Here is a 113,203-nt window from a genome sequence, read left to right on the forward strand (position 1 = left end):
TGGTCGGGGTAGGGGGATTCGAACTCCCGACATCCTGCTCCCAAAGCAGGCGCGCTACCGGACTGCGCTATACCCCGATTTTGAAATGGCTCCGTGACCAGGACTCGAACCTGGGACCCAATGATTAACAGTCATTTGCTCTACCGACTGAGCTATCACGGAACTGCGTATTTCAAATTTACAACTTTTACTGCGATGTAACCTTCTCTTTGATCTGTCCGTATCGCTACGTTCATGTCTCTGAGGCGCGCTATTCTACAATCTTAAAAACCCCTGTCAACCCTTTAAATTGCTTTTAAGACAATGATTTGCGCTTCTTTCTGATTTCTTCTTGGGGAGAAGAAACCCTTGGGCTGACGTTGTTGCGGGGCGCACTTTACAAGCCTTTGCCTTACAGTTCAACGCCCTATCGAAAAAAAAGGCTCCGCAATGCGGAGCCTTCTCTTATTAACGTACTCGCCAAGCTTAATGGAAGACGATTTCGTCGTTCTCCACCGTGGCCTCGACGCTGGTCCCCGGCATAAAGCGGCCCGACAGGATCAACTGAGCCAGCGGGTTTTCGATCCAGCGCTGAATCGCACGCTTCAACGGCCGTGCGCCATACACCGGGTCGTAACCCACCGCGATCAGCTTGTCCAAGGCCTCGCCGCTCAGATTCAGGCCCAGCTCGCGCTCGGCCAGGCGACCCCGCAGGCGACCCAACTGGATCTCGGTGATGCCCGCGATCTGATCCCGCGCCAGAGGCTCGAAGATCACCACCTCGTCCACCCGGTTGATAAATTCCGGACGGAAGTGGCTGGTCAACGCATCCATGACCGCAGCACGCTGCGCCTCACGATCACCCACCAACTCCTGGATCTGTGCCGAGCCCAGGTTGGAGGTCATCACGACCACCGTATTGCGGAAGTCTACGGTACGTCCGTGGCTGTCCGTCAGGCGGCCGTCTTCCAGCACTTGCAGCAGGATGTTGAACACATCCGGGTGCGCCTTCTCGACCTCATCCAGCAGGATCACCGAGTAAGGCTTGCGCCGCACGGCCTCGGTCAGGTAACCGCCCTCCTCATAGCCCACGTAGCCTGGTGGGGCGCCGATCAAGCGGGCCACCGAGTGTTTCTCCATGAATTCGGACATATCGATCCGGACCATGGCTTCTTCCGTGTCAAAGAGGAACTCGGCCAACGCCTTGCACAACTCGGTCTTACCCACACCAGTCGGGCCGAGGAACATAAATGAGCCGCTCGGACGGTTCGGGTCGGACAAACCTGCCCGGGACCGCCGCACGGCGTTGGCCACCGCGACCACCGCTTCTTCCTGGCCAATGACGCGCTGATGCAACAGACTTTCCATTTTCAGCAGCTTGTCACGTTCGCCTTCCAGCATCTTCGACACGGGAATGCCGGTCCACTTGGAGACCACTTCGGCGATTTCTTCCTCGGTCACCTTGCTGCGCAACAGCTGGTTCTCGCTGTGGCCGTGCTGGTCAACCATCTGCAGGCTGCGCTCCAGGTCCGGGATCACCCCGTACTGCAATTCGGCCATGCGGTTCAGGTCACCTTTGCGACGCGCAGCTTCCAACTCCTGCCGCGATTGCTCGATCTTTTGCTGGATCTGGGCAGAACCCTGTACTTCGGCTTTTTCCGAGGTCCAGATTTCTTCAAGGTCCGAATACTCACGTTCCAGGCGGACGATTTCTTCCTGGAGTTTTTCCAGGCGTTTCTTCGCCGCGTCATCCTCTTCCTTCTTCAGGGCCTGGGACTCAACTTTCAGTTGAATCAGGCGCCGATCCAGACGGTCGAGCACTTCCGGCTTGGAGTCGATCTCCATGCGGATGCGGCTGGCGGCCTCGTCGATCAAATCGATGGCCTTGTCCGGCAACTGACGATCGGTGATGTAGCGATGGCTCAATTTGGCCGCCGCAATGATTGCACCGTCAGTGATCGCCACCTTATGGTGGACCTCATAGCGCTCTTTCAGGCCACGCAGGATCGCGATGGTGTCCTCTTCGCTCGGTTCTTCCACCAGCACTTTCTGGAAGCGACGCTCGAGGGCCGCGTCCTTTTCAATGTACTGGCGGTACTCGTTGAGCGTGGTCGCGCCAACGCAGTGCAACTCACCCCGGGCCAAAGCCGGCTTGAGCATGTTGCCGGCGTCCATCGAGCCTTCACCTTTACCGGCGCCGACCATGGTGTGCAGCTCATCGATAAACAGAATGATCTGCCCTTCCTGCTTCGACAGTTCGGTGAGCAGAGCCTTCAGACGCTCTTCGAACTCGCCTCGGAACTTGGCGCCGGCGATCAACGCGCCCATATCCAGGGACAATAGACGCTTGCCTTTCAGGCCGTCCGGCACTTCACCGTTAATGATGCGTTGGGCCAGGCCCTCGGCGATCGCGGTTTTACCCACACCGGGCTCACCGATCAGCACCGGGTTGTTCTTGGTGCGTCGCTGCAGGACCTGGATGGTGCGACGAATCTCATCGTCACGACCGATCACCGGGTCAAGCTTGCCTTCTTCGGCACGCTTGGTCAGGTCGACGGTGTATTTGTCCAGGGCCTGGCGCGACTCCTCATGGTTGGGGTCGTTCACCGCGTCGCCGCCACGCAGGTTGTTGATGGCATTTTCCAGGGCTTTCTTGCTCACGCCCTGGCCGAGCAACAACTTGCCGAGCTTGCTGTTCTCATCCATGGCCGCGAGCAGCACCAACTCGCTGGAGATGAACTGGTCACCTTTCTGCTGGGCCAGACGGTCAGCCTGGTTAAGCAGGCGCGCCAGGTCCTGCGACATATTGACGTCGCCGGTGGGATTCTGGATTTTCGGCAGTTGGTCGAGCTCTTTGCTCAACTCCTTGCGCAGGCTGTTGACGTCAAAACCGACCTGCATCAGCAAGGGTTTGATAGAACCACCTTGCTGTTCCAGGAGCGCCTGCATCAAGTGCGCAGGTTCAATGGCCGGGTGGTCAAGGCCCACCGCCAACGATTGGGAATCAGATAAAGCCAACTGCAATTTGCTGGTTAAACGATCAATACGCATTAGTCACCTTCCTTTTGAGCAGGCCGGAGCTATAAACACATCCTGAATGAAGAAACCTGCCAGATACCCAGTAGATGGGGTGAATTCTGGAAGATTCAAGCTACGAACAGTTGACGTAAGTCAGGAGAGTCTAGCGCTCAAGCCAGATAAGGGAGACAAATCGACCGGTGCGTGGGCTGCGGCGATAGGAGAAGAAGCGTGGGTCGGTCACCGTGCAGAAACCGCCACCATAGACAGCGGTAACGCCCTGTACGGCCAGGCGTAGGCGCGCCAGCTCATAGATGTCGGCCATGTACTTGCCAGGATTGCGGCTGGGTACAAAGGCCTGGGCGGTCATCGGCAGCTGCTGCATGAAGGCTTCACGCACTTCCGGACCGACTTCGAAAGCTTGCGGACCAATGGCAGGGCCGAGCCAGACCAGGACGTCGGCAGGTTCGGTATCCAGGCTTTCGAACGCCGCCTCCAACACCCCTGCCGCCAACCCGCGCCAACCGGCATGGGCAGCCGCGACACGAGTGCCGGCACGGTTGCAGAACAACGCCGGCAGGCAGTCAGCGGTCATTGAGGTGCAGGCAATGCCTGGAGTACTGGTCCAACTGCCATCAGCTTCGGCAACGCGGCCGGGATCGGCCTCGACCACGCTCACGCCGTGGACCTGGCGCAGCCAGGCCGGCTGAATCTTGAAGGTCTCGGAGAGACGACGACGGTTTTCAAGGACGGCGTCCAGGCTGTCCTCGACATGATCGCCCAGGTTGAAGCTGTCGAACGGCGCCAGGCTGACGCCGCCCGCACGGGTGGTGACGCAGGCTTTCACCTGAGCCGGCGCGGGCCAGTCAGGAATCAGCCAGTCACTCATCCGATAAACGCCTCGCGATCCTGCTTGAGCAGCGACAACAACCACACCAGGTCGTCTGGCAGAGGCGATTCCCAGCTCATGCGCTTACCGCTCGTCGGATGATCCAGTTCCAGGAAGCGTGCATGCAGCGCCTGGCGCGGGAAGTTTTTCAACGATTCAACCATGGTTGCACTGGCCGCCGGCGGAATGCGGAAGCGGCCACCGTAAGCAGGATCTCCGACCAACGGGAAGTTGATGTGCGCCATATGCACGCGAATCTGGTGAGTACGACCGGTTTCCAGCTTGACCCGCACGTGGGTGTGGGAGCGAAAACGCTCCAGTACGCGGTAATGGCTCACGGCCTGCTTGCCGCCTTCCATCACCGCCATACGCTGGCGCTGCTGGCCGTGGCGACCGATTGGGGCGTTGATCTTGCCACCCGCCACCACGACGCCGATCACGATGCACTCGTAGATCCGGCTGACGCTGCGGCTCTGCAACTGGGTGACCAACTGCGTCTGCGCCTGAATGGTCTTGGCCACCACCATCAAGCCGGTGGTGTCCTTGTCCAGACGGTGCACGATGCCGCAGCGCGGGACATTGATGATGTCCGGGACGTGATGCAACAGGGCGTTGAGCAAAGTGCCATCAGCGTGCCCGGCAGCCGGGTGAACCACCAGCCCTGCGGGTTTGTTGATGACCAGGATGTCGTCGTCTTCATAGACGATGTCCAGCTCGATGTCCTGGGCAACCCATTCTCCCTGGGCTTCCTGCTCGGCAGTCAGCTCAAGAATCGCACCGCCATGAACTATGTCTCGCGGGCGGATAACCGCTCCATCCACAGTCAGGCGGCCGTCTTTGATCCAGGCGGAAAGGCGCGAGCGCGAGTGCTCAGCGAATAATTGTGCGGCGACTTGATCGAGGCGTTGGCCACCCATTTCGGACGGCACCTCTGCGCGAAGTTCAATTTTATCGGACATGCTCAGACTAGGCGTGGCACAGCCTTTGGTTTCGGCTGCGCGCTTGTGGTTAAATACGGCGTCTTTTGCCCCGAGGCTTTCAACGGGGCGCTCATCATAACAGGACGGCCCCGCCCAAGACAGCGGCCGTCATAGGGACGCAAGCCGCCATGCAAGTGAAACACCTGCTGCTGATCGCCATCCTCGCCATGACTGCTGCTTGCTCGTCAACAAAGGACGTCGTCGACGAAAACCTGAGCGAAGTCGAGCTTTACCAGCAAGCTCAGAAAGACTTGGACAATAATAGCTACACCAGCGCCACAGCGAAGCTGAAGGCCCTGGAGTCGCGTTACCCGTTCGGGCGCTACGCCGACCAGGCCCAGCTCGAACTGATCTACGCCAACTACAAGAACTCCGAGCCGGAAGCCGCGAAGTCCGCCGCAGAGCGTTTTATCCGCTTGCACCCGCAGCACCCGAACGTGGATTACGCCTACTACATGAAGGGCCTGACCTCGTTCGACCAGGACGTCGGCCTGCTGGCGCGTTTTCTGCCGCTGGACATGACCAAGCGTGACCCGGGCGCTGCCCGCGACTCCTACAACGAGTTCGCCCAGCTGACCAGCCGCTACCCCAACAGCCGCTATGCCCCGGATGCCAAGCAACGCATGATCTACCTGCGTAACCTGCTGGCGTCCTACGAGATCCACGTAGCCCACTACTACCTGACCCGTCAGGCGTACGTGGCCGCTGCCAACCGTGGCCGCTATGTGGTGGAAAACTTCCAGGAAACCCCATCCGTGGGTGACGGTCTGGCGGTAATGACCGAGGCTTACCAGCGCCTGCACCTGGACGCCCTGGCGAGCACCAGCCTGGAAACCCTGAAGCTCAACTACCCGGATCACCCGAGCCTGAAAGACGGCCAGTTCGTGCCTCAGGTTGCCGAAGCGGATAACCGTTCGTGGCTGAGCAAGTACACCTTGGGCCTGATCGAATCCCGTCCACCGCTGCCGCCGGGCGAAACCCGCGCCAACCAGGACGTGATCAAGCAGTTCCAGGACGCGAAAGACGCCATTCCTTCCGACCTCAAGCCTCATGACGAAAACGGCGATGTGATCGAAGAGCAGGCACCACAAGCCGCTGGCAGCAAGGAAGATCGTTCGTGGTTCAGCTACATGACCTTCGGTATTTTCGACTGATCGGTCCAGGCAATCAGAGAAAGGGAGCCCTATGGGCTCCCTTTTTTGTGGGCGAGCATTATTGCGCTGTGCGCCTGCTGCGTCCTTGGCTAAACTGGCGCATTCCTTGTCGAGAAGCTGCTTACCATGGTTCGTCTACTGTTCTGGATTGCCGTCATTGCTGCCGCAGTATGGTTCTGGCGCAAATTCAAAAGCCCGGCCGCCAAACAGCAACGGTCCAGTGAGCCCGATGCCACGCCGATGGTGCGTTGCGCGCACTGTGGCGTACACCTGCCGCAGGATCGCGCACTGAGCGTACGCCAAGAGTGGTACTGCACCCAGGCGCACCTGGAACAAGGTCCGAAGCCTAGCCAGCGCTGAGACGACCAGCCGGCGCATAAGGTGCGGGCTCGATAATCGGCGCACGGCCCAGCAGCAAGTCAGTGAACAACTGACAGGACGCGGGTGCGAGCACCAGGCCATTGCGGTAATGCCCACAATTGAGCCACAGCCCGTTGAAGCCGGGCACTTCGCCAATGTACGGCACACCTTCCGGCGAGCCAGGCCGCAAGCCCGCCCAATGCCCCACCACCTCAGCGCCAGCCAAGGCAGGAATCAATTCCACTGCCGAAGCCTTGAGGCTTTCCAGCGCGGTTTCGGTCGGCGTCTTGTCGAACCCCTCATGCTCCAACGTGCTGCCAATCAATATGTGGCCGTCACGGCGTGGGATCGCATAACGTCCTTTTGCCAGGACCATGCTCGACAAAAAGTCCGAGGCGCATTTGTACAAGATCATTTGGCCTTTGACCGGCTCAACAGGCAGCGCCAGACCCAACGTGCCCAGCAGCTCCCCACTCCAGGCTCCCGCCGCAAGCACGACCTGATCGCCGAGCACCCGGCCAGCCGTCGTTTCGACGCCCACTACGGTATCGCCCTCCAGAACAAAACCGGCCACTTCACACTGCTCGTGAATCGTCACACCGGGCAATGCCTGCAACGCCGCCTTCAAGGATTTGACCAGGCGCGGGTTGCGAACATTGGCCACATCAGCCATGTAAATGGCCTGGGAATAACCGCGCCCCAGCACCGGCACGGCATCGTGCGCGGCCGACACATCCACCTTGCTCAGCGGCCGTCCCTCGCGAGCAGCCCAGGCCAAAGCCTCGGCTTCATCGTCCAGATCAAGCCAGTACAAGCCCGTGGTATGCACCTCTGGATCAACCCCGGTGGCGGCAAACAACCGCTGCGCCAGCTGTGGGTAAAAGTCCTGGGACCAATGGGCCAAAGCAGTCACTGCCGGGCTGTAGCGCCAGGGGTACAACGGTGAAACGATCCCGCCCCCGGCCCACGAAGACTCTTGCCCAAGCCCCGCACGCTCCAGCAATACTACCGACTGCCCCTGGGTGGCCAGGTTGAACGCCGTCAACAACCCGATTACTCCGCCGCCGACAATCACCACTCGCTGTTGCTCTGCCATCATTTGATCCAGCCGATATATAGGGATTGGCGCACACAGCGCACATTCATCCAGCACTCTCATCACTGCCCCCAGCACGTCTTGCGCGACATTTCCGGCTTGGCTCCCGGGTTGCTTCGCACGCCGGTACTGCTCAAGCTGAATTCACCGCATGCGTCGTCCGCCATGACTGAATAGACGGAGGGCGTGGCAAGCAGGGCAAAATCCTGGGCACTCAATACAGCGCTGATTCTATAGTGATCATTACCCGCACTGACGTCCTCTGCATCAATAAAAGTACCGTTCCGGGCGTAAAAGCGCTCCAGGTACTGGGCCTGTTCGGTCAACAGTGCGGCAATCTGACTGCGATAGACCTTTTTCACATGCCCGGTATATCCGGGATAAGCGACCGCGGCCAACACCGCAATGATTGCCATCGCAATCAGTAACTCGATCAGGGTAAATCCCTGGCTATCCGTGCTCATCCGTTTGCTCCTTTACTGAAGTTGCCGCCACAGGATTCGTTGAAACCGCGCCCGCCCTCCCTCGTCCACCTGGACATACACGCTCTCCAGGACCGTGCGCGATTGGCCCCCTAGCCCGATGGCCGTCACTCGAAACAGCCGTGCCGCGGTTTGCGCCGGCAAATGCGCCAGCCCCAAGCCCTCGCCTATGGATTGAATGCCATAGAACCCCGCGTCGAAGGCAACCCAGGTAACCGCCGAGACCGGATTCGCCCCGGCCCCCATCAACGTAAACGCCTCCTCAGGTGGCGAGCATGTGATGATCGAGTGACATTCGGGCAGCCCACCGCCACCGCGCTTTACCGCCAGCTCCCCCAACCTGAGGCCGCTTTCGGCGCTTTGAAAAGATTGGTTGCGATGCCACAAGCTGCCCGCGACTTTTTGCTGGGATATCGCACCTTGCATCGATGACAAACCAACCAGTGACAACAGCAACAGGAATACCAGGCTGATCCACAACACCATCCCTGCCTGACGCCAATGAATACCGCCACTTATCTTCATCACGGCCCTACCCCTGGCGATTTCGCAGCGCAGCCACAACGCTGTAGGTCTGGTCCCTGACACGCCCTGTCGGGTCTTGCAATGTCATGAGGATGCGCACACTGCGTATCAACGACTCGTCGGCAGGGTTGCTGTCGTAACGCACCACGCTTGTTGATGCGGGCTTGGCCGCCATGCCAAAACTGATGTCGAACGCCCGCACGTTATCCACAAGCACCGCTTTGGCCGGCGCCGCCGGGGTGCTGACTTTCAGTTGGCCGGATTCAAAGGTGTAGGTGAGCTGGCGCAGCGCAAAGCGGATCTGCCCAGGCGCCGGCGCGGGTGATGCTCCAGTATATGCCCGGGCAACCGTCTTGCAGTCGGATACCACCGTCCAATCAGGCTTGCCCCCCCCACTACCGACATCCGCAGTGACCAGGGTCAGCGACGTCGCATTCCCCGAGGTACTCCACCCCAACGGTCGCTCCAGGGCGGCGGGGGCGTCGTCGATAAATGCGCTGGCCAGGCAGCCAAACATGCCCGCCTGGCGAATATCCTGCGTCAGCTTGCCCAGTACAAATCGTGCATCGTCTTGCAGGACCATTGCCGCCAATTGACTGGCATGCGTCAGCCGCGTGCTGATGACCACCTGGCTTGCGCCCAGCACCAACAAGAGCCCAACGGCCAACGCCACCAGCATTTCCACCAGGCTGAATCCGCGCACAAGACGGCTCATTGCAACGCGCCTTGTTCATCGACCATGCGACTGGTGAGAACGAACGTCTCCCTTGCTTCCGGGCCGCCTGCGCCCCTGCCCGCCTGCCAACTGATGGTGATAGTGACCTCAGGCCCGCTGGTCGATACCGCTCCTTTGGCATCTGCGCCGGCAAAACCCAGGATATTGGCCTCGAAATCATGCAGGTCCAGATCACGCACGCTGGCGGTCGGGACATTGGCCATCGAAGGTCCAGCTCGCGACCACGAATAATCGATCCCGGGATTGGAGCGAATTCGATCAAGCATGTCGTAGGCAATGAAACTGGCCTGGCTGGTCATCCTGGCGCTCTCGGTGTACTTGAGCGCATTGAGCTGGAGGGCCGAAGCGCCCAACAAACCGACAGCCAGAATCAACACCGCCACCAACACCTCGATCAGGGTCATGCCGGTTTGGCGCCACTGGACGGCGCGAAGAAAAAACCTGTGTGTACGGATTAGCATCACCGTCGTCATCCATGTCGAGGGGCGAAAAACAGGCAAAACCTGTTGTGCGACCCAAGACTAGCGGCGGTTTTTAATCGGTGCCGCTTGCGGAACAAAGGGAAATACTTTGGACATAAAGGCCATCATCCAACCCTGGCATCCGCTGGCTATACCTGTCTCTACCCGCTGGATTACCAGCTGCGTCCACGGAGGGACGGCATATGACAGAACGAGGCTTCACCCTGATCGAGTTGCTATTGGGCCTGATGCTGAGCGGCCTGCTGGCGCATTTGGCGGTGCCCAGCTTCAAAGGATTGCTCGACGCACACCAGCAACACAGCGCAGCCGAATCACTGGCGCAGGGCCTGCGCTTCGCCCGCAGCGCAGCGCTCACACGCAATCGCGCGGTGATTGTTCATGCATTGGAGGACGATTGGAGCCTAGGCTGGCGAGTCATCGAGGATGTCAGCGGGCGCGGTCATATGGACAAAGACAACCCGATACTGTTGGAGCGACAGGACAGCGGGCGTGCAACGCTGGTCGGCAATGGGCCGGTCAAGAGCCAAGTGCGCTTCAGCGGATTGGGCGAGCCGGTATTTACGGGGGGAGGCTTCCGTGCCGGCACCGTGCACATATGCGACACGGGCCAGGCACAAAGCCTGCATCAGGTAGTGCTGGCCCCCAGCGGCCGCATCAGCCTGCGCAGTGATAAAACCGAGCAGGCGTTATGCCGGGACTGATCCGGCACCAGGGCTCAGAGCAACGAGCGAACCCGCAGTTCCTTGGGCATGGAGAACGTGATGTTCTCTTCACGGCCGGCCAACTCATCGGCGCCGGTCGCGCCCCAAGCCTGCAACTGTTGGATCACGCCCCGCACCAGCACTTCCGGAGCCGAGGCTCCCGCCGTGATACCGATACGCTCAACGCCATCGAACCAGCTGCGCTGCATGTCTTCAGCACCGTCGATCAGGTAGGCCGGTGTGGCCATGCGTTCAGCCAGCTCGCGCAGACGATTGGAGTTGGAGCTGTTCGGGCTGCCGACCACCAAAACCACGTCGCATTCGTTGGCCAATTGCTTGACCGCATCCTGACGGTTTTGCGTTGCGTAGCAGATGTCATCCTTGCGCGGACCGCCAATGGCAGGGAAACGCGCGCGCAAAGCGTCGATAACGCGGCTGGTGTCGTCCATGGACAAGGTAGTCTGGGTCACGAAAGCCAACCGATCAGGATTGTGTACCTGCAAATCGGCGACGTCCTTTTCATCTTCCACCAGGTAGATGGCACCGCCGTTGCTGGCGTCATACTGGCCCATGGTGCCTTCAACTTCCGGGTGGCCGGCATGACCGATCAGGATGCATTCACGCCCGTCGCGACTGTAGCGTGCGACTTCGATATGCACCTTGGTGACCAATGGGCAGGTGGCATCGAATACTTTCAGGCCACGGCCGGCAGCTTCGGTACGCACGGCCTGGGAAACGCCGTGGGCGCTGAAAATGACGATAACGTCGTCCGGCACCTGGTCGAGCTCTTCAACAAAGATGGCACCGCGTGCGCGCAGGTCTTCGACCACGAACTTGTTGTGGACAACTTCATGGCGCACATAAATCGGCGGCCCGAAGACTTCCAGGGCGCGATTGACGATTTCGATCGCCCGGTCCACGCCGGCGCAGAAGCCACGGGGGTTGGCGAGTTTGATTTGCATGCTGTGCCTCGTGTCTTGCAGCCACTTGGGTTCAAGCTAGACGCTAACCCACCTGACAGTAGAGATCAAAGGTGGGAGCGGGCTTGCTCGCGAAAGCAGTGGGCCAGATAACACATGTGTTACTGATAGACCGCTTTCGCGAGCAAGCCCGCTCCCACATTTTTAACCGCGTCGTTGATCAGATCGCTTTAACGTCGATGATTTCAACATCAAAGGTCAAGGTTTTACCGGCCAACGGGTGATTGAAGTCGATGGTCACTTGCGCGTCATCGAAGGTTTTCACCACACCCGGCAGCTCGGTATTCGCCGCATCGTTGAAGATCACCAACAAGCCTTCCGAAAGGTCCATGTCCTGGAACTGCGAACGCGGGATGATCTGCACGTTTTGCGGGTTGGGCTGGCCAAAGGCATTTTCCGGCAGGATCTGCAGGTTGCGCTTGTCGCCAGCCTTGAAGCCGAACAGCGCGGCTTCGAAACCCGGCAGCAGGTTGCCATCACCGACTTTGAACGTCGCGGGGGCCTTGTCGAACGTGCTGTCGACCGTGTCGCCATTTTCCAGGCGCAGTGCGAAATGCAAAGTGACTTCCGTGTTCTGGCCGATACGTTGTTCAGCCAATACCTGATCAGTCATTGACGGTCTCTCCGGTTTTCTTGCTTTTGAACATGTCCAACGCCAGCATGATCGCACCGACGGTGATGGCGCTGTCGGCAAAGTTGAACGCCGGGAAGTACCAGCGGTTCTGCCAATGCACCAGGATAAAGTCGATCACATGGCCCAAGGCAATGCGGTCGTAGAGGTTGCCCAGCGCCCCGCCCAACACAAGGGCCAGGGCGATAGCCAGCCAGGTGTCATCGCGGCCAAGACGCTTGAGCCAAACTACCAGCACCGCACTGACCACCACCGCGATCAGCGCGAACAGCCAGCGCTGCCAGCCACCGCTATCAGCCAAAAAGCTGAAAGCGGCGCCGGTGTTGTAGGCCAGGGTCCAGCTGAAGTAGTCCGGGATCACCACGATCTGCTGGAACATCTGCAGGGAGCCTTCGAAATGAGCCTTGCTGACCTGGTCGATGACCAGGACCAGCACACTCAGCACGAGCCAGCCCAGACGTCCGAAACGACTGGTGTTAGGCATAGTGGCGAACCTCACCAGCACCCGAGATGTTGTCGACGCAACGACCACAGATTTCCGGATGCTCAGGGTTCACACCGACGTCTTCACGGCAGTGCCAGCAACGGGCGCACTTGGCGAAGGCCGACTTGACCACTTTGAGCTTGAGACCTGGCACTTCGGTGGCGACTGCATCCGCCGGGGCCTGGGCGAATGGCGCCAGGCTCGCGGTGGAGGTAATCAGCACGAAACGCAGTTCGTTGCTCAGCTTGGCCAGATCGGCAGTCAGGCCTTCTTCGGCAAACAGAGTGACTTCGGCTTGCAGGTTGCCACCGACGGCCTTGGCCGCGCGCTGAACTTCCAGCTCCTTGTTCACCGCAGCCTTGACGGCCATCACGCCTTCCCAGTACTCGCGGCCCAATTCGAAATCAGCCGGCAATTCGGTCAGACCTTCGTACCAGGTGTTGAGCATCACCGATTCGTTGCGTTCGCCTGGCAGGTACTCCCACAGCTCGTCGGCGGTGAAGGCCAGGATCGGCGCGATCCAGCGCACCAGCGCCTCACTGATGTGGTACAGCGCGGTCTGCGCCGAGCGACGGGCCTTGCTGTTGGCGCCGGTGGTGTACTGGCGGTCCTTGATGATGTCGAGGTAGAAACCACCCAACTCCTGCACGCAGAAGTTGTGGATCTTCGAGTAAACGTTCCAGAAGCGATATTCGCCGTAATGCTCCTGCAACTCGCGCTGCAGCAACAGGGTACGGTCCACGGCCCAACGGTCCAGGGCGAGCATGTCCTCGGCCGGCAGGATGTCGGTGGCCGGGTTGAAACCGGTCAGGTTCGACAGCAGGAAGCGTGCGGTGTTACGGATACGGCGGTAGGCGTCGGCACTGCGCTGCAGGATCTGCTCGGACACAGCCATCTCGCCCGAATAATCGGTCGAGGCCACCCACAGACGCATGATGTCGGCACCCAGGGTGTCGTTGACCTTTTGCGGCGCAATCACGTTGCCCAGCGACTTGGACATCTTGCGGCCGTTTTCATCCACCGTGAAACCGTGGGTCAACAGCTCGCGGTACGGAGCGTGGTTATCGATGGCGCAACCGGTCAGCAAGGAAGAGTGGAACCAGCCACGGTGCTGGTCCGAACCTTCCAGGTACAGGTCGGCACGAGGCCCGGTCTCGTGGCCCATCGGGTGCGAACCACGCAGCACGTGCCAGTGGGTGGTGCCCGAGTCGAACCACACGTCGAGGGTATCGCTGATCTTGTCGTACAACGGTGCTTCGTCGCCCAACAGCTCGGCAGCGTCAAGCTTGAACCAGGCTTCGATGCCTTCCTGTTCAACGCGTTGGGCCACGGCTTCCATCAGTTCAACGGTGCGTGGGTGCAGCTCGCCGCTTTCCTTGTTGAGGAAGAACGGGATCGGCACGCCCCAGTTGCGCTGACGCGAGATGCACCAGTCCGGGCGGTTGGCGATCATCGAGTGCAGGCGCGCCTGGCCCCAGGCCGGGATGAAGCCGGTGTCTTCGATGGCCTTGAGCGAGCGCACACGCAGGGTGTCGCCGCTGGCCGGCTCTTTGTCCATGCCGATGAACCACTGCGCGGTGGCGCGGTAGATCAGCGGGGTCTTGTGGCGCCAGCAGTGCATGTAGCTGTGTTTGATGGTGTCTGACTTTATCAACGCACCGACTTCGCTCAGCTTCTCGATGATTGCGTGGTCAGCCTTGAAGATGAACTGGCCGCCAAAGAACTCCAGCGATGGCACATACACGCCGTTGCTTTGCACCGGGTTGATGATGTCATCGTTGGTCAGGCCGTATTTCTTGCAGATCACAAAGTCGTCCACGCCATAGGCGGGCGAGCAGTGGACCACGCCGGTACCCGAGCCCAGCTCGACGTAGTCAGCCAGGTAAACCGGCGACAGACGGTCATAGAACGGATGGCGGAAATTGATCAACTCCAGCGCGGAACCGGTGGTGTTGGCAATCACCGAACCCTGCAGCTCGTAACGGGCCAGGCAGGCTTCAACCATTTCCTCGGCCAGCACCAGCAGACGGTCACCAACGTCCACCAGGGCGTAGGTGAACTCCGGGTGTACGTTCAGCGCCTGGTTGGCGGGGATGGTCCACGGGGTGGTGGTCCAGATCACGATGGCCGCTGGCTTGCCCAGGCTCGCCAGGCCAAAGGCCTCGGCCAGCTTGGCGTCGTCCGCGATCGGGAAGGCTACGTCGATGGTCGAGGACTTCTTGTCTTCGTACTCAACCTCCGCCTCGGCCAGGGCCGAACCGCAGTCGAAACACCAGTTCACGGGCTTGAGCCCCTTGAACACGAAGCCACCCTTGACGATCTCGGCCAAGGCACGGATTTCACCGGCCTCGTTCTTGAAGTCCATGGTCTTGTAGGGGTTGGCCCAGTCACCCAATACACCCAGGCGGATGAATTCGGACTTCTGCCCTTCGATCTGCTCGGTGGCGTAGGCACGGCACAGTTCGCGGGTTTTATCCGCGCCCAGGTTCTTGCCGTGGGTCACTTCGACTTTGTGCTCGATCGGCAGGCCGTGGCAGTCCCAACCCGGGACATAAGGCGCGTCGAAACCCGAAAGGGTTTTCGAGCGGATGATCATGTCCTTGAGAATTTTGTTCAGCGCATGACCGATGTGAATCGTGCCGTTGGCATAAGGAGGGCCGTCGTGCAGGACGAATTTCGGACGATCCTTGCCAATTTCGCGCAACTTTCCGTACAGGCCAATACTGTCCCAGCGCTGCAGGATCTGCGGTTCGCGCTGTGGCAGGCCGGCCTTCATTGGGAAGGCGGTGTCCGGAAGGTTTAGCGTGGCTTTATAGTCGGTCATTTAAGGCTCTTCGGTTAGCGATGGGCGCTAGGTGCGGCTAGTGCACGGGCGGCGGCGACATCCGCATTGATCGCCGTTTTCAACGCCTCAAGTGAGGCGAAACGCTGCTCTTCACGCAGCTTCTGGTGGAAAACCACCGTCAAACGCCGGTCATACAGATCACCGGCAAAATCCAAAAGGTGTACTTCCAGGTGGGCCTTGCCATCACCTGCAACCGTGGGCCTGACGCCTATGTTGGCGACTCCCGGCCACGATTGGCCGTCGATGTCGACGCTCACCAGATAAACCCCGGTCAGCGGCACACGGCGGCGTTTGAGTTGCACGTTGGCGGTCGGCGTGCCCAGTTGGCGCGCCAGCTTCTGGCCGTGCAATACCCGTCCGGCAATGCGGAACGGACGACCGAGCAGACGCTCGGCCAAGGCGAAGTCGGCAGCGGCCAGTGCATTACGCACCTGGGTGCTGCTGACGCGCAGCCCGTCCAGTTCGACGGTTTGCGCGGCTTCGACGGTAAAGCCCTGGTTGACGCCGGCCTGTTGCAGGAAATCGAAATCCCCGACACGGTCGCAACCGAAACGGAAGTCGTCGCCGACCTCCAAGTGTTGCACACCCAGGCCATCCACCAGGATACGGTCGACGAATTCGGCGGCGCTAAGGCTTTGCAAACGCTGATTGAAGGCCAGGCAGAGGACTCGGTCCACGCCCTCTTCAGCCAGCAGTTGCAGTTTGTCGCGCAAGCGGGCCAGGCGGGCCGGCGCCGTTTGCGGGGTGAAAAACTCCCGCGGCTGTGGCTCGAAAATCACCACACAGCTGGGCACACCCAACTCGACCGCTCGCTCACGCAGCCGGGCCAGGATAGCCTGGTGACCACGGTGAACACCGTCAAAGTTGCCAATAGTGGCGACGCAGCCCCGATGCTGGGGGCGCAGGTTGTGGAGACCTCGAACCAGCTGCATAACGCGCTTCTTGCTCATAAAGTGGTCGATTATAACCACACCCGGCCCCGGACGACAGGCAACAGCGCAGGCCAAGTGGGTTGATTCGATAAAACACCGGTTTTATTGAGGCAAAGTCCCTAGCTCAGGGACTTGCGATTGAAATCCCGCAGCCGGAAGCCCTGCAGCAGCAACATGCCGAAGTAAACCACAACGCCCGCGACCACCAGCAGGCCCAGGCGCAGGAAGCGTTCCAGCATATGCCCTTCATCCCAGGCGGGCATGAAGTGCATCAAACCCAAGAGCACCGCCGACATCGCGCCCACCGCAACCACCAGCTTGAGCGCAAACAGGCCCCAGCCCGGTAGCGGCTGGAACATCTGCTGCTTGCGCAGTTGATAGAACAGCAGGCCGGCATTGATACAGGCGCCGGCACTGATGGCCAGGGCCAGCCCGGCGTGCGCCAGCGGGCCGATGAATGCAAGGTTGAGCAATTGCGTGACAATCAGCGTAAAGATCGCGATTTTCACCGGCGTACGGATGTTTTGCTGAGCATAGAAGCCCGGCGCCAACACTTTGATCACGATGATGCCGAGCAGACCCACCGAATAGGCAATCAATGCGCGCTGGGTCATGGAGGCGTCAAACGCGCTGAATTGGCCGTACTGGAACAACGCCACCGTCAGCGGTTCAGCCAGGATTCCCAGGGCCAGGGCACAGGGCAGCACCAGCACGAAGCACAGGCGCAGCCCCCAGTCGAGAATACGCGAGTACTCCTGGCGGTCCTTGCTGGCATAGGTGCGCGACAGGGTCGGTAGCAAAATCGTGCCCAGGGCCACACCGAGCACGCCGGACGGCAACTCCATCAGGCGATCGGCGTAGTACATCCACGACACCGAACCCGACACCAGCAACGAGGCGAAGGCAGTGTTGATGATCAGGGAAATCTGGCTGACCGATACCCCCAGGATTGCCGGCAACATGTTGCGGCTCACGCGCCAGACACCGGTGTCCTTCAGGTTCAAGCGCGGCAGAACGAGCATGCCGATCTTTTTCAGGTGCGGCAGTTGGTACAACAACTGCGCCAGGCCACCGGCCAGCACCGCCCAGCCCAGAGCCATCACGGGTGGATCGAAGTACGGCGTGAGGAGTACTGCGAAGATAATCATGCTCACGTTGAGCAAGGTCGGCACGAACGCCGGCACCGAGAACCGGTTCCAGGTATTCAGGATGGCGCCGGCCAGGGATGACAGCGAGATCAGCAATATATAAGGAAAGGTCACCCGCAGCAGATCAGTGGTCAGCGCGAATTTTTCCGGCGTATTGGCAAAACCCGGCGCCGTGGCCCAGATCACCCAGGGTGCAGCGAGCATGCCGGCAATGGTGACCAACATCAAAACCAGCGTCAGCAGGCCCGAGACGTAGGCAATGAAGGTACGGGTTGCCTCTTCGCCCTGCTGAGTCTTGTATTCCGCCAGGATCGGCACGAAGGCCTGGGAAAATGCGCCCTCGGCGAAGATCCGGCGCAGCAGGTTGGGCAGTTTGAAGGCGATAAAGAAGGCGTCCGTGGCCATGCTGGCGCCGAAAATGCGCGCCAACAGAGTGTCACGCACAAACCCCAATACCCGGGAGATCATCGTGATAGAGCTGACCGCAGCCAACGATTTGAGCAGATTCATCGAAAGAGTTTGCGCCTATAGATAAACAGCAGGCGAACAAAGCGCCCACTTATGCGATACTGCGCGCCTGCAACAGCACAGAGCCAAAGCTCGCGAGTTTACAGGTCAAGCGCCGGAAATAAATCACCCGCCTCTTCAGATCGACCACTCAGCAGTTCGCATCAGCCGCCCTTGACAACCCAACAAGTCATCGGCATGATTCGCGGCCTATTTTGTTTGCTATTTCCTAAAAAGTCTTTCGAGGAGCTCGACGGTGGCCAACACACCTTCCGCCAAAAAACGTGCAAAACAGGCTGAGAAGCGTCGCAGCCACAACGCCAGCCTGCGTTCCATGGTTCGTACCTACATCAAGAATGTAGTTAAAGCCATCGACACCAAAGACGCTGCAAAAGCTCAAGCTGCTTACGTTCTGGCTGTGCCTGTTATCGACCGTATGGCCGATAAAGGCATCATCCACAAGAACAAAGCCGCTCGTCATAAGAGCCGCCTGAATGGCCACATCAAGGCTCTGAACGTCGCTGCTGCTGCCTAAGTGGTAACAACTGCAACGCTGGTTTACCGGCGTAACAGTTAAGAAATGCCCCGTACCGAAAGGTTCGGGGCATTTTTGTTTGTGCCTGAAAATCATGGAAACCCGCCCACCATGAAATGCAGGCAAAAAAACGCCCCGAACCAGTCGGGGCGTTTTTGCTACCAGCCGATCAATGCATCAATCAGTGGTGATGACCGCCTTCACCGTGGACGTGACCGTGAGCCACTTCTTCCTGGGAGGCGTCGCGGATGGCAACGATCTTCACTTTGAAGTTCAGGCGCTGGCCAGCCAGAGGGTGGTTACCGTCGACAGTCACGTCATCGCCATCCAGATCGCGGATAGTGACGATCTGCATTTGGCCGTCCGGTGCGGAGGCGTGGAACTGCATGCCCACTTCCAGCTCGTCGACGCCTTCGAACATGCTGCGGCTCAGGGTGCTGACCAGCTCGGCGGAGTATTCGCCGTAGGCATCTTCAGGTTCAACGGCAACGGTCAGCTCATCGCCGACGCTCTTGCCTTCCAGGGCCTTCTCCAGGCCCGGGATGATGTTGCCTGCGCCTTGCAGGTAGACCAGCGGCGCGCCGCCGGCTGAGCTGTCGATGACCTCACCAGCGTCGTTGGTCAGGGTATAGTCGATGGAGACAGCCTTGTTAGCGGCGATCGTCATGGGGGCGAGACCTTTTGCATAAGAATGAAGAACGGACAAGTCTAAACAAGGATTTGCCCGAAAGCGAACAGAACCCGGACCAACGGGACCGACCAACGGTATCCCTCATCATCGGGTTCCACCTGGATGACGATCAGCATTGGGTCGCCGAGCTCTCCTGCGGCCACACCCAGCACCTGCGCCACCAGCCGCCCTGGCAGTCCCGAGGCTGGGTACTCGATACCACGCAACGCCTTGAAAAAATAGGCCAACCCTTTGCCTGCGGCTGGTGTGCGCAAGGGTCGAATAACGATAATCTTGATGCCTGATTCCCGGCAGGTGCTCAACCATAGAGCACCACCGAAGCCATGCACCTCCAGAGAATTCGCATGCAGACTTTTTTTATCGCGCCCACCGATTTTGGTGTGGGTCTGACCTCCATCAGCCTCGGGCTGGTGCGTACCCTTGAGCGAGCCGGATTGAAAGTCGGCTTCTTCAAACCGATTGCCCAGCCGCACCCTGGCGACACAGGCCCCGAGCGCTCCACCGAACTGGTGGCGCGCACCCACGGCCTGAAACCACCCCAACCCCTGGGCCTGGCCCACGTTGAGCGCATGCTTGGCGACGGCCAGCTCGATGAGCTGCTCGAGGAAATCATCACCCTGTATCAGCAAGCCGCCGTGGGCAAGGACGTGTTGATCGTCGAAGGCATGGTGCCGACCCGCAGCGCCAGCTACGCGGCGCGAGTCAACCTGCACCTGGCCAAAAGCCTCGATGCCGAGGTGATCCTCGTGTCGGCTCCGGAGAACGAGGTGCTCACCGAGCTTTCCGGCCGGGTCGAATTGCAGGCGCAACTGTTCGGCGGCCCGAAGGATCCGAAGGTGCTGGGCGTGATCCTCAACAAAGTGCGCACCGACGAAAGCATGGAAGCCTTCTCGGCGCGCCTGAAAGAACATTCGCCGTTACTGCGCAGTGGGGACTTCCGCCTGCTCGGCTGCATCCCCTACCAGCCCGAGCTCAACGCTCCGCGCACCCGCGACGTCGCCGACCTGATGGGCGCGCAGATCCTCAACGCCGGCGACTATGAAAGCCGGCGCATGACCAAAATCATCATCTGCGCGCGCACCATGCGCAACACTGTGGAACTGCTCAAGCCTGGCGTGCTGGTGGTGACGCCAGGTGATCGCGACGACATCATCCTCGCCGTCAGCCTCGCGGCGATCAACGGCGTGCCCCTGGCCGGGCTGCTGCTGACCAGCGACACCCTACCCGACCCGCGCATCATGGATTTGTGCCGTGGCGCGCTCCAGGCCGGGCTGCCGGTGCTGTCGGTAAGCACCGGTTCCTACGACACGGCGAACCTGCTCAACAGCCTCAACAAGGAAATCCCGATCGACGACCGCGAGCGCGCCGAGATCATCACCGATTTCGTCGCCAGCCACCTGGATGCACGCTGGCTGCACCAACGTTGCGGTACGCCACGGGAAATGCGCCTGTCGCCGGCGGTGTTCCGTTATCAGCTGATCCAACGCGCCCAGACCGCCAACAAGCGCATCGTGCTGCCCGAGGGCAGTGAACCGCTGACCGTGCAAGCGGCCGCCATCTGCCAGGCCCGCGGCATTGCGCGCTGTGTGCTGCTGGCCAAGCCTTCGGATGTGGAGGCCGTCGCCCGGGCCCAGGGTATCGAATTGCCCGAGGGCCTGGAGATTCTCGACCCGGACCTGATACGCCAGCGCTACGTCGAACCCATGGTTGCGCTACGCAAGAGCAAGAGCCTCAACGCGCCGATGGCCGAGCAGCAACTGGAAGACAACGTGGTGATCGCCACCATGATGCTCGCGCTGGATGAAGTGGACGGCCTGGTGTCCGGCGTCATTCATTCCACCGCCAATACCATCCGCCCGGCCCTGCAGCTGATTAAGACCGCGCCGGGCTGCACGCTGGTGTCGTCGGTATTCTTCATGCTGTTCCCCGAACAGGTGCTGGTGTACGGCGACTGCGTCATGAACCCGCACCCGAGCGCGGCCGAACTGGCCGAGATCGCGCTGCAAAGCGCCGACTCGGCCGCCGCGTTCGGCATCACCCCGCGCGTGGCGATGATCAGCTACTCCAGCGGTGATTCAGCCAGCGGCGAGGAGGTGGAAAAAGTCCGCGAAGCCACCCTGCTCGCCCACGAACAGCAAAGCTCGCTGCTGATCGATGGCCCGTTGCAGTACGACGCCGCCGCCAACGAAACCGTCGCTCGGCAACTGGCGCCCAATAGCCAGGTCGCCGGTAAAGCCACCGTCTTCGTGTTCCCGGACCTGAACACCGGCAACACCACGCACAAGGCCGTGCAGCGCAGCGCCGACTGTGTGAGCCTGGGGCCGATGCTCCAGGGCTTGCGCAAACCGGTGAACGACCTGCCACGCGGCGCTCAAGTCGACGACATCGTGTACACCATCGCACTGACTGCGATCCAAGCCGCCAACCGCCCCATGGATATTTAAATGCTGGATTTTCTACCTGCCGCCGTGCGCGGGGTCATTGCTTCGCTGCTGCTGGCGCTGAACACGATCCTGCTGTGTTCGTTCCTGTTTATCGTGGCCCTGTTCAAGGCGCTGCCGTTTGCCAAGCGCTTCAGTGAGTGGCTGATGAACCACACCCATGAAGCCTGGGTCACCAACAACAAAGGCTGGATGAACCTGGTGCAGCGTACTCGCTGGCACCTGTCCGGCCTTGAGGGCCTGGACTACCAACACTCCTACCTGGTGACCAGCAACCATCAGAGCTGGGTCGACATCATGGTGTTGCAATACGTGCTCAACCGGCGGATTCGCCCGTTGAAATTTTTCCTCAAGCAGGAGCTGATCTGGGTACCGGTGATTGGCCTGGCGTGGTGGGCGTTGGGCTTCCCGTTCATGAAGCGCTACACCAAGGCTTACCTGGAAAAGCACCCGGAGAAGAAAGGCAAAGACCTGGAAACCACCCGCAAGACCTGCGCGAAGTTTCGTGACAACCCCGTGGGCATCTTCAACTTTGCCGAAGGCACACGGTTTACCCCTGGCAAGCACGCGCAGCAGAACTCACCCTTTCGCTACCTGCTCAAGCCTAAAGCCGGTGGGATTGCGTTTGTGCTGGATGCGATGGGCGAGCAACTGAAGTCACTGGTCAACGTCACCATTCATTACCCGGCCGGGAGCCCGGGGTATTGGGACTTGCTCTGCGGAAATGTGAAGGACGTGGTGGTGCAGTTTGAAGAAGTGCAGATCCCCGCCGCGTTCATCGGCAAGAACTACGAGCAGGATGGGGAGTATCGAACCGCATTCCAGGGCTGGATCAACCAACTCTGGCAGGACAAGGATGCGCTGCTGGACAAGCTGCACACAGAGCACCCAGGCAAAAGGTAATCAAACCTGTGGCAGGGGGCTTGCTCCCGATAGCTGTGGATCAGCCACAAATGGTAATGGCTGATGTACCGCTATCGGGAGCAAGCCCCCTCCCACATTTTTAGATCGCGCCGCGCTGACGCAACAGCTCCAGCACTTGCTTGACGCTCTCTTCCAGCGACAGGGCCTGGGTGTCGATCACCAGATCGGCGTTCAACGGCACGTCATACGGGAAGGATTCGCCAGGGATATTATCCCCACCGGCAGCGTACAAACCTTGCGGATCACGCTCGGCGCACACCAGCGGCGACGCTTGCACATAGACGGTCAGCAGGCGCTCGGCGCCGATCAGCGCCTTGGCCTGTTCACGGCCTTCGGCATCCGGCGCAACGAACGCGGCCAGGGTCAGCAGGCCGGCCTCGTTGAACTGGCGCGCCACGTGGGCGGCACGCCGCCAATTTTCAGTGCGACCGGCACGGTCCTGCGGCAGCCCTTTGTTCAGGTCGTGACGCAGGTTCTGGCCATCCAGCACGAACACTGCACGCCCCATGTCGAACAGCTTGCGCTCAACCGCGTAGGCCAAGGTGCTTTTGCCGGCGCCCGACAGGCCGCTGAACAACACGGTGGCCGGCTGTTGGCCGAAGCGCAACGCACGCTCTTCGGTAGAAACATGCGCCAATTTGCCGTGCTGCGCCGCACCGCCATGACCCACCGGCGGCGCGATGATCATGCCGGCAGCCACGGTGCCATTGGTCAAACGGTCGATGACGATAAACGCACCCGTGGTGCGGTTGCTGTCGTAGCCGTCCAGGGCAATGGCGGCGTCGAGGCTGACCTTGACCCGGCCAATCTCATTGAGTTGCAGCGAACTCGCCGGGCCTTCGGCCAGGGTGTTCACGTCCACGCGGTGCACGATGCTGGTGATGGAACCCGGCACATAGCTGGTGGCGCGCTTGATGTCGTATTTCTTGCCCGGCAGCATCGGCTCTTCAGCCATCCAGACCAGCATGGCGTCGAAGGCGTCGGTCACTTGCGGCACGTTGTCGGCATGTACCAGCAGGTCGCCACGAGAGATGTCGATCTCGTCTTCCATGGTCAGGGTCACGGCCTGGCCCGGGCCTGCGTGCTCCAGCTCGCCTTCAAAGGTGACGATGGATTTGACGCGGCTGCTCTTGCCCGAAGGCAGCACCACCACTTCGTCGCCCTTGTGCACGATGCCGCTGGCCAGGGTGCCGGCAAAACCACGGAAGTTCAGGTTCGGACGGTTGACGTACTGCACCGGGAAACGCAAATCGGTGTAGTTGCGGTCGTTGGCGATCTCGACGGTTTCGAGGATCTCCATCAGCGACTGGCCGGTGTACCAGGGCGAACGCTCGCTCTTGTTCACCACGTTGTCGCCCTTGAGCGCGGACATCGGCACGAATGCCAGGGTGCTCGGCTTGAAGGCGATACCCTCGGCGAACTTCAGGTAATCGGCCTTGATCTGCTCGAATACACCTTGGTCAAAGCCATTGATGTCCATCTTGTTGACGGCCACCACGATGTGTTTGATCCCCAGCAACGAGGCGATAAAGCTGTGGCGACGGGTCTGGGTCTGCACGCCGTAGCGCGCATCGATCAGAATGATCGCCAGGTCACAGGTGGATGCACCGGTGGCCATGTTGCGGGTGTACTGCTCATGGCCGGGAGTGTCGGCGATGATGAATTTGCGCTTGGCGGTGGAGAAATAGCGGTAGGCAACATCGATGGTGATGCCCTGCTCACGCTCAGCCTGCAAGCCGTCGACCAGCAAGGCCAGGTCGATGTCGTCACCGGTGGTGCCGACCTTCTTCGAATCGCGGGTGATGGCTTCCAGGTGATCTTCGTAGATCATTTTGGAGTCGTGCAGCAGGCGCCCGATCAGGGTGCTCTTGCCGTCGTCGACGTTGCCGCAGGTCAGGAAGCGCAACATTTCCTTGCGCTCGTGCTGGCCCAGGTAGGCGAGGATGTCCTCGCTGATCAAATCAGATTGATGCGACATGACAGCCCCTTAGAAATAACCTTGACGTTTTTTGTCTTCCATCGAGCCGGCACCATCGTGGTCGATGACACGGCCCTGGCGCTCGGAAGTTCGCGTCAGGAGCATTTCCTGAATGATGTCCGTCAGCGTCTCGGCTTCGGACTCCACCGCGCCCGTCAACGGGTAGCAGCCAAGGGTACGGAAACGTACTTTCTTTTTGACGATTCGGGCCTTCTCTTCGTCGGAGAGGTGCTCAAGGATGCGGTCATCGTCGATCATGATCAACGTGCCGTTCTTCTCGATCACATCGCGTTCGGCGGCGAAATACAGCGGCACGATCGGGATGCCTTCCAGGTAGATGTACTGCCAGATGTCCAGTTCGGTCCAGTTGGACAGCGGGAACACACGGATCGACTCGCCCTTGTTGACGTTGCCGTTGTAGACGTTCCACAGCTCGGGGCGCTGGTTCTTCGGGTCCCAGCGGTGTTTGCTGTCGCGGAACGAGTACACGCGCTCTTTGGCGCGGGATTTCTCTTCATCGCGACGGGCACCGCCAAAGGCTGCGTCGAAACCATGCTTGTCCAGGGCCTGCTTGAGGCCTTCGGTCTTCATGATGTCGGTGTGCTTGGCGCTACCGTGGGTGAATGGGTTGATGCCCTGCGCCACGCCATCCGGGTTGACGTGGGTGATCAGTTCCAGGCCAAGCTCTTGGACCATTTGGTCGCGGAACTTGTACATCTCCTGGAATTTCCAGCGGGTGTCGACGTGCATCACCGGGAACGGCAGCTTGCCCGGAAAGAACGCCTTGCGCGCCAGATGCAGCATCACGGCGGAGTCTTTACCGATCGAGTAGAGCATCACCGGGTTGTCGAACTCGGCGGCGACCTCGCGGATGATGTGGATGCTTTCCGCCTCCAGCTGTTTCAGATGCGTCAGTTTGTCGACCATGGTTACTCACGGAAAAACGATCTTATGGACGGCCAGCGGGCCGTGTTCGAGCGAGGCATGCTAGCACAGCACCTTCTTCTATTCAGGGCGCCAACTAGATCGAAACGGTATATGAATATGCCCCCAGGTTTGGCATGTGGGAGGGGGCTTGCTCCCGATAGCGGCGGCTCAGCCACCCTTCTCAGACTGACACACTGCCAGCACCGGCAAGCCCCCCGTCGCATGACTCATATCGGGTTCGGGCAGTCAATGAACAAATGTTCCAAGGCGAACCGCCGCGCCAGGTAATCACCCAACGCCTGCACCCCGTAGCGCTCGGTGGCGTGATGGCCGGCGGCGATGAAGCTGATGTTGTTTTCCCGCGCACTGTGGAAGGTCTGCTCAGACGCTTCGCCACTCAGGTACAGGTCGACACCCGCAGCAATCGCCTGGTCGATGTAGCCCTGGCCACCGCCGGTACACCAGCCGACACGGCGGATCATTTCACTGCCTTCGATCAGCAGCGGCTCGCGGCCCATGGCGTCCTGCACACGGCGCGCGAAATCACGGGGCGACAAGGGCTCGACGAGGGAACCGACCAGGCCGACGACCTTGGGGTTGCTCGGGTCCAGCGGGCCTTCGACGGTGATGTCGAGTTGGCGGGCAAGCTGCACGTTGTTGCCCACATCCGGGTGCAGGTCCAGCGGCAGATGGTAGGCGAGCAAGCTGATGTCGTGTTTGAGCAGGGTTTTCAGGCGGCGCTGCTTCATGCCGGTGATGCACGGGTTCTCACCCTTCCAGAAATACCCGTGATGCACCAGCACCAAGTCAGCCTCGGCTTCGACGGCAGCATCCAACAGGGCTTGGCTTGCGGTCACGCCACTGACGATGCGCCGCACTTGCGGGCGACCCTCCACCTGCAGGCCATTTGGGCAGTAATCGGCAATTTTTGCGCTGGCAAGGTAGCGGTCCGCTTCCTCGACGAGGGTGGTAAGGGGGACGGCCATATAAAGACTCCTAAATATCCCGTTCCGAGGCGCTCGCAGCCTCGTATAATGCGCGACATTATGGGCGCTCTCCCGCCCCCTGCAACCTGTCAGGACTTACTTGATGCTCAAGGCACTGCGTTTTTTTGGATGGCCATTGTTGGCTGGCGTGCTGATCGCGATGCTGATTATTCAGCGTTATCCCCAGTGGGTGGGCTTGCCCAGCCTTGATGTCAACCTGCAGCAGGCGCCGCAAACCAGTTCAGTGGTGCAAGGCCCGGTGACTTATGCGGACGCTGTCGTCATCGCCGCGCCTGCCGTGGTCAACCTGTACACCACCAAGGTCATCAACAAGCCGGCGCATCCGTTGTTTGAAGACCCGCAGTTCCGCCGTTACTTCGGTGACAACGACCCCAAGCAGCGCCGCATGGAGTCGAGCCTGGGTTCCGGGGTGATCATGAGCCCCGAAGGCTACATCCTCACCAATAACCACGTGACCAGCGGCGCCGACCAGATTGTCGTGGCCCTGCGCGATGGCCGTGAAACCCTGGCCCGTGTGGTCGGCAGCGACCCGGAAACCGACCTCGCGGTGCTGAAGATCGATTTGAAGAGCCTACCCTCGATCACCATCGGCCGCTCGGAAGGGCTGCGCGTGGGTGATGTGGCATTGGCCATCGGCAACCCGTTCGGTGTTGGCCAGACGGTAACCATGGGCATCATCAGCGCTACCGGGCGCAACCAGTTGGGGCTCAACAGCTACGAAGACTTCATCCAGACCGACGCGGCGATCAACCCGGGCAACTCCGGCGGCGCGCTGGTGGACGCCAATGGCAACCTGACCGGCATCAACACCGCGATTTTCTCCAAGTCCGGCGGCTCCCAAGGCATCGGTTTTGCGATCCCGGTAAAACTGGCGATGGAAGTGATGAAGTCGATCATCGAGCACGGCCAGGTGATTCGCGGCTGGCTGGGGATCGAAGTCCAGCCGTTGACCAAGGAACTGGCCGAATCCTTTGGCCTGACCGGTCGCCCCGGCATTGTCGTGGCGGGGATCTTCCGCGACGGCCCGGCCCAGAAAGCCGGCCTGCAATTGGGCGACGTGATCCTGAGTATTGATGGCGAGCCGGCCGGTGATGGCCGCAAGTCGATGAACCAGGTGGCACGGATCAAACCGACCGATAAGGTGACGATCCAGGTCATGCGCAACGGTAAAGAGATCAACCTGTCGGCGGAAATTGGCCTGCGCCCGCCGCCCGCGCCGGTGAAAGAAGAGGGATAAGTCACATCGCAGGTGCCCGTTCGCGGGCACCTGTAAACGGATGTTTCAAAGCAATTCATTCTCATTAGGCATGTTATATTGTTTCAATATCGCTATTGGAACGCTCTACCATGTCGTCTCGAAAGTTTGTGCCCTTGGCCGGCCTGGCCCTGGGTTTGCTGCTGGACCCCGCCTACGCCGAAGACAATACCGTTGAACTGGATGCCATCAGCGTCACCACCGACGCCTATGAATCCGCCACAGGTCCGGTTGAAGGTTATCGCGCCACGCGCTCCGCCAGCGCGACCAAAACTGACACCGCGATTCGCGACATCCCCCAATCGATCAGCGTGATTCCTGCCACGGTGCTCAAGGACCTGGGCAGCCACAGCGTTGAACGCGCCCTGGAATATGCAGGCGGCGTGTCCAAGCAAAACAACTTCGGCGGCCTGACGCTCTACGAATACAGCGTGCGAGGCTTCACCACCTCCGAGTTCTACCAGGACGGTTTCAGCGCCAACCGCGGCTACCCGAGTACACCGGACACGGCCAATATCGAGCGCATTGAAGTGCTCAAGGGCCCTGCTGCCAGCCTGTATGGGCGTGGAGACCCGGGCGGCACCGTCAACATCGTCACCAAGAAACCTCAACCGGATGCCTTCACCACCCTGCAAACCAGCGCCGGCAGTTGGGACCGCTACCGTACCGCCATAGACGTCAATACGCCGCTGGACAGCGAAGGCAACGCACTGTCGCGGGTCAACCTGGCGGTGGAGGACAACCACAGTTTCCGCGATCACGTGGATGCAAAGCGGGTGTTTGTCGCACCGTCCTTCAGCTTTCAACTGACGCCGGACACCCACCTGCTGGTAGAAAGTGAATTCGTACGCCACAGCTCGACATTCGATCGCGGCATCGTCGCCAACACCGGCATGTCCCGCTCCACATTCCTCGGCGAACCCAATGACGGCAATATCCGCAACCACAACAATCGGATCCAGGCCGCTATCGAACACAGCCTCGACGACACTTGGCAATTGCGCCTGGCCAGCCATTACAAACAAGGCAGCCTTTGGGGCGATGCCTCGGAAAGCCGGGCACTGAACGCCGACGGCCACACCGTCAACCGCCGTTACCGTGAGCGCTCCACCGGCTGGCACGACAGCATCACCCAACTGGAACTGCGCGGCCGGTTCGATATCGGCAGTTGGCAACACGAACTGCTGATCGGCACCGAGTACGAGGACTACCGCAAGAAGGAACGTGTCACCGCGATTGCCGGCAGCCCTTACGCCATAGACGTCTTCCACCCCGTGTATGGCCAGCCCAAACCCAACGGCACGCGCTCCGGCACAGACGTCTATGAACAAGTCAAAAGCCAGGCGCTGAACCTGCAGGATCAGATCGTCTTCACCGACCGCCTGCGCGGCATGCTTGGCGCGCGCTTGGAGCATGTGGAACAAAGCACCGAGGACTTCACGCGCAACCACGCCAAGAGCCGGCAAACCCATGACGCCCTGACCCAGCGCGCCGGCCTGCTGTACCAACTCACACCGCAAGTCGGCCTGTTTGCCAACGCCTCGACATCGTTCAAACCCAATAATGGCCTGGATGCCGGTGGCAAATCCTTCAAGCCGGAAGAAGGCGTGGGCTATGAAGTGGGTATCAAGAGCGAGCTGTTCGACGACCGCCTCAGCACCACCCTTGCCGCCTTCCATATCGACAAGGAAAACGTCCTGGCCCTGGACCCGGCCACCGACACCCAGCGCGCCATGGGCAAGGCCCGCAGCCGAGGTTTTGACCTGCAAGCCAGCGGGCAAGTGAGCGACGCCGTACGAGTCATCGGCGCCTTCGCCTACATCGACGCCGAAGTCACCCAGGGTGACAAAGCCATTCCAACCGGCAGCCGCATTCTCGGCGTGGCCAAGCGCAGCGCCAGCCTGCTGGGCGTGTACGAATTCCAGGATGGCGCGCTGCGCGGTTCGGACCTGGGCGCGGCATTCACCTATGTCGGTGACCGCTCCGGGGAAGCGGGCAGCCACTTCGAATTGCCGGCCTATCACACCGTCGACCTGCTGGCCCATTACAAGGCCAGCGAGCAGGTGACCGTGGGCCTGAACCTCAACAACCTGTTCGATGAAAAATACTACGAGCGCTCCTACAGCACCTACTGGGTCACACCCGGCGAGCCGCGCAACCTGACCCTGAGCTTGACACTCAACTTGTAAAAGGACCCCATCATGCACCCACTCAAACCCCTCGCCCTGGTTGGCCTGCTGTTCGCCACTCAGGTATCGGCACACGGCCTGTGGACCGAAGAACGTCGCGGCAACATCGAAGTGATCTACGGCCATGGCGCCGAGGACAACGCTTTCAAAGCCCAGAAAATCAGCGGCGCCTGGGCCTACGACGCCAGCGGCAAAATGATCCCGGTGACTGTGCAGCGCCTTGACGATCACGCACGCCTCAAGCCGCTCAAGGCACCGGCAGTATTGGCAGTGGCGCTGGATAACGGCATGTGGTCGCAAACGGCGGATAAACAGTGGATCAACAAAGGGCGTACCCAGGTGCCTGGAGCCATTGAGTCGACGCAGACCTTCAAGTACAGCCTGGCGATCTACACACCTGGCGCCAAGCTGCCCAAGCTGGACGCGCTCAAGTTGCTGATCCTGCCGGAAGCCGACCCGCTGACTGTCGGCCCGGGTCGATCATTGCCCGTGCGAGTGCTGCTCGACGGCAAGCCGGTGGCCGGGGTCAAGTTGGTGGGCGATTATCGCAACGCACCGAACACCTTGAGCACCGAAACCGATAAGGACGGACGTGCCCAGGTGCTGGTGCGCAATGAGGGCTTGAACGTGATCGCCGCGCAGGTGGTCGTGCCGCTCAAGGACAACCCCGACGTGGCAACACGTGGGTTATTCACTTCGCTGACGTTCCTCGGCGAACCCCACCACGAGTGAGGGTGTTCAGAGGTCCAACGGCGCTCTTTCACACAGTGTGTTGAGCGCCACTGCCCAATGCGGGTCGTCATTGAGGCACGGCACCAATACCAGCTCCTCGCCCCCCGCTTCGCGGAATTGTTCCAACCCGCGATCGCCGATCTCTTCCAGCGTCTCGATGCAATCAGCGACAAACGCCGGGCACATCACCAGCAGCTTTTTAACCCCCTGCTGAGCCAGGGTCTCAAGGCGCGCCTCGGTGTAGGGTTCGATCCACTTCGCCCGGCCCAGCCGCGATTGAAAAGCCACCGACCACTTGTCTTCGGGCAGCCCCATGCGCGCGGCAAACTCCCGCGCCACACTGAAGCACTGGCCACGGTAACAAGTCGCCCGCACTTCGGGTGACGCGTTGGCACAGCAGTCCGTGGCGCCGTCAAAGGCATGGCTTGGGTTGAGCTTCTTCAAGTGCCGCTCCGGCAGGCCGTGAAAACTGAACAGCAGGTGATCGTAGTCCTGCTGCAGATGCGGCTTGGCACTGGCGACCAAGGCATCGAGGTATTCGGGCTGGTCGTAGAAGGGTTGCAGGATGGCAAGGCGCACGTCGAGCTTTTTGTCCCGCATCACGCGCCGCGCCTCTTCCACCACGGTGGTTACGGTGCTGTCGGCAAACTGCGGATACAGCGGCGCCAGGGTGATATTGCGGATACCTTGGCTGGCCAGCCGGGTCAACACGCTTTCAATCGAGGGCTCGCCATACCGCATGGCCAGCTCGACCGGGCCTTGGGTCCATTGCGCAGTCATCTGCTGCTGCAGGCGACGGCTGAGCACCACCAGCGGGGAGCCTTCTTCCCACCAGATCGAGGCATAAGCGTGGGCCGATTGCTCGGGCCGCTTGATCAGGATCAGCGATACCAGCAAACGCCGCACCGGCCACGGCAGGTCGATCACGTAGGGGTCCATCAGGAACTGATTGAGGTAGCTGCGCACATCGGCCACCGAAGTGGACGCCGGTGAGCCCAGGTTGACCAGTAACAACGCGTGATCCGTCATGCAACATCCTATCTCTAGAGGCGGCTGGACACATCTTCCAGGGCCGCGTGCAAATCAGTGAACTGAAAAGTGAAGCCGGCGGCCAGCAGCCGTTCGGGGACGGCCTTCTGCCCGCCCAGCAACAACCCGGACAACTCGCCCAGACCAACCTTCAACGCCAAGGCCGGCATCGGCATGAATGCGGGGCGGTGCAACACCTGGCCCAGCGTCTTGGCAAACTCGCGGTTACGCACCGGGTGAGGGGCGCAGGCATTATAAGGACCACTGGCGTCAGGCTTGTGCAGAAGAAAATCAATCAGGGCGATTTGATCTTTGATATGGACCCACGGCATCCATTGCCGACCATCGCCGATCGGCCCGCCCAACGCCAGCTTGAACGGCAGTAGCAACCGCGACAAAAAGCCGCCCTCGGCTGCCAGCACCAGGCCGGTGCGCACCAGCACCACGCGCAGTCCCAATGCTTCGGCGCGCAATGCCGTTTCTTCCCAGGCGATACACAGCTGGCTGGGAAAATCATCCTGCACCGGACCGCTCGCCTCGCTCAGTTCGCGCTCGCCGCCATCGCCATACCAGCCCACCGCAGAACCGGAAATCAACACGGCCGGTTTCTGCTCGAGACTTTCCATCCATGCCACCAGGGTTTCGGTGAGGCTGATACGGCTGCTCCACAGCAGCGTCTTGCGCTTCTTCGTCCACGGGCGATCGGCAATCGGCGCGCCGGCCAGGTTAACGACAGCGTCCACCGCGCCGATAACCTCTTGCAGGCTGCCGACACCCAGCACTTGCTCGCCACAGAGTCGGGCGACCTGCTCCGGGTCACGACTCCACACGGTCAGGCGATGGCCTTGAGCGAGCCAATAGCGGCAGAGTTGGCGACCGATCAAACCAGTACCGCCGGTCAGCAAAATATGCATAAGACGCTCCTCATGTAACGTTTGCCGCCCGCCACTGGTCTATTTTATAAGCAGGGTTCATTTGTTATCGGGCGTAGCCGTGGCCTAGAACCGCAGGGTTCCAAGCCTCTGCTTTAACCATAGGTCACGTTGTAAGAACAGTTACGCCAAAACTTATACCAAAAAACAATATTGTACAGCTATTAGTGTCGGCGTAGGCTGTACCCAACGGTAAACGAGGCCTTCCATGACTGTTCCCATCGCGATCATCGGCACCGGCATCGCCGGTCTCTCCGCCGCCCGAGCGTTACAAGACGCGGGGCACACCGTACAACTCTTCGATAAAAGCCGCGGCAGTGGCGGGCGCATGTCCAGCAAGCGCAGCGATGCCGGCTCACTGGATATGGGCGCGCAATACTTCACCGCCCGCGACCGACGTTTCGTCAACGAAGTACAGCGCTGGCAGAGCAATGGCTGGGCCGAACAGTGGAAACCGCAGCTGTACAACTTCAAGTCCGGCCAGCTCAGCCCCTCCCCCGATGAACAGAGCCGCTGGGTGGGTACGCCGCGCATGAGCGCCATCACCCGCGCCTTGCTCGACGACCTGCCGGTCGAGTTTGGTTGCCGCATCACCGAAGTGTTTCAAGGCGAACACCATTGGAACCTGCTGGACGCCGACGGCGGCCATCACGGCCCGTTCAGCCACGTGGTGATCGCTACGCCGGCCCCTCAAGCAACGGCTCTACTGGCCGCCGCGCCCAAGCTGGCGAGTGCCGCCGCCGGGGTAAAAATGGACCCGACCTGGGCCATCGCCCTCGCGTTCGACCAGCCTCTGGATACCCCCATGGAAGGCTGCTTCGTCCAAGACAGCCCTCTCGACTGGCTGGCACGCAATCGCAGCAAACCAGGGCGCGACAGCGCGCTCGACACCTGGGTGCTGCACGCCACCAGCACCTGGAGCAAAGCTCATCTGGACCTCTCCAAGGAGGCCGTGATCGAGCACTTGCACGGCGCCTTCGCTGAACTGCTGCACTGTGCCATGCCCGCGCCGTCGTTCAGCGTGGCGCACCGCTGGTTGTACGCCCGGCCGTCCAGCAGCCATGAGTTCGGCGTACTGGCCGACGCTGACCTGGGCCTGTACGTATGCGGCGACTGGTGCCTGTCGGGTCGAGTGGAAGGGGCTTGGCTCAGTGGCCAGGAAGCAGCGCGACGGCTGATCGAACATATGGCGTAGGTCACGCTTAAAAAATTGTACAAAACATTTGATTTGTACAATATTAAACCTATGATGAATGTAGTTGTACGAGCCTCCAAGGCTTGTACAGGAATTTCACAGAGGTTTGGTCATGTCCCGCACTGCAAAACCGAAGATCGCCATCAGTGCCTGCCTGCTCGGCGAGAACGTGCGCTTCAATGGCGGACACAAACAATCCCTGTTGTGCAGCCAGACCCTCGCCGACTATTTCGACTTTGTGCCGCTCTGCCCCGAAGTGGCGATCGGCATGGGCATCCCCCGCGAACCGATCCGCCTGGTAGGCGACCCGGCACAGCCGCAAGCCGTCGGTACCGTGCGCCGCGAACTGAATGTCACCCAGCCGCTGGATGATTATGGCCAGCAAATGGCTGAGCAACATACCGACCTGTGCGGCTACATCTTTATGCAGAAATCGCCGTCGTGCGGCCTGGAGCGGGTCAAGGTCTACCGCGACAACGGCACGCCCGTCGATGGCGGCGGCCGGGGCATTTATGCCCAGGCGTTTTGCGCACGTCACCCCAACCTGCCGGTGGAGGAAGACGGCCGCCTGAATGACCCGGTGCTGCGGGAAAACTTCCTGACCCGCGTCTTCGTCTATGCCAGTTGGCAACAGCTATTGGCTGAGGGCCTCACCCGCCATCGCCTGCTGGCTTTCCATTCGCGCTACAAATACTTGCTGATGGCCCATAGCCCGGCGCATTACAAAAGCCTCGGCCACCTCCTTGGCAGCATGACCAAGGACATCGACTTGGAAGACCTGGCTGCCGGGTATTTCAGCGAGTTGATGACCGGCCTGAAAAAATGCGCCACCCGTGGCACCCACACCAACGTGCTGCAACACATCAGCGGCTACCTCAAACAGGCCATCAGCGCCGAGGATAAGCAAGAAATGCAAACGGTCATCCGCCAATACCGCCATGGCATCGTACCGCTGGTGGTGCCGCTGACCTTGCTCAAGCATCACTTTCGCCAACACCCGGACCGCTATATCGCGCAGCAGGCGTACCTGCAACCGCACCCGGAAAACCTCAGCCTGCGAAACGCGATCTGACTCATATGAAAGCTGCCCTGCTAGACGAACCCGGCGAGGACATCGCGCAAGCCCTGCAAAATGGCTGGCTGCCGATCCGTGAAGTGGCGCGCCAGACCGGTGTCAACCCGGTCACCCTGCGCGCCTGGGAACGCCGTTATGGCCTGATCGTGCCGCAGCGTACGCCCAAGGGCCACCGGCTGTTCAGCGCCGAGCATGTCCAACGTATCCACACCATTCTGACCTGGCTCAATCGCGGCGTGCCGGTCAGCCAGGTGAAGTCCCTGATCGACTCCGCCCAATCCCCGCCTGACGCCGTCGAAAACGAATGGCACGCCCTGCGCCAGACACTGGTGCAGGCCATCAGCGAGCTGGCCGAGCGCCGGGTCGACGATGCGTTCAACCAGGCCATGGCGTTGTACCCGCCACGGACCTTGTGCGAGCAATTAATGCTGCCGCTGCTCAATGAACTGGAGCAAAAGTGGCAGGGCCAACTCGGCGCACAAATGGAGCGGGTGTTTTTCCTGTCATGGCTGCGCAGCAAGTTCGGCGCGCGCATCTATCACAACAATCGCCAACTGCATGGCGCCCCGTTGCTGCTGATCAACCATTCCGACTTGCCCGTTGAGCCGCACTTGTGGCTGTGCGCCTGGCTGGCCAGCAGCGCCGACTGCCCGGTGGAAGTCTTCGACTGGCCACTGCCGGCCGGCGAACTGGCGCTGGCCGTGGCTCACCTGAAACCCCGCGCCGTGGTGCTGTATTCGAGCAAATCGCTTCAGTTGGCGGCGCTGCCCAAACACTTCAGCGGCGTTGCTTGCCCTCTATTGATTGCCGGCCCCACGGTATGCATCCACCAGGCCGAACTGGTCGCGTTGAGCCGTGATACCCCGCAATTGTTCGTGGCCGAAGACCCGTTGTCGGCTCATCAGCTATTGATCCAGCGTGGAATTGTCTAAATGCATTTGATCTGGCTGCGCACCGACCTGCGCCTACACGACAACACCGCCCTGGCTGCCGCATGCCGGCGAGGCCCGACCGCGGCCATCTACGTGATCACGCCCGAACAATGGCTGGCGCACGATGATGCACCGTGCAAAGTCGACTTCTGGTTGCGCAACCTGCAGCACTTGAGCCAGGCGCTGGGCACGCTGAATATTCCTTTGCTGATTCGCACAGCTGCGACCTGGGAAGAGGTACCGGGCGTGCTGAACGCACTGTGTCGGGAGCTGTCGGTCGCGTCGGTGCATGTCAACGAGGAATACGGCATCCACGAAAGCCGCCGCGATGCCGCAGTGGCCAAGGCCGTGGAAGCCGACGGCGTGACGTTCCACAGCTACCTCGACCAACTGTTTTTCCAGCCAGGCAGTGTACTGACCAAGACCGGCACCTACTTTCAGGTATTCAGCCAGTTCCGCAAAGTCTGCTATACCCGCCTGCACAGCGCCTTGCCGCCGATCGCGCCCACACCAGAAGCCCAGGCGCCACTCAAGCTCGACAGTGATGCAGTGCCGACCACCGTTGAAGGCTTCGAAACGCCCAGTGAAAGCTTGCGTGCCCTGTGGCCTGCGGGTGAGGACGAGGCCCGCCGCCGTCTCGATGCTTTCGCCGATCAACAGATCAGCTACTACAAGGACGAACGCGACTACCCGGCCAAACCCGGCACCAGCCAGCTATCGGCGTACCTTGCCGCCGGCGTGGTGTCGCCGCGCCAATGCCTGCATGCCGCGCTGCAAACCAACCAGGGTGAATTCGAAAGCGGCGACATCGGCGCTATCACCTGGATCAACGAGCTGCTCTGGCGCGAGTTCTACAAACATATCCTCGTCGGCTACCCGCGCGTGTCGCGCCATCGCGCCTTCCGCCCCGAAACCGAAGCCGTGGCCTGGCGCCACGCGCCCAAGGAGCTGGCCGCCTGGCAGCAAGCACGCACCGGCCTGCCGATCATCGACGCCGCCATGCGCCAATTGCTGGAAACCGGCTGGATGCACAACCGCCTGCGCATGGTCGTGGCGATGTTCCTGACCAAGAATCTGCTGATCGACTGGCGTGAGGGCGAGCGCTTTTTCATGCGTCACCTGATCGACGGCGACCTGGCCGCCAATAACGGTGGCTGGCAGTGGAGCGCCTCCACCGGTACCGACTCGGCGCCGTACTTCCGGATTTTCAGCCCATTGAGCCAATCGGAAAAATTCGACGGCGAGGGTGTGTTCATCAAGCGCTGGCTGCCGGAACTGGCCGCGCTGAATAAAAAACAAGTGCACAACCCGGAGTCCGTCGGCGGCCTGTTCGGCGTGGCCGATTACCCGCGCCCGATGGTCGACCTGAAACACTCCCGCGAGCGCGCACTGGCCGCGTTCCGCAGCCTGCCGCAACGCCAGGAGGCCGCTGAACATGAGTGATTTCCTGCAACGGTTCGCCGAGGCCTTCGCCGCGTTGGACAAGCACAACCTGCACCGGCTCGACAGCCTGTACAGCCCGGACATTGTGTTCGCCGACCCGCTGCACGAAGTCCACGGGCTCCCCGCAATGCACCGTTACTTCACCCAGCTGTACAGCCATGTCAACCAGTTGCGCTTTGACTTCCAGGGGTTTGACCAAGTGGCGGAAGGCGAAGGCTACCTGCGCTGGAACATGAGCTTTCGCCACCCACGCCTGAACCACGGTGAGGAAGTGAAGGTACAAGGCTGCTCACACCTGATGTGGCACGAAAAGGTCTACCGCCATCGCGACTATTTTGATGCAGGCGCACTGCTCTATGAACACTTGCCGCTATTCGGCCGATTGATCCGTTGGCTGAAGAGGAGATTGGGATGAGCCCTACACCGCCCCGCCGTTATTGGCTGACCGGCGCCAGCAGTGGCATCGGTGCCGCGCTCGCCGTGGAATTGCTCAACAGCGGTGCCCACGTGGCACTGAGCGCGCGCACCAAAGGCCCGCTGGAAGCACTCGCCCAACGTTATTCGGGGCAGGTGCTGGTAGTGGCCGGCGACCTGACCAACAGTCAGACCGTACGCGAGATCGGCGAGCGGATCGAGGCGGCCTGGGGTTCGCTGGACACGGTGATCCTCAACGCCGGCACCTGTGAATATGTCGATGCCAAACAGTTCGACTCATCGATCATCGAGTACGTGATACGCACCAACCTGCTGGCCAGCAGTTACTGCATCGAGGCCGCCTTGCCGCTCTTGCGCAAAGGCCAGAGTCCGCATCTGGTGGGGGTAGCCAGCGCGGTGACGTACCTGCCGATGCCCCGTGCCGAGGCCTATGGTGCGTCCAAGGCCGGGCTGCGCTACCTGTTCGAAGCGCTGCGCATCAGCCTGTCGCCGGAGAATATCGACGTGACGGTGATCAGCCCGGGCTTTGTCGACACGCCACTGACCGAACGCAATGATTTCCCGATGCCCTTGAGTTGGTCCGCCGACAAAGCGGCGAAGCATATCTTCGGCCGGCTTGCCAAACGGCCTTTGGAAATCGCCTTTCCCGCGCTGTTCATCGCCACGCTGTGGCCGTTGTCGAAACTGCCCAACCGCGCGCAACTGATCATCGGCAAGCGCATGCTGCGCAGCCCGCCACCGCAGAAGGACGACCTGTGAAGATCGCCATTATCGGCAGCGGCATCGCCGGGCTGACCAGCGCCTACCTGCTCAACCGTCGCCACGACATTACCCTGTTCGAGGCCGGCGACCGTATTGGCGGACATACCCACACCGCCAACGTGACGGTCGAGGGCAAGCATTATGCGGTGGACACCGGTTTCATCGTGTTCAACAACTGGACCTACCCCCACTTCATTCGCCTGCTGGAGCAGCTTGGGGTGAAATTCAAACCCACTGAGATGAGCTTCTCGGTGTGCGATCAGAACACCGGTTTCGAGTACAACGGCAATAACCTCAACAGTCTTTTCGCCCAGCGCCGCAACATCCTGTCGCCAGGATTCTGGGGCATGCTGCGCGACATCCTGCGCTTCAACCATCAGGCGCCGCTGGACTTGCAACAGCAGCGCATCAGCGCCGAGATGACCCTGGGGGCTTATCTGGAAGCGGGCGGTTATGGCCAAAGGTTTATCCGGCACTACATTGTGCCGATGGGCGCGGCGATCTGGTCGATGTCCCTGGCGGATATGCTCAGGTTTCCCTTGCAGTTCTTTGTGCGTTTCTTCAAGAACCACGGTTTGCTGTCGGTAAACAAACGGCCGCAGTGGTGCGTGATCGAAGGTGGCTCCAGCCGTTACATAGAACCGTTGACCCAAGGCTTTCGCGAACGGATCCGCCTCAATTGCCCTGTGCATAAGGTCGAGCGCACGCCTGAGGGCGTGGTTATCCACAGCCCTGCCGGCAGCGAGGCCTTTGACCGGGTAGTGTTGGCCTGCCACAGCGATCAAGCCCTGGCGTTGCTCGCCGACCCGAGCCAGGCCGAACAGGAGATCCTTGGCGCCCTGCCCTACGCCAACAACGATGTGGTGCTGCACACCGATACGCGCCTGTTGCCTGAGCGCAAGCTGGCCTGGGCCAGTTGGAACTACCGGCTGGCCGGCGATGCGCAGACGCAGGCGGCCGTGACCTATGACATGAACATCCTGCAAGGCATCGACAGCGAGACGACCTTCTGCGTCAGCCTCAACCAGACGCCGATGATCAACCCACTGAAGATCCTCGGGCGCTACACCTATGCCCATCCGCAATACAGCCTCGCGGCAGTGGCCGCACAAGCGCGCTGGGAAGAATTGCACGGCGCACGCCACACCTTTTATTGCGGCGCCTACTGGGCCAACGGTTTTCACGAAGACGGCGTGGTCAGCGCCCTGCGCGTGGCGCAAGCCTTTGGAGAAAGCCTGTGAACAGCGCCTTGTACAGCGGCTGGATCGCCCATCGCCGGTTTACGCCCAGAGGCCATGCTTTTCGCTACCGCATCGGCCTGCTGTACCTGGATTTGAACGAAGAACACCAAGTACTCGGGCTGTCCCCCTTGGCCGGCGCCGGCCGGCTGGCCCCCTTCGGTTTTCGTCAGCAGGATTACCTGCGTGAGTTCACTCGCCATGGCATGAGTTTGAGCGACGCCGTGCGCCAGCAAGTCGGCCAGGCGCTGGGGCGCACACCCCAAGGCGCTATCTGCCTGCTGACCCAGGCCCGCAGTTGGGGCCTGGCGTTCAACCCGGTGAGCTTCTTCTATTGCTACGAGGCCGATGGATCACTGGCCGCCATCCTGTGTGAAGTGACCAACACCCCGTGGCGCGAACGCTACCACTACGTACTGCCGGCCCAGGCCCTCGATGCCGGTGAGCACCAGCACTTCGCCGTAGCCAAGGCGTTTCATGTGTCGCCGTTTTTGCCCCGCGACCTGGAATATCGCATGAGTTTCAGCCCTCCCGGCGCCAGGCTGGGCGTGCATATGGCTGATTGGCAGGGCGCGAAAAAAGTCTTCGACGCCACCTTGAGCCTGCAACGGCAAGCACTGGATCGCGCCAGCCTGCATCGCTACCTGTGGCGCTTTCCCTGGATGACCGCCAAGACTTGCCTGGCGATTTACTGGCAGGCGCTGCGGCTGCTGCTCAAACGCACACCGATTTTTTCCCATCAGGCCGCCGATGGCGCCTCTCGCACTGCAGTCGGGTATACCAAGGATCACCGCCATGAAATCCCCTAGCTTATCGGTCAAGCCCCACCGCATGAACGTCAACGGCATGACCGGCGCCCTGCTGCGCAAAGGCGTGCTGCGTCAACTCAGCCAACTGCGCCACGGTCAACTGGTGGTGATCGAGGACGGCGAACGGCAGGTATTCGGCGCACGGGAAGCGCATTTGCTTGGGGAAATCCACATCCTCGATTCGGCGGTGTGGGGCCTGGTGGCGGCCAACGGCTCTATCGGTGCCGGTGAGGCGTTCATTCATGGTTACTGGAGCAGCCCGGACCTGACCGCCGTGGTGCGAGTGATGGTCAGCAACCTGGAGGTGCTCGACGCCATGGAGGGCGGCCTGGCGCGCCTGGCCCGCCCGTTCACCCAGGCGTTGCACTGGCTCAACCGCAATACCCGCAAAGGCTCGCAGAAGAATATCGCGGCCCATTACGACCTGGGCAATGACCTGTTCGAAGCATTCCTCGACCCGACCATGATGTATTCGGCAGCCCAATTCCTCACGCCCGATGACACCCTGGAACAGGCGCAACTGAACAAGCTTGCACGCATCTGCCAGAAACTGGCACTCAAGCCCACCGACCACTTGCTGGAAATCGGCACTGGCTGGGGCAGCATGGCGCTGTACGCGGCGCAGCACTACGGTTGCAAGGTCACCACCACGACGCTGTCCAAAGAGCAGTTCGCCTACACCGAGAAACGCATCGAGGCGCTGGGATTGCAGGGCCAGGTCACCCTGTTGCTGCAGGATTACCGCGACCTGAGCGGCCAGTACGACAAGCTGGTGTCCATCGAAATGATTGAAGCGGTCGGCCATCGTTTCCTGCCCACCTACTTCAAGCAATGCGCCCACCTGCTCAAGCCGCAGGGCCTGATGTTGCTGCAAGCCATCACCATCCGCGAGCAGCGTTTCGAACAGGCCAAGCGCAGCGTCGACTTTATCCAACGCTACATTTTCCCCGGTGGCGCCCTGCCGTGCGTGCAAAACATGCTGCAGATCGTCTGCCGCGACACCGACATGAACCTGCTGCACATGGAAGACTTCGGCCTGCATTACGCACGCACCCTGCGCCTGTGGCATGAGAACCTGCGCCGCGCTCACGCGCGGCTCTCCGAGCTGGGCTACGATGAGTACTTCCTGCGCTTGTGGGAGTTCTACTTGTGCTACTGCGAAGGAGGCTTCATGGAACGAACCATTGGCACCGCGCAGTTACTGCTGGCCAAACCCGCGGCGATCACTCCGCCCTTGCTCGGGCGCTTCAGTGCTTAAACCCTTGGCAAACGCCGTGCTATTCCAGTGCGGCTGGTTTGCCTGTGTGCTCGGCGGTGACAGTCGCTGGTTACTGGTGGGCGGCGCAGTGCTGGCCATCCACTTGTTATGGACCAGTTCATGGTCCCAGGAAGGCCAGGTGATTCTTGCCGTGGCCTTGCTGGGCATCGTGATCGATACCTTCCTGCGTACATTTGGGGTGTTTCATTTCAGCTTTCCAGGGCCGCTGATTCCCTTTTGGCTGATGCTGCTGTGGGCGTTGCTGGCAACCACCCTGCGGCATTGCCTGGCCTGGAGCGCTCAGCCGTGGTGGCGGGCGAGCCTGTTGGGGGCGATCGGCGGGCCGTTGTCTTATTACGCCGGCAGCCAATTGGCGGGCGTGCGTTTCGGTTACGGCACGACACTCACCCTCATCGGCCTGGCGCTGCTGTGGGCGGCGCTGTTCCCACTGCTGCACTGGATCGCACGGCAGCTGGAGCAGTGACGTCTGTCAGAGCATTCATACGCACATCATGCGCTTGCCTTACACTGCGCACCTATGACCCACATCCCCCATACCCAGATCACCGAACCCGCCGTCACCTGTTCGACATGCGCAGCCTGCTGTTGCCAGCTGGAAGTCATGCTGATCACCGATACCGGTGTGCCGGAGCGCTATATCGATACCGATGAATGGGGCGGCGAAGTCATGCTGCGCCTTGACGACGGCTGGTGTGCGGCGCTGGATCGGGACACGATGATGTGCACCATTTACGACAGGCGACCGCTGATTTGCCGGGAGTTCGAGATGGGAGCGCCGGAATGCCTGACCGAGCGTGAAGGGATTGCGACCGCGTATCGCTGATGTTGAGATGAGCGCAGAGCAGAATGCGGGAAGGGCTTGCGGTCGATTGCGTGGTGTCAGTTGCAGATGCATTGACTGAACCCGCGCTATCGGGGGCAAGCCCTGATGCCAGTCAGTTAAGGCTTAACGCGGTCATTGTGGGAGGGGGCTTGCTCCCGATGGACTGCGTAGCAGGCCCATTTTTGAGGCCGCTGCGCGGCCTATCGGGAGCAAGCCCCCTCCCACAGGTTATCCATCGTCCGCTCTATCGCTTAACTGACAGGCATTAGGGCAAGCCCCCTCCCACAGGGGTGTGGCAGTGCTCTGAAGAATTACAACGGCAGGGTGTAGTGCAGCGAGTAGCTTTCCACCCCGTCGTTGTTGCTGCTGATGCCCGCGTTGGAATAGTGCGTGGCACGGATACCCACTTCATGCCCACCCGCAAAGCGCAGGCCAAAGCCCAACCGGTCTTCGAACTGGAAGGACTGGCCGATGTTATTGTCCTCGACCCGCGTGCGCGAGAACAGCGCTACACCGACCCCAGCCTCGATGTAGGGTTTGACCGACTCTCCGGCAAACTCATACACAAACACCGGTGAGAACGACACGCTGCTTACACTGGCGCGCTTGTCACCGTCCCAATAGGTATAGGCGCCGCTCCAATAGCCGGTCAGTCGGCCGGTATCGCTCTGCCACCAGCTTTTATCCCAGTCGGAAGTCAGACCCAGGCGATAGGTCATCGTCGAATCACTCGTGCCCCCCACCCCGAATTCCAGGCCGGCGGCCTGGGCCGAAACAGAGTGTCCCACCACAGCGGCCACAATCGTAGCCAAAGCGAACAAACGCTTCATAAGAAACAGTCCTTTAAGAACGGAGTTAGAGTGATATGTAAGGGCTAACTCGGTATAGAAGCCTGCGTAGTGTCAGAAGTTCAGCTTCTAACCGAGGTTTTTTCACGAATTTTTCACGAGCCAAAACTACTCACAACGCCAGGATATTTCCATAGTGTCGGTAAGATATTTCTTAAATGATCGACATCACCACTGGTCCAGAACTGCGCATGTTCAGGCTTATCGGTGCCTATCAGGTCGCGCTCGCCCAATAACCGCTTGAGCTGACGTGCCACGGCGGCGCCGGTGTCGATCAGAATGATGCTCGGCGGGAGCATCTGCTCCAGCAACGGCTTGAGGAATGGGTAGTGGGTGCAGCCCAGAATAATGGTGTCGCAGCCGGCGTTGAGCAGCGGTTCGACATAACCCTGCAACATAGTGCGCAGCGCAGGGCTGACGAGGTCGCCGGTTTCAATCAACTCCACCAGCCCCGGACAAGGCTGGGTAATCACCCGCACGTCGGTAGCGAAGCGGTCGAGCAAGGCGGCGAACTTGGCACTTTGCAAGGTACCGGTAGTGGCAAGCACACCGACGACGCCGCTGCGCGTAGCGGCAGCCGCAGGCTTGACCGCGGGCTCCATTCCCACCAGAGGCCAGTCGGGGTAGTCCTGGCGCAAGTCCGCAACGGCGGCGACAGTCGCGGTGTTGCAGGCGATCACAAACGCCTTGGCGCCGCGCTTGCGGAAAAACTCGGCGACTGTGCGGGAGCGCTCGAGAATGAACGCCGGGCTTTTCTCGCCGTAGGGGATATGCCCACAGTCCGCGACATACAGCAGCGACTCATGGGGCAACAACCGTTGAATTTCATCCAGCACCGTCAAGCCGCCGACGCCGGAGTCGAACACACCGATAGGCGCGCCCTTATCCACGCCGAGTCCCGCACACGCTGCAGCCCGGGTCGCGCTTGACCCGCAGTTCGCGAAACCGTGTGGTCAAGGCATCGACCAGCAACAAGCGGCCCACCAACGGCTCACCAAAACCGGCGAGCAGCTTCAACGCCTCCAGCGCTTGCAGGCTACCGACCAGCCCCACCAGAGGCCCGACGACGCCGGCCTCGCTGCAAGTCAGTTCGGTATCGCTGCCGTGCCCATATAAACAGTGGTAGCACGGGCTGTCGGCGCGACGCGGATCGAACACCGACAATTGCCCCTCAAGCCGAATCGCCGCGCCGCTGATCAATGGCTTGGCAGCGGAGACGCAGGCTGCGTTAACGGCCTCACGGGTGGAGAAGTTGTCGCTGCAATCGAGCACCACATCCACATTCGCCACCGCCGCCGCCAGGGAATCGGCATCCAGCGCCACACGGTGGGCAAGCAAGGTGATATCAGGGTTGATGGCCGTCAGGCGGCGCATGGCTGAATCGACCTTGGTCTGCCCAACGCTGTCGGTGTCGTGGATGATCTGGCGTTGCAGATTGGTCAGGTCGACCGTGTCGAAATCCGCCAGGTGCAATTGGCCCACACCCGCAGCCGCCAGGTACAACGCGACCGGCGCGCCCAGCCCGCCGAGGCCGATGATCAGTGCCCGGCCGTTTTTCAGGCGCAACTGACCTTCGATGTCGACATGCTGCAACAGAATCTGTCGGCTGTAGCGCAACAGCTCCTGGTCGGTCAGCATGGCCGGCGCCCCAGGGTGATGCGTTCGTGCTCGCCAAGGTCGATGCGGCTGTGCACCTGTTCGAACCCCTGGCTCAGCAACAGGTCACGCACGGCGGCCGCCTGATCGTAACCATGCTCAAGCAACAGCCAACCACCGGCATTCAGGTGAGCAGGCGCCGCTTGGCTGATCAACCGCAAATCATCCAGGCCATCGTGGCCCGCCACCAGTGCGCTGGCCGGCTCAAAACGCACATCGCCGGCGACCAGATGCGGATCGTTGTCGGCGATATACGGCGGGTTGCTGATGATCAGATCAAAGCGCTCGCCTTGCAGGGCGCTGAACCAATGGCTGTTCAACACCCTGGCGTTCTTCAGGTGCAGGCGCTGGCGATTGCGCTCGGCCAGGGCCACGGCTTCCAATACCCGGTCGACGGCGGTGACTTGCCAGGCCGGCCGCTCGCTGGCCAGGGCCAGGGCAATGGCGCCGCTGCCGGTGCCCAGGTCGAGGACCTTGGCGGGCGATGCGGGCAACAGTTCCAGGGCGGCTTCCACCAGCAGTTCGGTTTCAGGACGCGGGATCAGCGTGTGGGGCGCGACCTCCAGGTCCAGCTTCCAGAAGCCCTGCTGGCCGAGGATATACGCTACCGGCTCGCCGCTGCGGCGGCGCTGCAGGTAACCGGCGAAGGTCAGCGCGTCTTCACTGCTGACGATTTTCTCCGGCCAGGTGTGCAGGTAACTGCGCGATTTGCCCAGGGCAGCCGCCAGCAAGAGTTCCACATCCAGGCGCGCAGTGGGCGAGTCGGGCAGGTCGGCGGCGCGCAGCAGGCTGGCGATGATGGTCATTTATTCACCGATCGCCGCTAATTGATCAGCCTGGTACTCAGCGAGCAACGGCTCGATCACCGCTTCAACGCCGCCGGCAAGAATTTCGTCGAGGGAATAAAGGGTCAGGTTGACGCGGTGGTCGGTGACCCGGCCCTGGGCAAAGTTGTAGGTACGAATGCGTTCGGAACGGTCACCCGACCCGACCAGCAATTTACGCTCGCTGGCAATCGCGTTGGCGGCAGCGCTGGTCTGCTGGTCGTTGAGTTTGGCCGACAGCCAGGACATGGCCCGCGCACGGTTCTTGTGCTGGGAACGCTCTTCCTGGCACTCCACCACGATCCCCGACGGCAAGTGGGTGATCCGGATCGCCGAGTCGGTCTTGTTCACATGCTGGCCGCCGGCACCCGACGAACGGTAGGTGTCAATGCGCAAGTCCGCCGGGTTGATCTCGATGGCTTCCTGCTCGTCCGGCTCGGGCAACACCGCCACGGTACACGCCGAGGTGTGGATGCGGCCCTGGGACTCAGTCGCAGGAACCCGCTGTACACGGTGCGCGCCGGACTCGAACTTGAGCTTGCCGTAGACGTTGTCGCCTTCAACCCGGGCGATGACTTCTTTATAGCCACCGTGTTCGCCCTCGTTCTCGGACAGGATCTCCACGCGCCAGCCACGACGTTCGGCATAACGCGAGTACATGCGAAACAGGTCGCCGGAGAAGATCGCCGCCTCGTCACCACCGGTGCCGGCGCGAATTTCGAGAAACACGTTGCGGCCATCGTTCGGATCTTTGGGCAGCAACATGCGTTGCAGGTCGCCTTCCAGCTCGGCCAGCTTTTCCTTGGCCTCGCGGACTTCTTCCACGGCCATTTCACGCATGTCCGGGTCGCTGTCCTTGAGCAGCGCCTGGGCGCCTTCGAGGTCGGCCTGCACCTTCAGCAAGTTCTTATAGGTGGCGACCACCGGCTCGACTTCGGCGTATTCCTTGGAATAGGCGCGGAATTTGGTCTGATCGGAGATGACCTCACCATCGCCGAGCAAGGCGGTCAGTTCTTCGAAACGGTCCTGGAGCACATCCAGTTTATTGAGCAGTGACGCTTTCATTGCGGTTTTTTATCCGAAGAGCTATCTGACGCGCCCTCACCGAGGGCAAAGAGTTCCTGGGCCATGGCCAGCGCATCAAGGCGGCCTTCGGCGGTAAGCTTTTTCAACTGCACACTGGGTGCATGCAGCAACTTGTTAGTCAGGCCACGGGCCAGTTGCATCAACACCTCTTCGGCACTGCTGCCGTTGGCCAGCAACCGCTGGGCCTTGGCCAACTCCTCGTCGCGCAGGCGTTCGCTCTGCTGACGATACGCCTTGAGTACATCCACCGCTGCCAGTTCACGCAGGCGCACCATGAAATCTTCGGCGCCGACGCTGACCATTTCCTCTGCGGCCTGGGCAGCGCCCTGGCGGCTCTTGAGGTTTTCGGCGACCACTTCATGCAAGTCGTCGACGCTATAGAGGTAAACGTCGTCCAACTCGCCGACTTCGGGTTCGATATCGCGGGGAACAGCGATATCGACCATGAAGATCGGCTTGTGCTTGCGCAGCTTCAATGCGCTTTCCACCGCGCCCTTGCCCAGGATCGGCAACTGGCTGGCGGTTGAGCTGATCACGATATCGCTGCGCACCAGTTCGGCCGGAATGTCCGAGAGCAGAACGGCGTGCGCACCGAACTGCTCGGCCAGGATGCTCGCGCGCTCAAGCGTACGGTTGGCCACCACGATACGTTTGACGCCCAGGTCGTGCAGGTGCCGGGCGACGAGCGTGATGGTCTCACCGGCGCCGATCAGCAGCGCCTGGCTGCGCTGCAGGTCACTGAAAATCTGCTTGGCCAGGCTGACGGCGGCAAACGCCACGGATACCGGGTTTTCGCCGATGGCCGTGTCGGTGCGCACTTGCTTGGCCGAATTGAAAGTGGCCTGGAACAGGCGGCCCAGCAGCGGCCCCACGGTGCCGGCCTCGCGGGCCACGGCATAGGCGGACTTCATCTGGCCGAGGATTTGCGGTTCGCCCAATACCAGCGAGTCGAGCCCTGCGGCGACGCGCATCATGTGACGAACTGCCGCATCTTCTTCGTGCACATAGGCGCTGGCGCGCAGGTCGTCGAGGCTTAAATGGTGGTAATCGGCCAGCCAGCGCAGTACCCCATCCGCTGAAAGATGCTCCTGCTCTATATAAAGCTCGCTGCGATTGCAGGTCGAAAGGATTGCAGCTTCGCGGCTGTCGGTGAGCCGGCAGAGCTGCTGCAAGGCCTCAACCAACTGCTCTGGCGTAAACGCCACGCGCTCGCGCACGTCTACGGTAGCAGTCTTGTGGTTAATACCGAGTGCGAGGAAGGCCATTCAATATCGCTGATGATGTCGGGAAGCCGACAATTGTCCTACTTCGAATGATTCAGAACAACCACCGTAGGCTATTGTCCTAATGCCTTGTGTCTATAAAGGCATCCACTGAGACTCGGTTATGTTTGGCCGAAGGCTTGTGTCATGATGATCCGACCGCAGGTTAGTCGTCCTCTTCCTATATGAATAGATCCTCCGCGTTGCTCCTTGCTTTTGTCTTCCTCAGCGGCTGCCAAGCCATGGCACCCGTATCGCCGGACGGTACGCCACCGGTGGAAGACAGCACTCCCGCCCCTGAAAAACCCAAGGTTTACTCCTCGTTCAGTGAAGAGACGGTCTACAGCCTGCTGACGGCGGAACTGGCCGGCCAGCGAAATCGTTTCGATATCGCGCTGGATAACTATGTGACCCAGGCGATCAACACCCAAGACCCCGGCATTTCCGAGCGAGCGTTTCGCATCGCCGAATACCTGGGCGCCGACCAGGCTGCGCTGGACAGCTCGCTGATCTGGGCAAAAAACGCCCCGGACGACCTGGAAGCCCAGCGGGCCGCGGCCGTTCAACTGGCACGCGCCGGGCGCTATGACGACTCCATGGTTTATATGGAGAAAGTCCTGCAGGGCAAGGGTGACACCCATTTCGACTTCCTCGCGCTGTCGGCCGCCGATACCGACCAGGACACGCGTAATGGCCTGATGAAGGGTTTCGACCGCCTGCTGCAAAAGCATCCGAAGAACAGCCAGCTGATTTTCGGCAAGGCATTGCTGTTGCAACAGGATGACGAAGCCGACGCAGCCCTGAAGCTGTTGGAGCAGAACCCGCCGGAAGAGGGCGAGATCGCTCCGATTCTGCTGCGCGCGCGCCTGCTGCAGAACCTCAATCGCGGCAAGGAAGCGATTCCACTGCTGGAAAAAAGCATCAAGAAATACCCGGAAGACAAGCGCCTGCGCCTGACCTACGCGCGAATGCTGGTCGAGCAGGACCGCATGGAAGACGCCAAAGTACAGTTCGCCAACCTGGTCCAGCAGTACCCGGACGATGACGAGCTGCGCTATTCCCTGGCGCTGGTGTGCCTGGAAGCCAAGGCCTGGGACGAAGCCAAGGGTTATCTGGAGGAGCTGATTGCGCGGGAAAGCCACGTCGATTCGGCGCACCTGAACCTTGGCCGTATTGCCGAAGAGCGCAATGATCCCCAGGCCGCCCTGCTGGAATACGCCCAGGTCGGCCCAGGTAACGACTACCTGCCCGCCCAGTTGCGCCAGGCCGACATCCTGATGAGCAACGGCCGTACCGATGAAGCGGAAAAACGCCTGGCCGCGGCCCGCGATGCCGAACCGGACTACGCGATCCAGCTGTACTTGATCCAGGCCGAAACCTTGTCCGCCAACAAGCAGGGCGAGCGCGCCTGGAAATTGCTGCAACAAGCCTTGCTGCAATACCCCGATGATCTGAACCTGCTGTATACCCGCGCCATGCAGGCGGAAAAACGCAATGACCTGGCGCAGATGGAAAAAGACCTGCGCCTGATCATCAAGCGCGACCCCGAGAACGCCATGGCACTCAACGCCTTGGGTTACACCTTGTCTGATCGCACCACGCGCTACGACGAAGCCAAGGCGCTGATCGAGCAAGCGCACAAGATCAACCCGGAAGACCCGGCCGTACTCGACAGCCTGGGCTGGGTGAATTACCGCCTGGGTAACCTGGACGAAGCGGAACGCCTGCTGCGCCAGGCATTGGAACGCTTCCCCGACCAGGAAGTCGCCGCCCACCTGGGTGAAGTGCTGTGGGCCAACGGCAAGCAGCGCGAAGCGCGACAAATCTGGGAAAAATTCCTCAAGGAACAACCCGAAAGCCCTATCCTGCGCGGCACCATCAAGCGCCTGACCGGATCCGAGACCCTTTAAGCTTATGTTCTTGCGCCACATTGTAGTGTTCAGTCTTATTGCCCTGCTCGCCGGCTGCGCGGGTGTCGGTAGCCGCGAATCCGTTGAAGGCCAGGGCAACCCAGGGCAATGGAAACAGCACAAAAACCAGCTCAGCAGCATTGATGGCTGGCAGATAGAGGGTAAGGTCGGAGTGCGCGCGCCGAAAGATTCGGGCAGCGGCACGCTGTTCTGGCTGCAACGCCAGGACTACTACGATATTCGCCTGTCCGGCCCGCTCGGTCGCGGCGCAGCTCGCCTGACCGGTCGGCCCGGCCAGGTGAGCCTCGAAGTGGCCAACCAGGGGCGCTATGAAGCGGCATCGCCGGAGGCGCTTCTGGAAGAACAGATTGGCTGGAAACTGCCCGTGTCGCACCTTGTATGGTGGGTGCGCGGCTTGCCCGCACCGGACAGCAAGAGCCGTCTGAGCCTCAATGGCGACAGCCGCCTCGCGTCACTGGAGCAGGATGGCTGGCAGGTCGAGTACCTCAGCTATGTAGAACAGGGCGGCTACTGGCTGCCGGAGCGTATCAAGCTGCATGGCACAGACCTGGACGTCACCCTGGTGATCAAGGACTGGCAACCGCGCAAGCTGGGGCAATAACGTGACCGTAGATAAGTTGACCCTACCCTCGCCTGCCAAACTCAATCTGATGCTGCACATTCTCGGTCGCCGTGAAGACGGCTATCACGAATTGCAGACACTGTTTCAATTTCTCGACTACGGCGATGAACTCACCTTCGCCGTGCGCGACGATGGTGTGATCCGCTTGCACACCGAATTCGAAGGTGTGCCCCACGACAGCAACCTGATTGTGAAAGCGGCCAAAAAACTTCAGGAACAATCCGGTTGCTCACTGGGCATCGACATATGGATCGATAAAATTCTGCCCATGGGCGGCGGAATCGGTGGTGGCAGCTCGAACGCCGCGACCACACTGCTGGGTCTGAATCACTTGTGGCAACTGGGCTGGGACCTTGATCGCCTGGCCGCGCTGGGCCTGACGCTAGGCGCCGACGTCCCGGTTTTCGTGCACGGACGGGCCGCTTTCGCTGAGGGCGTGGGGGAGAAACTCACGCCGGAATACCCCGAAGAGCCGTGGTACGTCGTGCTTGTTCCGCAAGTATCTGTAAGTACAGCAGAAATTTTTTCAGATCCGTTGTTGACACGTAACTCTTCTCCCATTAAAGTGCGCCCCGTTCCCAAGGGAAACAGTCGAAATGACTGCTTACCGGTTGTAGCAAGGCGTTATCCAGAGGTACGTAACGCTTTGAATTTGTTAGGTAATTTTACCGAAGCAAAATTAACCGGAACTGGAAGTTGTGTGTTTGGGGGCTTCCCAAACAAAGCTGAAGCTGATAAAGTCTCGGCCCTTCTTACAGAGACCCTTACAGGGTTTGTAGCAAAGGGAAGCAACGTTTCGATGTTGCATCGCAAGCTGCAAAGTCTGCTCTAAAAGGAACCGAGTGTTAGGCACTCGTTGCAACAGATACAGGGGCGTCGCCAAGCGGTAAGGCAGCAGGTTTTGATCCTGCCATGCGTTGGTTCGAATCCAGCCGCCCCTGCCATTTTCTAATACTCATCCAGGTTACCCTCAGCCTCTAGGTACTGCGCGTGTCCAAGATGATGGTCTTTACGGGGAACGCTAACCCCGATCTGGCTCGACGTGTCGTACGTCAGCTGCATATCCCTCTCGGCGACATCTCTGTCGGCAAGTTTTCCGACGGCGAAATTACAGCCGAGATCAATGAAAACGTTCGCGGTAAAGACGTCTTCATTATTCAGCCGACTTGCGCTCCGACCAACGATAACCTGATGGAACTCGTCGTGATGGCTGATGCCTTCCGCCGCTCCTCAGCGACTCGAATCACAGCTGTAATCCCTTACTTTGGTTATGCCCGTCAGGATCGCCGTCCGCGTTCCGCACGTGTGGCTATCAGCGCGAAAGTCGTTGCTGACATGCTGACCGTGGTAGGCATCGACCGTGTTCTCACGGTTGACCTGCACGCTGACCAAATCCAGGGGTTCTTCGATATTCCGGTAGATAACATCTACGGCTCCCCAGTATTGGTGGATGACATCGAAGATCAGCGCTTTGAAAACCTGATGATCGTGTCCCCGGACATTGGTGGCGTCGTGCGTGCACGGGCTGTTGCCAAATCCCTGGGCGTGGACCTCGGGATCATCGACAAACGCCGTGAAAAAGCCAATCACTCTGAAGTGATGCATATCATCGGTGATGTCGAAGGGCGTACCTGTATTCTGGTTGATGACATGGTCGACACCGCCGGCACCCTGTGCCACGCGGCGAAAGCCTTGAAAGAGCACGGTGCGGCTAAAGTCTTCGCCTACTGCACACACCCTGTGCTGTCGGGCCGAGCGATCGAGAACATCGAGAATTCCGTGCTGGACGAACTGGTGGTGACCAACACCATCCCGTTGTCCGCCGCCGCTCAAGCCTGTGCGCGTATCCGCCAACTGGATATCGCACCGGTCGTTGCCGAGGCGGTTCGCCGCATCAGCAATGAAGAATCGATCAGCGCGATGTTCCGTTAAGGGTCAAACCTTCGGAACACCTCACTGACGAAAAGCGCCCCGCCCCGGCATCCTGTCGGGGCGGGGCTTTTTTGCCCATATCGAGTGCGGCGCTGGTCGCAAACGCCCCTCGATGATGGCTATTTTGGAGATACAAAATGACTGACTTTACTCTGAACGCCCAAGCGCGTACTGACCTGGGGAAAGGTGCGAGCCGCCGCCTGCGTCACGCCGCCAACATCCCTGCTGTTGTTTACGGTGGCAACAAGCCAGCTGAATCCGTAACCATCCTGGCCAAAGAAATCGCCAAGCTGTTCGAAAACGAAGCTGCCTACAGCCACGTGATCGAGCTGAACGTCGATGGCGCCAAGCAGAACGTCATCGTTAAAGCGATGCAGCGTCACCCGTCCAAGCAATTCATCATGCACGCTGACTTCGTTCGCGTTGTTGCCGGCCAGAAACTGACCGCGATCGTGCCTGTGCACTTTGTTGGTGAAGAAGCTCCGGTCAAGAAAGGCGGCGAGATCTCGCACGTTCTGAACGAAATCGAAGTGACCTGCTTGCCGAAAGACCTGCCTGAGTTCATCGAAGTCGACCTGTCGGCTCTGGAAATCGGCGCCATCGTTCACCTGTCCGACATCAAGGCGCCAAAAGGCGTTGAGTTCGTTGCACTGGCTCACGGTGATGACAAAGCTGTTGCCAACGTTCACGCTCCACGCGTTGCTCCAGAAGCTGAAGAAGGCGCTGCAGAGTAATTCACTCTGTATTGCCGGAGCTTGAGGAAACATCGCGGACCGAGACGTAGCGAGAAAGCGGGCGATAACGCGGCGTTTACTCTTGAGTAAATGATGTAATGTCGTCCACTTTCGCCGCACTCAGGTCTGGCGATCTTATCCACAACTCCAAAGGAAGGGCCCCTGTCGTGACTGCCATTAAACTGATCGTTGGCCTGGGAAATCCAGGCGCCGAATACGAACAGACCCGGCATAACGCAGGGGCCCTTTTTGTTGAGCGTATCGCCCACGCACAAGGTGTGAACCTTGCGGCCGATCGCAAATATTTTGGCCTGACCGGACGCTTCTCGCATCAAGGTCAGGATGTTCGTCTGCTGATTCCCACCACCTACATGAACCGCAGCGGCCAGGCCGTCGCGGCGCTTGCGGGCTTCTTTCGGATCAAACCCGAAGAAATCCTGGTGGCCCATGACGAACTGGACCTGCCTCCCGGTGTCGCCAAGCTCAAGCTGGGCGGCGGGCATGGTGGGCATAACGGCCTGCGCGACATCATTGCGCAGTTGGGTAATCAGAATAATTTCTACCGCTTGCGGCTCGGCATTGGCCACCCAGGCGTCGCCAGTATGGTTTCAAATTTCGTCCTGGGTCGTGCGCCACGCGCCGAACAGGAAAAACTCGATGCCAGCATCGACTTTGCCCTCGGCGTGCTGCCGGATATCTTCGCCGGTGAATGGAACCGTGCGATGAAAAACCTGCACAGCCAGAAGGCCTGACTCTTACCGAGGGGAAAACACCATGGGATTCAATTGCGGCATCGTCGGCCTGCCCAACGTCGGCAAATCCACCCTGTTCAACGCCCTGACCAAGTCCGGTATTGCGGCGGAGAACTTCCCCTTCTGCACCATCGAGCCCAACAGCGGCATCGTGCCGATGCCGGACCCTCGCCTGGACGCACTGGCGGCTATCGTCAATCCGAAGCGCATCCTGCCGACCACCATGGAATTCGTCGACATCGCCGGCCTGGTGGCCGGTGCCTCGAAAGGTGAGGGCCTGGGCAACAAGTTCCTGGCCAACATCCGTGAAACCGATGCTATCGCCCATGTGGTCCGCTGCTTCGAAGACGAGAACGTGATTCACGTCTCCAACAGCGTCGACCCGAAACGCGACATCGAGATCATCGATCTGGAACTGATCTTCGCTGACCTAGACAGCTGCGAGAAACAACTGCAGAAAGTCGCACGCAACGCCAAAGGCGGTGACAAGGACGCCGTGGTCCAGAAGGGCCTGCTGGAGCAACTGATCGCTCACTTCACCGAAGGCAAGCCGGCACGCAGCCTGATGAAGAACATGGGCGCGGATGAGAAGGCCGTGATCAAAGGCTTCCACCTGCTGACCACCAAGCCTGTGATGTACATCGCCAACGTCGCCGAAGATGGCTTCGAGAACAACCCGCTGCTCGACGTGGTCAAGGCCATCGCCGAGGAAGAAGGCGCAGTGGTTGTGCCTGTGTGCAACAAGATCGAAGCGGAAATCGCCGAGCTTGAAGACGGCGAAGAGAAAGACATGTTCCTTGAGGCCCTGGGCCTGGAAGAGCCGGGTCTGAACCGCGTGATTCGTGCCGGTTACGAAATGCTCAACCTGCAGACCTACTTCACGGCAGGTGTTGAAGAAGTCCGTGCCTGGACCGTCAAGGTCGGTGCCACCGCGCCACAGGCTGCGGGTGTAATCCACACCGACTTTGAAAAAGGCTTCATCCGCGCCGAGGTGATCGCCTACAACGACTTTATCCAGTACAAGGGTGAAGCCGGTGCCAAGGAAGCCGGTAAGTGGCGCCTGGAAGGCAAGGAATACATCGTCAAGGATGGCGACGTGATGCACTTCCGTTTTAACGTGTAAGCATTACCGCAAGACTTCGCTACAACATCAAGCCGATGCAATGCATCGGCTTTTTTGTGGGCGTTGGATTTAAAACCACAAACAAGCTGTTACTTCCCTCCACTCATCACCACTTTAAGATTATTCTTACTTGCTGTGCGGCGTTAAAAACAAAAAAAACACTTGCACAACTTAACCGCTCACTCAATCCAACTTTTCCCACTCTACTTCCTGCGATTATCCATTGAAGAACTCATGACATTCTTCGCAATTTAAGCTCTACTGAGTGGCCTTTATCATTTGCGCCACCCACAGTGAATTAAACGTGAGAGTAGAGCATCCACACTATGTCGGCCGTCTTTCAAGAAGAACACGAAACAGACCATCCACTCACTGAAAGTTCCGATATCGAGCATACAATCAATAGCACTGCAACACTCAATGTTGACATTCTGTTATTAGGAGAAACGGGGACTGGCAAAGACACACTGGCCCAACGCGTTCATCGTTTATCCGGGCGTCGAGGAAACTTCGTCGCCGTGAACTGCGCGGCGATTCCGGAAAGCCTGGCGGAAAGCCAATTGTTCGGTGTGAACAGCGGCGCTTATACCGGCGCGGTGCAGTCACGTGCCGGGTTTATTGAAGCCGCGCATTTAGGCACGTTGTATCTGGATGAAATCGATAGCATGCCCCTCGCGCTGCAAGCCAAGCTATTGCGTGCACTGGAGTCTCGCGGAGTGGAACGCCTGGGGTCGACCCGTTTCATCCCGGTAGACATGCGTGTGATCGCCTCTGCCCAGCAATCGCTGCATGACATGGTTGAACAAGGTACCTTCAGGCGCGATCTGTTCTTCCGACTCAATGTTGTCAGCATCCGCCTCGCACCGCTGCGTACTCGCCAGGAGCAAATCATTCCGTTGTTCTTGAGCATGGTTCAACAGGAAGCCGAGCACTTCAAATGCGCCGCACCGACGCCTTCCCCTACGTTGTTCCAACAATTGCTGTGTCACGGCTGGCTCGGCAACATCCGGGAGCTGCGTTCAGCGGCAAAGCGCTTTGTGTTGGGCCTGCCGCCGCTGTGCGAACCGCTGGTGGAACATAGGGCGCAACCGTTCAAGGAAAAACTGCAACAAATCGAGAAATCACTGATTGAGGCCTCCCTGAAACGTCATGCCGATTGTGTGGAAAGTGTGGCGATGGAACTGGGAATCCCCAAGCGGACGCTGTACTACCGTTTGAAGCACTTGAATATATTCAATTAGCCCCGTCAACAGACAACATTTACGAAATATCTGGCAACGACTAAAAAGCGCAAGCCCGGAACTATTGAAACATATTCAGCCACCCACGATGTGAGCGTTAGCCCTTAACACTCGCACAAGTAAACTTCGCTAACCACATAGACATTTCCAACTGTAAAAGGTACTGCATATGGATACCAACAACATATCCTCACTCATTCCTAGCAACGGCCTCATCTCAAACGAGCAAACGGAACAGGTACTAGCTGAGCTGCAAAAGAAAAAGAATGGGGATAACGTCAAGCACGCTATCAATACCATTCATATCGATAATTCGACCAAAATAATGCAACAAATAGGCTCAGCCAGGCCATGACCCTACTGCCTCCTTTGTTTGCTTAGCAAGGGAGGCAACTCTTTTCGTTTTCAACCTCGTGAAATGGGTGGAGATTACATGCTTTTAAAAAACGAGTGGGCCTCACCGCCTTCCACACCGCTTCCAATCGCCGAAGCCACGACGGGCCCTGACAGCACCATCGACAGCCACTTTTTTGCGTCAGCCCTGGCAACCAATGACAGCGTCAAAACACCGCCCCCCACCATCGGCACGCACTTTCTGGCCGAGCAATCCAACTATCTGAGGGCGCGCGCCAACGATGTCTCCAAGGGCTTGAGCGACCTGGTGAAAGACAAGAACTCGATAAAATCAGTTGAAGTCCCGCAGGCGCTGGCTGAAAGCAAAGAGGTCCTGACCGTGTCGGTGAAAATCATTAAGCACTGCGTTTCGATGGTAGAAAAAACCACCAACTTGCAGTAGGCCGCTTATGCGCACGCGTTTCATTTATTTATTCGTTGCGCTGATGTTCATGCTGAGCGGTTGTGGCGAACGCATTGACCTTCACCGCCAACTGTCCGAGCAGGAAGCCAACGATGTGATCGCCGAACTGGCGGACAAGCACATTCGTGCCCAGAAAGCGCTGGAGAAAGACGGTGTCGTGGTACGGGTCCGCACAAGCGATATCGCCCGTGCGGTTCGAACGCTGGAGGCGGCAGGGCTGCCAAAAACCGCGCGCACCACACTCGGTGAAATTTTCCGTAAGGAAGGGGTTATTTCCACCCCGCTGGAAGAGCGTGCGCGCTATATCTATGCCTTGTCCCAGGAACTGGAGGCGACGCTATCCAACATAGATGGGGTCATCGTTGCTCGCGTCCATGTTGTGCTGCCCGAACGGGTAGCGCCGGGCGAACCCGTACAACCGGCATCAGCCTCGGTCTTTATCAAGCACGATCCACGGCTGGAGCCGGACAACATCCGGCCACGCGTGCGCAGGATGGTTGCCAGCAGCATCCCCGGCATGAGTACCACGGCGGACAACCCGCAAAAACTCACCGTTACGTTTGTGCCGGCCGCGGCCTACATCGAGCGCGAACGCCTGGTCTACTTCGGTGCGTTTCTAGTACCCGAGGCTGACCTGGCCTTTTGGCAGATCTGTGTGACGGTCTTGCTGATCCTCTTGATAGTGTCACTCGTTGCCGCTGCTCTATGGCTTCGCAAGACGCGAACCGCATCACCTTCGAGCTCGCCACCACATGCCTGATATCCGTGACTGGGTGCATTGGTGGGCCTGCCCCTGGAGCCGTTCGCAGCATCCATGGGTCGCCTTCGATCTCAACTCACCCACCAGCCTGGCGTTATGCCGTGGCCGACATGAGTTGATCAGTCGCGCATTGGGCATCACGCCCTGCCTGCCGATCCAGCCCTCTGCAGCGCTATTGCGGATGGTACTGGCACCGCCGGAACAACAAGCGTTGATGCTGACCCTGGTCGACGGCATTTACCACCCACAGCGCGATACCGCTTTGGATCATGACCAGCGCCAGTGGTGCGCCCGTCTGTCCATGGCCCTGCCCACCTCGTCCCGACAACCTGGCGAAGACCCTCTGCATCATCTGCGCGCCTGGGTCGATCACACCGTGTGGCAGCGCTTGCGCCTCAGTTTTGCGCGACGTCGGGTACTGGAACTCGAAAGCCAATACCTGCCGCAAGTGGGAAGCAAACTGGACACTGTCTGGCAGGCAGTCATCTGGCGTGCCACCGCTGCGGCGGAAGACGACTTTCACGCTGCCCCCTCCGGAGTGCCCCCGCACCATGTTATGCCGACGCAAGATTGAACTGTCGATGCCCACCGCAAGCCTGCCGCATGCCTTGATTCCCCGAGCTGTCCTTGCCGACAGCCGACAGGCCGAGCAGTTACTCGAAAACGCCCAGGCCCAAGCCGACGCGCTGCTGCGCCAGGCTCAGGCACACAGCGAGCAATTGCTTGAACAGGCCCAGGTCGAGTTCTGGCAGCGTGCCAATCGCCAGCTCGAACGCTGGGAAATGGAGCGGCAGGCCATTTGCGAGCGCCTCGAGCAGATTGCCACCTCCGTCACCAATCAAGCGCTGATCAGCTTGCTGGAGCTGACACCACCCGCCGAGCGCCTCAGCGCACTGCTTAAAAAACTGCTGAACACGCAAGTCCCGGCAATCGCCGCCAACCTGGTCTGCCACCCGCAAGACCATGTGCAGGTCGAGCAATGGCTGCAGCTTCACACTGAGGCCCCCTGGTGCCTGCGCCTTGATGACTCCCTGGCGGCCGAGACACTCATACTGGAAACCGAAGAGGGCCGCTTCCACATCGAGTGGCGCTCTACTGTTGATAGCCTGCTATTGCTTGAGCCCGTGTCCCGCGGCAGGTAAGGAATTTCCGGCAGCGCTGATTACATTGCCTTTCAAAACTCTTGGCGTGGAACCGTTACCAGGCTTTAGCCACTTATAACGGCAAAGCCACCGGAGAGCCGCCCATGAGTTTTGATTACCGCCAGCAGCAACGGCAATACAGGGAACTGGATGCCGTCAACCGCCGCATCGAACAGATGAAGAAAGCTACGGAAGAGGCGCTCGATAACGAAACATTCGAGGCGTTATTGGGTGAAGCCCTCGAGCTAAAAATGGATGCCAACCAACTGGTGACCTCAACCTTCGCGATGACCAATCACATGGCCGATAAAGGGAAGATCGTCTTTGATGGAATCCCTTGAAGGTGAGGATGACCTGGCGCGCTGGTTGAGCGGTTCCGATCCGCAGATCACCTTGACTGAAGGCGATAGCCGTATCGTCCTGCGACGTGACAGCGGCGCGCTGGTACTGGGCGTTGAACTCACTCAGCACGTGCCCACCAATGCCCAGTTGGAGAACTGGATGCGTCCGGGCGCCGCCAGCTTGAATCATTTTCCAGGGGCGCTCGCCCAAGACCCGGCCCATGGCGCGCTGTGGTTGCTCGAGTGCCTGCACGACGCGCCAAACCCGACGCAGGTGCAGAAAAGCCTCGAGGCGCTGCTCAATCAGCGTGACACCTGGCGGGCAGTCATGGCCCGCCTTGCACGCCCTGCCCGTGCGCCGCGCACCACCTCGCGACATCCGCTTTCGCCTTAATCAGAGAACGCCTTATGAACAATACCTCCGACAAGCCTGATGGCTTGCATGGCTCCTCGCCCCGGTTATCTGCAAAACGCTCCGGCTGGCGCGGCCTGCTCGTTCTGCCATGGTTGCTGATCCCTTGGCACAGCGCGCAGGCCGCCATTCCCAGCGAATGGAAAAACACCGCGTATGCCTATGAAGCCGAACACAAGCCTTTGCGCGAGGTACTTGAAGACTTCGCTCAGACCTTCGGCACGCAGTTGCAGATCGAGGGCCTGCTGGAGGGTGTCGTCAATGGAAAGATCCGCGCCAATACCCCCCAGTCGCTGCTCGACAGGTTGGGCGTTGAGCATCGTTTCCAGTGGTACTTGTACAACAACACTTTGTACATCAGCACCCTGGACCAACAGGAATCCGCACGCCTCGAGGTCTCATCGGAAACCATCGCGGACTTGAAGCAGGCATTGACTGATATCGGCTTGCTGGAAAGCCGCTTCGGGTGGGGCGAGCTACCCGAAGACGGTGTGATATTGGTTTCCGGCCCCAGACGCTACATCGAACAGATCAAACAGTTCGCCAGCCAGCGCCGGTCGCCCGATGAAAAACAGAGCGTGCTGACGTTCCCCCTGAAGTTCGCCAACGCCGCAGACCGGCAGATTGATTATCGTGGCGAGAAATACATGATCCCCGGCGTCGCCAATATGCTGCGTGGGCTACTGGAACCGCGTGCAGCCTCAGCCTTGTCACCGCGTGCCACGCCCCCCTCTGCTCCCGCACCGCTCGCGGCGAGCGGCGCTCGCTTGAGCAACCCGTTGCTGGGGCAGATGCTGGGCACCACTCCAGCTTCGGAGCCCCCAGGCACTGGCCCCATGGTCACGCCGCGTGCGCCCGTCGGCAGCGGCAAAATCCGCGTCGAGGCGGACGTGCGCAACAACGCGGTACTGATCTATGACCTGCCCGAACGCCAGGCCATGTATCGCGACCTGATTGCCCAACTCGACGTAGCGCGCAAGCTGGTGGAAATCGACGCAATCATCCTGGATATCGAGCGCACTCAACTGCGTGAATTCGGGGTTAACTGGGGGTTTCAGAACAGCCGCTTCCGAGGCGGCGTGAACACGAGCCCCGGTACGTCATCACAACTTTCATTTGAAAATCGCGACCGGTTTTACGCAGACATACGGGCCCTGGAAAGCCGCGGCCTGGCGACCCTGGTCTCGAATCCGTCGGTCCTGACCCTGGAAAACCACCCCGCGGTGATCGATTTCAACCGCACTCAATACCTGGTCGGCGGCACCGAGAACGCAACCATTTTGCCCGTCACGGTCGGCACCAGCTTCCAGGTCGTGCCCAGGGTCATCACGTCCCGGGGCAAGCATCAGATCCACCTGCTGGTGGACATCGAAGACGGTAACTTCAATGAGTCCAACCCCCTGAGCACAACACCGGATGTGAGCCGTGGCAAAGTCAGTACCCAGGCGGTGATGGCGGAGAAACGCTCACTGGTGATCGGTGGCTTCCACGTCAGCGAAAGCACCGACAAGCACAACAAAGTCCCATTGCTGGGGGATATTCCCCTGCTGGGCAAGGCCTTGTTTTCCTCCACTGAACGCCAGAACAATCGCCGCGAAAGGCTGTTCATCCTGACCCCCCGGGTCATCGGCGATCAGGCCGACCCTTCGCGCTACCTGCCAAAAGACGATCAGGCCGAGTTGCAAGCCGCCCTCAAACCCTTGGCCAGGCGCGATGCCCCTCACCAACCGGTGATCAAGCGCAGCGATATCACCAGCACCCTGGCGCATCTGGTGAGCGGCCAGGTACCCAAGCCTTTCAAGACGGCCCCCTTGCCCTTGGGGCTCAATACCCTATGCGCCACACGCGATCTGCTGGCGCTCAATACCGACCGCAGCCAGTGGTACACCGGCCCGGACTTCAACGTGGCCGTCGTCGTGCTGCGCAACCAGTTCAAGCGCAACGTACGTATTGATGAAAAGGAGTGCAGTAACTCACACACCCTGGCCGTCAGCGTCTGGCCGCGAGCCTGGCTCAAGCCGGGTGAAGAAGCCGAGGTCTTTATTGCCATGCGTCCAGTGGTGAAAGACGAACACATCGGCGTCTCCCGCCCTTCCCTGCTCACCCCAACCCGGAACCAACCGCAATGAAGCCTTTACTGTTGTGCTCCACACTCATCGGTGCGGCACTGCTCGTCGCCGGCTGCACGCCGACCTGCCAAGGCGACTCGTGCTCACGTCCGCAGTCAGGCAAGCACACGCTGGTGGTCTGGTGGCCACCGCAGATGCGGGCCGAGTCGGGCCCGTCAGGCGAGCGTTCGGATTACCAGACGATATCGCTGGAACGATGACGCCCCACGCACTTGCCGATAACCAGCAGCGTCGCAAGGCATTCCGCGACGCATGGGTGGGCGGCCCTGGCGCCCACCTGCCAGTCGGCCCCGGCATTGCCATCTACGCCATGGATACGGCTGCCGGTCCGGGATTGGCCCTGCAGGTGAACCGCGACGTCTTGCAACCCCGACAATTGCAGCGGGCACTTGAGCGCCGGTTTGAACAAGCAGTGGCCTTCAGTGGCTGCTTTGTCTACCTGGACGCCGGGGGCAACCTGGTGATCTGGCATGCACTGCCGACACAGCGCCAGGCGCTCGACGCAACCATCAGCCGCCTGCTCTCGCTGGCCAATCTCGAGACGCTGGACCGGCGCGCCGCTCGCTGAATCAACGCCGCTCCAGTCCCGGCAATTCCAGGGTTTCGCGCTTGGCTTCAGCGTCAAGCTCACGCAAGGTCCGGTAGATCAAGGCGACCGCCTGCAAGGTTTCGCGAGGAATCCCCATCCCCAGCTTTTTCTCGTACAGCGTACGGGCCAGCCAGACGCATTGGACCACCGGGACATCGGCGGCTTTCGCCCGGTCGATCAACGCGCGTGCCTGCGCATCCGTGCCCTTGTCCACCAGTAACGGCAGCGGCGTCTTGCCTGGGCGGTAATACAAGGCGACGGCAAAGTGCGTCGGGTTGACCACCAGCATGTCGGATTCCTCCAGCTTGGGCAGCTTGACCTTGGGTTCTTCCTGGGCCAGTTGATAAGCCAGGGAGCGACGCTGCCCCTTCACGTGCGGGTCGCCTTCCATATCCTTGTATTCCTTGAGTACCTCCACTTGGGTCATGCGCATGCGCTTGGCAAAAAAATGCTTCTGCAACGCCAGGTCAATCAACGCCAAGACCAACAGCAAGCCCAGACAGGCATGCAGTAGATGGCGGAACACTACAATCAGCGCCTGGACATAGGTTTGCAGGTCGCTACCGGCCAGCTTGATCAGGGTTCCCAAGGACGGACCGATCACGGCATACAGGATCACGCCCAATAGCAGGGCCTTGGCCAGGCTCATCAACAGGTTCATGACCTGCTGGGCCGAGAACATCTGCTTGAGATGACTCAGAGGGTTCAGGCGACTGAAGTTGAGCTGCAGGCTCTGTGGCGCAAACAGCAACCCGAACTGCATCCAGCTGCTGATCAACTTCACGCTGATCGCCACGCCGGCCATCATCAGGGCAAACGCAAAAAACACGATCAGGCTTTCCAGCAACACCTCTTCCAAAGCGCGTGCGAAGGGTTGGCCCATTCGCGACATGGGCAGCACCATCATCTGCTGGAAGCGCTGCATGCTGGGCTCGGCCGTGAACAAGGCGATCTCGCTCAAGGCGGTCAACACCAGCAATTTACCGACATCCTGGCTCTGCGCGACCTGGCCTTTTTGACGTTGGTCACGCAACTTCTTCGGCGTCGCCGCGTGCTTTTTCTCACCGGAGTCACTCATGGCGTCGAGCCCTGAAGCAATAGGCCCAGGGCGTGTTTGAGATCACCCAGCAGGCTCATGCGACCGACGATCAAATCCTGCAACAGGGGAAAGTACAAAATCAGGATCATCAACCCGGCCAGGCTTTTGAGCGGCGGCGCCAGGGTCGACACTTGCAGTTGCGGACTATACAGCCCGAGCAAGGCGACGCCGAATTCCAGCAACAGCAACACGCCAATGAATGGTGCGGCGTATAGCATCATGTGCATGAGCGTATCGCCAAGCAGCCCGAGGAATACGCTGAAGCCATTCACCGCCACCGCCGGCAGCCACGCCGTCGGCGGCCACACCAGGTAGCTGTCCCAGATCACCTGGGTCAATACGCCAAGCCCGAGGGTCGCGATCAACAGGTAGATCGCCAACTGCTTGAACAGGTGGCCCACGGGCGTAGCATCCGGCCCCAATGAAGGGTTGAGCTGACCACCGGCCAGGGCGCCGCGCTGGTTGTCCAGCAAGGCGCCCACTGACTCGAACATCCAGAACGGCATGGCCAGCAAGATCCCGAGCAGGAACCCCAGCACCAGCTCCTTGAACACCAACCCAGCGATCATCAAGGCCGAGTAGTCCTGCCCGTTGAGCACGCTGTAGATGCCGGGTGCCGGAATCAGCGCGAGGACCATGACGATGATGTGTCGAGGCATCCCCCTAAGGTGCTGGAAGCAGAATGCAGGCACCAGAAAAGCACAGGGATAGATGCGCGCCATGGCGACCAGCAGGCTGGGCAGGTAATCAACGAGAAGCAGCAAGCCGGTAACCTCAGTTCAGTGCCGAACGGGCGATCATGTCGAACGTCAGGTTGATCAGTTGGATCAACTCCACCCCAATCCAACGCCCGGTCAATATCAGGGTGACGCCCACCGCGACCAACTTGATTCCAAAGGGCAGGGTCTGATCCTGTATTTGCATCAACGCCTGCACCAGCGATGTCAGCACACCGACCACCACCGCCACGATCAACGGGGGCGCCGACAGGACCACCACCAGCAGCATGCCTTGCTTGAACAGCACGATCGGTTCCATAGACCACTCACAGATAAGAAAGGAACAGGCTGTCGAGCAGACGCGACCATCCGGACACCAGAACGAACAGGAGCAACTTGAGCGGCAGTGAGATGGTCATGGGCGAGACCATTTGCATGCCCAATGCCAGGAGCAGATTGGAGACGATCAAATCGATGACGATGAACGGGATGTAGATCAGGAAGCCGATCTCGAAACCCGCCTGCAACTGCGAGAGAACAAAGGCCGGCATCAACAGGATCAAGTCTTCGCGCTGAACCTGCTGCGCCATTTCCGGCGGCCACATGCGCGCACTGTTTTCCTTCAGGTGGGTCAGGACATCCGGATCGGTATTGCGCTGCATGAACGTGCGCAACGGCTGGATGGCCACCAGGCCAGTCTCTTGCATCGTCTGCACGCTGCTCAAGTCCAGCGGTGACGCCTTGAGCGTCTGCGCCACCTCATAGCCGACAGGCGCCATGATAAACAGCGTCGCCGCCAGGGCGATGCCATTGATCGCCATGCTCGGGGGTACCTGCTGCACGCCGATGGCGTTGCGGGTAATCATCAGCACGATGACGATCTTCAAGAACGCCGTGCACACGATCAACAACATCGGCATCAGCGACAATGAACCCAGAAACAGCGCGAGAACGAGCGGGTCCACGCCTTGAAAGGTCATCGGGAGAACACCACACGGGACAACTGCAAGCCGAGCCGCCCATCCACCTCAACCAACTGGCCCTGGCCGATGGGCCGGTCGCCATAGTAAAGCCCGGCCATGCCGGGGGCGTATCCGGTAATCCCCAACACGGCGCCGGGGGCGAGGTTGCGCAATTCGCCGAGGCTCAGGTTCAGCGTGCCGCAGCGCACATTGAGCGCCATGCTCAACTCATCAAATGGCTCATGACCGAACACATCCGTCACCGGTCGGTCGTCCCCGCCTTGCGGAGCGTGATGAGCAACCAAATCTTCATCCACAGTTGTTTCCTCTATTGAAGTCACGGTCAGGCACAGCGACCCGCTTGCATCGTCAATGCACCCGTGCAGGCGATGCTTGCCGACGGGCAAGTAACCGGTGCCCTGCACTTGAAAATAGGTGTGTTCGAGCACCACGACGTCGCCTTCGCGGACGCTGCACAGCTGCGCGATCGACAAACGCAAATGCCCCAGCGTGACCGCGAGCGTCAGTTGGAATCGGTCCGGCATCGGCGCGGCTGTCGGCTGCCAAGGCCCGGCCTCGCACAGTGCCAGGAAGCTATGCGTAGACATCCACAGAAAACCCGCGACCCTGGATGCGCCAAGGCACACCCACAGCCGACAACCGAAGTCCAACACCGGCACCGCGGGGGATAAACGCAGGTAGCCGAACAACGCGCGAACCTGTGGGCTCAGATGTTGTTCAAACAGGGCCCAGAACCAGGAGTCCGGATCATTGCCGGCCTGGGCCAGTGTCACCGGGCACTCGCCCAACAGGCTGAGCTGCGGCGAAGGCTCACCGAACGCCAGCACCCCGCAGGCCGTTTCAAAACACAACGGCGTTACGCCTTCCGGTGCGCGCGCGGGCTCAAGCCGCAACTCCCCGCGCTGGCCGTCGACCTCAAAGGGCAGGCGCAACCCGCCCCCCAACCGACGCAGCGCAGCGACCACGTCACCCTGCACCGGGCGCAAGGCCAGAGGCGGCATCATCACGTGCGCTCCAGATGCGCCAGATGCAGGCTGACCGGCTGGCCAACGGCCTGGGCAATCCGATCCTCACAGCGCTGTCGCACACCACTGAGCCAACGCGTCGTCGTGTCCTGCTCGGCCTCCAACTCAACGCTCCAGGCGCCCTGCTCTCGGCGGATACGGGTCTGAATCCGCCCCAGCCGAGGCACGTACAGCATCGCTTCCAGCGGCCACTGCGAAGCGATGTGTAACCGAGGGGCCAACTGTTCGGTCAATGTCTCGATCATGGCGATCTCTGCGGCTGCGCTTCGTCCCGCTGCAGCGTGGCTGCCATAGCCCGTGGGCTCACCTTCATCAGCGAATAGCCGGCGGAACAACTGCCCTTGTTCTTCAGGGATAGCCACGCCGGCCCCGGCCTCACGCGCCTCACGAAGCTCCCGCAGGCGCGGACGCTCGACCTTGTCTGCCGGCACCTGAGTCACGCCTCCTCCTGAATCAATAAACTGGCCAGTTCCTGAAGCTTTTCGACCTCACGCAAACATTGGCTGACCTGCTTCTGCACGCTGCTGATGTGCTCGGCCTGCTGCGCCTTTTGCTCATGCAAGGCGTGTAGCTGGTCTTCTTCACGCTGGGTGCCGGCCGACAGGTTGCGCTCTTGGGCGCTCCAATCTTTCAACGCCTTGAAAGTCATGACCTGCCCCTGATGCTGACTCAGCAGTTGTGCGCATTGCCGCGCCTCTTCAAGGCGTGTGTGTTCAAGCGCCTGCTGCGCCTGCGCGATCTGTTCGAGCAGGGTTCGCTGGGCTCGCTGGGCGGCACTCAACGCTCGCTCGACACGATCCGCGCGATGGCGACGCAAGCGCCGCAGTGTCTCGACTTCAACGCTCAGTGACTCAGAAGGGGACATACGCTGTCAGCTCCGTCAGTTGCTCCAGGGTCGTCGTGATAGGTGATGGCTCTCGCAAGTCCTGGCGCAGAAAGCCATCGACGGACTGACGGCTGTCCACGGCCATATCGGTCAAGGCATCACTGCCGGGCTGATACTCACCCAGCTTGAGCATCAGCTCGATCTGCTGATACGCCGACAACAAGCGGCGCAGCGCGGTGCCGGCCCGGATATGTGCGGGCTCGGCCACATTGCTCAAAATCCTCGATAAGCTGGCCAGTACATCCACCGCCGGATAATGGCCACGCTCGGCCAGCTTGCGCGACAGCACGATGTGACCATCGAGCAGGGAGCGAACCTCATCGGCCACCGGATCGCTCATGGAGTCCTGTTCGATCAGCACCGTGTAGATGGCGGTAATCACACCGTCTCGCGTCAGCCCGGCCCGCTCCACCAACCGCGGCAGCAAGCTATACACCGACGGCGGCAAGCCCCCGCGCCCCAGGGGTTCGCCGGCCGCCAGGCCGATCTCGCGCTGGGCTCTGGCGAACCGGGTCAGGGAATCGATCAGCAACAACACCCGCTGGCCTTTGTGCCGAAACCCTTCGGCCAGCGCCGTTGCGGTGAAAGCGGCGCGGGCGCGCTCCATGCTGGAACGGTCGGAGGTGGCACAGACCAATACCGCCTTGGCGCGTAATGCGTCATCCAGCTCATGGTCGAGAAACTCACGCAGCTCGCGGCCTCGCTCACCAATCAGGCCGAACACAATCACATCGCAGTCCACGTTGCGGGCAATCTCGGCCAACAAGGTGGTCTTGCCACAACCGGCCCCTGCAAACAGGCCCACGCGCTGGCCCTCGCCCAAGGTCAACAGGCCATCGATCGAACGCACCCCGGTGGCAAGCGCCCGATTGATCCTCGGTCGCTCGGTCGGCAGCGGCGCCTCGCACAATACGGTGCTGGCATCGAGCGTGTCGGTCACGACAAACGCACTGGGGCCGTCCCCCGCAATAGGCCGACCAAAGCCATCCAGCACCTGCCCCAGCAGCGCCTCGCTGACTTGCACTCGGTGTGGCACGCCCAGGCGCTCAACACTGGCGCCTACGCGTACACCTTCCAGGTTACCCAGGGCGCTGAGCACCGCGTCCTGCTGATCGAACCCGATGATTTCGGCCAGCATGCAATCACCCGGTTTTTTCTCCACCTGGCACAAGTCACCAATACGTGCGTCAGGCAACCGGCATTGCAACAGCATGCCGTTCACGCGCTGTATGCGACCGCGCATCGAAACGGGCGCAAAGCGGGTCAACGCGTGTGACTGGTTCAGCCGCCACGCTTCCAGGCGCGCCTGTATCGAGTTGTTCACCAGCGCACCTCATACCGTTGCGTACCGTCAAAAATCACTTTGTTGTTGTCGATCAACACCAACCGCAGGCCATCCAGTTCGTCGCCCACGAACAACCGGACGCCATGCTCCAGCACCACGTGGCCGCTGACGCCGCCGACGATTTGGAGGATCTTGAAAGGGAGTGTGTTATCGCGTACCTGCACGCGGCTGATCACCGGCACGGCGGTGTCGAACTGCTCGGCGAAACGACTGAGCATGCGGGCGACCAGCTCGACTTCTTCCTGGGAAACATCACCGTTGAGGACAATCTGGGCATTGATCACCTGCAAGCTGACCCGCTGGGCCAACTCACGTTCGCTGAGCATCTTCAACAACTGCTGCCGCACCTCGAAGGGTGAGATCAGCTCCTGCTTTTGCTCCACGGCGGGCATCAGCGACGCTTGTGCCCCGCGCCCTGGCGTCGAGACGATACCGATCGCGACGATGACCACGGCACACAGCAACACCAGGCTGATCAAACGTTTCTGTTGCGACAGGGAGATCAACGACAGCACCAGCCGCTGGGCGGGTTCAGGCGGCGGCGCCAGCGGTGTTGGCCGGTCAGGCGGCGCCTGCGGCCAAGGCTGATCAGCCGGCACCACACACAAACGTACGGCACCGATCACAAAAGGCGTATCGAGTGCCAGGTCGCCGATCTGCGCCAGCACTTGCCCGTCGCTGTCTTGCAACAGCCCCGCTTCGGCCTGCACCGTCCAATGTCCGTCGACCAGTTGCAAACGCGCGTGGTGCTCGGTGATACCCGGGTCCCTCAACAACAGGTCGGCATCCGCGTGGGCGCCAAGGCTCCACTGCTCACCAAACAACGGCAAAGCGGCGCCTTTTTGCAGTCCATCGAGTACCCGCAGCTCGAACATCATCGCACCTGTGGTGTCAGCATTAACGGCGGTGTCATGCCACTGCTCCGCGCATCAACTCGTCCTGGCCCAGGTCAAAACGCCCCAGCACCCTGACCTTGGAAGTACTTCCCAGCTCGGCAAAGGACAGCACCGGTACATGGCTGAATTCGTCCAGCAACAAGGTGCGCAAGGGACTGCGCAGATCCTGTGCCACCAGCATCACGCTCTTGCTTTTGGGCCGCGCCGAAAATGCCTGGTTGAGCAGGTTGATCAGGGCTGCACTGCTCTCGTTGTCGAGGGCAAAGAACACGCCGCTCTGGGTCTGGCGCAACGCTTCGCGCAGGATGTTTTCAGTCTGGGGCGACAGCAGCCAGGCATGCAGGCCATCGGGCTCGCTGTATTGGTGGTAGATCTGCGACTTGAGGGCAATGCGCGCGTAATCGGCCAAGGCATCCGGTTCGCGCTCATGCTGGCCGTACTCGATCAACGACTCGACAATCAAGCGCACCGCACGCAACGGCACGCCTTCGCTGGCCAGGCGCTGCAGCACTGACGAAAACCGCGAAAGCGGCATGATGCGTTGCAGTTCCTGCACCAGTTCCGGCTGGTTGTGTTCCAGCCAACTGAGAATCGCCTTGCTCTCCTGGATACCGAGAAACCGCGGCCCGCTAAGCATCATCGCTCGCGTCATGCGCTCGATGATCAGGCTCGGGGCAGTGAAACGCTCGACCTGGGGGTCGTCCAATAAAGGGTCATCGGGAGCAAGCCATAACCAGTCCTGCTCATCGCGCTGACGCCACCCTCTCTCGCCTCGCTCCAAGGGTGGCGTCAGCGATGCGTATTCAACGGCGATGCGATCACTCAGGGTCGCCGCCATCACCGGCACTTCGTGCACGCAGAAGCGCATCTCGTCAGGCGCCAGCAAGTCATCGAATTCGGCTTCAAACGGCGGCAGCGTCAGGCCGATGCTTGTGACCAGCCCGTTCCGGGCCTGGCGAATCTTATGAACGATATCGATGACCTGCGGCGTTGCGTACAACGTCGGGTGGAACTGCAACAGATAGGGGCGTGACGGATCAAAACCGCGCAAGTCTTCGTCGCCGTTTTCCTCGGGCCGCACCACTTTTTCAGCCTGCGGCGGCGGGGCAGCCTCGCGCTGGCGCTGGCGCGCCAGGTAGTAGCCCAGGCTGCCGGTCATCAGCGAGATCAGAATAAACACCACCGTGGGCATGCCCGGCAGCGCGGCGAAGGCGAGCATGCCTACCGAGGCGATCATCCAGCTCTTGGGCTCACTGGTCATCTGCCGGGCAATTTCGGCGCCCATGTTATTGGCGCCCTTGCGCCCATCCGGTGCCACACGGGTAATGATCATGCCGGCGGTCAGGGAGATCAGCAGCGCCGGAATCTGTGCGATCAGGCCATCGCCAATGGTCAGCACCGAATACAACGCCATCGAATCTCCCGCACTCATCCCATGCTGGAACATCCCGGTGGAGAAGCCACCCAGCAGGTTGATGAGCACGATGATCAAGCCGGCAATGGCGTCGCCTTTGACGAACTTCATGGCCCCGTCCATGGCCCCGAACAGCTGGCTTTCGCGGGACAACTGCTCGCGCTTGTCGCGAGCTTGCCCACCGTCGATCAGCCCGGCGCGCAAATCGCTGTCGATCGACATCTGCTTGCCCGGCATGGCATCTAGGCTGAAGCGCGCGGCGACTTCGGCGACCCGTTCGGAGCCCTTGGTAATCACCAGGAAGTTGACCAGGGTCAGGATCATGAAAATCACCAGGCCCACCGCGAGGTTACCGCCCACCACAAAATTGCCGAAGGCTTCGACAATGTCACCCGCGTCCTGCTCCAGCAGGATCAAACGCGTAGTGGCGATCGACAATGCCAGGCGAAACATTGTGGTCAGCAGCAAAATCGACGGGAACGACGAGAACGCCAACGGCCCGGGCAGGTACAGCGCGAGCACGATCAGCAGACAGGAAATGCAGATATTGAGTGCGATCAGGATATCCACCAACCAGGTGGGCAACGGCACAATAAAGATGAACACGATGGCCATGACCACCACCGCGCCTAACACTTCAGCACGCTGCGCCACTTTGAGCAGCACAGCGTTGATGGCGGCCAGCACCGTCACGGGAGGCTCCTCGACTCACCGTCGAAGTGCAGATGACCGCGCTCGGCACGGGTGAATTCGTCCATCACCAGCAAGATGTTATGCAGGGCCTCTTCACGCCCACGGCTGTCACGCCACAGAGCCAGGGGCAAACGTTGCATCACCGGGTACAAGCCGTTGAGAGACACCAGTTGGGCAGCCGGTAGCGCGCCGCCAAAATCGCAAGCTAGCCGCTGGACTTCCGCCGATTCGATACCGGTGCCGGCATAACCCAGAAGCCGTTGCAGCAGGCCTACCGCATCCAGTTCCGCATCCAGGCGCTGGATCAACGCCTGGCAATTGGATAACGCCCCGCCCAGCTGGCTGCAGCTCTGCAAACCCAGCAGCAACGTACGCAGTTGTGCCGTGGGTACCGAAGGCGTGTGGGCGGCGATATCGTCGGCCAAAGCACGACGCATCAGGTTGAGCCCGGCGCCAAACTGCTCGCCACCGTACACCCCGAGCAGCGATTGCATCATGAACGCCAGGGATTGGCGCATGACCACACTGGCGTAATACAACGCACGCACCGCTTGGCGTTCCTCTGGGTCACCACTGGCCTGCTGCAGCGTCAGTGCGATATTCAGCCCGGCCTGGATTTCCCGCTTGAAGCGGATTTCCAACTTTGCGAGTGCATCTCGCGCCAGGGCCGCCTCGACTTTGCGCGCTTCAGCTTGCGCCTCGGCCGCCACCCGCTGAAGTACCACGAAGGTGCGCGCAGGATCGCGGCCAGTCAGCTCGAGCAATGTGTCGATACCAGGCTGTAGCAACAGTTGCATGCGGACCTGGCGAGCAACGGTTGCCAATGACGCCTGGGCAGGATGGCCCAGTTGTTCATAGAGCTGGGTGATGTGCTCAATCGGTGTGACCTGCCGCCCAATCGAACGGCGGCCCAGAGCCACGCCATTGAGCGCCATTTCTTCGTTGAATATCTGGGCAATGTCGTCGATAGCCGTGGCACCGGCCTGCGTTTGGGTAACGCCGATGCGGGGTTGATCCGGGTTCAGGATCGGTTGCACATCGTTGAACGGTTCGACTTTCATGGGCGGGCCAGGACAGGGAGTTTGTGTCCCTATGTGGCAGGCGCGCGCCGTACGGTTCCATCGAAACTACCCCTGCGGCGTTTTTGAAAATACCCGCACAACAGCATCCCCGCTTTTTGCAAACGACTGCACAAAACTCAGCACAAAAAATAAATATCTACTTATAAATCAATGAATTAAAACTTTTTTTCCTTTGGCACAGCCAGTGCAAAAGGGGTCACGTCGAAACCACTTCGACCGTGTCCACCCAGAGGAAAAAATCATGGATATCCCTATTGGTGCCCTCGCTCATCTTGTTGGCAGCTCGCCTCAATTCATGCTCCACCTGACGGACGACCAACAAAAAAAACTTCGGCGCTTCATTCATAAGCGCGTGCTCAACCCGGAAGATGCGGACGATCTTCTGCAACTCACCTACCTGGAAGCCTGGCGTAACCGCGAGCGCTACAGCGGCCAGGCGACACTCAGCACCTGGATGTGCGGAATCGCGCAGAACCTGATTCGCAACCACTTCCGGCGCCTGTATGCCAAACCGGTGCATTGCGAATTCGACGAGGCGCTGTGGCATGGCCAGGAGGACAGCCGTAATCTGGACTGGGAGTTCGAGGTCAATCGCCGGCTGGAAAAAACCCTGATAGCCATCAAGGACCTGCCGCAGGAAATGCGCAAAACCCTGTATGCCTCGCTGGAGACGGATGGCAGCTATCAGGACACCGCCGATGCACTGGACATCCCCATCGGCACTGTCCGCTCGCGCCTGTCACGGGCACGTGAACAACTCAAGCGCGTCACCCACACGCCGTTGCGACCTTAAGCCAGACTAGCTGGCCATCGTTGGGCGACAGGGATATCAGCCCAACTCGATCTAGCCTTTTCATGCGCGACAGCAAGGCCGTGCCCATCCCGCCAAAACCTGACGCCCAACCCGCCACTCGTCGCTGTTTAGCCCGATTTTCGTTAAACAGTTGAAAGCGTAGAAAAATTTTCAACAAAAACGCTTGACGCATTCCCGTTCTACGCGAATAATGCGCGCCACTTGGCTACATAGCTCAGTTGGTTAGAGCATAGCATTCATAATGCTGGGGTCCGGGGTTCAAGTCCCTGTGTAGCCACCAAGTACCGATCCATAGATGTCTACAGCAGTCTGTGAATCACCTCAAGAAGCCCGCCTCGTGCGGGCTTTCTTGTTTCTGGACATCCATGCGGGTCCAGCGAAGTCAAACTCCCCCCTCTCCAATACGACACTCGCCAACCTGGCTGCTTGATCATGCCTGTACTCCAGGCTTTGAAGACGCCGCCCACGCTCAGACCAACGCACCAAAGTTCTCTGCCGCGAATATCATGCGGGTATCGTCGCCGATCAGGCTTAAAGCTAACTTCTAGAAACGCATCAAGCTGAAACGTATCAGCCTGTGTAAAAAGTCAAATTATGCACAAATGCAAATTTACGCTTGACCCCAAAAACCGGTTTGCCTAAGATGAAATTACTGTATGCACATACAGTATTTTTTTATAACTTCCTTCACGGACGAGGTATTACCCATGAAAAGCAACACCGAAAAATTCGGCAAGATCCCCCATCAACCCAGCCTCTGGACTCGGGCCGATGCGCTGAAAGTCCACGCGGACGATCCCACTACGACCCAGCCACTGGTCAGTGCGGATTTCCCGGTATTGAGCAATGAGGTGTTCATCTGGGACACCATGCCGCTGCGCGACCTGGACGGAAACGTGACCTCCGTCGATGGCTGGTCGGTGATCTTCACCCTGACCGCGGATCGCCATCCTAACGACCCGGAGTACATCGACGAGAACGGTAACTACGACATCACCCGCGACTGGAACGACCGCCATGGCCGGGCAAAGATGTACTACTGGTTTTCCCGTACCGGCAAGGATTGGAAACTCGGTGGCCGGGTGATGGCCGAAGGGGTCTCGCCGACCGCTCGCGAATGGGCCGGCACGCCAATCCTGTTGAACGAAAAGGGGGACATTGACCTGTACTACACCGCCGTCACGCCAGGCGCGACCATCGTCAAGGTGCGTGGTCGGGTGGTGACGACCGAGCATGGTGTCAGCATGGTCGGCTTTGAAAAGGTCAAGCCGCTGTTCGAAGCCGACGGCCACATGTATCAAACCGAAGCGCAGAACGCCTTCTGGGGCTTTCGCGATCCTTGGCCGTTCCGTGACCCCAACGACGGCAAGCTGTACATGCTGTTTGAAGGCAACGTGGCCGGCGAGCGCGGTTCGCACAAGGTCGGGAAAGCCGAAATCGGCGATGTGCCGCCGGGTTATGAAGACGTCGGCAACTCGCGTTTCCAGACCGCCTGTGTCGGTATCGCCGTGGCCCGTGACGAAGACGGGGACGACTGGGAAATGCTGCCGCCGCTGCTGACCGCGGTCGGCGTCAACGACCAGACCGAACGCCCACACTTCGTGTTCCAGGACGGCAAGTACTACCTGTTCACCATCAGCCACACCTTTACCTATGCCGACGGCGTGACCGGGCCGGACGGGGTGTACGGTTTCGTCGCCGATTCGCTGTTCGGCCCTTACGTGCCGTTGAACGGTTCCGGCCTGGTGCTGGGCAACCCGTCCTCCCAGCCGTTCCAGACCTACTCGCACTGTGTGATGCCCAACGGCCTGGTGACCTCGTTTATCGACAGCGTGCCGACCGACGAAACCGGCAAACAGATTCGTATCGGCGGTACCGAAGCACCGACGGTGGGGATCAAGATCAAAGGACAGCAGACGTTCGTGGTGGCCGAGTATGACTACGGTTACATCCCGCCGATGCTCGATGTAGCACTCCAATAACAGCGAAACAGAGTGTTTGGGCAGCGGGCTCGAATTCGATAAAGAGCCCGTTGTGGATAGGATCGAGTATCCCGCCCGGCTCACTGCAACACCGACCCGTTACGGGCTGCAAGGATGCAGCCCGTAACGGGTCTTCCTCTTTGTGAGCTACTTCATCACACTCTTGCCTGTCTGACATACCCTTGAGCGCAGCAGGAGCGCCCTTCATGAGCCTCGACGTATTCGCCATCATCCTGCTGGGCGCCGCACTTCACGCCACTTGGAATGCCGTAGTCAAAGGGGGTGCCGACAAGCTCCTGACCACCTGCATGATCGCCTCAGTCGCTTCGCTGATCGCGTTGACGACTGTCCCGTTCCTGGAGCCTCCAGCGCGAGGCAGTTGGCCGTTCATAGGGGCATCAGTAGTTTTCCAGGTGCTGTATTTCGCCCTCATCGCCTCGACCTACCGTGTGGCCGACATGAGCCAGACCTATCCGATCATGCGCGGTACCGCGCCACTGCTGGTGGCTACGGTGAGCGTGCTGCTGTTGTCCGAGGCATTGTCGGCATTCGCCTGGCTCGGCATCGCAATCATCTCCCTCGGCATCTTGAGCATGGCCGCCGTCCCTTCGGCAGGGTCGCGAAAAGGCGTGGTGCTGGCCTTGATCAACGCCGGCGTGATCGCGGGCTACACCCTGATCGACGGCGTGGGTGTGCGTAAATCCGGCGCGCCGGCGGCGTACACCCTGTGGATATTCCTGCTGACCGGCATCCCGCTTTGCGCATGGGCCCTGGCCACGCGGCGCGGCGTCTTCATTGAATACGTCAGGCGCCACTGGCACCTTGGCGTGGTGGGCGGCTTCGGCACACTGGCTTCCTATGGCCTGGCCCTGTGGGCGATGACTGCCGCACCGATCGCCACGGTTTCTGCGCTACGGGAAACCTCCATCCTGTTTGGCGTGGTGATCTGTGCATGGGCACTCAAAGAGCATCTGACGCGGGCTCGCCTCCTCGCCGCCTGCATCATTGCCGGCGGGGCGATGGTATTGCGCCTGGGCTGAACAGCGTTTGCGCTCAAAAAAACTTCGTATCTGTATTTTGACGCTCTGGGGACCCACTGTTAGTGTCCGGCCTCCCCTACACGGAGTGCTCCTGATGAAATTGGATATCTACCAGGTCGATGCTTTCAGCCAACATCCCTTTGGCGGTAACGCGGCGGCGGTCTGCCCGCTGACCGAATGGCTGACCGATGAGCAACTGCACAACATCGCCGCCGAGAACAACCTCTCGGAAACCGCGTTCTTCGTGCCCCGTGATGGATTTTACGAGTTGCGCTGGCTAACCCCGGAAGTCGAGGTAGACCTGTGCGGCCACGCCACGCTTGCGGCGGCATGGGTCTTGATTCACCAGTTGCCGGATGCACCGGATGTGTTGCGCTTCGCCACCCGCAGCGGTGAGTTGCGCGTAACGCGCAACGGCGACGAACTGGCGATGGATTTCCCGGCCAAGCAGCCCGAGCGTTGTGAGCCGCCCGCCGGCCTGTTGAACGCCTTGGGGGTTGAGCACGCCGAGGTGTATGCCACCGATGACTACATCGTGCTGCTGGAAGACGAAGCCCAGGTCGCCGCCCTGACGCCGGATTTCGTTCGCCTCAAGGGCCTGCCTAAACGCGGAATTGCGGTGACGGCCAAAAGCACGCGCTTTGATTTCATTTCTCGCTGGTTCGGCCCGAATGTCGGTATCAATGAAGACCCTGTCACCGGCTCTGCGCACACCTCGCTGACGCCATTCTGGGCCGAGCGCCTGGGCAAGTCGCAATTGACCGCCGAACAGGGAGGCAACCGTCGTGGACAACTGCGTTGCGAACTCAAGGGCGACCGCGTGATTATCGCCGGGCACGCAGTGCTCTACCTCAAGGGCACGATTTACCTGTAAAAAGGAGCCACCCAAGGACAACAGATCATTCTCACAATGAACGGAGTTCAGCGCGTGCTTTCGATTTCCCGCCGTCAACTGTCAATGGTTGCCGCAGCCTTCGCCCTGGCCGGCTGTCACACCCCCGTCACTGAACAACCTCCAGCACCGGAGCTGGGTTCGGGCTACCGCAGCGATCTTGTGACGCAACACGCCGAGCGCCATATGGCTGCCGCCGCCAACCCGTTGGCGGCCGAAGCCGGGCGTGAGATGTTGCGCCAAGGAGGCTCGGCCATTGATGCGGCGATCGCCATGCAGGCAGTGCTGACCCTGGTGGAACCGCAGTCGTCCGGCATCGGCGGCGGTGCGTTCATCATGCTCTGGGATGGGCAAACCGTACACGCGTACGACGGTCGCGAAACGGCGCCGGCCGGTGCGACCGAGCGCTTGTTCTTGAAGGCCGACGGCACTCCCATGGCGTTTCCCGAGGCGCAGATCGGCGGGCGTTCGGTCGGCACGCCGGGCGTCTTGCGTGCGCTGGAAATGGCACACAAGCAAACCGGCCACCTGCAATGGGCCAAGCTGTTCGAGCCCGCCATTCGTTTGTCGGAGCAGGGCTTCGCGATATCCCCCCGCCTGCACGCGCTGATTGCCGCCGACCGCTACATCGCGCAGTCGCCGGAGATGGCGGCCTACTTTCTGAACGCCGATGGCACACCTAAAGCCGCCGGCACGCTGTTGAAAAACCCGGCATTGGCGAATGTATTCAAGCGCATTGCCAAGGAAGGACCGGACGCGCTGTACCACGGTCCGATTGCCGACGAGATCGCACGCAAGGTCCAGGGCAATCGCAATGCGGGCAGCCTGTCGCAGGCCGACCTCAAGGGCTATGTCGCCAAGGAACGCACACCGCTGTGCACCGACTACAAACAGTACCGCGTGTGCGGCATGCCGCCCCCCTCCTCGGGCGGGATTGCCGTTGCGCAAATCCTCGGCACGTTGCAGGCCGTGCAGGCCCGCGACCCGCGCCTGGCCATCGCGCCGATGGCACCCGTGAAAAGTGCCTCGCCCGCCGGTCTTGAGCCCAGCCCCGAAGCCGTGCACCTGATCGCCGAGGCCGGTCGCCTGGCCTTCGCCGACCGCGCATTGTATGTGGCCGATTCAGACTTCACCCCCGTCCCCGTCGCGGGCCTCGTCGCACCGGACTACCTGGCCCAACGCGCCACGCTGATCGGCGAGCGCAGCATGGGCATCGCCAAACCGGGCCGACCTGCGGGCATCCAGGTGGCGTACGCGCCGGACCGTTCGCCGCTGCGTATCTCCACCTCACAAGTGGTGGCCGTGGACGACCAGGGCGGCGCCGTATCGATGACCACCACGGTGGAAGCGGCGTTCGGCTCGCACGTGATGGTCCAGGGCTTTCTGCTGAACAACCAGATGACCGATTTTTCGTTCATCCCCGAAGAAAACGGTCAGCCGGTGGCCAACCGCGTAGAGCCGGGAAAACGCCCACGCTCAGCCATGGCGCCGACCCTGGTGTTCGACCGCAAGAGCGGTGAACTGCTGGCCACGGTAGGCTCGCCGGGCGGCTCACAGATCATCGAGTATGTGAGCAAATCCTTGGTGGCTATGCTCGACTGGAACCTCGACCCGCAAGCCGCCATCAGCCTGCCGAACTTCGGCAGCCGCAACGGCGCGACCGAACTGGAGGCCGGCCTGTTCAGCCCAGGGTTGAAACAGGCGTTGCAGGACAAAGGCCATACGTTGAGCGAGATTGAGATGACCAGCGGCATCCAGGCCATCGTGCGCACGCGGGATGCCCAGGGCAAGGTGTCGCTGAGCGGCGGCGCGGACCCTCGGCGTGAAGGCGAAGCGGTCGGCGACTAATTTTTTCAGCGGAGACATCCTGTGCAGCAGGCAGACAATCTCGGCGCCGTCCCCGGCGTCGACCATGGCTTTTGCTCGATCAATGATCCGCTACGGCCAGAAACCGTGTTCATCTGCAAGCAGGTGCACAGCGCCTCGGTGATTGAATGGCAGGCCGATCAGGTGGCAAACACCCTTGAGGCGGACGGCGTGTTCACCCGCGAGCATCAGACGATTGCGGTGATTACAGCCGACTGCCTGCCGGTGCTTATCGCCTCGGAAAACGGCGCAATGGTTGCCGCCGTGCATGGCGGTTGGAAGGGACTGCAAGGCGGGATCATCGCCAACGCGGTGCAACGCTTTGCCGACCAAGGCATTCCCGTGGACCAATTGCGAGTGGCCATCGGACCGTCGATCAAGCCGTGCTGTTATGAAGTGAGCGAGGGGTTTATCGGGCAGTTCCAGATCGATCAAGGCCACTTGTGGTGGGATGGCCTGGCGCCATGGAGCTTTGCGCAACCGACCCCATTGCTGCCACCCCGGATTACACCGCCGTATGCCAGGCAAGCGGGAAGTGCCTGGTTCGATTTGAGCGGGTATGGGGTGATGCTTCTGCAAGCGGCGGGACTCAAGCGTGAGCAGATCGAGGTCAGTAAGGTGTGCACTTATTGCACATCGCCCACCTTCGCCAGCTACCGCCGAAGAACTCATCACCCGCAGGAACCGAAGACGTTGATCTATTCGTGGATTGCTCGCTCAGACCGGTGAGAGAGAACTGACAAGGGATATTCTCAAGTCTCTCTCACAGGAAAAGTCACAACTCATGTTGCCGGGTTTTAAGGGTTTCGGCAGGACACTTCAAATGACTACCGACTGATCTTGAGCCCCTTGCGCCCGGCATGCCGCTCCAGTGCCAGCTCAATCAAGCGGCTCACCAGCTCGCTGTAGCTCATCCCCGCTGCCTGCCACAGCTTGGGGTACATGCTGATGCGGGTGAAGCCGGGCAGTGAGTTGATTTCGTTGATCAGCACTTCGCCATCCTCGGTGAGGAACACATCGACCCGGGCCAGCCCGGAGCAGCCCAGCACCCCGAATGCCTCGATGGCCAACTGGCGGATACGCTCACTGGCGTCATGGCTGATAGCGGCCGGCACCACCACTTGGGCGGCCTGCTCGTCGATGTATTTGCTGTCGTAGGAATAGAAGCCGTTGCCCACCACGATCTCGCCACAGCCGCTGGCGATGGGGTTGTCGTTGCCCAATACGGCGCATTCGATTTCGCGGCCTTGAACGGCGGATTCCACCAGCACTTTTTCATCAAAGCCCAAAGCCAGCTCGACGGCTGCGTGGTACTCGGCTTCGCTGGCAACCTTGCTCACCCCCACCGAAGAACCCTGGTTCGCGGGTTTGACGAACATCGGCAAGCCCAGTTTGTTGACGGCCGTTTCAAAGGACGTGCGCGCCGCATTGCCACGGGTCAGGGTGATGAACGGGGTAACGCCAATACCGGCATCGCGTAGCAGGCGCTTGCTGATGTCCTTGTCCATGCACACCGCCGAGCCGAGCACATCGGAGCCGACGAAAGGCATATCGGCCATGCGCAGCAAACCTTGCAGGCAGCCGTCTTCGCCCAGGGTGCCGTGGACGATGGGGAAGATCACGTCGATGTGCTCCAGCATGCCCTGCCCGGAGGTTTCCACGACTTGCCGGCTGGCCTTGCCTGGCACCACCGCCAGTTCGCGGTTGGACTGGTTGAGGGCGATCAGCGCCGGGTTCTCCTGGTTGATCAGGAAGTTCGACGTGTCGTTGAGGTGCCAGTGGCCGGCCTTGTCGATGCCGATCAGGACGGGTTCGAAGCGCGTACGGTCCAAGGCGTCGACGATATTGCGCGCCGATTGCAAAGAAACTTCGTGCTCGGCCGAACGGCCACCAAAAATAATACCCACCCGCACCTTGCTCATGACCCGGCCTCACAGTTGAAAGTAAGGCTTCTTAACACGGGCGGTCAGCGATTCGCCACCAGATGTGCACCGAACAGTACGTAGCAACCACCGGCAAAACGGTCGAGCCACTTGCGCGAACGACTGTAGAGGTTGGCCATGCGCTCACTGGAAAACACCAGTGCAACGGCGCAATACCAACTGAACGACAAGCTGGCCATGACGATCACAGCCAGCGTCAGCAGCAACGGCGAGGGCGAAGGAGGCATGGTCGAGGCGAAGATCGTCGCGACAAACAAGGCGGACTTCGGGTTGGACAAATTACCGAGCAAACCCAGCCGCCAAGCCGACAACAGCGAGCGTCGCTGCCCATCCGCCAGCGGGTTCCGGCCCGCGACCGGCACCGAACGTTTGAACAGCTTGAGCCCCAGGTAAATCAGGTAGCAGCCGCCGATAATCTTGAACGCCAGGTACAACATGGGCGCCGCCGTAAACAACGACTTGATGCCCAGGCCACCGGCCACTCCCCACAGCACCGTACCCGAGGCAACACCTGCCGAGGCCGCCACACCATGGCGGCGCGAGGCATTGGCGGCTAACTGGGCGATGTTGAAAAAATTCGGCCCCGGGGTGACGACGGCAACTATCCAGAGTAACGCTAACGAGAGCAATGGCGCGGTATAGACCCAGTGTGAAAGCTCCATAAACTGACCCCTGCTCGAAAAAACAGCTAATCCGTGTGAAAGCAGCATAAGCCGATCCCTGTTCGAAAAATAGTTAGCCGCTACCGCTCGACCGGAGGTTCCGGCATATGCACCAACAGATCACCGGGCTGGCACTGCAGATAGGTGCAGATGGCATCCAGCGTTCCCAGCCGTATACCCTTGACCTTGCCTTGTTTGAGCAACGACAGGTTCTGTTCGGTAATCCCGATGGCGGCCGCCAGGTCCTTGGATTTGACCTTGCGCCGGGCAAGCATGACGTCCAGCTCAATCACAATGGGCATTTCAATCTCAGACAAAGGTGCGGTTTTCGGAATCGACTTCACTGGCCTGCCACAGAATACGCGCAATCACTGCGATACAACCGGCCAGAAACAGTGCCACAACGCTGGGCGCCGTCACGCTCAGGGTGATCAATCGCTCGCCGACCGGCAAGGTCATTGTTATCCAGGCGCTCAGCAATGGTTCGCATAGGAAGTCCAGCAAGACCCAGATCGCGACGGCTTTCCCAACCTTGCCCAAGTGCGAAGCGGCCGTGCTGGAAAAGTACTCACCCCGCGCATAGCTCTGGAACAGCTTGCGCAGATGATTCAAGCCACTCGCCAAGGCCATCAGCGGAATACTCGACAGCACAATGGCGCCCAGGGTCTGCCATAGCGGGAACAGGGCTACCTGGTCCATGCGCCCCTGGATCAGGCGATCGCTCAGCGCAAAGCTGAAGCCCCGCCCACCAGTAGAAGAGCTCAAGGTTGGAAACAACCACACAGCCGCGTTCAGGACCAGCATGCCGACAATCAGCAACAATGTGATCACTGACATTCTTTGGCTAAGCAGGGCAAGACGTTGAGTGTTCATAAACAACCTCGTTGAATTAATGTCGAGACAAAATAGCGAATTTATTATCGTAAAACAATAATAATTTACCGATACACGATTAAAACCACTCATCCTTCCCAAAAAAACCTGCACAATCGTTCAAGACCACGCCCCACAACCTGCACAGACTGGGTTAACGTGTTTCCACCTCTATTTGTGACAAGTCACCATGGGCCAACCCACCTCCACCCTCGACTGGCTGCACCGCGCCCCGCACGCCAGCGGCCTGGACCGTATCGAGGCGTACTTTGCGGGCTTTGCATTCGACCCCCATCGCCATGACACCTATGCGATCGGGCGCACCTTGTTTGGCGTGCAGAGCTATCACTACCGGGGCTGCATGACCCACAGCCTGCCCGGCACGACCATGGTGATTCACCCGGATGAAACCCATGACGGCCGCGCCAGCAGCGTGGAAGGCTTCAAGTACCGCATGATTTATGTGGAACCGGCGTTGATCCAGCAGATTCTCGGAGGCCGGCCTTTACCGTTTATCCACAAGGGCCTGTCGACAGACCCACGGTTATTTCGCGCCAGCGAAGTGTTGCTGCAAAGCCTCGATTGCCCGATCGACCCGATGCAGGAGCAGGACGCACTGTACGACCTGGCCCAGGCACTGAACGCCGCCTCGGGGGTGATTGTCAGCCGCAAGTCGTTCGACTATGTCGCCGCCGAGCGCGCTCGGGAATTTATCCACAGCGCGCTGGGCCGCAGCATTACCCTGGATGAAATGGCCGACCACTGCGGGCGTGATCGCTGGGCCTTGTCGCGGGACTTTCGCTTGTTGTTCGGCACCAGCCCTTATCGCTACTTGACCATGCGGCGGCTGGACCTGGTACGCAGCCTGCTGGCCCAGGGGCAATCGTTGGTAGACGCGGCACTGACCGCCGGCTTCACCGACCAGAGCCATATGACCCGGCAATTTCGCAGCACCTACGGCATGCCGCCGTCGCGCTGGGTGAAGATGCTCGGGCGCTGAAAAAACTGGCTCGCTTTATGTGTAGGAGCGAGCTTGCTCGCGAAAAACTCACAGGCACCGCGCTCATCCAGGCAGCACGCGTTATCGTTGACGTTTTTCGCGAGCAAGTTCGCTCCTACAGAGGGTGGGTTCAGGGCACCAGTTGACGCCCGACAACCGGTGCGCCGATGCTCAGGAAATTCCCGCCGGCAATGTGGTGCAAGGTGCGTAGCTCATCATGCCCTTCAAAATGCCAATGCCCCTCGCTGAACACCCGCACATCGGCGTAGGCGGCAACCACTTCGCCCAGAAACAGGTCGTAGGTCTGCTGGTTGTGGGGCTCGGGTAACAAGCGGCATTCCAACCAGGCCACGCAGCCTTCCAGCAGCGGCGCTTCGGTGTGCTCCCCGCTAAAGGTTTGCAGGCCGTAGGCGGCAAACTTGTCGGTTTCAGCGCCGGTCGTATTACCGACCGTCTGCACCAGGTCAGCCTGGGCCACACAGGGCACCTGGAGCACGAAGGTGCCGGCGCTTTCGAGCAATTGGCGGGTCCAGGTGGATTTGTCCAGGACCACCGCGACTTTCGGCGGTTCGAAATCCAAGGGCATGGCCCAGGCTGCAGCCATGATATTGCGCTTGCCCCCAAAGGCTGCGCTCACCAGTACGGTCGGCCCGTGGTTAAGCAAACGATAAGCTTTGGACAGAGGAACGGGGCGACGATGGGTAGGGCTCATGGAAGGTCGGCTCTTCATGCAAGAAAGAACCTACGATACCTGAGCCCTATGCTCAGCTCGACAGCTGATTGGCGAACTGCCCGACCGCGCTGACCACCTTCTGCGCGCCGTCCTGGATTTCCACAATCACCGTACCCGCCTCGGACGCCAGCGCCAGCCCCTGTTCGGCTTGCACGCGGCCATCGGTCATCAGGGCGACCGCATCGCGGGCCATATCCTGGTTCTGACGCACCACACCGACGATCTCCTCAGTGGCTTTGCTGGTACGTGATGCCAGCTGACGAACCTCATCCGCCACCACAGCAAAACCACGGCCTTGCTCACCGGCACGGGCCGCCTCGATGGCCGCATTGAGCGCCAGCAGGTTGGTCTGCTCGGCAATACCGCTGATGGTCTTGACGATGCTGCCGATCACCTGGGACTGCTCGTTCAGCGCTTCAATGCCTTCGCCGGCCTGCTGCATGTGCTTGGCCAGGTCACGCATCACCCCCACCGCCTGCGTCACGACAGTGGTGCCGCGCTGAGCGCTGCTGTCGGTTTGCTGCGAGGTGCTGTAGGCAATGTTGGCGGCCTCGGCCACGGCCTGCTCCCGGTTGACCTGGTCGGTGATCACCGTGGCGAACTTGACCACTTTGTACACTCGATCATTGGCATCCAGCACCGGGTTGTAGGTCGCTTCCAGCCACACCAGGCGACCCTGGCTGTCGACACGCTTGAAGCGCGCCGCGATGAATTCTCCGGCCTTCAAGCGCGTCCAGAAATGCTGGTATTCGGCGCTGTTGTATTCCTCCGGCTCGCAGAATATGCGGTGATGCTTGCCCTGAATCTGCGCCAGGCTGTAGCCCATGCCATTGAGGAAACGGTCGTTGGCGGTCAGCACATGACCGTCGAGGTCAAACTCGATGACCGCAGTGGAGCGCACCAGCGCCGTGATCAGGTTTTCATGCTCACGCGAGGCCTCGATGGTCCGGGTCAGGTCGCTGGAGACGATCGAGAAATATTTGATGCGCCCGTCCGAACTGCGCACCGGCTGCACGATCGAGCGCAGCCATGCTTCCTTGCCATTGCCGCGCATCAGGCGCACGGTGCCGGCATAGTGTTCACCGCGTACCAGTGCGTTCTTGAAACGCTGCTGGAATTCGTTGTCGCGTACATGTGCCGGAAACAACTCGTCAATCAAGCGCCCCGACAGTTGCGTACCTTGATAAGCCATCTCCTGAAGAAAGAGGGCGTTGACCGATGCGATACGCCCTTGCGGGTCCAGGGTGATCGCGATCATTTCGCTTTCCAGGCTCTCTTTAACCTGTTGCAAGCTGGACAACTCTTCGCGAAGAGCCGACAGCTCCTGCTTCAAACGGGTCGTGAACATGGGGCACCAATGATCAAAGATGACAGGGTATTGTCTGCATCGGCGCGGCCGGCGTTTTCTGAAGAGGGTTTCACCTCAGATCCAACTATATTCCTGGCCGGTCAGCCGCCATTGTTCCGGCACACCCCCATCACTTGATACTCCAGGGTATTGAGCTTGCCCGTGGAGTCCTCATAGGTCATGCGTGACGGCACCGGGTTGCACGAGCGGATGGGCGGCGTCACGTTGACCACGTTGGCGATGTCCAGCTTCATGCCGTAGCGATACGCCTGTACCTCGGGTGCCGGCTTGCCAACCCTGGCCGCGTAATCGGCCATAGCCTTTTCATTGCGCTCCATCATCAGAGCGAACGTACGATCCCCGCCGCCTTCGGCCAGTGCGCCAAAAGACAGGATAGCCGTTAATACACCCAGGCCAATTTTATAAAAGTTCATTACCGGTTCCTCGTCTGAAAGTTCAGTGCCGAGATTAACCAGACAACCCTGACGCCATGTTCACGACAACATTACTTATTTGTTAGGTGGCCATGACTTTCCAGAATTGTAATGTTCGAGCCACTTTCCTGTTATCTGAGGTTTGCAACTATCAGCCTGGGCCAGATCAATAAGAATGCCTGCCCCCATAAGAAGCCGATAACTGCCAAGCCCCAGGAGCGAACCATGAATATCCGCCACTACACCCTTCCCTTTTCGTTGATCGCCGCATTGCCCCTGACCGCCGTGGCTGCTGAGGACAAGCCCGAAGGGTTTATCGAAGGCAGCAGTGTCAACGTGCTAGCGCGCAATTTTTACTTCAACCGAGATGATCGCAAGGGCCAATCCAGCCCCACCGGCAACGGTTATTCCGCGGCCTGGGCGCAGGGGTTGATCGGCAAATTCGAATCAGGTTTTACCCAAGGCACGGTGGGGTTCGGCCTGGATGCGTTCGCCATGTACGGCCTGCAACTCGACTCGGGCAGCGGCCGCAGCGGCGGCAAGGGCTCGTTCGGCGTGCTGCCGGTGGACAGCAACAACCACCCTGAAAACAACTACAGCAAAGTTGGCGGCGCGGTGAAATTGCGCGTGCTCGACACCGTGATCAAGGCCGGTGATGTGTTCCCGCTCACCCCCGTGGTGGCGTATGGCGACTCGCGTTTACTGCCGCAAAGCTTTCGTGGCGTGACCGCGCAAAACACCTCCATCGAGGGTTTGAGCCTGCAAGGCGGGCGCTTGAGCGGCATGAGCCAACCCAACGAAAGCGGCATGAACAACGGTTTCGCGACCTTCTATGCAGGCAAGGTGGACTCGCCCTGGATCGGCTACTTCGGCGGTGATTACCAGCTCAATAAACACTTGAGTGTGAGCCTGTACAGCAGCCGCTTGAAGGACGCCTGGGATCAATATTATTTCGGCAGCGCCGCCAGTTACCCGATGAACGATGACGTCTCATTGTTCGGCGACTTCAACTATTACAAAGCGGTGGACGAAGGCAAAAAACGCCTGGGTGAGTTCGATAACAACATCTGGAGTGCCAGGCTCGGGGTCAAGAGCGGCGCCCACAGCGTATCCGTCTCGCATCAGCGCAACAACGGCGATGACGACTTTGATTATCTGCGCCAATCAGACTCGATCTTCCTCAATAACTCGATCCAGTACAGCGACTTCAACGCGCCCAAGGAACGCTCCTGGATGCTGCGCTATGACCTGGACATGCAGCCGTTCGGTATCCCCGGCCTGTCGTTCATGACCCGCTACGGTAAAGGCACGGGTGCCGACTACAGCAACGCCAACGCCGTCTACATGCGCCGCGATGCAGCGGGTAACCCGCTGACCGACCAGCGTCGCTGGGAGCGGGATATCGAGGCCAAATATGTGGTGCAAAGTGGCACCTTGAAAGACCTGTCATTGCGCCTGCGCCAGGCCAGCGTGCGCTCCAGTGCATTTGAGTCGGACCTGGAGGAAGTTCGCTTGCTTGCCGAATATCCACTGGTAGCGCTGTAAGTGATTACATTCGTTCGCCGTTGACCAACATCTGTTCACAAATTCCCAGTTATCAAAACTGTAATATTGGCCTCACCTTCTCGTTAAGTTGATCTTCCTATACTGGCCTCAACTTATTCACCGAGCACATTCATCTCTGAAGCTTTTGTGTAGCTCCTTTGGAAAGAGATGGATTTTTAACGCCCCGCCTGGGGCGTTTTTTTTGAGCCCGGCTTTGTGCGGCCGATGGTCGCAGTTGACCCTGAAGCTACTTCACGGTTCAGACTTTTCCTACTCCCCCAACGCACAGCCCATAAGGAAATGGCCTTCTTTTTCTCTTCGTGATAGGTAACCCCCCATGCGTATCCTTGTGGTTGAGGACGAACAAAAAACCGCCGACTACCTGCAGCAAGGCTTGAACGAAAGCGGCTATGTGGTGGACTGCGCCAGCAATGGCATTGACGGCCTGCACCTGGCCGGGCAACACGCGTATGAACTGGTGATTCTCGACGTCAACCTGCCCGGCAAAGATGGCTGGGAAGTGTTGGAGCAATTACGCCGCAACGGCACCCAGCGCGTGATGATGCTGACCGCCCGTGGCCGACTGGCGGACAAGATCAAGGGCCTGGACATGGGCGCCGATGATTACCTGGTCAAGCCCTTCGAATTTCCCGAGTTACTGGCGCGGGTGCGCACGCTGCTGCGGCGCAGCGAACATATTCAACAGCCTGAAGTGTTTCGCGTATCGGACCTTGAGTTGGACCCTCGCCGCCATCGCGCCTATCGCGGCAACCGGCGCATTGACCTGACAACCAAGGAGTTTGCCCTGCTGCAGGTGCTGATGCGCCAGACCGGCGAAGTACTGACCCGCACGCAGATCATTTCCCTGGTGTGGGACATGAACTTCGACTGCGATACCAACGTGGTGGAAGTCTCCATCAGCCGCCTGCGTGCCAAGGTCGATGACCAGAGCGAGGTCAAGCTGATCCACACCATCCGCGGTGTGGGCTACGTGCTGGAGGCGCGCCCATGAAAACCGGCAGTCTGTCGATGCGCCTGGGCCTGACCGTCAGCCTGATGGGCGCGGGCCTGGTCGTGCTGCTGGCGACCCTGGCCTACCTGGCCCTGACCCATGAGCTGGAAAAACTGGCGCGCAAGGGCCTGGAAAGCAAGATGGAACAGATCCAGCACAGCCTCGCCCTGGGCCTCGATACCCATGCCATTCGTGCCCGCCCACATTCGCTGATGGACCTGGTAATGGGCCACGACAACTTCTACCTGACCATCGTCGGCACCGCGCCCAACAACAGCGTACTGCTGAGCGTCGGTGCCAAGCCGCAAGAACCGCTGCTGACCGACTTCAAGCCTCGGGAAACCCTCGGCTACCTGAACTGGACGGACAGTTATGGCAACCAGGTGCTCAGCGCCTCCAGCCTGATGCGCCTGGCCAGCGGCGAACGCGTACGGGTGTTGCTGTCGCTGGACCGCATGGACGACCAGGCACTGCTCAGTGCCTACCTACGAGCCACTATCATCGCGCTGCCCATGTTGTTGATCCTGATCGGCATGGGTGCCTGGTGGCTGGTGCAACGCGGGCTCGCGCCATTGAAGCAGTTCAGTCATGTGGCAGCCCAAGTCACCACCCAGGACCTCACCCATCGGCTGTCCATCGATAACCTGCCCAAGGAACTGGGCGAGCTGGCCCAAGGCTTCAATGTGATGCTCAATCGCCTGGACGCCGGGGTGCAGCAGCTCTCGCAATTTTCCGATGACCTCGCCCACGAACTGCGTGCGCCCCTGACCAACTTGATGGGCAAGGCCCAACTGACCTTGTCACGCCAACGCCCGCCGGAGGAATACAAGGCCGTGCTGGAATCCAGCACCGAAGAACTGGAACGCCTGGGACGCATCGTCAACGACATGCTGTTTCTGGCCCAGGTCAGCCACCCGGCGGCACGCGCCTCATTCACGGCGGTCCCACTGGCGGCTGAAGCCCATCGGGTCATGGAGTTGTTTGCGCTGAGTGCCGAAGACAAGCAATTGACCCTGACCTTGAGCGGCGACGCCCAGGTACTCGGGGACCGCCTGATGATCCAGCGTGCGCTGTCCAATCTGCTGTCCAATGCCATCCGCCACAGCCCGGCGGGCTCGCATATTTCGTTGCTGGTGGAAACCTATGGCAACCAGGTGTCGGTATCGGTGAGCAACCCCGGCCCAGGCATCGAAGCCCAGCACCTGCCGCATCTGTTCGAACGTTTCTACCGCGTCGACAGCAGCCGCGCCCGCAACGAGGGCGGCACCGGCCTGGGGCTGGCCATCGTGCGGTCGATCATGACCTTGCACCAGGGGCAGGCCGACGTACGCAGCCTGCCCGGTGGTTTCACGCTGTTTCGCCTGGTCTTCCCATTCACGTGAAGTGCAAGGGTCATTCTTCCTTGCGGTGCGCCCATTGATACAGCGCCGGCAGCACCAGCAAGGTCAGCAGCGTCGATGAAATAATCCCGCCGATCACCACCGTCGCCAACGGCCGCTGCACCTCGGCGCCGGTGCCGGTGGCGAGTGCCATGGGAATAAACCCGAGGGAGGCCACCAACGCAGTCATCAGCACCGGGCGCAAGCGCGTCAGAGCCCCCTCGTTGACCGCCTTTGATAATGAACGCCCTTCCTCCCGCAGGTTGCGGATGAAGGCAATCATGACCAGCCCGTTGAGCACCGCCACCCCGGACAATGCGATAAAGCCCACGCCCGCCGAGATCGACAACGGAATATCCCGTAACCACAAGGCCATGATCCCGCCGGTCAGCGCAAACGGAATCCCGGTAAACACCAGCAGACCATCCTTGAGGTTGTTGAACATCATGAATAACAGCCCGAACACCAGCAGCAACGCCACCGGCACCACGATACGCAAACGCTCGGAGGCTTCCTTCAATTGTTCGAACTGGCCGCCCCAGGTGGTCCAGTAACCGGCGGGCACCTTCACCTGGCGGCTGATCGCCGTCTCGGCCTCTTCGACGAATGAGCCGATATCCCGACCACGCACGTTGGCACTGACGATCACCAGGCGCTTGCCGTTCTCGCGGCTGATCTGGTTCGGGCCGAGCACCAGGTCCAGGCTGGCGACCTGGGACAAGGCAATAAAGCCCAATGGCCCCGCTTCGCTGCCGGCCATTGCCGGCACCGGGATCAGCAGTCGCGCAAGCCCCTCGATATCGGTGCGCAACGCGTCGGACAAACGCACAACCATATCAAAACGACGATCGCCTTCGTACAAGGTACCGGCCTGGCGCCCACCCACCGCGACGGCAATGGTGTCCTGCACATCGCCCACGTTCAGGCCAAAACGCGCGGCCTTGTCGCGGTCGATATTGATGGTCAGCACCGGCAGGCCGGAGGTCTGTTCCACCTTCACTTCCGAGGCGCCCGTGAGCTTTTTCAATGTTTCGGCAATTTCCTCGGCGGTCTTGTTCAGCACGGCCATGTCGTCACCAAACACCTTCACCGCCACATCACTGCGCACCCCGGAAATCAGTTCGTTGAATCGCAACTGGATCGGTTGCGACAGTTCATACGCGCTGCCCGGCACAATCGCACTGGCACGCTGGATATCGGCAATCAGCGCCTCGCGGGACTTCTTCGGATCGGGCCATTGCTCCTTCGGCTTGAGCATCACATAGCTGTCAGAAATATTCGGCGGCATCGGGTCGGAGGCGATTTCCGCCGTGCCGGTGCGGGCAAACACCCGCTCGATTTCCGGTACCTGGGCCAGCAAGGTTTTTTCCAGTTGCTGCTGCATCTGCACCGACTGCGTCAGGCTGGTGCCGGGTACGCGCAAGGCCTGCTGGGCGAAGTCGCCTTCACTGAGACTGGGGATAAACTCGCTGCCCATGCGGCTGGCGACCGCCCCGGAGGCGATGATGGTCAGCACCGCCAGGCCGAACACCAGCGAGCGACGAGCCATCACCCAATCCAGCACCGGGGCATAGGCCCGGCGCGCACTGCGCATCACCAGGTTTTCGTCTTCCTGGACTTTGCCGGTAACGAACAGCGCAATCGCCGCCGGCACAAAGGTCACCGACAAGATCATCGCGCCAAGCAGGGCGATCACCACGGTGAACGCCATGGGGTGGAACATCTTCCCGGCCACCCCCGTCAGGGCGAAGATCGGCAAGTACACCACCATGATGATCAGTTGCCCGAAGATCAGTGCACGGCGCGCCTCCTTGGCCGCCGCGAACACCTCATGCAGGCGCTCGCTGCGGGTCAACAAACGCCCATGACGGTGCTGCGCGTGGGCCAGACGGCGGATGGCGTTCTCGACGATCACCACCGCACCATCGACGATAATGCCGAAATCCAGCGCGCCGAGACTCATCAAGTTGGCGCTGACTTTATTGGTGAACATGCCGGTAAAGGTGAAGAGCATCGCCAGGGGAATCACCATGGCCGTAATCAGCGCCGCACGGATATTGCCCAGGAACAGAAACAACACCGCAACCACCAGCAGCGCGCCTTCAAAGAGGTTCTTCTTCACCGTGGCGATGGCTTTTTCCACCAGGTTGGTGCGGTCGTAGACGGTAACGGCCACCACCCCCTCGGGCAGCGAACGGTTGATCTCTTCGAGTTTTTTCGCCACCGCCTGGGACACGGTACGGCTGTTTTCACCGATCAACATGAACACCGTGCCCAGCACCACTTCACGGCCGTTTTCAGTGGCTGCGCCGGTGCGCAGTTCGCGGCCGATCTCGACCTGAGCCACATTGCGCACGCGGATCGGCGTACCGTCCGAGGTGGTGATCACGATGTTGGCAATATCGTCGATGGACGCCACTTGCCCCGGCGCCCGAATCAACAACTGCTCACCGCTGCGTTCGATATAACCGGCACCGACGTTGGCGTTGTTGCGTTCCAGCGCCGTGACCAGATCGCCCAAGGTCAGGTTGTAGGCCGCCAGGCGCTTGGGGTCGGGCGCGATCTGATATTCCTTGGCGAAACCACCGATGGTGTTGATCTCCGCTACGCCCGGAACGTTGCGCAGTTGCGGCTTGATGATCCAGTCCTGGATCACCCGCAAGTCGGTCGGCGTGTAGGGCGTACCGTCGTCTTTGAGTGCGCCCTCCTCGGCCTCGACGGTCCACAAGAATATTTCACCAAGGCCAGTGGAAATCGGCCCCATGGCCGTTTCGATACCCTCGGGTAATTGCTCACGGGCCACTTGCAGACGCTCGTTGACCAATTGGCGGGCAAAGAACAGGTCGGTGCCATCCTTGAAAATCACCGTGATCTGGGACAAACCAGAACGCGACAACGAACGCGTCTGCTGTAACCCCGGTAGCCCGGCCATGGCCGTTTCGATAGGAAAGGTGATGCGCTGCTCGGTTTCCAACGGCGAAAACCCGGCCGCTGCCGAGTTGATCTGTACCTGCACGTTGGTGATATCGGGCACGGCGTCAATGGGTAACTTCTGATAGCTGGCGATGCCGACACCGGCCATCAACAGCACCGCCAGCAGCACAATGATGCGCTGCTCAATGGCGAATTGGATAAGGCGCTCAAACATGGGAAATCACTCGCAGGATCAATGGGCGTGTTCGGCCGAGCCTTTGCCCAATTCGGACTTGAGGATGAAGCTGCCGACGGTTGCCACCTGTGCCCCGGCATCGAGGCCTTTGCGCACTTCGACGTAGCCGTTTTCACTCACCCCCAGTTCAAGATGACGGGTGATGAAGCCGTCCGGGGTGCGCACAAATACCGAGGGTTTGTCCTCGACGGTCTGGATCGCGGTTTGCGGCACGGTGACCTTGGCCTGGTAGGTATCGGTGGCCACTTGCACTGTTACAAACAGCCCCGGGCGCCAGGCGTCGTCGGGGTTGGGCACGCTCACGCGCACCGTGGCGGTGCGCGTTTGCTCACCGAGCAGGTTGCCGACATAGGCCACAGTGCCGAGCATGTCGGTGCCCATTTCGGTGGAGCTAACTTTCACCGGTTTGCCGATGCGCACCTTGTTCAGGTCCTTGGGAAACACACCGAAGGTGACCCACACCTGGGACAGGTCCGAGAGCGTGAACGCGTTGCTGGTTTCGCTGACGACTTCGCCGACGCCGAGGTGTTTTTCCACCACCACACCGGCAAACGGTGCGCGCAGCTCGTAACGATTGCCACCGACCAAGACTGCGCTGCCGCTGAGGGCGTTCATCTTTTGCCGAGCGTTGTTCAGGGCAATTTCGGCCTCCTGCAAAGTCTGGCGTGCCAGCAGGTAATCCTGCTCGGCGGAGATCTCGTCCTTCCACAACTGGCGCTCGCGCTGGAAGGTGGTGCGCGCCAGCTCGACACGACGTTCGCTGGCGGCCAATTCGCTACGTTGATCGGAGATTTGCTGGCTGGCGATCACCGCCAATAGCTCGCCCTTCTGCACCGACTGCCCGAGATTGACCTTGACCGCCTCCACCACGCCAGCCGCACGCGGGACGATGTGCGAGGTGCGGTCTTCGTCGAAGCGCACTTCTCCCGGCAATGTCAACAGCGTGCTGATCGCACGGGGTTGGGCCTGGACCAGTTGAATGCCGGCGGCCTGGATCTGCTGCTCGGTGAGTTCGAGCTTGCCTTCCTCTTCGTCGGCGTTGGCAAAACCGGACAGCATCAGGCCCAGGGCGACGGCGAGCGCCATGCCATGTTTCTTGTTCATCAAAAAGACTCCAGAAAAAATCAAAACCGGGCGAGGTCGCCGTAGATCCGTTCGATACGCACCCAGGCGTCGGTGGCCTGGGCGGTCGCCGTGAGGTATTGGGTGCGTGCAGCGATCAAGGTGCGCTGGGCATCGAGCACGTCGAGGAAGTTGAACTTGCCCATCTCGAAGCCACGGGTGGCACTGTCGACCGCGCGCTGGGCCGCCGGCAGAATCTGCTGGTTGAACGCTTGCACCTCGGTGTTTGCGGTTTGCCACAGGTCCAGCGCCTGACGGGTTTCGGTGCGCAGCCGCAGCTCGGTGGCATTGCGCAGGTCGCGAGCCTGGTCCGCACGGCGGCTGGCGGCGAGCACGTTGCCCTGGTTACGGTTGAACAGCGGGATCGGCATCGACACCCCGACCACATTCACCCGCTCGCGCACGCTGGCGTCGTATTGGCTGCCGACCGACACGTCGAGGTCGGGAATGCGCTGGGCTTTCTCCAGGCCCACACTGGCTTCGCTTTGCAGAATCTGTAACTCGGCCAGACGCAGCTCGGTGGTTTGCTCCAAGCGTGACAGCAATTGCGCAGAGGACGGCAAGGGCGGTGAGGATCGGCTTTGCGTGGCCACGCCCTGGAAGTCCGGCGCGGCGCTGCCGGTGCTGGCGGCCAAACGACGGTAGGCATCGGTGAGGCCGACCTGCGCACGGTTCAATTCCAGGCGAATCTCGGACAGTTGTACCTGGGCGCGGGTGGCCTCCACCGGTGAGGATTTACCGGCGTTGACACGACCGTTGGCAACCACCAGGCCGCGCTCGGCCAAGGCCATCGAGCGCTGCGCGAGGTCGAGGCGCTCCTGGGCGCGCAGGGCGCTGTAATAGCTGTCGATCACCTCGGCGCGCAGGCCGTTGCGGCGCTGCTCCAAGGTCAGCGCGGCGGCGTCCTGGGCGCGGGTCGCCACGTCGATTCGCGCACCGCGCTTGCCGCCCAGCTCCAGGGTCTGGCTGAGTTTGACGGTCGTGGTGCGGCTGTTGCGGCGGGTGTCTTCCGCATCCCAGGAGGCCACCGGGTTGGGGATCAAGCCGGCCTGTTGGCGACCGCCCTGGGCAATCTCGATTTCCCATTGCGCAGCCGCCAGTTCAGGGTTGTTGGCGAATGCGGCTTGCAAGGCTGAGTCGAGGGTGAGGGTTTGCGCCTGGGCGACACTTGCGGCCATCCACAACGTCATCGCGCCTAAAAATGCTCTTACGGAAATTGCCATAACGAAAGTTCCACGCCCATGAAGTCGCTGAGGTTCCCAGCGGGGGCAATGTAACTTTCGTTACTTATCAGAGCGGTGGGTGGAACATTACAAATCCGTTAGCCGGGATCAGGCGTGAACCTCGTCGTGCTCGTCATGTTGAAAACCCTCCCCTTCGACCTGAATGGTCGCGTGGGAAATATCGAATTGTTCATGCAGCATTTCCGTGACCGCACTAAGGATTTGTTGCTCGGTGCCCTTCGACGCGTCCGCCACCAAATGGGTGCTCAGCACATTTTTGCCGCTGGTCAGGGCCCAGATATGCAGGTCGTGCACGCCCTTGACCCCGGGTACATTGCCAATGGCCTGCTCGATCTGATCGATATCCAGGCCCTGCGGAACACCTTGCAGCAGCACGTTCATGCTTTCCTTGAGCAGGGTCCAGGTGCGTGGCAATACCCAGAAACCAATCGCCGCTGCGACCACGGAGTCGATCCAGCCCCACCCCGTGAACATGATCACCACCGCCGCGATGATCACACCGATGGAACCGAGCATGTCGCTCCAGACCTCCAGGTACGCGCCTTTGACGTTCAGGCTCTCGCCGCTGGCGGCGCTGAGCAGGCGCATGGAGATCAGGTTGACGACCAACCCCAGCACCGCAATCACCAGCATGCCGGTGGACTGGATTTCGGCGGGCGCCTGTAACCGTTGATAGGCTTCGTAGAGGATGTAGAACGCCACGGCGAACAGCAGCAGCGCATTGAACGCCGCCGCCAGGATTTCGAAACGGGCGTAGCCAAAGGTGCGCTTGCGGTCGGCGGGACGCTTGGCGACCTGGATCGCCACCAGGGAAATCGCCAGGGCCAAGGCGTCGGTCATCATGTGCGCGGCGTCCGACAACAGTGCCAGGCTGCCGGTGATGAAGGCACCGATCACCTCGGCGATCATGAAGCTGCCGGTCAACCCCAGGGCAAACCAGAGTTTTCTTTCGTGGCCGGCGCGTACTTGGGCGTGGCTATGTCCTGCACTCATGAAATGTCTTCCTGTGAGGGTGTCCGTCGATCATAGAGCTATAGGCCAGATCTTCGGACCTGCATTGCAAACTTGTCATCCGCTCGCCAGCTCGCCGTTACATTGCCGCACCAAAATCGCTCATGAACGCTGTGGAACCGCTCTATCGGGTATGCTTTTCGAGCAGGAAACAAAAAGAAACATATTAGCCAACCTGTTCGATAAGGAGTTCCCTCTTGGAGTTATCGACTGCTGCGTGGATGGTTCACGACACACGCCTCATGTTTTGCGTCCTGCTGGCCATCGCCAGCATCATCGTGCTGATCAGCGCGACCAAATTACCGCCGTTCCTGTCGATCCTGATCGGCACCTTTATCGCCGGTGTCGGCGCCGGGTTACCGCCGGAAGAAGTTGCCAAAGCCTTCAGCAAAGGCGCCGGGGCGATCCTCGGTGAGGCCGGCATCATCATTGCGCTGGGCTCAATGCTCGGCGCATTGATGGCCGAATCCGGCGCAGCCGACCGCATCGCCACCACGTTGCTCGGGCTGGGCAAGGGCAAGTCATTGCCGTGGGTAATGGCCCTGGTGGCGATGGTCATCGGCCTGCCACTGTTCTTCGAAGTGGGCCTGGTGATGATGGTGCCGATCATCTTCGTGATGGCCAAGCGTTCGAACCAGCCTCTGCTTAAAATCGCCATCCCGGCGCTCGCGGGCATGACCACCCTGCACGCCCTGATGCCACCACACCCCGGGCCGCTGATTGCGGTGGGCGCGTTGCACGCCGACCTGGGCCTGACCATGTTGCTGGGCTTCTGCCTGGCGGTACCGGCCGTGATGCTGGCTGGCCCGATCTATGGCAACTGGCTGTCTAAACGCCTGCACGTGGATGAACCGGCCGATATCGGCGCGCTGTTCAGCGCACCGCCCAAGGCCCCGCGCCAGCCGAGCTTTGGGGTGTCGTTGCTGATCATTCTGTTGCCGGTGATTCTGATGCTGGGCAGCACCCTGGCCAAGGTCGCGCTGCCTGCAGAAAGCAGCATCGGCCTGACCTTGAAGTTCCTCGGTGAACCACTGATCGCCCTCGGCCTCGCCGTGATAGCCGCCGTGATCTGCCTGGGCTGGGCCGCCGGCATGCCCCGCGCCGATGTCGGCAATACCCTGCGCAAAGCACTCGCACCCATCGCCGTACTGCTGCTGACCATCGGCGCCGGCGGCGGCCTCAAGCAAACCCTGCTCGACGCCGGTGTCAGCCAGACCATCAGCAAGGTCGCCGAAGGCGCACACATGCCTTACCTCTTACTCGCCTGGCTGATCGCCGTGGCCTTGCGCCAGGCCACCGGCTCAGCGACCGTCGCCACGACCACCACAGCCGGCATTCTCGCGCCGATGATGGCCGGGCTGGCGGCAACGCAGAGCTCATTGGTAGCCCTGGCGATTGGCGCAGGCTCGGTGTTCTTCTGCCACGTCAACGACGCCGGGTTCTGGATGGTGCGTGAGTACTTCGGCTTGCAGCTCAAGCAGACGATCTGGGTGTGGTCGGTACTGCAGACTATTGTGTCGGTCGTAGGTTTGATCGGGACGCTGTTGCTCTGGCATTTTCTGACCTGAGCCTCAGGCAGCCAAGGTGTGGCGCTTGCCAAACAGCGCCACACTCGCCACGCCCACCGCCCCCATCACCGCGCAGTAACCCACACAAATCCACGGACTGGTCGGCATCAGCGCTATCAGCAACAGCGGCGTGGTACTCGCCCACAGCGCGTAGGCAATGTTGTAAGTGAAGGAAATCCCCGACACCCGCACCTGCGCCGGAAACAGCCCGACCATCACCGACGGTACCGCACCGACTACGCCACAACTCAAGCCCGCCAGGGCGTACGCCGCGCCCAGCCATACACCACCGGCGATCAGGCTGGCGTACAACACCGCAATGCCTATCGGCAGCAGCAGGCTGTAGACCAGCACCGCGCTCCAGGCGCCGATGCGGTCGACCAAAAGGCCGGCGAGCACGCAGCCGATGTTCAGGAAGACAATGCCCAGCGCGCTCAAGGCGAAGGTGTGGCTGGGGCTCATACCGAAGGTTTTCTGCATCATGGTCGGGGTGATGACCACCAGTACCACCACGGCCGATGTCAGTACGCACGTGAGGATCATCGCCGGCAGCAACACGGCGCGATGCTCACGCAGCACGGTGCGCAGCGGCAGTTCGGCAGCGGCCTGGCGGCGCGCCTGCATTTCGAGGAACACCGGGGTTTCGCTGAGCCAGCGGCGCAGCCAGACGCCGATTACACCGAACACACCACCGAGCAAGAACGGGAAGCGCCAGGCGTAATCGAGGATTTCGGCGGGGCTGAAGAGTTGCGCCAGCAGCGTCGCGGTGAGGGCACCAAGCAGGTAGCCGAAGGTCAGGCCGGCTTGCAGGAAACCCAGGGCGTAGCCGCGGTGATGGATCGGGGCGTGCTCGGCGACAAAGGTCCAGGCGCTGGGCACTTCGCCGCCGACCGCCGCCCCTTGCAGCACGCGCAAGGCGAGCAGAATCAGCGGTGCGAAATAGCCGATTTGCGCGTACGTCGGCATGATCCCGATCAGCAGGCACGGCAAGGCCATCATCAGAATACTCAGGCTGAACACACGCTTGCGTCCCAGATGGTCGGCGAAGTGCGCCATCAGGATGCCGCCCAGCGGGCGTGCGAGGTAGCCGGTGACGAAGATGCCGAAGCTTTGCAGCAGGCGCAGCCACTCCGGCATTTCCGGCGGGAAGAACAGTTGGCTGAGGGTCAGCGCGAAGAATACGAAGATGATGAAGTCGTAGATTTCCAGGGCGCCGCCGAGGGCGGCCAGGCCCAGGGTTTTGTAGTCGGAGCGGGAAAAACGCTGCGCCTGTGAAGAGAAGGTGGCAGTCATGTGAAAGCTCGGCAGACAAACAAAATGGCGTGCAGGTTATGAGCTGAGCCCAATGATGGCAATCACGACAGATATATTTGTTTTCCTCATTGATCGATGAAGATAACTGCATTCCCATATCAATAGCCGTAGCGGAACATGCCGTAAAACTGCCGAACCTCATAATAAATACAAGAGGAATGACTCGTGGCCGATGCTATCGAAGAAAGCCGCTATGCCCGCTTTGCCCTGCGCTGCTCCAATTTCGCCGAGCGCTGGTTTCCTGACTCCTGGGTGTTTGCCGCCCTCGCCGTGATCATCGTGGCCGTGGCGACCCTGGGCATGGGCGCCGCACCCACCGAAGCCGCCAAGGCTTTTGGTGACGGTTTCTGGAGTTTGATCCCGTTCACCATGCAGATGGCCTTCGTGGTGATCGGTGGTTATGTGGTGGCCAGCTCGCCGCCTGCGGTGAAGTTGATCGACCGGCTGGCGCGTATCCCGAAGAACGGCCGCTCGGCCGTGGCCTGGGTGGCGTTGATTTCCATGGTCGCCTCCTTGCTCAACTGGGGCCTGTCCCTGGTGTTCGGTGGGCTACTGGTACGCGCACTGGCCCGGCGCACGGATTTGCGCATGGACTACCGCGCCGCCGGTGCGGCCGCCTATTTGGGGCTGGGCGCGGTGTGGGCGCTGGGGTTGTCGTCATCCGCCGCGCAGTTGCAGGCCAACCCGGCGAGCTTGCCGCCCTCGATCCTGTCGATCACCGGGATGATCCCGTTCACCGACACCATCTTCCTGTGGCAATCCGGCGTGCTGTTGCTGGCGCTGATCGTAGTCTCGCTGATCATCGCCTACGCCACCGCACCAGGGCCGAACAGCGCCCGCGATGCCAAGGCGTGTGGCGTCGACCCAGCCTTCAACCTGCCCAAGCCGCAAGCACCGAGCCGCCCTGGCGAATGGCTGGAACACAGCCCGCTGCTGACCATCCTGCTGGCCTTGCTGGCCGCCGGCTGGCTGTTCCATGAGTTTTCGAGCAAGCCGGCGATCAGTGCGATCTCGGGGCTGAACACCTACAACTTCCTGTTCATCATGGTCGGCGCGCTGCTGCACTGGCGTCCGCGCAGCTTCCTCGATGCAGTAGCTCGCGCCGTGCCGACCACCACCGGCGTGCTGATCCAGTTCCCGCTGTACGGCTCGATCGCTGCGTTGATGACCGTGGTCAAGGGCGGCGATGGCCAGACCCTGGCGCACCATATCTCGACCTTCTTTACCTCTATCGCCTCCCACGACACCTACGCACTATTGATGGGCTTGTACTCGGCGGTCCTGGGCTTCTTTATTCCGTCAGGCGGTGGCAAGTGGATCATCGAAGCGCCTTATGTGATGCAAGTGGCCAATGACCTGCAGTATCACCTGGGCTGGGCGGTGCAGATCTACAATGCCGCCGAAGCGCTGCCGAACCTGATCAACCCGTTCTACATGCTGCCGCTGCTGGGCGTGTTGGGGTTGAAGGCACGGGATCTGATCGGGTTTTCCTTCGTGCAACTGCTGGTGCACACGCCGTTGGTGCTGTTCCTGCTGTGGGCGCTGGGGACGACGTTGAAGTATTTGCCGCCGGTGATGCCTTAATCAACGGGTGAAGCACCTGTTGTTGCAACAGGTGCTTCATATAGGCGGTTTGCAGTCATACCGGCCGCGCCTCAGCCAACACCTTCGCGCGAAACTTCAAAGGCAAATCGGCAGGCGTCAGTAGATCCACATTGACCCCGAGTAGATCTTCAAGCTCGACTTGCAGCCCACCAAGATCAAATAGTGTGGTCCCCGGCGGCGCATCGACCAGCAAATCAAGGTCGCTGCCTTCTTGGTCGGTACCCAGCAATACAGACCCAAATACCCTTGGGTTAGAAATGCGAAAACGGCCCACCACTTCTCTGACGGCCGCTCGCTTCAGATCCAGCGCAGTTGAAGGTTTCACGGTTCACCCCGGTGACATCCATTATCGGGCAAGTCTAGCAGCGCGGGGCGCGTGTAGACACGTCTGGCTGCTCACATCACTGTCTTCGTTCCGTCACATTGCATTGCTACCGTCCTGCGAAATATCTTGCAACATCTCGCCAGCAAGGACTCCCAGCAATGAGTGATGAGCACGAAGACCGCCCTTCCCCCGATTCCGTAGCCCAACCGCCGGTCGATACCAGCCGCCGGCGCTTCCTGGGGGGCGCGGCGGTGCTGGGGGTGGGCGCGACGTTGAGTGCCTGCGGCAACGCCAACCAGACGCCGGGCAAACCGGTGGAGCGGCCATTGACGCCGCAAGAGCTGGACAAGGCCCTGCACGAGCAGGTGAAAACCGTGGTGGTGATTTATGCCGAGAACCGCAGCTTCAACAATCTGTTTGCGGACTTCCCTGGCGTAGAGAAACCGTTGTCGGCGCTGTCGGCCGCAGACACCCAGCAACGCGACCGCGACGGCAGCCTGCTGACCACGCTGCCGCCGGCCTGGGGCGGTGTGCTGCAAGTCGGCCCACAAACGGTGGATGGGGTGACCTATCCCAGTGAAGTGCAATTCCAGGAAAACCTGCCCAACGCACCGTTTGCCCTCAAGGGGCCGAACGCCGAAGACCTGCCGCTGAGCCTGGTCACCCGTGATTTGTGGCACGTGTTCTATCAAAACCAGATGCAGATCAACGGCGGCAAGAACGATAACTTCGTCGCCTGGGCCGATTCCGGTGGTCTGGTAATGGGTTATTACGCCCAGAGCCGTTACTCCCTGCGCCTGTGGGACGTGGCCAAGGAATTTGTGCTGTGCGACAACTTCTTCCAGGGAGCATTTGGTGGCTCGTTCCTTAACCACCAGTATCTGATCAGCGCTACCGCGCCGTTTTATCCCAATGCTGCGCAATCGGTCGCCAAGGCCCAGATCGCCACGCTGCAAAGCGATGACCCGACCGACACTCGTCTCAAGCCGTTGGACAAGTCCCCCGCCAGCGCCATGACCGGCCCGCCGCAGTTCGGCCCCAGCGCACTGACCCCGGATGGTTACGGCGTGAATACCTTGGCGCCGCCCTACTGGCCGACCTGGATTCGCGACCCGCAAAACCCGGACTACGCCAAGGCCGATCTGCCCAACGTACTGGTACCGCAGACCCACGAACACATCGGCGACAAGTTGTCGAAGAAGAACGTCGACTGGGCCTGGTATGCCGGCGCATGGCAAGCGACCCTGGACCAGTTCAAGGATTCGGGCGGCATCCCGAAGATCCCGAACTTCCAGTACCACCACCAGCCATTCAACTATTTCAAGCAACAAGGGCCGGAAAATCGCGCTGAACGCGACAAACGCCTGCGCGACGGCGGCTTGGGCGATGAGGCCAGCACCAACAAATTCTTCGCCGACGCCCAGGCCGGCAAGCTGCCCGCCGTGACCTTCTACAAGCCCCAGGGCAACCTGAACATGCACGCCGGTTACGCCGACGTGGCATCGGGTGATCGCCACATCGCCCGCGCCTTGAAAGTCCTGCAGGAAAGCCCGCAGTGGAAAAACATGGTCGTGGTGGTCACCGTGGATGAAAACGGCGGCTGGTGGGACCATGTTGCGCCGCCCAAGGGCGACCGTTGGGGCCCGGGCAGCCGGGTGCCGGCGCTGGTGGTGTCGCCATTTGCCCGTAAAGGCACGGTTGACCATACGGTGTACGACACAGCATCGATCCTGCGCTTGATCACCCGGGTGTTCCAGTTGGAGAAACTGGACGGTCTCAAGCAACGGGATGACGCGATGATCGCCCGTGGCCAGAAGCCCATGGGCGACTTGAGCAACGCATTGCAGTTCAATGTGTAGGTTTTCTTATCCAATAGCGACACACCGGGCGATTTAACACGCAGTTTTGCTGGTCAGCCGCTACTGTGTGGGGGTGGGCTTTCACCCCGCGCAGACGGGCTTTCGCTGACAAGGAATCAAGCATGTTCAAACCGACCCGGTTGTCTTTTGCCCTGGCCGCACTCTTGGGGAGTGCGGCCGTCCAGGCTGATATAGAAGTGCCGCTAGGCAGTACGCAGCGCGTCACCCAGTTGTTCGCTTACCCCAATAATTGCAACGTGATCTGCTTTCGGTCCTGGACGCTGGAACAGACCGTCGAGCACTACTTGAACCAGAGCCTGCAGCGTGATGGCTACAGCCGCGCCAAGGTCAGCGTGAAGACCCACGAGGGCCAGCTCTCGGCGACCTTCAGCGGCGTGCCTGACAACTACGGCCAGCCTTTGAGCAAATTGCTCGACACCGCCGACCTGGCTTACCAAGGCGCCAGCAAGCTCAACAGCGACGGTAAGTGGGCGTACAACTGGTACCTGTTCCTGCCGTTGGGCATGGCCCTGGAAAACCGCAAGAGCATTGAGCTGCTGCACTTCCCACCGGACTACTCACTGACCCAGGCCCAGGACTACCTGGAATCGGCCACGACCGACCGTTGGGCGACCTTGCTCACCGACAACGGTATCCCGGCCACAGAAACGCCTGCGTACCAGACGATCATCGATATCGCTCCCGTCGCTGCACCGTCTAACGCGGGCAAGGATCTGGAAGGCGTCTACAGCTATTTCAACAGCTACCAGACACGCATGGTCCAGGAGCTGAGCCTGACGCCAAGTGGCTCCTTGCCGATGGTCGCGTTCGGCGCACCGGTGCGCAATTGGATCAAGCAGCAATACGGCCAGACCGTCGGTGTGCTGGGCCTGGCGCAGATCAGCCCGGCCGCCGGCAAAACGGTCTCGGTGCTGGGCTCCAACCATCCCAGTTACATCTGGTATGCGGCTGACCCGGCCACCTATGACGGTAATGAGCAAAAGGCCGATGAAGCGGGCTTGAAGGTCATGGGTCAGGATTTGAGCGCCGCCTGCTGGCAAGCGGGGATGGGGCAGAAACCGGCCGGCGATCCCAATGTGTTGCTTCAAGCGTGCATGAATACCTGGCAAGTCACGCGCAAGGAGCAGACCTGTGAGCTGTTCTACACCTCGGTGCGCAACCTGACACCGGAGCAAGCCAATGCCAAATGCGCCACGCCGGTCATCAAGGCCCAGCTCAAACAACTGAAAACCGCCGCTCCAGTCCCCACCCTCGCAGCCCCAGCGTTGTAAATCACGCAAAAAACCCGGTTTCTACTGTCAGATTTGACAGTAGAAACCGGATCCAACTTCGACGATTCTTGAGCAGCCCCCATCAGCTGCGAGACTGGTAGTCAGACAACATCAGCAAGTCGATGCAGCCTAACCCAGGAGAGTCATGAAAACTCATGCCATGGATAAGGCCAAAACGTCTGTAAATGACTGCCTTTACCCCTTCAAGACACTGCTTGTTGAACAGGGTTACCCTTCGGCCAAGCAATTCAAGATTTTGCACGACATTGAGGGTGTCGGCGCCGGGGTCAAGGCCCGCGTGGCCTTCGACGCCCGCGTGCGCATCGCCAAAGTCTCCGGCTACGCGGTCAGCGAGCGACGCCTGCATACCTTGCAGTTGTCGTCACGCATCCATTTGTACGACCGCTGGTTCGCCGGCTTATTGATGCACTCGTGCAACCCGAACGTGTTTTTCGACACCTCCGACCTGGAGATATGGACTGTGCAGCCCTTGCGCGCCGGCACAATCCTGAGCATGGACTACGCGAGCACCGAGGACGTGTTGTTTCGGCAGTTCGCTTGCCAATGTGGCGAGCTGAACTGCCGGGGGTGGATCACCGGCAGCCAGGAGCCCTTGAACACCGAGGGACAGGCGTTCATGAAACAGTGGCGGATGCGCAAAAGCCCTTAGGCTTCACCCAGTGGGCGCAAGCGATACTGTGGCGGCAACTGCTCAAAGCCACTGATAGTGGTGTTCAAGCTCTTCCAGCGCCCATCCTTGATGCCGTAGATGCAGCCATGGATCGACAGGCTCTGCCCACGGTGCCAGGCGTTTTGCACAATGCTGGTGTGGCCGACATTGGCCACCTGCTGAATCACGTTCAACTCGCAGAGGCGGTCGACGCGTTCTTCTTCGGTGGGCAATTGGGCCAGCAGGTCGCGGTTCTCGTAATAGAGGTCGCGAATCGTGCGCAGCCAGCCGTCGATCAGGCCGAACTGGCGGTCTTGCATCGAGGCACGCACGCCGCCGCAGCCATAGTGACCGGTCACCAGGATATGTTTGACCTTGAGCACGTCGACCGCGTACTGGATCACCGACAAGCAGTTGAGGTCGGTGTGCAGCACCACGTTGGCCACGTTGCGGTGCACGAACAGATCACCCGGCAGCATGCCGACGATCTCGTTAGCCGGTACGCGGGCATCGGAGCAGCCGATCCAGAGGTATTCCGGCGTCTGCTGGCGGGCGAGCTTGGCGAAGAATTCGGGATCTTCCTGTTTGATCGCGTCCGCCCAGCGTTCGTTGTTATCAAGTAAGTCTTGTAGTTCGTTCATCAGGGAAAGCCTCAGGAATGGTGCGCAGTTTTGTGACTGACAACCCGTCGTCCGGGTCACGCTGAGTGCCAATTAGCTTGAATCTTTAGGCTGCCGCGCCTGTCCACACACTATAAGCCCCACAGTATGAGGATTGGCCATGACCGAATCACGACGTCCCTACGGCGCCACGCAGCCCGAACCGATTGATGACAACGAAGATCGCATGGGCTCGATGCGCGAGCTGGATTTTGACGAAGAGGAACCGACGGCGCAGATAGGTGAAGAGATCCCCCCGCGTGAGCGCGAGCACCTGATACCCGCTGAACGGGCGCGGGAGGCCGGCATGACCGGGGCTTCGACGGCCGCTCATGAGGCGACCGACGATGACATGAGCCCAGAAACCCTGATCCATGAAGACGGTGCGCGGGATGCTCGGGAAGCCGGCGATGGCGACGCTGCCGATTATGACCTGAGCATTGTCGATGAAGACGAGATTGGCGGCGGCAATGGATTGGATGAGGCCGAGTTGGCCGACATCGACCCGGTAGACGGTAGCCGCTGACACACCACCGGAGCTGGATGTGGGAGCAAGCCGCTCCCACACGAGGCCTGCGCCCTAGTCGACGAGGGTGCAGGCCATCACGACGGCATCTTCGCGGCCACCCACGGCGGGATAGTAATCGCGCCGACGCCCGATTTCGTTGAAGCCGTAGCGCTCATACAAGCGGAACGCGCTGGTATTGCTGTCACGCACTTCGAGGAAGCACTCGCGAGCGTTGGCGGCGTAGGCGCGGGACATCAGGTGTTCCAACAACGCCAAGCCCAGGCCGCGGCCCTGGTTTTCCGGCTTGACGGTGATATTCAGCAAATGCGCTTCATCGAGGATGATCTGTACTACGCCGTGGCCGACTTGTTGCTCGCCTTCGAACATCAGCCAGATCTGGTACTTGCCCAAGCCATCAAGAAAAATCCCGCGGGTCCACGGATGGCTGAATGCCGCATATTCGATTTTCAGCACCGCGTCGAGGTCAGCCTCGGTCATCGGGCGGAAGGATAAAGCCTCACTCATCAGTCGTTTTCCAGCGCGCCATCAGCCGGCGCATGGCTTGCCAGACATCAGCCTTACGCTGTGGCTCTTCCATTAATAATTCCAGGCCCGGCAGGGCCCAGGACAGGCCCAGGCCCTCGACCTGCAGTTCACGGTACCAGGCTTCGGCATTGGCCTCGCCGGCGAAACGCACGGCGGGCAGGCCGATCAGCCACAGGCATGCACAGGGTTCGTCTTCCAGGCGCGCCGACACAAAGCCTTGCACAAAATCCCGCGCCGCTTCCGGGCCCTGGTCCATGGTGCCGCGTACCAGCAGCGGCCAGCGCACCGGGTCGCCGACGATTTGCGGGCTGTCGGGCAGGCCGGCGGCGCGCAGCATGTCCTTGAGCAGCATATAGGCCGGGTCGCGGGTCTGGAAACGCTCGCCAGTGGGCAGTTCCACCAGCAACAGGCAACGGCCGGCGCGCAGCAATTGCAGGGCGAAGCGCGGTGGCGGCACTACCGGCGCCTTGACCACCGGCGCAGTCTCTTCAGCCACCACCGGCTTGGTCACCGGCGATGGGCGCGGTACTTCGATCTTCGCTCGCTCGACCACAGGGCGCGATTGGGCTACGGGGTTGACCACCGCCACGGGCGCTGCGGCCTCTTCGCCCGATGACTCGAACGCCTCATAGGGTTCAAGCGCCTGCAACAGCTCAGGCCGCGACGGCGCGGCAAACGGCAGTTCGGTGCGGGGCAGCCAGTTGACCACCTGCATGGCGGTCAAGTAAGCGCGACGTCGGGACTCGATAAGCACAGCTCGGCCACTTGTGGATAAGTAAAGAGCGGGGATTCTACCGCTGTTCGGCAACAATCGCCCACTGCGCGCTGACCGGCTGTGGATAAATCCCGCGCCTGATGCAGTACAATCGCGACTTTTAATCGCCAACCAGCCGGCCATTCCCATGATCGAACCCAAGCGCGTCCTACGCGCCCTCGCCGAACACTGGGCCTTACTGGAGCCACTGTGTGAACACTTCGACCAAGGCACCTTGAGCCTGGGCGAGCTGCGCGCACAACTGGCCGCCCAACAACTGGACAGCACGCCCCAGGACATCACCAACCTGCTGGACGTATGGATTCGCCTGGATATCCTGGTGCCTGTCGCCAAGAGCCCGAACCGTTTCGAGCTCAATGCGCAGATCCATGACTTCCTGGCTTATCTTCGCAAGGAGCACCGGCTTGGCCTGTGCCTGGAAATCGAAGCCTACCTGCGCCATCTGGAACGCCTGGCAGGCTACATCCAAGATGCGTTCGATATCCGTGACGGCCACGACCTGGCCCGTCAACTGCGCCTGCTCGACATGCGTGTGCGTGACGTGCTGAAAAAGCTCGCCAACGACGAACAGGCCCTCGCCGCAGTGGCCGACCGCGCCAAGACCAGTGACCGGCAGATCCCGCTGCGCCAGCGTTACGCCGAGGTATTGGCGACCTGGGATGAATACGTCGAACCGATGATCCAACTGGTGAACGCCGATGGCGCCTTCGAACAGGGCGTGCGCAAGGTCGAGAATGTGCTGCTGCGCCTGCTCACCGAGCAACAGCGCCTGGGTCACCTGGTGGACGACGACATGCTGCTGCGCACACACGCGCGCATTCTTGAAATGCAGACCAGTGCCCAGCTGACCTTGCGTCATGCGCGCGAACTGCTGTTGCCGCTGCGTGAAGAAGCCCGTCGGCACAACGCCGTGACCCGAGGCGCGGCGCTGGCCTTGTCGGCGATTCGCCGCAAGGGGCTGGACGCAGTGCCGCAAGCGGCGTTACCCATGTTTACCCGGCCGCAAAGCACCTTTCTCGGCAGTGCGAGCCAGGTGGAAGCCTATGTGTACGCCCTGGCGAATTTCGAGCCGAAACCGGCACGCTTCCCCAAGGCGCACAAGTCCCACAGAGGCGAAGCCCAACGCGCGCCGCGCACGGTCAAGGAAATGCTCGAACGCTGCGAAGACGCGCTGCCGATGCCGGACCTGATGACCTGGCTGCTGGAACAGGAACCGGACGGTGCCACCGACGAGTTGCTGTACTGGTTCTCGCGCCTCTCGCGGGAAAAACGTTTCAAGCGCGAACGCCTGGAACGCCGCGATTACCACACACACGAGCACCAGGTCAGCCTGCGCTCATTCGCCCTGCTCCCGGCCACGCCTGACGCCGCCGAGAATTCTGCGAGCACGCCTTATGCATCTTGATCTATCCGAACTGTCCCAGCTGGCGCCGATTTTTCGCGAGCTGTTCAAGGGTTACCACGTCAGCCGCCGCGACCCTGAGCTGTATGCACAATTGTCAAACTTCCAGGACCAGTACCGCACGCTATTCAAGGCCCTGGGCTTTGAATTGGTATGCGACACCCGGGGCTTCTACTATTTCGTGCCGGACACCGCCGTGGCCGCCGCGCAAGTGAACAAGACCGCGCAGCGCCTGGCGTTGTTCACCTTCATCATCGTCGAACATCTGGCCGACCAGGGCCGCGACCCGATCGCTGTGCTGGACGGTGGCAGCCTGGGCCGCGATGAGCTGCCGTCGTTGCTGGAGAAGTACCGCGACCTGTTTATCCAGGCCGAAGTGCAGACCCAGGAAGAACTCGAAGAAAAAATCATGCGCCGCATGACCCAACTGGGTTTTGCCAGCGAAGACAACGGCGTGTACCGCTTCCTGCCGCCGATGCACCGTTTCCTTGATGTGTGCCTGTCGGTACAGCAGGATCGCGACCTGGCCGCCAGCATCCACAGCGTGTTGCCATTGCCGGCACCGGTGATCATCGACGAAGACAGCGATGAAAAACTGCTGGAAACCGATGACCCGCTGGACCTCAGTGACTTTACCGAAGAAAGCGAAGAAGACGCCCTGGCTCGTGCCATTGCAGAAGAACAGGAGACCGACGCATGAGCAAGGAACGCTACGGCATCCGCCGCTTCGCCCTATTGAACACCGCCGGCTACAGCCTGGGCTTGTTCCCACTGGAAGAACCGCTGTCGGTCTATGGCGCGAACAACCTGGGCAAATCCGCGTCGATCAACGCCTTGCAGTTCCCGATCCTGGCGCGCATGTCGGACATGAGTTTCGGCAAGTACACCCTGGAACAATCGCGGCGCTTCTACTTCGCCAGTGACACCAGCTACATCCTCGTGGAAGTCTCCCTGCCTCACGGCCCCCACGTGATCGGTGTGGTCGGACGTGGCCCGGGGGGCGGTTTCGGCCACCAGTTCTTTGCCTATGCCGGCAAGCTGGACCTGGCCCATTACCAGAAAAACGATACCTGCCTGCGCCAGAAAGAGCTGTTCACCAACCTTGAGCGCGAAGGCCTGAAAGCCTATGAACTCAAGCCCGATGAACTGCGTCGCCTGCTGGTGGGCGGCCATACGTCGATCCCATTGGACCTGACCCTGATTCCGCTGCGCTCTACCAGCGAGCAGAGCCTGAAGACTTTCCGGGCACTGTTTATCAACCTGCTGCACATGCGCGAAATCACCGCGGCCAAGCTCAAGCAATTGTTCCTCGACGCGTTCGAACACAGCCTGCGTTCCGGCAGTGTCGATTACATCGCTGCATGCGAAGAAGCCTTCCGTGATGTACGACGCATGGAACAGGACTACAACTCGCTGGTGGCCGCCGGGCCTTTGGTCGAGGCGCTGTCCAATGGTGTGAAGCAGCGCGATATCCTGCGCGGCAAACTGCATCGCCTGTCGCCATTGCTGGATTCGTTGCTGGGCACTTGGTCGGATTACGCCAGTGCGCGCAAGGAAGAACTGACGATCCAGGCCGAGCACTACCGCAACGAGCAGGACGCGTTGCAGAACGACCAGCGCGGCGGCACCCAGGAGCTGATGCGCCTGGAGCGGGAGATCAGCGGTATTCAGCGTTGGTTGGGTGAGCTGTCGGTACTCAAGCATCGCTTTGCCTTGGTCAATGACGTCAAAGTGCTGGAGCAGCAACTGCTGGCGGCCAAGGATGCCCACGATGAATTGGCCGGTGCCCTGGCGCAGTCGCGACAATTCAGCGCCGAGGATCTGGACGAGCGTCTGCGGGATCTGGAAAAACGCTTGAAGTCGGTCAGGCAGCAGCTCGACCACGCGGACAACAACAGCTACGCCAAACTGCGTGAAGAGTTCTCGCAGCAGGATGTCGAACGTCTGATGCGCCTGTTCAACAGTTCGCTGTTCAGCCTGCCATTGGGTGAGCACGGCATCACGCTGGACGAGGACGGCCAGTGGGTCAAATCCCTGGAGCAGATCCTCGACGGCTTCAAGGGCGAGCGCTTCGAAGTGCCGGGGCTGTCCATCGACATCTCCCACATCGAGCCACCGGCGTTGCAAGCCTTGGCGGATCGCGCAGCACTGCGTGACCAGAAAGAACGCCTGGAAAAAGAACTCAAGCAGCTCAAGACGCAACAGGCGGTCGCTGCTGACCGCGCGGCGAGCAAGACCCAGACCGAAGCGCTGTACCAGCAAGTGCTGGATGCGCAAAAGGCCTTGGAAGACTTCCGCCGTACGCAAACCCTGAGTGCCGAAGAAGGCGAAAAACTGGAAAGCCTGGCGCAGATGGAAGCCGCCCAGGATGAGTTGAAACGCTCCAGCGATGCCTTCACCGAGCGCGTTCAGCAATTGTCGGCCAAGTTGCAACTGGTCGGCCGTCAGATCGCGGATATGGAAGCCAAGCAGCGTACGCTGGATGACGCCTTGCGCCGTCGCCAACTGCTGCCGGCGGACTTGCCATTCGGCACGCCGTTCATGGACCCGGTCGACGACTCCATGGACAACCTGCTGCCACTGCTCAACGACTATCAGGACAGCTGGCAAGGTTTGCTGCGCGCCGATGGCCAGATCGAAGCGTTGTATGCGCAGGTACGCCTCAAGGGCGTGGCCAAGTTCGACAGCGAAGATGACGTAGAACGCCGCCTGCAACTGTTGATCAACGCCTATGCGCACCGTACCGACGAAGCCCTGACACTGGGCAAGGCGCGCCGTGCGGCGGTCACCGATATCGCACGTACCCTGCGCAATATCCGTAGTGACTACGACAGCCTGGAACACCAGTTGGCCTTGTTCAACCGCGAGATCAACAAGCGTCAGGTGTCCAACCTGCAGAGCTTTCGCATCGTGTTGGCGCCGAACAAGGAGGCGCTCAAGCATATCGACCAGATCATCCACAGTGCCGGTCAGTATGAAGAAGGCGAAACCTTGTCGGTGTTCGACCTCAGCCAGAGCGCCGAGCAGGACAACAAGAACGAAGAGGCCAAGGAATACCTGGCACGCCTGGTAGCCGCCAACCATAACCAGCTGGGCCTCAAGGACTTGTTCGAGCTGGCGTTCGAGATCACCAAGGTGCACGGCCAACCGGTGATTCACACCGACATCGACGGCGCGGCGTCCAACGGCACTACCATGACCATCAAGGCGCTGACCAACATGTACTTGTTGCTGCACTTGATGGACCGCGACCAGGCCGGGCGTGTGCGCTTGCCGTACTACCTGGACGAGGCGGCGGACATCGACGAGAAGAACCAGGCCGCGCTGCTGGAAACCAGCTTGCAGCTGGGCTTCGTACCGATCCTGGCGAGTGTGAAGCCGCAGGTGTCCGCCCAGGTGGCGATTGACCTTGAAGGCGGCAGCGGGCCGAACGGCATCTACATCGATGAAGCGGACTGGAAGTACATCCGTCGTCACGATGTGGTGAAGGCAACGATGAACGTGCAGGCGGACGAGCCGGAGTTGGATGAGGTTTGATCCACTGCGCTGAAACGCAAAAGGCCGCGATCTGATGGATCGCGGCCTTTTTTATGGTTTTGAGTAGCGTGGAGCCCTTGGAGGCCTCTTCGCGAGCAAGCCCGCTCCCACAGTTGACCGAGTGTTCGCTGCAGGAATGCGGGCGAATGTGGGAGCGGGCTTACTCGCGAA

General features: G+C 60.4%; 109 protein-coding genes, 4 tRNA genes and 1 pseudogene. 59 read left to right on the forward strand and 55 right to left on the reverse strand.

Annotated elements, in window-relative coordinates:
* From ACQRBV_RS05190 to rluD, 5 genes are all read right to left on the reverse strand, one after another.
* A tRNA-Pro gene (locus ACQRBV_RS05190) sits at positions 1-77 on the reverse strand.
* Positions 78-86: 9 nt separating this feature from the next.
* Positions 87-162 (reverse strand) — tRNA-Asn (locus ACQRBV_RS05195).
* 303 nt (positions 163-465) lie between these two features.
* Entirely contained in the window at positions 466-3,030 is a 2,565-nt protein-coding gene (clpB, locus tag ACQRBV_RS05200; protein WP_060754863.1) for an ATP-dependent chaperone ClpB, read from the reverse strand.
* A 130-nt stretch (positions 3,031-3,160) separates the two neighbouring features.
* Positions 3,161-3,886 (reverse strand): peptidoglycan editing factor PgeF, encoded by a 726-nt coding sequence (pgeF, locus tag ACQRBV_RS05205; RefSeq protein WP_411985248.1) that lies wholly within the window; start codon positions 3,884-3,886, stop codon positions 3,161-3,163.
* Positions 3,883-4,845, reverse strand: coding sequence for a 23S rRNA pseudouridine(1911/1915/1917) synthase RluD (rluD, locus tag ACQRBV_RS05210; RefSeq protein WP_090366858.1), 963 nt, complete (start codon positions 4,843-4,845; stop codon positions 3,883-3,885). Before rluD ends, pgeF (ACQRBV_RS05205) begins: the two co-directional genes overlap by 4 nt.
* A 149-nt stretch (positions 4,846-4,994) precedes the next feature.
* Between rluD and ACQRBV_RS05215 the strand changes: the two genes are divergently transcribed.
* Positions 4,995-6,020: an outer membrane protein assembly factor BamD gene (locus ACQRBV_RS05215; RefSeq protein WP_090366860.1), complete on the forward strand. Its 1,026-nt coding sequence runs from the start codon at positions 4,995-4,997 to the stop codon at positions 6,018-6,020.
* Positions 6,021-6,146: 126 nt separating this feature from the next.
* Entirely contained in the window at positions 6,147-6,380 is a 234-nt protein-coding gene (locus tag ACQRBV_RS05220) for a PP0621 family protein (RefSeq protein WP_060754859.1), read from the forward strand.
* Here ACQRBV_RS05220 and thiO read toward each other — a convergent pair.
* The 5 genes from thiO to pilV all read right to left on the reverse strand — a co-directional run bounded on the left by thiO (position 6,367) and on the right by pilV (position 9,680).
* Entirely contained in the window at positions 6,367-7,476 is a 1,110-nt protein-coding gene (gene thiO / locus ACQRBV_RS05225) for a glycine oxidase ThiO (protein ID WP_205345147.1), read from the reverse strand. The genes ACQRBV_RS05220 and thiO overlap by 14 nt on opposite strands.
* A gap of 62 nt (positions 7,477-7,538) precedes the next feature.
* Positions 7,539-7,940 (reverse strand): type IV pilin protein, encoded by a 402-nt coding sequence (locus ACQRBV_RS05230; RefSeq protein WP_411985247.1) that lies wholly within the window; start codon positions 7,938-7,940, stop codon positions 7,539-7,541.
* Positions 7,941-7,952: 12 nt separating this feature from the next.
* On the reverse strand, positions 7,953-8,483 hold the full coding sequence (locus ACQRBV_RS05235) for a pilus assembly PilX family protein (protein ID WP_411985279.1): 531 nt from the start codon (positions 8,481-8,483) through the stop codon (positions 7,953-7,955).
* A gap of 7 nt (positions 8,484-8,490) precedes the next feature.
* Positions 8,491-9,198, reverse strand: a complete 708-nt coding sequence (locus tag ACQRBV_RS05240; RefSeq protein ID WP_411985246.1) for a PilW family protein — start codon at positions 9,196-9,198, stop codon at positions 8,491-8,493.
* On the reverse strand, positions 9,195-9,680 hold the full coding sequence (gene pilV / locus ACQRBV_RS05245; RefSeq protein WP_411985245.1) for a type IV pilus modification protein PilV: 486 nt from the start codon (positions 9,678-9,680) through the stop codon (positions 9,195-9,197). Before pilV ends, ACQRBV_RS05240 begins: the two co-directional genes overlap by 4 nt.
* 203 nt (positions 9,681-9,883) lie before the next feature.
* On the opposite strand from pilV, the pseudogene ACQRBV_RS05250 reads away from it, so the two are divergent.
* A pseudogene (locus ACQRBV_RS05250) lies at positions 9,884-10,463 on the forward strand (GspH/FimT family pseudopilin).
* On the opposite strand, the gene ispH reads toward ACQRBV_RS05250, so the two are convergent.
* From ispH to murJ, 6 genes are all read right to left on the reverse strand, one after another.
* Positions 10,417-11,364: a 4-hydroxy-3-methylbut-2-enyl diphosphate reductase gene (ispH, locus tag ACQRBV_RS05255; RefSeq protein WP_060754852.1), complete on the reverse strand. Its 948-nt coding sequence runs from the start codon at positions 11,362-11,364 to the stop codon at positions 10,417-10,419. The pseudogene ACQRBV_RS05250 and the gene ispH sit on opposite strands and share 47 nt — an antisense overlap.
* A gap of 178 nt (positions 11,365-11,542) precedes the next feature.
* A complete protein-coding gene (gene fkpB, locus ACQRBV_RS05260) occupies positions 11,543-11,980 on the reverse strand; it encodes an FKBP-type peptidyl-prolyl cis-trans isomerase (RefSeq protein ID WP_174554049.1) in 438 nt (145 codons plus the stop codon).
* Between the two features lie 7 nt (positions 11,981-11,987).
* Positions 11,988-12,497 carry a signal peptidase II gene (lspA, locus tag ACQRBV_RS05265; RefSeq protein ID WP_060754850.1) on the reverse strand — a complete coding sequence of 170 codons (510 nt, stop codon included), beginning with the start codon at positions 12,495-12,497 and terminating at the stop codon, positions 11,988-11,990.
* On the reverse strand, positions 12,490-15,321 hold the full coding sequence (ileS, locus tag ACQRBV_RS05270) for an isoleucine--tRNA ligase (protein WP_411985244.1): 2,832 nt from the start codon (positions 15,319-15,321) through the stop codon (positions 12,490-12,492). The genes lspA and ileS overlap by 8 nt, the downstream gene beginning before the upstream one ends.
* A 14-nt stretch (positions 15,322-15,335) precedes the next feature.
* Positions 15,336-16,274 carry a bifunctional riboflavin kinase/FAD synthetase gene (ribF, locus tag ACQRBV_RS05275; RefSeq protein WP_060754848.1) on the reverse strand — a complete coding sequence of 313 codons (939 nt, stop codon included), beginning with the start codon at positions 16,272-16,274 and terminating at the stop codon, positions 15,336-15,338.
* 119 nt (positions 16,275-16,393) lie between these two features.
* Complete coding sequence (gene murJ / locus ACQRBV_RS05280; protein ID WP_411985243.1) at positions 16,394-17,932, reverse strand: murein biosynthesis integral membrane protein MurJ; 1,539 nt, start codon at positions 17,930-17,932, stop codon at positions 16,394-16,396.
* 253 nt (positions 17,933-18,185) lie between these two features.
* Here murJ and rpsT point away from each other — a divergent pair, with 253 nt between their 5' ends.
* A complete protein-coding gene (gene rpsT / locus ACQRBV_RS05285; protein ID WP_060754846.1) occupies positions 18,186-18,464 on the forward strand; it encodes a 30S ribosomal protein S20 in 279 nt (92 codons plus the stop codon).
* Positions 18,465-18,645: 181 nt separating this feature from the next.
* Here the strand turns inward: rpsT and ACQRBV_RS05290 are convergent, their stop codons facing one another.
* Positions 18,646-19,131 (reverse strand): FKBP-type peptidyl-prolyl cis-trans isomerase, encoded by a 486-nt coding sequence (locus ACQRBV_RS05290; RefSeq protein WP_060754845.1) that lies wholly within the window; start codon positions 19,129-19,131, stop codon positions 18,646-18,648.
* A gap of 14 nt (positions 19,132-19,145) precedes the next feature.
* Between ACQRBV_RS05290 and ACQRBV_RS05295 the strand changes: the two genes are divergently transcribed.
* From ACQRBV_RS05295 to ACQRBV_RS05305, 3 genes are read left to right on the forward strand one after another with little or no spacing between them, the layout of a single operon-like run.
* Positions 19,146-19,439 (forward strand): DUF3565 domain-containing protein, encoded by a 294-nt coding sequence (locus ACQRBV_RS05295; protein ID WP_411985242.1) that lies wholly within the window; start codon positions 19,146-19,148, stop codon positions 19,437-19,439.
* Between the two features lie 60 nt (positions 19,440-19,499).
* A complete protein-coding gene (pta, locus tag ACQRBV_RS05300; protein ID WP_060754844.1) occupies positions 19,500-21,599 on the forward strand; it encodes a phosphate acetyltransferase in 2,100 nt (699 codons plus the stop codon).
* Entirely contained in the window at positions 21,600-22,499 is a 900-nt protein-coding gene (locus tag ACQRBV_RS05305; protein ID WP_205345150.1) for an acyltransferase, read from the forward strand.
* 100 nt (positions 22,500-22,599) lie between these two features.
* On the opposite strand, the gene cysN is transcribed toward ACQRBV_RS05305, so the two are convergent.
* From cysN to ACQRBV_RS05320, 3 genes are all read right to left on the reverse strand, one after another.
* Entirely contained in the window at positions 22,600-24,498 is a 1,899-nt protein-coding gene (gene cysN, locus ACQRBV_RS05310) for a sulfate adenylyltransferase subunit CysN (protein WP_244697464.1), read from the reverse strand.
* Positions 24,499-24,507: 9 nt separating this feature from the next.
* On the reverse strand, positions 24,508-25,425 hold the full coding sequence (gene cysD, locus ACQRBV_RS05315) for a sulfate adenylyltransferase subunit CysD (RefSeq protein ID WP_060754841.1): 918 nt from the start codon (positions 25,423-25,425) through the stop codon (positions 24,508-24,510).
* Positions 25,426-25,652: 227 nt separating this feature from the next.
* Positions 25,653-26,411, reverse strand: a complete 759-nt coding sequence (locus tag ACQRBV_RS05320) for a Nif3-like dinuclear metal center hexameric protein (protein WP_060754840.1) — start codon at positions 26,409-26,411, stop codon at positions 25,653-25,655.
* 103 nt (positions 26,412-26,514) lie between these two features.
* On the opposite strand from ACQRBV_RS05320, the gene algW reads away from it, so the two are divergent.
* The 3 genes from algW to ACQRBV_RS05335 all read left to right on the forward strand — a co-directional run bounded on the left by algW (position 26,515) and on the right by ACQRBV_RS05335 (position 30,608).
* Positions 26,515-27,669 (forward strand): Do family serine endopeptidase AlgW, encoded by a 1,155-nt coding sequence (gene algW, locus ACQRBV_RS05325; RefSeq protein ID WP_161548304.1) that lies wholly within the window; start codon positions 26,515-26,517, stop codon positions 27,667-27,669.
* Between the two features lie 110 nt (positions 27,670-27,779).
* Complete coding sequence (locus tag ACQRBV_RS05330) at positions 27,780-29,876, forward strand: TonB-dependent siderophore receptor (RefSeq protein WP_411985241.1); 2,097 nt, start codon at positions 27,780-27,782, stop codon at positions 29,874-29,876.
* A 12-nt stretch (positions 29,877-29,888) separates the two neighbouring features.
* Positions 29,889-30,608 (forward strand): DUF4198 domain-containing protein, encoded by a 720-nt coding sequence (locus tag ACQRBV_RS05335; RefSeq protein ID WP_244384381.1) that lies wholly within the window; start codon positions 29,889-29,891, stop codon positions 30,606-30,608.
* A gap of 6 nt (positions 30,609-30,614) precedes the next feature.
* Here ACQRBV_RS05335 and hemH read toward each other — a convergent pair whose 3' ends face one another.
* On the reverse strand, positions 30,615-31,637 hold the full coding sequence (gene hemH / locus ACQRBV_RS05340; protein WP_411985240.1) for a ferrochelatase: 1,023 nt from the start codon (positions 31,635-31,637) through the stop codon (positions 30,615-30,617).
* A 14-nt stretch (positions 31,638-31,651) separates the two neighbouring features.
* Positions 31,652-32,551 (reverse strand): TIGR01777 family oxidoreductase, encoded by a 900-nt coding sequence (locus ACQRBV_RS05345; protein ID WP_060754835.1) that lies wholly within the window; start codon positions 32,549-32,551, stop codon positions 31,652-31,654.
* Between the two features lie 226 nt (positions 32,552-32,777).
* On the opposite strand from ACQRBV_RS05345, the gene ACQRBV_RS05350 reads away from it, so the two are divergent.
* The 11 genes from ACQRBV_RS05350 (at position 32,778) to ACQRBV_RS05400 (ending at position 42,560) form a co-directional block, all read left to right on the forward strand.
* Positions 32,778-33,764, forward strand: coding sequence for an NAD(P)/FAD-dependent oxidoreductase (locus ACQRBV_RS05350; RefSeq protein ID WP_411985239.1), 987 nt, complete (start codon positions 32,778-32,780; stop codon positions 33,762-33,764).
* A 112-nt stretch (positions 33,765-33,876) separates the two neighbouring features.
* Positions 33,877-34,836 (forward strand): YbgA family protein, encoded by a 960-nt coding sequence (locus ACQRBV_RS05355; protein ID WP_411985238.1) that lies wholly within the window; start codon positions 33,877-33,879, stop codon positions 34,834-34,836.
* A 5-nt stretch (positions 34,837-34,841) separates the two neighbouring features.
* Complete coding sequence (locus tag ACQRBV_RS05360) at positions 34,842-35,771, forward strand: MerR family transcriptional regulator (protein WP_411985237.1); 930 nt, start codon at positions 34,842-34,844, stop codon at positions 35,769-35,771.
* Positions 35,772-37,214, forward strand: coding sequence for a deoxyribodipyrimidine photo-lyase (phrB, locus tag ACQRBV_RS05365; protein WP_411985236.1), 1,443 nt, complete (start codon positions 35,772-35,774; stop codon positions 37,212-37,214). It abuts the gene before it with no gap.
* Complete coding sequence (locus ACQRBV_RS05370) at positions 37,207-37,629, forward strand: nuclear transport factor 2 family protein (RefSeq protein WP_411985235.1); 423 nt, start codon at positions 37,207-37,209, stop codon at positions 37,627-37,629. The genes phrB and ACQRBV_RS05370 overlap by 8 nt, the downstream gene beginning before the upstream one ends.
* Positions 37,626-38,408 (forward strand): SDR family NAD(P)-dependent oxidoreductase, encoded by a 783-nt coding sequence (locus ACQRBV_RS05375; protein WP_411985234.1) that lies wholly within the window; start codon positions 37,626-37,628, stop codon positions 38,406-38,408. The genes ACQRBV_RS05370 and ACQRBV_RS05375 overlap by 4 nt, the downstream gene beginning before the upstream one ends.
* Positions 38,405-39,652: an NAD(P)/FAD-dependent oxidoreductase gene (locus tag ACQRBV_RS05380; protein WP_411985233.1), complete on the forward strand. Its 1,248-nt coding sequence runs from the start codon at positions 38,405-38,407 to the stop codon at positions 39,650-39,652. Before ACQRBV_RS05375 ends, ACQRBV_RS05380 begins: the two co-directional genes overlap by 4 nt.
* Positions 39,649-40,458: a DUF1365 domain-containing protein gene (locus ACQRBV_RS05385; protein WP_411985232.1), complete on the forward strand. Its 810-nt coding sequence runs from the start codon at positions 39,649-39,651 to the stop codon at positions 40,456-40,458. The genes ACQRBV_RS05380 and ACQRBV_RS05385 overlap by 4 nt, the downstream gene beginning before the upstream one ends.
* Entirely contained in the window at positions 40,445-41,716 is a 1,272-nt protein-coding gene (locus ACQRBV_RS05390; RefSeq protein ID WP_090366905.1) for an SAM-dependent methyltransferase, read from the forward strand. Before ACQRBV_RS05385 ends, ACQRBV_RS05390 begins: the two co-directional genes overlap by 14 nt.
* Positions 41,709-42,200 (forward strand): DUF2878 domain-containing protein, encoded by a 492-nt coding sequence (locus ACQRBV_RS05395; RefSeq protein WP_060754825.1) that lies wholly within the window; start codon positions 41,709-41,711, stop codon positions 42,198-42,200. Before ACQRBV_RS05390 ends, ACQRBV_RS05395 begins: the two co-directional genes overlap by 8 nt.
* A 54-nt stretch (positions 42,201-42,254) precedes the next feature.
* Positions 42,255-42,560: a YkgJ family cysteine cluster protein gene (locus ACQRBV_RS05400; RefSeq protein WP_060754824.1), complete on the forward strand. Its 306-nt coding sequence runs from the start codon at positions 42,255-42,257 to the stop codon at positions 42,558-42,560.
* Positions 42,561-42,871: 311 nt separating this feature from the next.
* On the opposite strand, the gene ACQRBV_RS05405 is transcribed toward ACQRBV_RS05400, so the two are convergent.
* The 6 genes from ACQRBV_RS05405 to hemA all read right to left on the reverse strand — a co-directional run bounded on the left by ACQRBV_RS05405 (position 42,872) and on the right by hemA (position 48,239).
* On the reverse strand, positions 42,872-43,390 hold the full coding sequence (locus tag ACQRBV_RS05405; RefSeq protein ID WP_060754823.1) for an acyloxyacyl hydrolase: 519 nt from the start codon (positions 43,388-43,390) through the stop codon (positions 42,872-42,874).
* A 113-nt stretch (positions 43,391-43,503) separates the two neighbouring features.
* Positions 43,504-44,298, reverse strand: coding sequence for a glutamate racemase (gene murI, locus ACQRBV_RS05410; RefSeq protein WP_090366911.1), 795 nt, complete (start codon positions 44,296-44,298; stop codon positions 43,504-43,506).
* Positions 44,291-45,046 carry a molybdopterin-synthase adenylyltransferase MoeB gene (locus ACQRBV_RS05415; protein ID WP_411985231.1) on the reverse strand — a complete coding sequence of 252 codons (756 nt, stop codon included), beginning with the start codon at positions 45,044-45,046 and terminating at the stop codon, positions 44,291-44,293. Before ACQRBV_RS05415 ends, murI begins: the two co-directional genes overlap by 8 nt.
* On the reverse strand, positions 45,040-45,870 hold the full coding sequence (prmC, locus tag ACQRBV_RS05420; protein ID WP_104995458.1) for a peptide chain release factor N(5)-glutamine methyltransferase: 831 nt from the start codon (positions 45,868-45,870) through the stop codon (positions 45,040-45,042). The genes ACQRBV_RS05415 and prmC overlap by 7 nt, the downstream gene beginning before the upstream one ends.
* On the reverse strand, positions 45,871-46,953 hold the full coding sequence (prfA, locus tag ACQRBV_RS05425; RefSeq protein ID WP_060754819.1) for a peptide chain release factor 1: 1,083 nt from the start codon (positions 46,951-46,953) through the stop codon (positions 45,871-45,873).
* Positions 46,950-48,239: a glutamyl-tRNA reductase gene (hemA, locus tag ACQRBV_RS05430; RefSeq protein ID WP_060754818.1), complete on the reverse strand. Its 1,290-nt coding sequence runs from the start codon at positions 48,237-48,239 to the stop codon at positions 46,950-46,952. The genes prfA and hemA overlap by 4 nt, the downstream gene beginning before the upstream one ends.
* Before the next feature lie 182 nt (positions 48,240-48,421).
* Between hemA and ACQRBV_RS05435 the strand changes: the two genes are divergently transcribed.
* From ACQRBV_RS05435 to ACQRBV_RS05520, 18 genes are all read left to right on the forward strand, one after another.
* Positions 48,422-50,146, forward strand: a complete 1,725-nt coding sequence (locus ACQRBV_RS05435; protein ID WP_411985230.1) for a tetratricopeptide repeat protein — start codon at positions 48,422-48,424, stop codon at positions 50,144-50,146.
* A gap of 4 nt (positions 50,147-50,150) precedes the next feature.
* Positions 50,151-50,768, forward strand: a complete 618-nt coding sequence (gene lolB, locus ACQRBV_RS05440) for a lipoprotein insertase outer membrane protein LolB (protein WP_104995457.1) — start codon at positions 50,151-50,153, stop codon at positions 50,766-50,768.
* A gap of 49 nt (positions 50,769-50,817) precedes the next feature.
* Positions 50,818-51,621, forward strand: coding sequence for a 4-(cytidine 5'-diphospho)-2-C-methyl-D-erythritol kinase (ispE, locus tag ACQRBV_RS05445; RefSeq protein ID WP_218580446.1), 804 nt, complete (start codon positions 50,818-50,820; stop codon positions 51,619-51,621).
* A 37-nt stretch (positions 51,622-51,658) separates the two neighbouring features.
* Positions 51,659-51,733: transfer RNA gene (locus tag ACQRBV_RS05450), tRNA-Gln, on the forward strand.
* A gap of 46 nt (positions 51,734-51,779) precedes the next feature.
* Positions 51,780-52,721, forward strand: a complete 942-nt coding sequence (locus tag ACQRBV_RS05455; RefSeq protein WP_003171603.1) for a ribose-phosphate pyrophosphokinase — start codon at positions 51,780-51,782, stop codon at positions 52,719-52,721.
* Positions 52,722-52,858: 137 nt separating this feature from the next.
* Positions 52,859-53,455 carry a 50S ribosomal protein L25/general stress protein Ctc gene (locus tag ACQRBV_RS05460; RefSeq protein ID WP_060754814.1) on the forward strand — a complete coding sequence of 199 codons (597 nt, stop codon included), beginning with the start codon at positions 52,859-52,861 and terminating at the stop codon, positions 53,453-53,455.
* Between the two features lie 167 nt (positions 53,456-53,622).
* On the forward strand, positions 53,623-54,207 hold the full coding sequence (pth, locus tag ACQRBV_RS05465; RefSeq protein ID WP_003171596.1) for an aminoacyl-tRNA hydrolase: 585 nt from the start codon (positions 53,623-53,625) through the stop codon (positions 54,205-54,207).
* A 22-nt stretch (positions 54,208-54,229) separates the two neighbouring features.
* Positions 54,230-55,330 carry a redox-regulated ATPase YchF gene (gene ychF, locus ACQRBV_RS05470; protein WP_060754813.1) on the forward strand — a complete coding sequence of 367 codons (1,101 nt, stop codon included), beginning with the start codon at positions 54,230-54,232 and terminating at the stop codon, positions 55,328-55,330.
* A 326-nt stretch (positions 55,331-55,656) separates the two neighbouring features.
* Positions 55,657-56,571 (forward strand): sigma 54-interacting transcriptional regulator, encoded by a 915-nt coding sequence (locus ACQRBV_RS05475; protein ID WP_411985229.1) that lies wholly within the window; start codon positions 55,657-55,659, stop codon positions 56,569-56,571.
* Between the two features lie 433 nt (positions 56,572-57,004).
* Positions 57,005-57,367 carry a hypothetical protein gene (locus ACQRBV_RS05480; protein ID WP_126870743.1) on the forward strand — a complete coding sequence of 121 codons (363 nt, stop codon included), beginning with the start codon at positions 57,005-57,007 and terminating at the stop codon, positions 57,365-57,367.
* A 7-nt stretch (positions 57,368-57,374) separates the two neighbouring features.
* Positions 57,375-58,148, forward strand: a complete 774-nt coding sequence (sctJ, locus tag ACQRBV_RS05485) for a type III secretion system inner membrane ring lipoprotein SctJ (RefSeq protein WP_411985228.1) — start codon at positions 57,375-57,377, stop codon at positions 58,146-58,148.
* Complete coding sequence (locus tag ACQRBV_RS05490; RefSeq protein WP_235594031.1) at positions 58,141-58,722, forward strand: type III secretion protein; 582 nt, start codon at positions 58,141-58,143, stop codon at positions 58,720-58,722. The genes sctJ and ACQRBV_RS05490 overlap by 8 nt, the downstream gene beginning before the upstream one ends.
* A gap of 7 nt (positions 58,723-58,729) precedes the next feature.
* Complete coding sequence (sctL, locus tag ACQRBV_RS05495; protein WP_235594030.1) at positions 58,730-59,290, forward strand: type III secretion system stator protein SctL; 561 nt, start codon at positions 58,730-58,732, stop codon at positions 59,288-59,290.
* 104 nt (positions 59,291-59,394) lie between these two features.
* Positions 59,395-59,631, forward strand: coding sequence for a hypothetical protein (locus ACQRBV_RS05500; protein ID WP_060754807.1), 237 nt, complete (start codon positions 59,395-59,397; stop codon positions 59,629-59,631).
* Entirely contained in the window at positions 59,618-60,025 is a 408-nt protein-coding gene (locus ACQRBV_RS05505; RefSeq protein WP_411985227.1) for a type III secretion protein, read from the forward strand. Before ACQRBV_RS05500 ends, ACQRBV_RS05505 begins: the two co-directional genes overlap by 14 nt.
* 14 nt (positions 60,026-60,039) lie before the next feature.
* Positions 60,040-62,172, forward strand: coding sequence for a type III secretion system outer membrane ring subunit SctC (gene sctC, locus ACQRBV_RS05510; RefSeq protein WP_411985226.1), 2,133 nt, complete (start codon positions 60,040-60,042; stop codon positions 62,170-62,172).
* On the forward strand, positions 62,169-62,372 hold the full coding sequence (gene hrpT, locus ACQRBV_RS05515; protein ID WP_060754804.1) for an HrpT family type III secretion system protein: 204 nt from the start codon (positions 62,169-62,171) through the stop codon (positions 62,370-62,372). Before sctC ends, hrpT begins: the two co-directional genes overlap by 4 nt.
* Entirely contained in the window at positions 62,369-62,740 is a 372-nt protein-coding gene (locus ACQRBV_RS05520) for a transcriptional regulator (RefSeq protein WP_104995450.1), read from the forward strand. The genes hrpT and ACQRBV_RS05520 overlap by 4 nt, the downstream gene beginning before the upstream one ends.
* Position 62,741: 1 nt before the next feature.
* Here the strand turns inward: ACQRBV_RS05520 and sctU are convergent, their stop codons facing one another.
* From sctU to sctW, 11 genes are read right to left on the reverse strand one after another with little or no spacing between them, the layout of a single operon-like run.
* Positions 62,742-63,839, reverse strand: a complete 1,098-nt coding sequence (gene sctU / locus ACQRBV_RS05525) for a type III secretion system export apparatus subunit SctU (RefSeq protein WP_411985225.1) — start codon at positions 63,837-63,839, stop codon at positions 62,742-62,744.
* The gene (gene sctT / locus ACQRBV_RS05530) at positions 63,836-64,624 is read right to left on the reverse strand and encodes a type III secretion system export apparatus subunit SctT (RefSeq protein ID WP_411985224.1); all 789 of its coding nucleotides are present in this window, start codon (positions 64,622-64,624) and stop codon (positions 63,836-63,838) included. The genes sctU and sctT overlap by 4 nt, the downstream gene beginning before the upstream one ends.
* A 10-nt stretch (positions 64,625-64,634) precedes the next feature.
* Positions 64,635-64,898 (reverse strand): type III secretion system export apparatus subunit SctS, encoded by a 264-nt coding sequence (gene sctS / locus ACQRBV_RS05535; protein WP_060754800.1) that lies wholly within the window; start codon positions 64,896-64,898, stop codon positions 64,635-64,637.
* Positions 64,899-64,905: 7 nt separating this feature from the next.
* Positions 64,906-65,559, reverse strand: coding sequence for a type III secretion system export apparatus subunit SctR (sctR, locus tag ACQRBV_RS05540; protein WP_090366944.1), 654 nt, complete (start codon positions 65,557-65,559; stop codon positions 64,906-64,908).
* A complete protein-coding gene (locus ACQRBV_RS05545; protein WP_060754798.1) occupies positions 65,556-66,569 on the reverse strand; it encodes a FliM/FliN family flagellar motor switch protein in 1,014 nt (337 codons plus the stop codon). The genes sctR and ACQRBV_RS05545 overlap by 4 nt, the downstream gene beginning before the upstream one ends.
* The gene (locus tag ACQRBV_RS05550) at positions 66,566-67,027 is read right to left on the reverse strand and encodes a type III secretion system HrpP C-terminal domain-containing protein (RefSeq protein ID WP_060754797.1); all 462 of its coding nucleotides are present in this window, start codon (positions 67,025-67,027) and stop codon (positions 66,566-66,568) included. The genes ACQRBV_RS05545 and ACQRBV_RS05550 overlap by 4 nt, the downstream gene beginning before the upstream one ends.
* On the reverse strand, positions 67,024-67,452 hold the full coding sequence (gene sctO / locus ACQRBV_RS05555; RefSeq protein ID WP_104995446.1) for a type III secretion system stalk subunit SctO: 429 nt from the start codon (positions 67,450-67,452) through the stop codon (positions 67,024-67,026). Before sctO ends, ACQRBV_RS05550 begins: the two co-directional genes overlap by 4 nt.
* Positions 67,439-68,797 carry a FliI/YscN family ATPase gene (locus ACQRBV_RS05560; protein WP_104995445.1) on the reverse strand — a complete coding sequence of 453 codons (1,359 nt, stop codon included), beginning with the start codon at positions 68,795-68,797 and terminating at the stop codon, positions 67,439-67,441. The genes sctO and ACQRBV_RS05560 overlap by 14 nt, the downstream gene beginning before the upstream one ends.
* Entirely contained in the window at positions 68,794-69,693 is a 900-nt protein-coding gene (locus tag ACQRBV_RS05565; RefSeq protein ID WP_411985223.1) for an FHA domain-containing protein, read from the reverse strand. The genes ACQRBV_RS05560 and ACQRBV_RS05565 overlap by 4 nt, the downstream gene beginning before the upstream one ends.
* Positions 69,694-69,727: 34 nt before the next feature.
* Positions 69,728-71,821, reverse strand: coding sequence for a type III secretion system export apparatus subunit SctV (gene sctV, locus ACQRBV_RS05570; protein ID WP_411985222.1), 2,094 nt, complete (start codon positions 71,819-71,821; stop codon positions 69,728-69,730).
* Positions 71,818-72,882, reverse strand: a complete 1,065-nt coding sequence (sctW, locus tag ACQRBV_RS05575) for a type III secretion system gatekeeper subunit SctW (RefSeq protein WP_411985221.1) — start codon at positions 72,880-72,882, stop codon at positions 71,818-71,820. The genes sctV and sctW overlap by 4 nt, the downstream gene beginning before the upstream one ends.
* A 262-nt stretch (positions 72,883-73,144) precedes the next feature.
* Between sctW and ACQRBV_RS05580 the strand changes: the two genes are divergently transcribed.
* From ACQRBV_RS05580 to pgeF (ACQRBV_RS05610), 7 genes are all read left to right on the forward strand, one after another.
* Positions 73,145-73,696: an RNA polymerase sigma factor gene (locus ACQRBV_RS05580; RefSeq protein ID WP_060754791.1), complete on the forward strand. Its 552-nt coding sequence runs from the start codon at positions 73,145-73,147 to the stop codon at positions 73,694-73,696.
* Between the two features lie 224 nt (positions 73,697-73,920).
* A tRNA-Met gene (locus ACQRBV_RS05585) sits at positions 73,921-73,997 on the forward strand.
* A 427-nt stretch (positions 73,998-74,424) separates the two neighbouring features.
* A complete protein-coding gene (locus tag ACQRBV_RS05590) occupies positions 74,425-75,699 on the forward strand; it encodes a glycoside hydrolase family 68 protein (RefSeq protein ID WP_060754790.1) in 1,275 nt (424 codons plus the stop codon).
* Positions 75,700-75,905: 206 nt separating this feature from the next.
* Entirely contained in the window at positions 75,906-76,739 is an 834-nt protein-coding gene (locus tag ACQRBV_RS05595; RefSeq protein ID WP_411985220.1) for an EamA family transporter, read from the forward strand.
* A 94-nt stretch (positions 76,740-76,833) separates the two neighbouring features.
* Positions 76,834-77,613, forward strand: a complete 780-nt coding sequence (locus ACQRBV_RS05600) for a PhzF family phenazine biosynthesis protein (RefSeq protein ID WP_104995439.1) — start codon at positions 76,834-76,836, stop codon at positions 77,611-77,613.
* A gap of 36 nt (positions 77,614-77,649) precedes the next feature.
* Entirely contained in the window at positions 77,650-79,479 is a 1,830-nt protein-coding gene (gene ggt / locus ACQRBV_RS05605; protein ID WP_411985219.1) for a gamma-glutamyltransferase, read from the forward strand.
* A 21-nt stretch (positions 79,480-79,500) separates the two neighbouring features.
* Complete coding sequence (gene pgeF / locus ACQRBV_RS05610; RefSeq protein WP_411985218.1) at positions 79,501-80,226, forward strand: peptidoglycan editing factor PgeF; 726 nt, start codon at positions 79,501-79,503, stop codon at positions 80,224-80,226.
* 98 nt (positions 80,227-80,324) lie between these two features.
* On the opposite strand, the gene ddlA is transcribed toward pgeF (ACQRBV_RS05610), so the two are convergent.
* The 4 genes from ddlA to ACQRBV_RS05630 all read right to left on the reverse strand — a co-directional run bounded on the left by ddlA (position 80,325) and on the right by ACQRBV_RS05630 (position 82,975).
* Positions 80,325-81,419, reverse strand: a complete 1,095-nt coding sequence (ddlA, locus tag ACQRBV_RS05615; protein ID WP_411985217.1) for a D-alanine--D-alanine ligase — start codon at positions 81,417-81,419, stop codon at positions 80,325-80,327.
* A 44-nt stretch (positions 81,420-81,463) separates the two neighbouring features.
* On the reverse strand, positions 81,464-82,102 hold the full coding sequence (locus ACQRBV_RS05620; protein ID WP_198761634.1) for a LysE family translocator: 639 nt from the start codon (positions 82,100-82,102) through the stop codon (positions 81,464-81,466).
* Between the two features lie 80 nt (positions 82,103-82,182).
* Positions 82,183-82,404: a helix-turn-helix domain-containing protein gene (locus ACQRBV_RS05625; RefSeq protein ID WP_060754782.1), complete on the reverse strand. Its 222-nt coding sequence runs from the start codon at positions 82,402-82,404 to the stop codon at positions 82,183-82,185.
* Between the two features lie 7 nt (positions 82,405-82,411).
* Positions 82,412-82,975, reverse strand: coding sequence for a DUF2975 domain-containing protein (locus ACQRBV_RS05630; RefSeq protein ID WP_411985216.1), 564 nt, complete (start codon positions 82,973-82,975; stop codon positions 82,412-82,414).
* Positions 82,976-83,165: 190 nt separating this feature from the next.
* Here ACQRBV_RS05630 and ACQRBV_RS05635 point away from each other — a divergent pair, with 190 nt between their 5' ends.
* Complete coding sequence (locus ACQRBV_RS05635) at positions 83,166-83,975, forward strand: AraC family transcriptional regulator (protein ID WP_060754780.1); 810 nt, start codon at positions 83,166-83,168, stop codon at positions 83,973-83,975.
* A gap of 130 nt (positions 83,976-84,105) precedes the next feature.
* Here the strand turns inward: ACQRBV_RS05635 and ACQRBV_RS05640 are convergent, their stop codons facing one another.
* The 3 genes from ACQRBV_RS05640 to ACQRBV_RS05650 all read right to left on the reverse strand — a co-directional run bounded on the left by ACQRBV_RS05640 (position 84,106) and on the right by ACQRBV_RS05650 (position 86,490).
* Positions 84,106-84,687, reverse strand: coding sequence for a flavin reductase family protein (locus ACQRBV_RS05640; protein ID WP_198761635.1), 582 nt, complete (start codon positions 84,685-84,687; stop codon positions 84,106-84,108).
* A gap of 52 nt (positions 84,688-84,739) precedes the next feature.
* Positions 84,740-86,056, reverse strand: a complete 1,317-nt coding sequence (locus tag ACQRBV_RS05645) for a methyl-accepting chemotaxis protein (protein WP_090366959.1) — start codon at positions 86,054-86,056, stop codon at positions 84,740-84,742.
* 101 nt (positions 86,057-86,157) lie between these two features.
* Positions 86,158-86,490, reverse strand: a complete 333-nt coding sequence (locus tag ACQRBV_RS05650) for a DUF2790 domain-containing protein (RefSeq protein ID WP_060754777.1) — start codon at positions 86,488-86,490, stop codon at positions 86,158-86,160.
* Between the two features lie 225 nt (positions 86,491-86,715).
* Between ACQRBV_RS05650 and ACQRBV_RS05655 the strand changes: the two genes are divergently transcribed.
* The 3 genes from ACQRBV_RS05655 to ACQRBV_RS05665 all read left to right on the forward strand — a co-directional run bounded on the left by ACQRBV_RS05655 (position 86,716) and on the right by ACQRBV_RS05665 (position 90,429).
* Positions 86,716-88,035: an OprD family porin gene (locus ACQRBV_RS05655; RefSeq protein WP_411985215.1), complete on the forward strand. Its 1,320-nt coding sequence runs from the start codon at positions 86,716-86,718 to the stop codon at positions 88,033-88,035.
* A 337-nt stretch (positions 88,036-88,372) separates the two neighbouring features.
* Complete coding sequence (locus ACQRBV_RS05660; RefSeq protein ID WP_060754775.1) at positions 88,373-89,047, forward strand: heavy metal response regulator transcription factor; 675 nt, start codon at positions 88,373-88,375, stop codon at positions 89,045-89,047.
* Positions 89,044-90,429, forward strand: coding sequence for a heavy metal sensor histidine kinase (locus ACQRBV_RS05665; RefSeq protein ID WP_205345174.1), 1,386 nt, complete (start codon positions 89,044-89,046; stop codon positions 90,427-90,429). The genes ACQRBV_RS05660 and ACQRBV_RS05665 overlap by 4 nt, the downstream gene beginning before the upstream one ends.
* 10 nt (positions 90,430-90,439) lie before the next feature.
* Here ACQRBV_RS05665 and ACQRBV_RS05670 read toward each other — a convergent pair whose 3' ends face one another.
* The 4 genes from ACQRBV_RS05670 to ACQRBV_RS05685 form a co-directional block, all read right to left on the reverse strand.
* The gene (locus ACQRBV_RS05670; protein WP_411985214.1) at positions 90,440-93,574 is read right to left on the reverse strand and encodes a CusA/CzcA family heavy metal efflux RND transporter; all 3,135 of its coding nucleotides are present in this window, start codon (positions 93,572-93,574) and stop codon (positions 90,440-90,442) included.
* Positions 93,575-93,592: 18 nt separating this feature from the next.
* The gene (locus ACQRBV_RS05675) at positions 93,593-94,699 is read right to left on the reverse strand and encodes an efflux RND transporter periplasmic adaptor subunit (protein WP_411985213.1); all 1,107 of its coding nucleotides are present in this window, start codon (positions 94,697-94,699) and stop codon (positions 93,593-93,595) included.
* Between the two features lie 20 nt (positions 94,700-94,719).
* Entirely contained in the window at positions 94,720-95,940 is a 1,221-nt protein-coding gene (locus tag ACQRBV_RS05680; RefSeq protein ID WP_060754771.1) for a TolC family protein, read from the reverse strand.
* 108 nt (positions 95,941-96,048) lie between these two features.
* The gene (locus tag ACQRBV_RS05685) at positions 96,049-96,954 is read right to left on the reverse strand and encodes a cation diffusion facilitator family transporter (RefSeq protein WP_161548343.1); all 906 of its coding nucleotides are present in this window, start codon (positions 96,952-96,954) and stop codon (positions 96,049-96,051) included.
* A gap of 215 nt (positions 96,955-97,169) precedes the next feature.
* On the opposite strand from ACQRBV_RS05685, the gene ACQRBV_RS05690 reads away from it, so the two are divergent.
* Complete coding sequence (locus ACQRBV_RS05690) at positions 97,170-98,540, forward strand: gluconate:H+ symporter (RefSeq protein ID WP_060754769.1); 1,371 nt, start codon at positions 97,170-97,172, stop codon at positions 98,538-98,540.
* A 3-nt stretch (positions 98,541-98,543) separates the two neighbouring features.
* Here ACQRBV_RS05690 and ACQRBV_RS05695 read toward each other — a convergent pair whose 3' ends face one another.
* Positions 98,544-99,833, reverse strand: a complete 1,290-nt coding sequence (locus ACQRBV_RS05695) for an MFS transporter (protein ID WP_411985212.1) — start codon at positions 99,831-99,833, stop codon at positions 98,544-98,546.
* A gap of 186 nt (positions 99,834-100,019) precedes the next feature.
* On the opposite strand from ACQRBV_RS05695, the gene ACQRBV_RS05700 reads away from it, so the two are divergent.
* Positions 100,020-101,438 (forward strand): short-chain fatty acid transporter, encoded by a 1,419-nt coding sequence (locus ACQRBV_RS05700; protein ID WP_411985211.1) that lies wholly within the window; start codon positions 100,020-100,022, stop codon positions 101,436-101,438.
* 55 nt (positions 101,439-101,493) lie between these two features.
* On the opposite strand, the gene ACQRBV_RS05705 is transcribed toward ACQRBV_RS05700, so the two are convergent.
* The gene (locus ACQRBV_RS05705; protein WP_053134104.1) at positions 101,494-101,784 is read right to left on the reverse strand and encodes a nucleotidyltransferase family protein; all 291 of its coding nucleotides are present in this window, start codon (positions 101,782-101,784) and stop codon (positions 101,494-101,496) included.
* 158 nt (positions 101,785-101,942) lie between these two features.
* On the opposite strand from ACQRBV_RS05705, the gene acpA reads away from it, so the two are divergent.
* The 3 genes from acpA to ACQRBV_RS05720 all read left to right on the forward strand — a co-directional run bounded on the left by acpA (position 101,943) and on the right by ACQRBV_RS05720 (position 105,605).
* On the forward strand, positions 101,943-103,643 hold the full coding sequence (acpA, locus tag ACQRBV_RS05710) for an acid phosphatase (RefSeq protein WP_411985210.1): 1,701 nt from the start codon (positions 101,943-101,945) through the stop codon (positions 103,641-103,643).
* Between the two features lie 122 nt (positions 103,644-103,765).
* Positions 103,766-104,935, forward strand: coding sequence for a hypothetical protein (locus ACQRBV_RS05715; protein WP_411985209.1), 1,170 nt, complete (start codon positions 103,766-103,768; stop codon positions 104,933-104,935).
* A gap of 145 nt (positions 104,936-105,080) precedes the next feature.
* Positions 105,081-105,605, forward strand: coding sequence for an SET domain-containing protein-lysine N-methyltransferase (locus ACQRBV_RS05720; protein WP_411985208.1), 525 nt, complete (start codon positions 105,081-105,083; stop codon positions 105,603-105,605).
* Here ACQRBV_RS05720 and can read toward each other — a convergent pair.
* Positions 105,602-106,246: a carbonate dehydratase gene (can, locus tag ACQRBV_RS05725; protein ID WP_010213394.1), complete on the reverse strand. Its 645-nt coding sequence runs from the start codon at positions 106,244-106,246 to the stop codon at positions 105,602-105,604. The two genes, ACQRBV_RS05720 and can, sit on opposite strands and share 4 nt — an antisense overlap.
* A 139-nt stretch (positions 106,247-106,385) precedes the next feature.
* Here can and ACQRBV_RS05730 point away from each other — a divergent pair, with 139 nt between their 5' ends.
* Positions 106,386-106,790, forward strand: coding sequence for a serine kinase/phosphatase (locus ACQRBV_RS05730; RefSeq protein WP_244384431.1), 405 nt, complete (start codon positions 106,386-106,388; stop codon positions 106,788-106,790).
* A gap of 54 nt (positions 106,791-106,844) precedes the next feature.
* Here ACQRBV_RS05730 and rimI read toward each other — a convergent pair whose 3' ends face one another.
* On the reverse strand, positions 106,845-107,297 hold the full coding sequence (gene rimI / locus ACQRBV_RS05735; protein WP_090366980.1) for a ribosomal protein S18-alanine N-acetyltransferase: 453 nt from the start codon (positions 107,295-107,297) through the stop codon (positions 106,845-106,847).
* Positions 107,290-108,033, reverse strand: coding sequence for an energy transducer TonB (locus tag ACQRBV_RS05740; protein ID WP_411985278.1), 744 nt, complete (start codon positions 108,031-108,033; stop codon positions 107,290-107,292). The genes rimI and ACQRBV_RS05740 overlap by 8 nt, the downstream gene beginning before the upstream one ends.
* Positions 108,034-108,220: 187 nt before the next feature.
* Between ACQRBV_RS05740 and mksB the strand changes: the two genes are divergently transcribed.
* The 3 genes from mksB to mksF are packed head-to-tail and all read left to right on the forward strand — an operon-like array spanning position 108,221 to position 113,032.
* Positions 108,221-109,498, forward strand: a complete 1,278-nt coding sequence (gene mksB / locus ACQRBV_RS05745; protein WP_060754760.1) for an Mks condensin complex protein MksB — start codon at positions 108,221-108,223, stop codon at positions 109,496-109,498.
* A complete protein-coding gene (gene mksE, locus ACQRBV_RS05750; protein WP_060754759.1) occupies positions 109,488-110,195 on the forward strand; it encodes an Mks condensin complex protein MksE in 708 nt (235 codons plus the stop codon). The genes mksB and mksE overlap by 11 nt, the downstream gene beginning before the upstream one ends.
* Positions 110,192-113,032 (forward strand): Mks condensin complex protein MksF, encoded by a 2,841-nt coding sequence (gene mksF / locus ACQRBV_RS05755; RefSeq protein WP_060754758.1) that lies wholly within the window; start codon positions 110,192-110,194, stop codon positions 113,030-113,032. Before mksE ends, mksF begins: the two co-directional genes overlap by 4 nt.
* Positions 113,033-113,203: the final 171 nt, after the last annotated feature.

Origin of the sequence: Pseudomonas sp. R11F (assembly GCF_050312575.1) — a bacterium.
In the GTDB taxonomy this organism is placed as follows: domain Bacteria; phylum Pseudomonadota; class Gammaproteobacteria; order Pseudomonadales; family Pseudomonadaceae; genus Aquipseudomonas; species Aquipseudomonas palleroniana.

What these genes read in the sequence shown, in the direction of transcription:
- clpB (WP_060754863.1), bottom strand. Translation starts at nt 3,030, where the DNA reads ATGCGTATTGATCGTTTAACCAGCAAATTGCAGTTGGCTTTATCTGAT.
- pgeF (WP_411985248.1), bottom strand. Translation starts at nt 3,886, where the DNA reads ATGAGTGACTGGCTGATTCCTGACTGGCCCGCGCCGGCTCAGGTGAAA.
- rluD (WP_090366858.1), bottom strand. Translation starts at nt 4,845, where the DNA reads ATGTCCGATAAAATTGAACTTCGCGCAGAGGTGCCGTCCGAAATGGGT.
- ACQRBV_RS05215 (WP_090366860.1), top strand. Translation starts at nt 4,995, where the DNA reads ATGCAAGTGAAACACCTGCTGCTGATCGCCATCCTCGCCATGACTGCT.
- ACQRBV_RS05220 (WP_060754859.1), top strand. Translation starts at nt 6,147, where the DNA reads ATGGTTCGTCTACTGTTCTGGATTGCCGTCATTGCTGCCGCAGTATGG.
- thiO (WP_205345147.1), bottom strand. Translation starts at nt 7,476, where the DNA reads ATGGCAGAGCAACAGCGAGTGGTGATTGTCGGCGGCGGAGTAATCGGG.
- ACQRBV_RS05230 (WP_411985247.1), bottom strand. Translation starts at nt 7,940, where the DNA reads ATGAGCACGGATAGCCAGGGATTTACCCTGATCGAGTTACTGATTGCG.
- ACQRBV_RS05235 (WP_411985279.1), bottom strand. Translation starts at nt 8,483, where the DNA reads ATGAAGATAAGTGGCGGTATTCATTGGCGTCAGGCAGGGATGGTGTTG.
- ACQRBV_RS05240 (WP_411985246.1), bottom strand. Translation starts at nt 9,198, where the DNA reads ATGAGCCGTCTTGTGCGCGGATTCAGCCTGGTGGAAATGCTGGTGGCG.
- pilV (WP_411985245.1), bottom strand. Translation starts at nt 9,680, where the DNA reads ATGCTAATCCGTACACACAGGTTTTTTCTTCGCGCCGTCCAGTGGCGC.
- ispH (WP_060754852.1), bottom strand. Translation starts at nt 11,364, where the DNA reads ATGCAAATCAAACTCGCCAACCCCCGTGGCTTCTGCGCCGGCGTGGAC.
- lspA (WP_060754850.1), bottom strand. Translation starts at nt 12,497, where the DNA reads ATGCCTAACACCAGTCGTTTCGGACGTCTGGGCTGGCTCGTGCTGAGT.
- ileS (WP_411985244.1), bottom strand. Translation starts at nt 15,321, where the DNA reads ATGACCGACTATAAAGCCACGCTAAACCTTCCGGACACCGCCTTCCCA.
- ribF (WP_060754848.1), bottom strand. Translation starts at nt 16,274, where the DNA reads ATGCAGCTGGTTCGAGGTCTCCACAACCTGCGCCCCCAGCATCGGGGC.
- murJ (WP_411985243.1), bottom strand. Translation starts at nt 17,932, where the DNA reads ATGAATCTGCTCAAATCGTTGGCTGCGGTCAGCTCTATCACGATGATC.
- ACQRBV_RS05290 (WP_060754845.1), bottom strand. Translation starts at nt 19,131, where the DNA reads ATGACGATCGCCGCTAACAAGGCTGTCTCCATCGACTATACCCTGACC.
- pta (WP_060754844.1), top strand. Translation starts at nt 19,500, where the DNA reads ATGCAGACTTTTTTTATCGCGCCCACCGATTTTGGTGTGGGTCTGACC.
- ACQRBV_RS05305 (WP_205345150.1), top strand. Translation starts at nt 21,600, where the DNA reads ATGCTGGATTTTCTACCTGCCGCCGTGCGCGGGGTCATTGCTTCGCTG.
- cysN (WP_244697464.1), bottom strand. Translation starts at nt 24,498, where the DNA reads ATGTCGCATCAATCTGATTTGATCAGCGAGGACATCCTCGCCTACCTG.
- cysD (WP_060754841.1), bottom strand. Translation starts at nt 25,425, where the DNA reads ATGGTCGACAAACTGACGCATCTGAAACAGCTGGAGGCGGAAAGCATC.
- ACQRBV_RS05320 (WP_060754840.1), bottom strand. Translation starts at nt 26,411, where the DNA reads ATGGCCGTCCCCCTTACCACCCTCGTCGAGGAAGCGGACCGCTACCTT.
- algW (WP_161548304.1), top strand. Translation starts at nt 26,515, where the DNA reads ATGCTCAAGGCACTGCGTTTTTTTGGATGGCCATTGTTGGCTGGCGTG.
- ACQRBV_RS05330 (WP_411985241.1), top strand. Translation starts at nt 27,780, where the DNA reads ATGTCGTCTCGAAAGTTTGTGCCCTTGGCCGGCCTGGCCCTGGGTTTG.
- ACQRBV_RS05335 (WP_244384381.1), top strand. Translation starts at nt 29,889, where the DNA reads ATGCACCCACTCAAACCCCTCGCCCTGGTTGGCCTGCTGTTCGCCACT.
- hemH (WP_411985240.1), bottom strand. Translation starts at nt 31,637, where the DNA reads ATGACGGATCACGCGTTGTTACTGGTCAACCTGGGCTCACCGGCGTCC.
- ACQRBV_RS05345 (WP_060754835.1), bottom strand. Translation starts at nt 32,551, where the DNA reads ATGCATATTTTGCTGACCGGCGGTACTGGTTTGATCGGTCGCCAACTC.
- ACQRBV_RS05350 (WP_411985239.1), top strand. Translation starts at nt 32,778, where the DNA reads ATGACTGTTCCCATCGCGATCATCGGCACCGGCATCGCCGGTCTCTCC.
- ACQRBV_RS05355 (WP_411985238.1), top strand. Translation starts at nt 33,877, where the DNA reads ATGTCCCGCACTGCAAAACCGAAGATCGCCATCAGTGCCTGCCTGCTC.
- ACQRBV_RS05360 (WP_411985237.1), top strand. Translation starts at nt 34,842, where the DNA reads ATGAAAGCTGCCCTGCTAGACGAACCCGGCGAGGACATCGCGCAAGCC.
- phrB (WP_411985236.1), top strand. Translation starts at nt 35,772, where the DNA reads ATGCATTTGATCTGGCTGCGCACCGACCTGCGCCTACACGACAACACC.
- ACQRBV_RS05370 (WP_411985235.1), top strand. Translation starts at nt 37,207, where the DNA reads ATGAGTGATTTCCTGCAACGGTTCGCCGAGGCCTTCGCCGCGTTGGAC.
- ACQRBV_RS05375 (WP_411985234.1), top strand. Translation starts at nt 37,626, where the DNA reads ATGAGCCCTACACCGCCCCGCCGTTATTGGCTGACCGGCGCCAGCAGT.
- ACQRBV_RS05390 (WP_090366905.1), top strand. Translation starts at nt 40,445, where the DNA reads ATGAAATCCCCTAGCTTATCGGTCAAGCCCCACCGCATGAACGTCAAC.
- ACQRBV_RS05400 (WP_060754824.1), top strand. Translation starts at nt 42,255, where the DNA reads ATGACCCACATCCCCCATACCCAGATCACCGAACCCGCCGTCACCTGT.
- ACQRBV_RS05405 (WP_060754823.1), bottom strand. Translation starts at nt 43,390, where the DNA reads ATGAAGCGTTTGTTCGCTTTGGCTACGATTGTGGCCGCTGTGGTGGGA.
- ACQRBV_RS05415 (WP_411985231.1), bottom strand. Translation starts at nt 45,046, where the DNA reads ATGCTGACCGACCAGGAGCTGTTGCGCTACAGCCGACAGATTCTGTTG.
- prmC (WP_104995458.1), bottom strand. Translation starts at nt 45,870, where the DNA reads ATGACCATCATCGCCAGCCTGCTGCGCGCCGCCGACCTGCCCGACTCG.
- prfA (WP_060754819.1), bottom strand. Translation starts at nt 46,953, where the DNA reads ATGAAAGCGTCACTGCTCAATAAACTGGATGTGCTCCAGGACCGTTTC.
- hemA (WP_060754818.1), bottom strand. Translation starts at nt 48,239, where the DNA reads ATGGCCTTCCTCGCACTCGGTATTAACCACAAGACTGCTACCGTAGAC.
- ACQRBV_RS05435 (WP_411985230.1), top strand. Translation starts at nt 48,422, where the DNA reads ATGAATAGATCCTCCGCGTTGCTCCTTGCTTTTGTCTTCCTCAGCGGC.
- lolB (WP_104995457.1), top strand. Translation starts at nt 50,151, where the DNA reads ATGTTCTTGCGCCACATTGTAGTGTTCAGTCTTATTGCCCTGCTCGCC.
- ispE (WP_218580446.1), top strand. Translation starts at nt 50,818, where the DNA reads ATGCTGCACATTCTCGGTCGCCGTGAAGACGGCTATCACGAATTGCAG.
- ACQRBV_RS05460 (WP_060754814.1), top strand. Translation starts at nt 52,859, where the DNA reads ATGACTGACTTTACTCTGAACGCCCAAGCGCGTACTGACCTGGGGAAA.
- ychF (WP_060754813.1), top strand. Translation starts at nt 54,230, where the DNA reads ATGGGATTCAATTGCGGCATCGTCGGCCTGCCCAACGTCGGCAAATCC.
- ACQRBV_RS05475 (WP_411985229.1), top strand. Translation starts at nt 55,657, where the DNA reads ATGTCGGCCGTCTTTCAAGAAGAACACGAAACAGACCATCCACTCACT.
- ACQRBV_RS05480 (WP_126870743.1), top strand. Translation starts at nt 57,005, where the DNA reads ATGCTTTTAAAAAACGAGTGGGCCTCACCGCCTTCCACACCGCTTCCA.
- sctJ (WP_411985228.1), top strand. Translation starts at nt 57,375, where the DNA reads ATGCGCACGCGTTTCATTTATTTATTCGTTGCGCTGATGTTCATGCTG.
- ACQRBV_RS05490 (WP_235594031.1), top strand. Translation starts at nt 58,141, where the DNA reads ATGCCTGATATCCGTGACTGGGTGCATTGGTGGGCCTGCCCCTGGAGC.
- sctL (WP_235594030.1), top strand. Translation starts at nt 58,730, where the DNA reads ATGCCCACCGCAAGCCTGCCGCATGCCTTGATTCCCCGAGCTGTCCTT.
- ACQRBV_RS05500 (WP_060754807.1), top strand. Translation starts at nt 59,395, where the DNA reads ATGAGTTTTGATTACCGCCAGCAGCAACGGCAATACAGGGAACTGGAT.
- ACQRBV_RS05505 (WP_411985227.1), top strand. Translation starts at nt 59,618, where the DNA reads ATGGAATCCCTTGAAGGTGAGGATGACCTGGCGCGCTGGTTGAGCGGT.
- sctC (WP_411985226.1), top strand. Translation starts at nt 60,040, where the DNA reads ATGAACAATACCTCCGACAAGCCTGATGGCTTGCATGGCTCCTCGCCC.
- hrpT (WP_060754804.1), top strand. Translation starts at nt 62,169, where the DNA reads ATGAAGCCTTTACTGTTGTGCTCCACACTCATCGGTGCGGCACTGCTC.
- ACQRBV_RS05520 (WP_104995450.1), top strand. Translation starts at nt 62,369, where the DNA reads ATGACGCCCCACGCACTTGCCGATAACCAGCAGCGTCGCAAGGCATTC.
- sctU (WP_411985225.1), bottom strand. Translation starts at nt 63,839, where the DNA reads ATGAGTGACTCCGGTGAGAAAAAGCACGCGGCGACGCCGAAGAAGTTG.
- sctS (WP_060754800.1), bottom strand. Translation starts at nt 64,898, where the DNA reads ATGGAACCGATCGTGCTGTTCAAGCAAGGCATGCTGCTGGTGGTGGTC.
- sctR (WP_090366944.1), bottom strand. Translation starts at nt 65,559, where the DNA reads ATGACCTTTCAAGGCGTGGACCCGCTCGTTCTCGCGCTGTTTCTGGGT.
- sctO (WP_104995446.1), bottom strand. Translation starts at nt 67,452, where the DNA reads ATGTCCCCTTCTGAGTCACTGAGCGTTGAAGTCGAGACACTGCGGCGC.
- ACQRBV_RS05565 (WP_411985223.1), bottom strand. Translation starts at nt 69,693, where the DNA reads ATGTTCGAGCTGCGGGTACTCGATGGACTGCAAAAAGGCGCCGCTTTG.
- sctW (WP_411985221.1), bottom strand. Translation starts at nt 72,882, where the DNA reads ATGAAAGTCGAACCGTTCAACGATGTGCAACCGATCCTGAACCCGGAT.
- ACQRBV_RS05580 (WP_060754791.1), top strand. Translation starts at nt 73,145, where the DNA reads ATGGATATCCCTATTGGTGCCCTCGCTCATCTTGTTGGCAGCTCGCCT.
- ACQRBV_RS05590 (WP_060754790.1), top strand. Translation starts at nt 74,425, where the DNA reads ATGAAAAGCAACACCGAAAAATTCGGCAAGATCCCCCATCAACCCAGC.
- ACQRBV_RS05595 (WP_411985220.1), top strand. Translation starts at nt 75,906, where the DNA reads ATGAGCCTCGACGTATTCGCCATCATCCTGCTGGGCGCCGCACTTCAC.
- ACQRBV_RS05600 (WP_104995439.1), top strand. Translation starts at nt 76,834, where the DNA reads ATGAAATTGGATATCTACCAGGTCGATGCTTTCAGCCAACATCCCTTT.
- ggt (WP_411985219.1), top strand. Translation starts at nt 77,650, where the DNA reads ATGAACGGAGTTCAGCGCGTGCTTTCGATTTCCCGCCGTCAACTGTCA.
- ddlA (WP_411985217.1), bottom strand. Translation starts at nt 81,419, where the DNA reads ATGAGCAAGGTGCGGGTGGGTATTATTTTTGGTGGCCGTTCGGCCGAG.
- ACQRBV_RS05620 (WP_198761634.1), bottom strand. Translation starts at nt 82,102, where the DNA reads ATGGAGCTTTCACACTGGGTCTATACCGCGCCATTGCTCTCGTTAGCG.
- ACQRBV_RS05625 (WP_060754782.1), bottom strand. Translation starts at nt 82,404, where the DNA reads ATGCCCATTGTGATTGAGCTGGACGTCATGCTTGCCCGGCGCAAGGTC.
- ACQRBV_RS05630 (WP_411985216.1), bottom strand. Translation starts at nt 82,975, where the DNA reads ATGAACACTCAACGTCTTGCCCTGCTTAGCCAAAGAATGTCAGTGATC.
- ACQRBV_RS05635 (WP_060754780.1), top strand. Translation starts at nt 83,166, where the DNA reads ATGGGCCAACCCACCTCCACCCTCGACTGGCTGCACCGCGCCCCGCAC.
- ACQRBV_RS05640 (WP_198761635.1), bottom strand. Translation starts at nt 84,687, where the DNA reads ATGAGCCCTACCCATCGTCGCCCCGTTCCTCTGTCCAAAGCTTATCGT.
- ACQRBV_RS05645 (WP_090366959.1), bottom strand. Translation starts at nt 86,056, where the DNA reads ATGTTCACGACCCGTTTGAAGCAGGAGCTGTCGGCTCTTCGCGAAGAG.
- ACQRBV_RS05650 (WP_060754777.1), bottom strand. Translation starts at nt 86,490, where the DNA reads ATGAACTTTTATAAAATTGGCCTGGGTGTATTAACGGCTATCCTGTCT.
- ACQRBV_RS05655 (WP_411985215.1), top strand. Translation starts at nt 86,716, where the DNA reads ATGAATATCCGCCACTACACCCTTCCCTTTTCGTTGATCGCCGCATTG.
- ACQRBV_RS05660 (WP_060754775.1), top strand. Translation starts at nt 88,373, where the DNA reads ATGCGTATCCTTGTGGTTGAGGACGAACAAAAAACCGCCGACTACCTG.
- ACQRBV_RS05665 (WP_205345174.1), top strand. Translation starts at nt 89,044, where the DNA reads ATGAAAACCGGCAGTCTGTCGATGCGCCTGGGCCTGACCGTCAGCCTG.
- ACQRBV_RS05670 (WP_411985214.1), bottom strand. Translation starts at nt 93,574, where the DNA reads ATGTTTGAGCGCCTTATCCAATTCGCCATTGAGCAGCGCATCATTGTG.
- ACQRBV_RS05675 (WP_411985213.1), bottom strand. Translation starts at nt 94,699, where the DNA reads ATGAACAAGAAACATGGCATGGCGCTCGCCGTCGCCCTGGGCCTGATG.
- ACQRBV_RS05680 (WP_060754771.1), bottom strand. Translation starts at nt 95,940, where the DNA reads ATGGCAATTTCCGTAAGAGCATTTTTAGGCGCGATGACGTTGTGGATG.
- ACQRBV_RS05685 (WP_161548343.1), bottom strand. Translation starts at nt 96,954, where the DNA reads ATGAGTGCAGGACATAGCCACGCCCAAGTACGCGCCGGCCACGAAAGA.
- ACQRBV_RS05695 (WP_411985212.1), bottom strand. Translation starts at nt 99,833, where the DNA reads ATGACTGCCACCTTCTCTTCACAGGCGCAGCGTTTTTCCCGCTCCGAC.
- acpA (WP_411985210.1), top strand. Translation starts at nt 101,943, where the DNA reads ATGAGTGATGAGCACGAAGACCGCCCTTCCCCCGATTCCGTAGCCCAA.
- ACQRBV_RS05715 (WP_411985209.1), top strand. Translation starts at nt 103,766, where the DNA reads ATGTTCAAACCGACCCGGTTGTCTTTTGCCCTGGCCGCACTCTTGGGG.
- ACQRBV_RS05720 (WP_411985208.1), top strand. Translation starts at nt 105,081, where the DNA reads ATGAAAACTCATGCCATGGATAAGGCCAAAACGTCTGTAAATGACTGC.
- can (WP_010213394.1), bottom strand. Translation starts at nt 106,246, where the DNA reads ATGAACGAACTACAAGACTTACTTGATAACAACGAACGCTGGGCGGAC.
- ACQRBV_RS05730 (WP_244384431.1), top strand. Translation starts at nt 106,386, where the DNA reads ATGACCGAATCACGACGTCCCTACGGCGCCACGCAGCCCGAACCGATT.
- rimI (WP_090366980.1), bottom strand. Translation starts at nt 107,297, where the DNA reads ATGAGTGAGGCTTTATCCTTCCGCCCGATGACCGAGGCTGACCTCGAC.
- ACQRBV_RS05740 (WP_411985278.1), bottom strand. Translation starts at nt 108,033, where the DNA reads ATGCAGGTGGTCAACTGGCTGCCCCGCACCGAACTGCCGTTTGCCGCG.
- mksB (WP_060754760.1), top strand. Translation starts at nt 108,221, where the DNA reads ATGATCGAACCCAAGCGCGTCCTACGCGCCCTCGCCGAACACTGGGCC.
- mksE (WP_060754759.1), top strand. Translation starts at nt 109,488, where the DNA reads ATGCATCTTGATCTATCCGAACTGTCCCAGCTGGCGCCGATTTTTCGC.
- mksF (WP_060754758.1), top strand. Translation starts at nt 110,192, where the DNA reads ATGAGCAAGGAACGCTACGGCATCCGCCGCTTCGCCCTATTGAACACC.